The following is a 115,343-nucleotide window of genomic DNA, read 5'->3' on the forward strand; positions in this document are numbered from 1 at the left end:
GGGTGCCGAGCACGTGCGCTTTCTCGATGAGGCGCGGGCCCGCGGGCAGCTGCTGCTGACCGGGGGTTTCACCGACAAGAGCGGTGGTGCCTACGTGCTGCAGGACATCGCCGACCTGGCCGCCGCGCAGGCGCTGGTCGACACTGATCCGCTGCTGGTGCACGGCAGTGCCACCGCCCGTATCCACGAATGGAGCACGCGCTGAGCGCGCCGATCACATGAACCACTCCGTGCCTTCGCCGTTCACCGAACAAGCCGTTCCGCAGTGGAAACGTGCCGTCCTCAAAGTGGGCAGCAGCCTGCTGGCCGCTGACGGCGGCGGTCTCTCGCCACGCCACGCACTGGGTCTGGCCCAGTTCGTCTCGGCCAATGTCCTGGCCGGGCGTGAAGTGGTGATCGTGTCCTCCGGCGCGGTCGCTGCTGGACGGGCGATCGTGCCGCGTGCGCTGGAAGCCGGGGCGGCGATGGCGGCACGGCAGGCACTGGCCGCCCTCGGCCAGGCGCAGCTGATCGGGTTGTGGCAGCGCTTCTTCGAACGTCCGGTGGCGCAGGTGCTGCTGACCCATGACGACCTGCGCAACCGCCGCCGCTATCTCAATGCCCGCGCCACGCTCAACGAACTGCTGCGGCTGGGCGCGCTGCCGGTGGTCAACGAGAACGACACCGTCTCGGTGGATGAGCTCAAGCTCGGCGACAACGACAATCTGGCCGCGACCGTCGCTGCGCTGATCGACGCCGATGTACTGTTCATCGCGACCGATATCGACGGCCTGTACAGCGCCGATCCGCGGCGTGATCCGCAGGCACGGCCGATCCACGATGTGCCCGAGTTGACCGTCGAGGTGCTGGCGATGGCCGGGGGGGCCGGCAGCGGCGCGGGCACCGGCGGCATGCATACCAAGCTGGAGGCCGCGGCCAAGGCCGGGCGTGTCGGCATCGAGACCTGCCTGTTCAACGGGCGCAGCGCCGAGGTGGTGCGCGCGCTCAGCCAGGGCCGCCTCTTCGGCACCCGCATCCACGCCGCGCAGACCCGCGTGGCCGCGCGCAAGTACTGGCTGCGGCACGCACCGCTGGAACCGGGCGCGATCCTGGTCGATAGCGGCGCGGCCGATGCGCTGCGTGGCAAGGGCGCCTCGCTGCTGCCCGGCGGCGTGGTCGGCGCGGAGGGGGACTTCCGCCGTGGCGACATGATCGAGATCCGGCAACGCACCGAGGCCGGCGAGGTCTGCCTGGCCCGTGGCGTCAGCCAGTACTCGGCCAGCGACATCCGCCGCGTCGCCGGGCGCCACTCGCGCGACATCGAAAGCGTGCTCGGCTACAACTACGGTGGCAACGTCATCCACCGTGACGATCTGGTGCTGTTGTAATCGCGTCCCCACCGTGTTTTTTTCAAGGATATTGAGATGGTCGCCAGCTCCACTACCGACATCCGCACCCAGGCGCTGGCCTCCCGCGAGGCTGCCCAGCAACTCGCGCAGCTGTCCTCCGCCGCCAAGGCCGAGCTGCTCGAAGCGATGGCCGCCGCGCTCGACGCGGATACCGATGCGATTCTCGCCGCCAACGCCCGCGATCTTGCGGCGGCCACGGAGAAGGGCGTCGGCACGGCGATGCTGGATCGCCTGGCCTTGAACCCGCAGCGTCTGGCCGGCATCGCCGCCGCGCTGCGTGAGGTCGCCGCGTTGCCCGATCCGGTCGGCCAGGTGACCCGTGATGACGTGCGCCCCAATGGCATCCGCGTGCAGAAGGTGCGCGTGCCGCTGGGCGTCATCGCGATGATCTACGAGGCGCGCCCGAACGTGACCGCCGATGCCGCCGCGCTGTGCATCAAGGCTGGCAACGGCGTGATCCTGCGCGGAGGCTCGGAGGCGATCCACTCCAATACCGCGATTGCCGCCTCGCTCAAGCGCGCGCTGCGCGAGGCCGGCATTGCCGATGCTGCGTTGACGCTGGTCGAGGATCTGCGCCGCGAGACCATGCTGGCGCTGCTGCAGCTCAACGACCTGATCGATCTGGCGATTCCGCGCGGCGGGGAGGGGCTGATCCGCTTCGTGGCCGAGCATGCCCGCGTACCGGTGATCAAGCATTACAAGGGCGTCTGCCATCTGTACGTCGACCGCGCCGCTGATCCAGCACTGGCGCTGCGCCTGCTGGTGGACGGCAAGTGCAGCCGGCCGTCGGCCTGCAACTCGCTGGAGACACTGCTGGTCCATGCCGACCTCGCGCCGACCTTCCTGCCCCTGGCGGCGAAAGCGCTGGCCGAGCGTGGCGTGCAGCTACGCGCCGATGCGGTGGCACGCCAGTGGCTGCCCGACGCCGAGGCGGCCAGCGACGATGATTACGCCGCCGAGTATCTGGATCTGATCATCGCCGTGCGCGTGGTGGATGACCTCGAGCACGCCCTCGCGCATATCCAGCAGTACAGCTCGGACCACACCGAAGTGATCGCGACCGAGGATGCCGCGGCAGCCGAGCGTTTCGTGCACGCGTTGCGTTCGGCGGTGGTGATGGTGAACGCCTCCTCGCGTTTCTCCGATGGTGGCGAGCTCGGCCTGGGTGCGGAGATCGGCATCTCCACCACCCGCCTGCATGCCTACGGCCCGATGGGACTGGAAGCGCTCACCGTGGAGCGCTTCGTCGTCCGCGGCGAAGGCCAGACGCGGACGTAGTCGGTCATGCCGGCCAGCGGCCGGCACCCCCCTCAGCCGGCCAGCGCCTGCGCGGTCACCCGCACCGGCCGCGCGTGGTCATCCATGTGCAGGGTCATGGCCTTGCCGTCAGCCAGCGAGGCCGCCACGCCGGCACTCGCGCCAAGGTCATGCGCCATTTCTTCGCGGGTCACATCGTCATGTGGCAGCCGACGTTCCTTGCCCGAAAACCGCATGCGGTTGTACTCGGCCCAGGCGATCAGCAGCGCCGCGCAGCAGACCAGCATCACCGGCAGTGCGATCACCACGAACGGATCGACCGTCTGCTTCTGCTCGTACAGCTGGGTCCAGGCCATCTGCCCGCCCAGCAGCCAGGAGACCAGCGTCACCAGCGGCGCCCACAGGTAGAAGTAGAACGCCCAGAAGGCGATGGTCACAAAGCCCCAGGCGGTACGCTGCAGCCGCGGCTGCTTGCGCGGTTTCTGGATCAGCCGCGAGTCGAAGCGGCGGGTGGATTTGACAGTGTTCATCGGATACCCCGGTCAGGACTGACCCAGACCGCGCGCTTGCCACGACGTTTGAAGATCGTCTTGGGGAACGCCACCAGGGTCGTGAACAGACTGATGAGCCAGTACGCCATCGGGTACCAGATCACCCAGAAGTAATTACGTCCAATATGCGTTTCGTAACGGCGGTCGATGATCAGGCTGCTGGCGAACTGCAGCAGACAGACCAGGGCCAGGATCACGCCATGCCACTGCGGCAGCAGCGTGGCGATGTACAGCTCCGGTGGCAGCGCCATGAACTTGCCCAGTGCCCATAGCACGATGATGGCCAGCATCGTGTACGCCCAGAGCACGCTGAGGATGTACTCCAGCAGCACGCCCCACATCCGCCGCTTGCGCCAGTGGAACAGCGAGCCGCCATGCCGCAGCAGCACTTCCACGCCGCCTTGCGCCCAGCGCAGGCGCTGTCGCCACAGCCCCTTCAGCGTTTCCGGCATCAGGATGAAACACAGCGCGTTGGGTTCGTAGCGGATGTCCCAATGATCCAACTGCAGGCGCCAGCTGATGTCGATGTCTTCGGTCACCATGTCATCGGCCCAGTAGCCGATCCGGTGCAGCGCGGTGCGACGGAATGCGGCGATCACGCCGGAGATGGTGAAGATGCGCCCGTACACCCGTTGCGCGCGTTTGATCATGCCGATGATCGAGGAGAACTCGGCCACCTGCAGCCGGCCCAGCAGGGTGGAGCGGTTGCGGATGCGCGGGTTGCCGGTCACCGCACCCACGCGCGGGCCGGAGGTCAGGTGCCAGACCATCCAGTGCGTGGCGTATTCCTCCAGCATCGCATCGCCATCGATGCACACCAGGAACTCCGAGCGTGCGGCGAGCGCGCCCATGCGCAGCGCATTGGCTTTGCCCAGGTTGCGGTCCAGGTGTACCACCCGCAGCCGCGGGTGCAGGGCGGCCAGGGCATCCAGGCGTGCGCCGGTGTCGTCGCTGCTGCCATCGTTGATGGCGATCACTTCGAAATCCGGGTAGTTCTGCTTGAGCGCCGAGCCGAGCGTGTCGTCCAGGTTCTCCGCCTCGTTATGGCAGGGAATCAGGATCGACGCGAACGGGTACTCGTCCATCGGCGGCGGATCATCGCGGTCGCGCGCCTTGCGTTCGCGCCGGAAGAAGTAATACAGGCCGCCGGACATCCAGAAGAAGGCCATCACCATCGGGTAGAAGAAGGCGAACTGGAACAGGATATAGAGAAGAGGATGCATGGCGACCTCACTTTTCCTCGTACGGGAAGCTGCGGGCCGACATGGCCGCGCGGGCGTCATACGTGGAGGGACGTCCGGCGATGAAGTCATCCGGATACCAGGCGAAATGACGCACGCCCTCCGCCTGTAGACGACGGATCTGCGCGCGCAGGCGGTCGCCGGGGATCGGCTTGCCGGTGCGCCAGTCCAGCGTCTGCAGCTCGAACATCGTCTGCGACAACTGCGGATCGTGTTGCTTCACCGCCACCACCAGCCGGTCCAGCCAGCGTTCCGGGCTGCGGCTGCCTTCCATCCACGGCATCGCCATCAGGGCGGTGTGGTCGTAGGCCTTGTTGAACAGGTCCAGGCGCTGGGCGAACCAGCTCGCGCTCTGCGGTTCCAGCACGGGCTGGGCATACAGGTTGCGCACGGTGCCCAGCTTCGGCCGCCAGCGCTGCGCGGCGGTGCGCAGCTCCAGGGTGAAGTCGATCAGGGCCTGGGTACGTGCACCGTCATCGCCTTCCTGCGGCAACTGGGTCAGCTCGGTGTCGCGCAGGTAGGCGTCATCGTGGAAGAGCAGGCCCTCGAAGTACGAGTTGATCGCCAGGTCTTCGTAGATATCATCGATGATCTTGCGGACCTGGGGCCGGGTGAAGTCCAACCGGAAGATGCCGTCGCTTTCCGGGCTCTCGATGGCCAGCGCCTTGCGGATGGCCGGGTCCTTGAGCTCGTAGCCCAGCACCGGCAGCCACGCGAACACCTTCACTCCGGCGCGCGTCTTGAGCTGCCACGCCACGCGGTTGAACAGGTCCGCACGCATCGGCAGATGGCGGTTGGGGAAGTACAACGCATCGGCCGAGCCGTTGCCGTCCGGATCGGCGAAGGCCTGCAGGAAGACGTGGGTCGGGCCGATCTTCTTGACCCGGTCGATCAGTGCATCCAGGTTCTTGCCCTGTTGCACCGGGTCGGCATCGTAGACCGCATCCAGGTCGATCTGCAGCGCCCGCATGCCATCGCGCTCGACATCGCGGCGCAGCTCGTAGGCCAGCTGCACCACGGTCGGGTTGTTGGTCACCAGCAACCGGGCCAGACCGTGCAGATCACGCTTGACCGGCGTGCTGCGGCCTTCCAGATCGAACGAGACCGGCATGCCCAGCTGCTCGGCGATATCGTTGCTCAGCGCGTTGTAGGCCGCGTACGGCCACACGATCGCCTTGGGGCTGACGCCGACATTGCGCTGGATGCGCTCCACGCTGCGGCCCAGGTCGGCGCGCAGGCGGGCTTCGTACTCGGCCGCGGTTTCATAGGTCCTGCGCGCCGGATCGTAGGTTCGGGTGATCACCGCCGGAGTGGAGTTGCCCTGCGGATTGGACTGCACGCCATGGTGCAGGTTGTCGGTGTGGCTGGCCAGTTCGATCAGCCCGCTTTTCTGCATCTCGCGCAGCTGCGCCCAGGTCAGGAAATCATCGCGGGTGAAGGGGCGGTAGCCGTAGTCGATCTGACGCCCGGCCGGCATGTCCACGTAGTCGGTGATCACCGCGACCAGCGCCGGATAGTTGTAGGCGCGCAGCAGCGGGAAGACCTTGCTGTACACGCTGCGCAGGCCGTCATCGAAGGTCAGCAGTACCGGCTTGGGGGGCAGCGGCGTGCCGCCCTTCGAGGCGGTGATCAGCTGCGACAGCGACACCGGGTGATACCCATGTGCGGACAGCCAGTCCAGGTGTGCGGCGAAGTTCTGCGTGCTCACGGCATACGCGTCCGGGTCGCCGCGGGCGGCAACCTCGTCGCGGATGTCGTGGTAGCTGAGCACCAGCAGTCCGTTGTCGGCGGCATCAAGTACGGCCGGTGGTTGCTGTGCCTGTGCCGGCAGCACCGCAGTGAGCAGGGCCAGCAACATCCAGCGGGTCCAGCGCTTCAAGTCCATGTGCCGCATGTCATTCTCCCCACCGCAGGCCGGCATCCAAGCCGATGTGTCGTTCACGCTGTCCGTCATAGACCGGTCGCGACCAGCGGATGCCGTACTCGAAAATGCGGCCTTCGCCGAGCTGCCACTCATGGCGGTACTCGGCCGAGGGCACGATCGCGCTGCCATAGCCCTGCTGCCAGTACTGGCCCACGGAGACGGTCAGGCGATGCCGGAAGTGGCGCTCGTAGTGGCGCCACAACTGCTGGTCCACGCGCAGGCCGATCTCCACCGAGTGATCCTCGGAGGGATTGAAATAGGGCACGTCATCGCGGCTGCCGCGGCTGGCATACACGCTGCCCAGACCGTCCAGGAACACCGTCGGCCGGGTCATCAGGCGCTGCTCGATGGCGGTGCTGACGGTATCGCGACGGTTGCCGTCGTCGTAGCGGAACTGGCTGGCCCCCACGCTCCAGTGGGTGCGCTCGTCGCGGCGATAGTCGGCCGCCAGTGCGATGCTGTCGGCCGTGATGCCGGAGACGCGTGCCTGCATCGAGGCATCCGGGTCATTGCGTGCGGCAGTGATGCCGGCATGCCATTGATCGCTGAACTGCCAGCCGAACCCGGCGCTGAGGCCGGTATCGCCGATGTGGTCGTTGGCGCGGTTGACGAAGGCTTCGGCATCGGCGCGGCCGTAGCGGTAGCGCGTGCCCGCACCGATCCGCAACGGGTCGATGGTCTGGTCCTGGAAATCCACGCTGCGCCGATCGGCGAACGCGACCAGGCGCCAGCGGTCGTCCAGCACCGGGGACTGCACTTCCACGCCATAGCGGCCGTCATCGTTGCCCAGCGGCGATGCACCGCCACCGCCCGAGCTGCGCCCACCTTCGGCGTAGGCATGCCATTGCCAGCCACGGTGCGCACGCCAGCTACGGTCCATGCGTTGCACGGAGGGCTGGTTGGGGTAGGCGGCAAGCAGCGTGTCGTGGACCGGTCGCGCCAGGTCATCGCGCTGCACCTGTACATAGGCGTCGTACTGACCCAGGCGTGCAGGTACGTCGCGCGGGTCCAGCGTATTGGCCATGCTGTAGCGCTCCAGCGCCCGTCGCGGCCAGCCACGCATCAGGTAAATGTTGCCGAGCGACGACTGCGTGCCGGTGTTGCCCGGGCCGATCTCGACCATCTTCTCCAGATCGCGCTGGGCGGTGGGCAGGTCGCCACTGTAGGCACGCACCATGGCCAGGTTGAGGTCGGCCTCGTAGCGCGGCCAGTTCGCATAGGGTGCCTTGGCGCCGTTCGCCCAGCGCCACGCGGGCTCATCGGCCTGCCACTTCTTCAGCAGAGCGATTGCGGTGTCGGCCTGCTCGTCTTCCAGATACGCATAGGCCAGTTCCGAGCGCGCCTGCGGCAGCGACGGATCGGCTTTGAGCGCGGCTTCCAGCACCGGGATCGCCTCGGCCGGATGCTGCGTGGCCATCAGCGAATCGCCGACGGCGGCCAGCAGATAGTTCGGCACCGGGTGGCCCTCGGCGAGCAGCGTGCGGTACTCCTCGCGCACCTGTGCATGGCGGCCCAGCCGGTTGAGCAGGATCAGCCGGTCATAGCGGATCCGCAGCGGCGCCTGCTGCACGGTGGTGCCATCGCGTTCGAGGTACTGCTGCATCTGCACCAGCGCGGCATCGGCTTCATCCAGGCGGGTGTCCTCGCTGGGGCCATAGGCCAGGCTCCAGCCCACCAGCTTGGCCAGGTAATTGCCTTCCAGCCGTTCTTTCTGTGCGGCATCGAACAGGGTGGGGCGCGCCAGGTACAGCTGCCAGGCGCGGTGCGCGCTGCCGATATCCGCTAGGGTCAGCACCTGCAGGCGATACAGCAGTTCGTCGTCGGGCGACTGCACCCGTGCCCGCTCGATCGCCGCCAGTGCATCCAGCCATTGGGCATGGTCCCGGAACTGGCCGATCTCGGCCAATGCGTTGTCCCGCGCAGTGGCTGCAGCGGCCGCCGGAGCGGAAAAAGCGAGTGTCGCGCATGCCAGGCCGACGCAGAGCGCCAGCGGCCGATGGTCGTACATGGAACCCCCCTTGGAGCATCCTTTCAAAGGTGTGTTGCGTCAAAAGTGTGACGCACATCACATGCCAATCGTGCCTGACTGCGCAGTTGTTGCCAAATCGTTAATGGCCGGGTACGGCCCATCGGCCCCCGGGTGAAACCCGGAGGAGAGGGGCAAGTCATTGAATTGCTACAGATTCAGACCATGTCGCCAACATGGGAAAGCGCACTCCGTCGCCATGAAGCTGTTCAGCCACCTGGCGGTACCAGGGGCTCCGAACACCGCCCGATGTCTGGCATCGGGTCAGTTAGCGACACGCTACGTCAGCAGTTGCGCACAGCGCGTGTAGATGGACGCGCCGGGGCGATCACCACTGGTCTTCGAGCTTCTGCGGTTTGCAGGCGACCCAGGAGGCGCTGAGCAGCACCACCGCGCACAGCACCAGGAAGCCGAACGGCAGGTGCCAGCCACCGCTGACCGCATGCAGCCAGCCGAACAGGAACGGCCCCAGGCAGCTGAAGGCATAGCCCACGCCCTGCATGAAGCCGGACAACGCCGCCGAGCCGGCCGGCGTACGCGTGCGCAGGTTGATCAGGGTCAACGCCAACGGGAACGTGGACGGGCCGATGCCAAGCAATACCGCCCACAGCCAGGGAGCCTTCATCGGTGCGTACAGCAGGCCGGCGAAAGCGATCAGGAAAGCACTGAAACCGATCAGCACCAGCGGGAAGGGATTGCGCAGACGCACGGCCAGGGCCGGCATGGTCAGCGACGGCAGCAGGCCGCAGGCGGCGAAGATGGCCACCATGATGCCGCCGAAGGCCGGCGTCGCACCGGCTTCGACCACGATCCGCGGCAGCCAGGTGAACATCGAATAGGTCATCAACGAGGTCATGCCGAACATCAGGGTCATGCCCCACGCCAGCGGCGTCTTCCAGACCTTCCCGTGCGGCGCGCTGGCAGGATCGTTGGCGGCGCTGATCGTGTCCGGATGCGGGCGGGCGCGGGAGAGCATGAGCCACGGCAGCGCCGCTGCCAGCGACATCAGTGCCCAGATGCCCAGCGATACGCGCCAGCCCGCCTGCTGCGCGACGGGTACCGCCAGCAGGGCCGGCATCATCGTGCCGATCTGCAGCACGGTGATGTAGAGCGTGCTCATGGTGCCCACGCGGTTGGCGAAGTAACGCTTCACCAGCGGGGGGACGACCACGTTGCCGATGCCCATGCCGGCCAGTGCCACCACCGAGCCGAACAGCAGGCTGCCCACGCCGCCGGCCATCGAGCGCAGCAGCAGGCCCACGGTGGCCAGGCTCATCGCCAGCAGGGCGGTGCGCTCCAGGCCCAGGCGACGCGCCACCGCCGGGGTGGTCACGCCGAACAGCGCGAAGGCCGCGGTGGGGAGCATGCCAAGCACGCCGGTCATGGTCGTCCCGAAGCCGAAGGTCTGGCCGAGCACATCCAGCAGCGGGGTCAGCGAGGTAACCGCGGTGCGCAGGTTCAAGGCGGCCAGCAGGATCGCGGCAAAAGCCAGCAGGCGCCCGTGCAGCAGGGACTGGGACGGTGAGGTGGGGTGAGTCATCAGCATGTTTCCGGACAGGTAGCGCACCGCGGGCTCAGGCACGCGGGTGCAACGGCAGAGACCGGCCAGCGGCCAGCATCTGCGGGGTAGGGGACTGGGCCGCCGCCGACGGCGGAGCCAGGACCGGCCATTGTACGGGTTCGATCCCGGCAGGTCCCTCATCAGCCCTTCGGCAGGCGCTACGTGTGAAAACGTGTTCACAACAAGGGTCGCGCGATCCCCTTCCATGTGAGCTGCGTCAAAAAAATGACTATTTAGGAAAATACCTACATGCAGGTGGGTAGTTGTCCTACCCGGAGAGTGGGGTTTTTGACGGTTTTCATGTCGCGAATAGCTCTTAAATTGGCGGGCCTCCATAGGGGCGGTCTATAGCGAACGATGGTTCGTGCCAGCCCACGTTCGAGATACTGCATGCCAAACCACGTACTACCCACCCCGGCTCGCGCCGGTTCTCATGGCGCTTCCCGGCGCACCCTCCTTCTGGCCCCGCTGGCGGCCGCGCTGGCCCTGATCTGTCTGCCGGCCAGTGCCCAGCAGCGGCCGGCCCCTGATCAGGAACTGCTCCGCCAGCAGGAGCGCGAACGCGCGCTGCGCGAGCAGCTTGAAACACGGCCCGATGCGCGCCTGCAGGACGCCCCGGTGGCGGCCCCCGAGCGGCTGCCCCAGGACGAGGCACCGTGTTTCGTGATCGAGCGCATCAGCTTGGGCGGCGAGCAGGCCGAACGCTTCCAGTGGGCGTTGGCTGCGGCCAACGTCAACGGCGATCCGGCGCTTGGCCGTTGTCTGGGCACCACCGGGATCAACGTGGTGATGTCGCGCGTGCAGAACGCCATCGTGGAGCGCGGCTTCGTCACCACGCGCGTGCTGGCCCAGCCGCAGGACCTGACCACCGGCGCGCTGGAATTGACGCTGGTGCCCGGCACGCTGCGTCAGATCCGCTTCGCCGAAGGCACCCACCGCAATGCCACGATGTGGAACGCGATCCCGGCGCGGAGCGGCGACCTGCTCAACCTGCGTGACATCGAACAGGGGCTGGAGAACTTCAAGCGGGTGCCGACCGCCGAGGCCGACATCCAGATCAGCCCGGCCGAAGGCGCCGATGCCGCGCCCGGGCAAAGCGACCTGGTCGTGCAGTGGTCGCAACAGCGGCTGGTGCGCTTCAACCTGAGCCTGGACGATTCCGGCAGCAAGGCCACCGGCAAGACCCAGGCGGGCGCGACGATGTCGCTGGATCACGCGCTGCGTCAGAACGACCTGTTCTACGTCAACCTCAACCACGACGTGTTCAGCGGCGGCAAGCGCGGCACCAAGGGCTTCACCTTCCACTACTCGGTGCCGGTCGGTTACTGGCTGTTCGGTGCCACCCGCAGCGGCTACGAGTATGAGCAGACCGTGGCCGGCAACCAGCAGTCGTATCTGTACAGCGGCGAGAGTTACAACGCCGAAGTCCGCGCCACGCGCCTGCTGTTCCGCACTGCGAGCAGCAAGACCAGCATGTACCTGCGTGCCTGGGAGCGCGACTCGCGCAACTTCATCGACGACACTGAAATCCTCGTGCAGCGCCGGCGCATGGGCGGCTGGGAACTCGGCCTGAACCACCGTCATTTCATCGGCCAGGCGACGCTGGATGGGACGTTCGGCTTCCGCCGCGGCACCGGGGCATTCGGTTCGATCGCAGCGCCCGAGGAGCTGTTCGGTGAAGCCACCTCACACCCGAAGATCTACTTCGCCGATGCGCAGCTGAGCGTCCCGTTCCAGCTTGGCCAGCAGCGCCTGCGCTACACCGGCAGCTGGCGCGCGCAGTGGAACCGTGGCGGGCTGGTGCCGCAGGACCGCTTCGCGATCGGTGGCCGCTACACCGTGCGCGGCTTCGATGGCGAGATGTCGCTGATGGGCGAGCGCGGTTGGCTCATCCGCAACGACATCGGCCTGGCACTCGGCGGTGGCCAGGAGTTCTACGTCGGCGCCGATTACGGTCATGTCGGCGGCAGCGCCACGCAATGGCAGCTGGGCAATGACCTGGCAGGCACCGTGATCGGCCTGCGCGGGTCCTATCGCGGCCTGTACTGGGACGGCTTCGTCGGCGCCCCGTTGAACAAGCCCTCTGGTTTCCATAATGCGTACACCGTCACCGGATTCACCCTGAGCTGGTCGTTCTGATTCCAGCGCTGGCGCCTGCGCGCCGCGCCGACCACACGCACACAAAGGAACTGTCATGAACAAGCATCTGTACCGACTCGTGTTCAACCACGCTCTCAAGCTCTGGCAGGTCGCCGCGGAGATTACCCCGCGCCCCGGTGGGCTTGGTATCGGACAGGGCGGTGACCGCACGGCGGCACTGCGCCCGATGGCCTTCGCGTTGTGGGTGATGCTCGGCTGGGTCGGGGTGACCGGCATGGCCGCGGCGCAGGTGGTGGCCGATCCGAATGCGCCGGGCAACCAGCGCCCGACCGTGCTGGAAACCGCCAACGGTACGCCGCAGATCAACATCCAGACCCCGAGTGCGGCCGGTGTCTCGCGCAACACCTACCAGCGATTCGATGTCGACCAGCAGGGCGCCATCCTCAACAATTCGCGCGGCAACACGCAGTCCCAGCTCGGCGGCTGGGTACAGGGCAATCCGTGGCTGGCCGGTGGCACCGCGCGGGTGATCCTCAACGAGGTCAACGGAGCGAACCCGAGCCAGCTGCGCGGCTACGTGGAAGTGGCCGGCGACCGCGCGCAGGTGGTGATCGCCAACCCCGCCGGCATCGATTGCGACGGCTGCGGCTTCATCAACGCCAACCGCATCACTCTGACCACCGGCACGCCGATGTTCAACGGCGGTGCGCTGGAGGGATACCGCGTGCAGGGCGGTGCCATCCGTATCTTCGGCGCCGGCATGGATGCCAGCCGGGTCGACTACACCGATCTGATCGCGCGCTCGGTGCAGCTCAACGCAGGTCTATGGGCACAGCAACTGCAGCTCACCACTGGCGCCAATACGGTCAGTGCCGATCTGAGCCGCGTGCAGGCGCAGGCCGCGGAAGGCAGTGCGCCGCAGTACGCGCTGGACGTCGCGCAGCTCGGCGGCATGTATGCCAACAAGATTCTGTTGATGGGCACCGAGCATGGGGTAGGCGTGCGCAACGCCGGCAATCTCGGCGCGCAGACCGGTGAGCTGGTGGTCACCGTCGATGGCCGGCTGGAAAACACCGGCAAACTGCAGGCGCGCGACGACACCCGCATCGCGGCCAGCGGCGGTGTGCGCAATGAAGGTCTGGTCAGCGCGGGTCGCGAATTGAACCTGCGCACCGGCCAGGATCTGGACAACACGGGGGGGCAGCTCAACGGCACTCGTCTGGATGTGGAAGCCGCCTCGCTGGTCAACCGCGACGGGCGCATCGAGCAGGCGGGTGTGCAGGCGTTGGCGGTAGAGAGTGGGCAGTTGAAGAACCGCGACAAGGGCAGCATCGGCGCGCTGGCCCAGCAGGATGGGGCCGCACCGACGACGCCAGGCACGGGGGAAGGCACGGGCAACCCAGGAACACCGGGCACCGGCAACGGCAGCACCGACGGCAGCGCGCCGGGCGTGATTCCGCCGACCACCGCGCCGCTCGCGCAGGGCCGCGTGATGATTGCCGGCCTGCTCGACAACGATGCCGGCGCGGTGCTGGCCGGTGGCGATATCGATCTGCGCGCCGGTGAGTTGGACAACGACGGCGGCAGCATCGGCGTGCGCGACCTGAGCGTGAACGGTGGCGCGCTGTCCAATCGGCGGGGCGAGCTGACCACCCAGCGCGACCTGCGCGTGCAGGGTCAGACACTGCACAACGACGCCGGCGCATTGAACGTGGGCGGCGCCCTTGATGTAAGCACCACGCAGCTGTCCAACCGCAGTGGCACGATCACCCACAGCGGCACTGCACCCGCCCAGCTGCTGGTGGAAGGCACGTTCGACAACATCGATGGCCGTCTCGCCAGCAACGCCACTTCGCTGGCGCTGACCAGTGCAGTGCTGGTCAACACCGACGGCACGCTCATGCACACCGGCAGCGACGGCCTGCAGCTCACCACCGGCACGTTGAACGGCCAGCGCGGCGAGATCGCTACGGCCGGCACGCTCAGCCTCCGCGCAGGGCAGGTCGATCATCGCCAGGCGGAACTGCAGGCCGGCACGCTCGATGTCCAGGTCGATACGCTCGACAACCGTGGCGGCCAGCTGCTGGCGACCGGCAGCCAGGCCAACCGCATCGAGGCGGCGACCGCGCTGGACAACAGCGATGGCACGCTCGCCAGCAACGGCGATCTGGCCATCGATACTGTGCTGCTGAGCAACGCGGGTGGGCAGGTGCAGCAGGCCGGCAGCGGCCGCCTGGACATCACCGCGGCGACCTTGGCCGGGGCAGGCGGCAAGCTGCTGAGCAACGGCGCGCTGCACCTGCAGGGCCAGCGCATCGATGTCTCCGGCGGCATCACCTCGGCGGTGCGCATGGAGATCGACGCCGGGCAGTTGGACAATCGTCGGGGTGAGCTGATCGCCACCGGCACCGACACGCTTGGCCTGCGCGTGACCCACGCGCTGCAGAACGACAGCGGCCAGATCATCGGCAACGGTGCGCTCGCCGTGCAGGCAGGGAGCCTTTCCAACCGCGACGGCAAACTACTGGCGGCGGGCAGTGCGGCCTCCACGCTGCAGGTGACCGGCACGCTCGACAACCAGCGCGGCACCTTGGCCAGCGCTGGCGATCTCACGCTGCAGGCCGGCCAGCTGGACAACCAGGCTGGCACGGTCCAGGCCGCCGGTGAAAGTGCGATGCAGCTCGCCGTGGACGGCCTGCTCGACAACCGCCAGGGCGGCATGATCGCCTCCGGTGGTGCGCAGCAGCTGCGCGCCGGCAGCCTCGACAACCTCGGCGGCACCGTCAACGCAGGCGACACGCTGGACGTGGCGGTCGCCCAGACCCTCGACAACAGCGCCGGCACCCTCGCTGCCAACGACACGCTGCACGTGCAGGCCGGGCGCATCATCAACCGTGACGCGGGCACCCTGGCCTCGGTCGAAGGCGATGTTACGCTCGACAGTGCGAGCGATATCGACAACACCGCCGGTGTGATCCAGGCCGAGCGTGCGCTGTCGGTGACCAGCCAAGGGCTGACCAACGTGCGTGGCACGCTGGCCGGCGCCTCCGTCGCCTTGGATACGGGTCTGGGCGGCGTGGACAACAGTGAAGGCATCATCGCCGCCACCGCCGGCACGCTGGATATCCGCAGTGGTGCACTGGAGAACCGCGCTGGCCTGCTGCAGTCCAGTGGCGGGATGAGCATCGATACGCACGGCCAGCGGCTGGGCAATACCGACGCGGGCGCGCGTGGCGGCATCGTCAGCGGTGCCGGGCTGACCCTGCGTGCCGGTGAGCTGGACAACCGTGCCGGCCTTGTCCAGGCGCAGACGGCGCTGGACGCGCGACTGGCCTCGCTGGACAACCGCAGCGGCGGGCAGGTCGGCAGCGGCACCTCGCTGCTGCTGCAGGCGCAGCGCGTGGACAACAGCGGTGGCCGCCTGCAGGCCGCTCAGAACCTGACCCTTGAGCTGAGCGGTGAGCTGGTCAACCAGGCCGGGCTGGCCGTGGCCGGTGGCGATCTGGTCGCCCAGGCTGCGCGCATCGACAACCGCGCCACGAGCGGCGGCGGCACCGCGCTCGGGCTGCAGGGTCGCAACGTGGACCTCACTGCCGCGCAGATCGACAACAGCAGCGGCGTGATCGCTGCCGACCAGCGCATTGCGCTGCAGGCGACCGATGCGCTGTTCAACCAGCAAGGCCTGGTGTCCTCGGCGGGCAGTCTGGACGTGCGCGCCGGCCAGGTCGGCAACACCGACGGCACGCTGCTGTCGGCGGGCAACCAGACGCTGCATGCCAACGTGCTCAACGGCACGGGCCGGGTGTTGTCGCAGGGCGACCTGGTGCTTGCGCTGCAGCAGGACTACCGCAACGATGGCCAGATCACCGCCAATGGCAAGGCCACGGTCTCCACGCAGGGACTGTGGACCAACGCAGGCAAGGTGCAGGCCGGGGATCTGAACCTGCACGCACGCCAGGTCGACAACCTCGCCACGGGTGAGATCAGCGGCCTCCGCACGCAGGTGCGCGCCGATGGCGTGCTCGGCAACCGAGGCCTGATCGACGGCGTGGACACCCGCGTCGATGCCGATGTGATCCTCAACGTCGGCACCGGTCGCATCTATGGCGACCGCCTGTCGATCGGTGCCAACACCCTGGTCAACAGTGATGAAACGCTGGAGGGCGTTACCCGCGCGGCCACCCTTGCCGCGCGTGAGCGCCTGGACATCGGCGCCGGCACCGTGGTCAACCGCGAGCAGGCGCTGATCTTCAGTGCCGGCGGTGGCGACAATGCACTCAACATCGGCGGTGCGCTGGATGCGCAGGGGCATGCAGTCGGTCGCGCAGGCCTGGTGCACAACGTCAGCGCGACCATCGAGTCGCTGGGTGGCTTGAGCATCGACGCCACGCGCCTGCTCAACAGCAACGAGCACTTTGCCACCACTGAAGTGATGGTGGTGGGCCCGACCAAGAAGCTGTACATCCAGCCCAAGGGCACGCCGGGCATGCACGATGCCAGCGAGTTCACCTGGTCCAGCTGGAGCCGTGCCGGCAAGTACTGGTGGAAAAACGGCAGCGGCGACGTCAAGGCATGGACCCAGTACGACGTCACCCATACCGAGTACGAAACCCAGGTCACCTCCAGCGCGCCGGGCCGGATCATCTCGGGCGGCAACATGACCCTGCGTGGCGATGAGCTGATCAACGACAAGAGCCAGATCCTGGCCGGCGGCGCGTTGCTGGGCGACCTTGGCAACCTGCGCAACATCGATGCATTCGGCGAGTACCGCGTGCGCGAGGAAGGCACCAGCCAGTACACCTACAGCCGCTGGCGCGGTGGCTTCAAGCGCTATCACGAACGCAAGTGGGACGGGAAGATCGCCTATCGCCCGGCCGATGAAGTGCGCACCATCAATCTGGGCGTGACCCGCACCGAACAGAACACCCGCGATGGTGGCAGCGGCTACCAGGTGGGCGGCGTCACTACCGGTACCGTCGGTGGGCAGGTCGGTGGCGCAGCCGACGCCGGCGCCATCGGTGGGCAGCGCCAGGTGACCGAGGTCAGCGCCAGCGTGGCCTCGCTGGCGGGCCCCGGCAGCAATGCTGGCACCGGTGCGCAGGGCGCGGAGGGTAACCAGCCGACGGTGATCCGCACCATCGGCGTGGAGGCCGAACTGCCGCAGAGCAGCCTGTTCCAGAGTGGCCCGAACGCGGGGCAGTACCTGGTCGAGACCGATCCACGCTTTGCCGATTACCGCAGCTGGCTTGGCTCGGAGTATCTGCTGCAGAAGATGGGCGTGGACCCGGCCAATGTGCAGAAGCGGTTGGGCGATGGGTTCTACGAACAGAAGCTGGTTCGCGATCAGGTTGCCCAGCTCACCGGCCGCCGCTTTCTGGACGGCTACGCCGACGATGAAGCGCAGTACCGCGCGCTGCTCGACAACGCGGCCACCATCGCCGACGCATGGGGCCTGCGCCCCGGTGTGGCGCTGACCCCGGCACAGATGGCCCAGCTCACCAGCGACATCGTCTGGCTGGTCGAGCAGCGCGTCACCCTGGCCGATGGCAGCACCACCACCGCGCTGGTCCCGCAGGTCTATGTACGCGTACGCCCCGGCGATATCGACGGCACCGGCACGCTGCTGGCGGGCCGCTCAGTGGAGCTGAACCTGCGCGGCGATCTGGTCAACAGCGGCACCATTGCTGGCCGCACCGCGGTGAAGATCGACGCGCAGAACCTGCGCAACCTCGACGGCCGCATCAGCGGTGACACGGTCAGCGCCAATGCGCGTACCGACCTGGACAACCTCGGCGGCCTGATCGATGCGCGCAGCGTGCTGGTCGCCAGCGCTGGCCGTGATCTCAACATGGTCACCACCACCCGCAGCGGTCAGAACACGGCCGGACTGAGCGACTTCAGCCGGACCAACATCGACCGCGTGGCCGGGTTGTTCGTGAGTGATCAGGGCGCCACGTTGCTGGCCAAGGCCGGCCGCGACCTGCGCATGGACGGCGCCCAGGTGGTCAACACCGGCGCACAGGGCCAGACCCTGCTTTCGGCGGGGCGTGATCTCTCCCTGGGCACGGTCACCGAGGCACGCCAGGAGAACAACGTCCGCAACAACGACAACTACCTGCGCCAAGGCTACGTGCGCGAAGTCGGCACCACCCTCGATACCGCCGGGGCAGTGCAGCTGCAGGCGGGCCATGATGTGAACCTGCGCGCCGCGCAGGTCTACAGCAGCGATGGCGCGATCTCGGTGATGGCCGACAACGACGTCAGCATCGCCAGCGGCGAGCAGAGCAACAATTGGAGCGAGGGCCGCAAGCACACCCATCGCGGGCTGTTGAAGTCCACCACCAACACCACGCGCGATAGCCTGGAGGAAACCCAGGCCATCGCCAGCACGCTCAGCGGGCACCAGGTGGCGGTGCGCGGCAACAACATCACCGTGACCGGCAGCAACGTGGTCTCCGATGCGGGCACCGTGCTGCTGGCCGACAACGATCTGACCGTGCAGGCGGCGACCAACACGCGCGGTGAGAGCCACTACAAGCGCAAGGATGAAAGCGGCTTCCTCTACAACGGCGGCGTCGCGTTCACGGTCGGCACGCAGATGCAGAGCCGCGATGCCAAGGACGTGAGTACCAGTGCCGCGGGGTCCACCGTCGGCTCCACCGCGGGCAACGTGGTGATGGTGGCGGGCAACAACTACCGCCAGGTCGGCAGCCACGTCGTCGCGCCGGTGGGCGATGTCGACATCCACGCGCGCAAGGTCGATATCGTGGAAGCCCGCGAGACGGGCGTCGCCACCCAGGAGGACAAATTCCGCCAGGCCGGCCTGACGGTGGCGTTGACCGCGCCGGTGATTTCGGCGATCCAGAGCGCCGAGCAGATGAAGAAGGCGGCCAGCCAGACCGATGACAGCCGCATGAAAACGTTGGCGGCAGCGACCACCGTGCTCAACACGGCGGCAGCCGTGGGTGCGGTGCAGGCTGATCCAGGCGCGGCGGGTGGCATCAACATTTCCATCACCGTGGGCGGCGCACGCAGCGACAGCAAGACCACCACCACGCACGACAACGCAGCCGGCTCCAGCATCACCGCAGGCGGCGACGTGCGCATCAGTGCCACCGGCGCGGGCAAGGACTCGGATCTGACCGTGGTTGGCAGCACCATCAACGCCGGCAACAACGCCTACCTGCGGGCCGATGGCGATATCGCCCTGCTGGCGGCGAAGAACACGCTGGAGACCGATCGCAAGAGCAGCGCGGCCAGCGGCGGCGTCGGCGTGGCGATCAGCATCGGCTCCGGTGGCGCCAGCGCCGGCATCACCGCCAATGCCAGTGGCTCCAAGGGCAAGGGTGAGGGCACCGACGTGAACTGGACCAACAGCCACGTCAACGCCGGCAACACGCTGGTCCTGCAATCCGGCGGCGACACCACCCTGCGTGGCGCAGTGGCCAGTGGTCGCCAGGTGATCGGCGATATCGGCGGTGACCTCAACATCGAGAGCCTGCAGGACACCTCCAGCTTCCACAGCAAGGACACCAGTGTCGGCGGCAGTGTCACGGTCGGCTTGGGCTTCTCCGGCAGCGCCAGCTACGGCAACACCAAGGTCGATGGTGACTACGCCAGTGTTGTCGAGCAGAGCGGAATCAAGGCGGGCGACGGTGGCTACCAGGTACGCGTAGGCGGCAATACCGATCTGATCGGTGGCGTGATCGCCTCCAGCGAACAGGCCATCGCCGACGGCCGCAACCAGCTGATCACCAGCACATTGAGCGTGCGCGATCTGGACAACCGCAGCGATTACAAGGCCAGCAGCCTCAGCCTGTCCGGCGGCTTCAGCAAGAGCGGCACCGGCGCCCCGTCCAGTGGCGGCAACAGCGGCCGTGGCAACGACGGTACGCCAGGGTCCACCGGTGCGGCCGGGCAGGGCAGCAGCTGGTCCTGGCAGAACTATGGCAACGATGCCAGCGCTGCCGCGCCCGGCTATGCCAGCGACAAGGGCAGCGATGCCAGCACCACCCGCAGCGGCATCAGCGCAGGCGGGCTGACCATCACCGATGGCAACGCGCAGCTGGCCAGGACCGGCAAGAGCATCGACGACACCCTGGCCAGCCTCAATCGCGGTGTGCTCAGTGGCGACGATGCCAACGGGCTGATCCGTAACTGGGATCCGGTGGAACTCGCGCAGAAGGTGCAGGCCGAAGCGCAGATCAGCGCAGCGTTCACCCAGCAGGCGCACAGTGCCGTGGGCAGCTATGTGGCCAGCCGCGGCGCCAGCATCAAGGAGCGTTACGAGCACGCCGACACGCCGGAGCAGAAGGCTGCGCTGCAGGCTGAAGCCGATGAACTGCGCACGCAGGAGAAGATGCTCAACATCCTGATCGGCGCGGTGACCGGCTCGGCGACCAGCGCGGTCTCCAAGGAGGCGCTGGCCAGTGCGGCGGACTGGATGAGGAAGGAGATGATCAAGAATTCGGAACTGTTCACCGGCGTCGTCGATCCCTCCAATCCCGAAGTGGACCCGACCACATCCAAGAACAAGAACGTCCTCAACAACATCAACGGGATCAGCATTGGTGTGGACGGCGACGGCATCAAACTGGGCGGAACCCGCATCGATCTGGATCTGCTGTGCGGCACGTCCAACAGCCGTTGCATTACCGACGAAACCGGCAAGCTGGCACTGGATGACAACGGGCATGTGCAATGGAACGCGACCGCCGCGAAGATGAGTCTGAAGGACTTCCTGGCCAGTGAAGAGGGCAAGGCACTGGGTGGCCTGACCGGCGGTATTCAAGGTATCGAAGGTACGCTCAACGGGACCCCTTATTCCAAGGGTGATTGGGAGGACAGATTGATCGAGTTCTTTGCGGGCCCACACGACTACATCGGCGGCCAGATGAGCGGGTTGTATGATGAGCAGGGCAACGCAGTACGCGGGCGCTCCCCACTGCTGCAGAAGGTACACAACACATGGAGCGTGTTCGCCATCCCCACGGCCGCCCCGTTTGCAATGGCAAAAGGCCTGCCGCCAGGCGTATGGCAGGCCATCACCACGTTCGTGAAGGCATCCCCATGATCCGAATCATCTGTGCACTTGGCCTGCTGTTCTCCCTGGCGTTGTCGGCCGGGTGTTCGGTAGGCAACTGGAACGTCTGCGGCCCGCAGACGCCGCGCGCCTACTGTGACAAGAAAACCTACGACGCCTTGGCCAATCCCCCTTCGCAGCGCGACAGCTGGGCGGCGGGCAAGGCCGATGCCTCGCAACTGGGGGCGGCGTGGGTGGCATGCGGCGGCATGGCGAACGGCAATGTCGGCATCGATCAGCAGGGCAGCAACGGTCCCGAAACCGTGCAGCGCCTCACCCGGAAGAATGACGACGTCCAGCGCTGCATGATGCAAAAGGGATACCAATACACCGGGACATGCTCAGGGGATATTGCGAGTCGATTCCCCGCCTGCCAGTCGCGATGAACGTGCGGCGGCCTCGTGCAGGTGCGCTCGCCGCTGCACCTGATCCCTGGGATCGGCGGACGGCGCATGAGCACCCTCGCGCGAGCCGGAGGGTCAGACGTATATCGATGCTGATGGCGATCGTACTTTTCGCGGTTGCAGGCTGTGCCAGCACTCCCGCTGTACCGGGGCAAGTGGCGGTGACGGACATGGGGCCTGTTCCGGCGGGTTCCGTTCGTGTCATGCCGACGCGGCAGTACTGGCGCAAGGCGGGGGCGAGCAAGGCCGACGCGGACGTGGCCCGGCAGCAATGCAGCCAGCACCTGCGCAACACCGACGAGTACGTTGGGCTTCTCAAGGAGAGCGCCGTGATCACGAAGATCTGGCATGCCGAACGTACCTCGGCACAGAAGAAGCGGCGCAAAGAGATCGCCGCTCGGCTGGGCCAACTCCATGATGCATGCATGGCCGGCGAGGGGTTCGAGTTCGTGCGTCGTGGGTTTCCGGTGGAGTGAATACGATGCGCATGACACTGCTGTTCGTCCGTAGGGGGTTCATCTGTCGCAAGCATCCCGCCAAACGGCACACGGGTCGTGCGACGGTGGTACTCGGCATGCTGTTCGGGCTGACCGCCTGTGGTGCAGGTGGGATGTGGATGAATGGAAACCCTGCCGCAACCCGGCAGCTGGTGCCGCCGGGCCACGACTGGAGCAGGCCGGACGCAGGTGCCCTGGTGCGTGATACGGACTGGCAGGCCTGCGGCGGCCAACGCAGTGGGAACATCTCCTCAGACCGGCAAGGTGCCACGGGTGAGGAAACCGCCAATCTTTCACGCGACAAGCTCTACGCGGCACAACGGTGCATGCTGGGGAAGGGCTACCGCTACACGGGTCGCTGCGAAGGCGACATTCCGCGCCGCTACCCGGCGTGCGAATCGCCATGAAACCCCGTCCCATCCGCCGCGTCGTCACTGCCCTGTGCCTGGCCGCCAGCCTCGGCGCCTGCGGCATGGGCGGCATGTGGATGAATGGCGATCCATCGGTCGGCCGCACCCTCATGCCACCGCGGGATACCTGGGAGAAGCCAGGCAACGGTGGCACGGCCCGCGATGCCGATTGGCGCGATTGTGGCGGGGCCGCCAATGGCGGTTACCACGTCTCCACGGCGGAGGGGGCCAGCGCGGCGGTGATCCAGCAGGCCCTGGGCCGCACGTTCGATGATCTGCAGCGCTGCATGCTCGGCCAAGGCTACCGCTACACCGGCAGCTGCGAAGGGGAAATCCGCAGCCGCTACCCGGCCTGCCAATCGCCAGGCACAAAAAAACCCGGAGGACAGTGATGTCTTCCAGGCTTGATTGTGACCATCAAATGGTCGGGGAGACAGGATTCGAACCTGCGACCTCTACGTCCCGAACGTAGCGCTCTACCAGACTGAGCTACACCCCGTAAGGAGCCGCCTATTGTATCGATCCCGCCGGTCGGCGGCAAGGGGGGATCGCGGTTTTCGCCTTCGGTGCCGTGTTGCCACGGCCCTTGATAAAGAAGCCTGGAAACGTGTTCCCAGGCTTCAATACGACCACCGAAGTGGTCGGGGAGACAGGATTCGAACCTGCGACCTCTACGTCCCGAACGTAGCGCTCTACCAGACTGAGCTACACCCCGAAGGAGCCGACAAGGATACGGTGTGAAGACCCGATCGGCAACCTTTTTTTAGCCTTCTTCGTGATCCGTACGGCTCTGCTCGCGGGCCTCGAACCACATGCCGTTGAGAATAGCCACGACCGAAGCCAGCCCTGCACCCAGAATCCAAGCGAAGTACCACATGGTGAGTCTCCTATGGCGCCGTGGGGCGCGTCAGTAAGCGTTGGGGTTGTCGCCCATCTCTTCGGCCGTGGTCTTGCCCTTCATCACGCGGTAGACCCAGGAGGTGTAGGCGATGATGATCGGCAGGAAGATGGCCGTGGCGATCAGCATGATCCCCAGGGTCAGGTGGCTGGAGGAGCTGTCCCAGACGGTCAGGCTGGAGCCCGGCTGGCTGGAGGAGGGCAGCAGGAACGGGAAGATCGCAAAGCCGACGGTCAGGATGATGCCGGCGATCGAGGCCCCCGAGGCCAGGAAGGCCAGGCCACCACGGCGGGCCCGCAGCAGCACCGCGCTGGCCAGCGCACCCACCAGCCCGAGGATCGGGGCCAGCAGGGTCAGCGGCATGCTCTGGTAGTTGCGCAGCCAGCCACCGGCCACCGCACCGACGGCCGCGGTCTTCAGCAGCGGGTTGGTCGGGCCATCGGTCACCACCTGCGAGGTGATCTGGTAGCCCGGCAGGCCAAAGGCCACCCAGACGCCGGCCAGGGCGAACAGCACGAAGGTCAGCACCGCCGCGACGCTGCCGTAACGGGCCGAGCGCTCGGCCACCGGGCCATCGGTCTTGAGCACCAGCATCGCGGCACCGTGCGAGACCACCATCGCCACGCTGACCAGACCTGCCACCAGCGCGAACGGGTTGAGCAGGCCGATCAGGGTGCCGGTGTAGAAGATGCGCATGCTGTCATCGAAGTGGAACGGCACGCCGACCAGCACGTTGCCCACCGCCACGCCGGCGATCAGTGCCGGGAGCAGGCCGCCGACGAACAGCGCACGGTCCCAGTTCTCGCGCCAGCGCTTGCCGGGCATCTTGCTGCGGTACTTGAAGGCGACCGGGCGCAGGATCAGCCCGAACAGCATCAGGAACACCGCCAAGTAGAAGCCGGAGAAGCTGACCGCGTACAGCGGCGGCCAGGCGGCGAAGATCGCACCGCCACCGAGCACCAGCCACACTTGGTTGCCTTCCCACACTGGGCCGACGGTGTTGATCACCAGCCGGCGTTCGTCATCGGTCCTGGCCACGAACGGCAGCAACGTGCCGACGCCGAGGTCGAAACCGTCCATCACCGCCCAGGCGATCAGCAGGATGCCGAGCAGCAGCCACCAGATCACGCGGAGCGTGGTGTAATCGAGTCCAATGAATTCCATCTGGGTTCTCCTGCCTTACGCCCGACCGTGGGTCGGCGCAGCGGCATTGGGGGAAAGGGACGTGGCTGCAGCCTGCAGCGACGGCAGGATGTCGTCCGGGCCCTTGCGGATCGCCTTGAGCATCAGCTTCACTTCGATGATCAGCAGCACCGTGTACAGCGCGGTGAACACGGCCAGCGTGGTCAGGATTTCATGCAGGGCCAGGCCCGAGGCGGCGTAGAAGGTCGGCAGCACGCCGTCCACCGCCCACGGCTGGCGACCGTACTCGGCCACGAACCAACCGCATTCGATCGCGATCCACGGCGCCGGCAGCGACCACAGGGCAAGCTTGAGGAACCAGCGCTTGTCCTGGAAGTTGTGGCGGCACGAGTAGTAGAAGGCCAGCGCGAAGAAGGCGATCAGGTAGAAGCCCAGCCCGGCCATGATGCGGAAGGTCCAGAACAGCGGGGCGACCCGCGGCACGGTGTCCATCGCGGCCTTGGAGATTTCTTCCGGGGTGGCGTTGAGGATGTCCTCGCGGTAGCGCTTGAGCAGCAGGCCGTGGCCCAGATCCTGCCAATGGCGGTCGAACATCTCGCGCGCTTCGACGTCGTTCTTGTCCTTGCGCACGCGTTCCAGCGCACCGTAGGCCAGCTGGCCGCCGCGGATGCGGTTTTCAGCGCGCCCCACCAGTTCCAGGATGCCCGGGATCGGCTGGTCCAGCGAACGGGTGGCGATCAGGCCCATCAGGTACGGGATCTTGATCGCGTAATCGTTGGTGTGGGTGGTCTGGTTCGGAATGCCGAAGGCGGTGAAGTCGGCCGGCGCACGCTCGGTTTCCCACATCGCTTCGATCGCGGCGAGCTTCATCTTCTGGTGTTCGCTGGCGGCATAGCCGCTTTCGTCACCCAGCACCACCACCGACAGCGAGGACAGCAGGCCGAAGGCGGCCGCCACCGCGAAGGAACGGCGTGCCATGTCCCTGTGCTTGTTGCGCAGCAGGAACAGGGCGCTGATCGACATCACGAACACCGCACCGGTCACGTAGCCGGCACTGACCGTGTGCACGAACTTGGCCTGGGCCACCGGGTTGAACAGCACGGCGGCGAAATCCACCACCTCCATGCGCATCGTTTCCGGGTTGAAGATCGCGCCGGTCGGGTTCTGCATCCAGCCGTTGGCGATCAGGATCCACACCGCCGAGAGGTTGGTGCCCAGGGCCATCAGCCAGGTCACGGTGAGGTGCTTGACCGGGCTCAGGCGCTTCCAGCCGAAGAAGAACAGACCGATGAAGGTCGCTTCCAGGAAGAACGCCATCAGGCCTTCGATCGCCAGCGGTGCGCCGAAGATGTCGCCGACGTAATGGCTGTAATACGACCAGTTCATGCCGAACTGGAATTCCATCACGATGCCGGTGGCGACGCCGATGGCGAAGTTGATGCCGAACAGCGTGCCCCAGAACAGCGTCATCTGCCGCCAGACCTGTTTGCGGGTCATGACGTAGACGCTCTCCATGATGGCCACCATGAAGGACAGGCCAAGCGTGAGGGGAACGAAAAGGAAGTGGTACATCGCGGTCAGAGCGAATTGCAGCCGCGACAGTTCTACGACTGTCTGATCAATCATGGCCTGGCTACCTCGTTGGGTTTTGCCGTTTCAGGTGGCGGGAAGGGGGGTCTACGGGGTGAATTCTGTGACCAGCAACTTCAAACAGCCTTGATTCAGATCAATGTACAAACAGACCGGCGCAGGGATCGTATGCATCCCACCCCTGCGACCGCTGGCCGCACGGGGGCGGGGCCAGCACCTACTACAATCGACGGAACCTCCCTGTGGCCGCCAGTGACTTGTTTTGAGCATACCCCCCGACGCGTCCATTGTTGAGACAACCGCCCTGCGCCGCCGTCGCCTGCACTGGCTGGGTGGGCTGGCGGCGGCCGCCCGCGGCAAGCAGCGGCTGGCGGCGATCTGCATCTGCCTGTCCGGCGCCCTGCTGATCGGGCAGGCGGCCGCCATCGCCTGGTTGATCCAGGCGGTGCTGGTCGATCACCGGCCACTGGCCGACGCTACGCCCGTGCTGCTGGGGTTGCTGGCGGTGCTGGGCATCCGCACCCTGTTGGGCAGTGCGACCCAGGCAGCAGCCGGTGATGTCGCCGATGCGGCGCGGCTGGCGCTGCGTGAACGGGTTTATCAGCGGCTGCTCGAGCGCGGGCCCCTGTGGCTGCGCCAGCAACGCACCGGGGAACTCGGCGAACTGATGCTCGCCCACGCCGATGCGATTGAGAATTATTACTCCGGCTATCAGCCGGTCCGCATCGAAGTAGTGGTGGTCCCGCTGCTGATCGCCATCGCCGTGGCCTGGACCGATTGGGTGATCGCGCTGATTCTCTTGTTCACCGCGCCGCTGGTGCCGTTCTTCATGATGCTGGTCGGTTGGGGCGCTGAAGCCGCCGGCCGTGCGCAGCTGGGCGAACTGGCGCGGATGAGCGGCCACTTCGCCGATCGCATCAAGGGGCTGGGCCTGCTGCGTCTGTACGGGCGAGGCGAGGCCGAACTGGACGGTGTGGCCACAGCGGCAGAAGGCGTGCGCGAGCGCACCTTGAAAGTGCTGCGGATCGCCTTCCTCTCCTCCACGGTGCTGGAGTTCTTCGCGTCGGTCAGCGTGGCGATGGTCGCGCTGTATCTGGGCCTGAGCTATCTCGGCCTGATGTCGTTGCATGCGCATGTGCCGACGCTGGGCGTGGGCATGTTCTGCCTGCTGCTGGCACCGGAGTTCTATGCACCGCTGCGGCGCTTGGCCGCGCACTACCACGATCGCGCCAACGCACTTGCCGCGGCCGCCGAAGTGGAGCGCCTGCTCGGCGACTTGCCGGAGGCACCCGTGGCCGGGGACGCGCCGCCTGCGACTGCGCGCGCGCCGGAACTGCTCGAACAGCGCGCCCCTCCGGTGATCGTACGCGGGGTGAGCCTGCGACCTCTGGGTGCACATCACGATGTGGTGCAGCAGCTCTCGTTCCAGATCGAGCCCGGGCAGCGCGTGGCGCTGGTCGGCCCCAGCGGCAGTGGCAAGAGCACGTTGCTGGAAGCGCTGGCCGGCTGGTTGCCCCCGCGCGAGGGCAGCATCGCGCTGCGCCCCGGGTTGGACGTGGGCTACGCGGGGCAGCGCCCGTATCTGTTCCACGGCACGATCGCCGACAACCTGCGGCTGGCCGCACCGGGCGCGACCGATGCGCACCTGCGCGCCGTGGCGGAGGCCGCCCAGGTGATGCGCTTCGCTGCCGCACTGCCACAGGGGCTGGACACGGTGATCGGTGAGCGCGGCTTCGGATTGTCCGGTGGCGAAGCGCGTCGCATCGGCCTGGCCCGGCTGCTGCTGCGCGATCCACAGCTGCTGCTGCTCGACGAGCCGACCGCCTTCCTCGATCCCGATACCGAAGCCGATCTCCTGCGTACCCTGGCCGCCTTCGCACGTGGGCGCAGCGTGGTGATCGCCACGCACAGCGAGACCGCGATGCGCTGGGCAGACACCCGCCTGACCTTGACCGCCGGCGGCGCGCGCCTGGCCTCGGAGCTAACGCCATGAAGGCCGCACACATCGATTCGCTGAAGGGTGTGTTCGCCCGGCATCGCGGCCGCCTGCTGCTGACCGTGCTGCTGCTGTGGACGACGATGCTGGCCGGCACCGCGCTGCTCGGGTTGTCCGGTGGTTTCCTCACTGCCGCCGCCTTGGCCGGTGCGGCCGGGCTCGGCAACGGCTTCAACTTCTTCTCGCCCTCGGCGGGCATCCGCGGGCTGACCATGGCGCGCATCGTGTCGCGCTACTTCGAAAAACTGGTCGGCCACGATGTCACCCTGCGCATCGCACGCGATCTGCGCGTGTGGTTCTTCCGGCGCGCGCTGCCACTGGCACCGGCGCGCCTGGCCGGTGTACGCACCGGTGAACTGCTGGCGCGGCTGATGTCGGACATCGGCGAGGTCGATGGCCTGCTGGTGCGCGCGATCGGCCCGCTGTTGGCGCTGGGCGGCATCTCGCTGGTCGCGGTGGTATCGGCCGGCATCATCTATCTGCCGGCGGCCGGTCTGCTGGCGGTGCTCGCCTTGCTGATCGGGGCGGGCGTGCCGTGGCTGACCGTGCGCGGCGCGGCCGACCAGGAGCGCGACCGCGCGCTGCACCGGGCGCAGCTGCGTACCCAATCCTTCGAAGGGCTGGAAGGCGCGGCCGATCTTGCCGCGCTGCAGGCGCGCGAGCATTGGAACCAGCGCGTGCTGGTGGCAGCCAAACAGCTGAAGTCGCGTGACAAGCGTCGCCGCTGGCGCTTGATCAGTGGCAACGCACTGCACGGATTGTGCGGCGCGGGTGGCTTGGTGGCGATGCTGTGGCTGGCCCTGCATGCCTTCGAGCGTGGCAGCGTGGATGCTGCGCTGGCGGCCGCACTGGTGTTCCTGACGGTCGCACTGCTGGAGCTGTGGGCCGGGATCGGGTTGGCATGGCAATCGTGGTTGTCCGGTCGCGTCGCCGCGGTGCGGCTGGAGGCGATCGTGGATCAGGCGCCGGGCGTGGTCGAGCCCGACGCGCCGCTGGCCGTGCCATCCGTGCCTGCGCCGCTGCGGTTCGATCACGTGGTGTTCCGTTGGCCCGGCCAGGCGCGCGTGTTGCTGGACCATGTGCAACTGGAACTCGCACCGGGCGAACGAATCGCGATACGCGGTGACAGCGGCAGTGGCAAGACCACGCTGTCCTCGTTGCTGCTGCGGCTATGGGATCCGGAGGCCGGCAGCGTGCGTTACGGCGATGCGGATATCCGCAGTTTCGCGCAGGCCGACTGGCACCGTCAGATCGCCTGGCTGCCGCAGAACGCGCCGGTGTTCGCCGGCACCGTGGCGGACAACCTGCGGCTCGGCGATGTAGCGGCCAGCCACGCGCGCTTGTGGCAGGTGCTGGCGGACGTTCGTCTGCACGTCTGGGCCGAGCAGATCGGCGGATTGTCGGCGTGGGTGGGCGAGAACGGCGCAACCATGTCCGCCGGGCAGGCGCGGCGCCTGGCGCTGGCGCGCGCGCTGCTGCGTGATGCACCGATCCTGTTGCTGGACGAGCCGACCGAAGGCCTGGATGTGGATACCGCGCATGCATTGCTGCAGGACATGGTGGCGGCGCTGGGCAATCGCAGTCTGTTGATGATCACCCACGACGAACTGCCGGAGGGCATCGTGCATCGGAGCTATCGTTTGCGGGATGGACGGTTGGAAGGGTAGCGGCGAGGGCGATCCGCACACTACGTGCACAGCATCCACGCATGGCGTGGATCTACCCGAAGAACCTGCCGTCGCGGATCAACCAGCCCAGCGCCACGATGTTGATCACTACCGCCACCCAGAACACTCGCTGGAAGGAGGCCTTGCGGTTCTTGTGGCGCAACACGGCCTGCGCCATCAACGCACCCGGCCAGCCGCCCAGCAGGGCCAGGCCCTGCAGCGTGCTTTCCGGTGTGCGCTGGCGATCATTCTGGGCGGCGGATTTGTCATGCCAGTACCAGGCAAACGTCACCACGCTCAGGCCCAGGTACACACCCGGTACCCACATCGGCCAGTGCTGCCACATCGCCACGGCAATGAGGCCTGCGAGGAACACCAGTGCGATGGCGGTGCGCGGCAGTCGATCCGGCCCCGCACCACGCACCGCAGTGCGTGCAGCAGGACGACCACCATCCCGAGCCAGCGCAAACCGGACCGCCACCGCGTTGCGGCGCCCCTGCGCATCGGTCTGCACGTCATAGGTGATCACATCGCCCAGCACCGGGCGGCGATCACGTGCAGCGAAGGCACGGATATGCACGAAGCATCGCTCGCCGCCGCCATTGGGCTGCACGAAGCCGAAGCCGCGCGCATCGTTCCACTCGCTGATCTTTCCTTGAAGGCGCATGGGTAAACTCAGAGTGAGGACAGGAAGCCGCCGACCGCCGGTCCGAACCGCGCGAAATCCACCAGGAACGCATCATGGCCCTGCGGCGAATCCAGCCCGATGAACTGCGCATCGGCACCGCCGGCGCGCAGGCCGTCGGCGATCTGCTGTTGCTGCTGCACCGGGAACAGGATGTCGGTGTTGGCGCCGATCGCCATTGCCTTGCCCACCTGGATGCGGGCCAGCCCGGCCATCACGTTGCCATCGGCATATTCGGCCAGGTCGAACCAGTCCATCGAGCGGCTCAGGTACAGATAGCAGTTGGGATCGAAGAAGCGCACGAAGCGGCGGGCATGGCCTTCCAGATAGCTTTCGACCTGGAATTCCAGGCCGAACGGATCGTCATCGGCCTGGTCCGAATCCAGCCGTACGCGGCCGAAGCGGCCATCCCATTCCAGCGCGGAGCGATAGGTGATCACGCCAAGCTTGCGGGCCATGCGCATACCCGATTCCGGGTAGGCCTGGTCGGTGTAGCGACCGCCATTCCACTGCGGATCAAGCCGGATCGCCTCGCGCTGCAGCGAGCGGATCGCGATGGAGAACGGCAGCGCCTGGGCACTGCCGGAGATGTTGATATGGCTGCGCGCGATGCCCGGGTGCAGCATCAGCAGCGCCAGCGCGGTCATCCCGCCCATCGAGTTGCCGATCACGCAGGCCAGCTCGGTCACGCCCAAGGCGCGCACCACCTCGATCGCTGCACGCGCGCCATCTTCGATCGACAGTTCGGGGAAGCGCAGGCCATACAGTTCGCCCGTCGCCGGATCGATACTGGCCGGGCCGGTCGAGCCTTTGCAGCTGCCCAGCGAGTTCACGCAGATCACGAACCAGCGGTCGGTATCGATCGGCTTGCCCGGGCCAACCATCGCCTCCCACCAGCCGGCGGCCGGGTTGTCGTCGTTGGCCGCGGCATGTGCATCGGGGGAGAGCCCGGTGACGATCAACACTGCATTGCCGGCATCGGCAGCGAGCGTGCCCCAGGTTTCGTAAGCAACGTGCGCATCGCGTAGTTCACCGCCGCGCTTGAACGCGAACGGCGAGGGCAGGGCGTGATAACGGGTGCCGGGGGGAATGAATTCAGTCATGCGCGCAGTTTAGCCGGGCGCCGCGATGGCGCCGTAGTGGTGAGCGGCACGCTGCGTCGCGGCCGCGTATCGGTCATGGGCGATCAAACACCAGTGGTACCGGTCCGGCATGCGGCAGGCGCACCCGTACCGGCGTGGTTTCCAGATCGTCCGGCTGGCGGTTGGCCTGGCCCGAACGCGACAGTCGCGCAATGACCTCGACCTCCTGCACCTGGGAGAGCGTGCTGGTGGGCATCGGGCTGTCGCCATCGCCAAGGGTGACCAGCAGCGGCACCTGGCTGGCCGGATGCTTCTGCACCGCGATCGGCATCGGCGGGCCATCGGGTGCGCGCGCGATCACGAACACGGTCGCGTTGGCCAACGCGGGATCCAACGTTATTCCGGGTGCGAACCGGACCTGCACCGTGAGGGCGTGGTTGCCCGTCGCCGCAGGGACGGAGGTTTCGGTCATGGGCGGCAGCCCGGCATTGCCGCGGGCGATGGCGATCTGCTCGCGCAACGCGCGCGCCGCGCCCGGCTCCAGGCGTGGCAGCAGCGCTTCCCAGGCGGCCGCCGCTTCGGCGTCCTGCCCGCGCTGGCGCAGGGCAATGCCGATCAGCCAGCCGGCGCGCTCGCTCTCCGGCGCGAGTGCGTTGGCGTGACGCAGCCATTGCAGGGCCTGGTCATCGAATTGTTTGCCCGGTGCCGCCTGTGCGCGCGCCTGTGCTGCTTCGACCAGCACGCCGGGGTCGTCCGGGGCGAGTTGCACCGCGCGGTCGAAGGCGGCGGTGGCCTCGGCGAGCTTGCCCAGCGCCAGTTGCGAGCGGCCGAGCAGGGCCCAGCCATCGGCGCGTTGTGGATCCTTGGCCAGCGCCTGTTCCAGGGCCTGCACGCCATCCTCCAGTGTGGCGGGTTCGTCACTGGCCGCCGTCCGTTCGGCGGCATCCGGCGTGCCGACCAGCAGGTACAGCGCGCCCCCGGCCAACCCGAGGGCCAGCATCGCGATCACGAAGGGACGGTGTTGGCCGCCCGCACGCAGCGGCCACAGTACGCGTGCAGCAACGGCCGCTGCGACCACCGCGGCACTCAGGGCCATCCAAAGGCTCACCAGCGCTCCTCGCTCTTGTCCATCGGTTCAATCCCGCGGCTGCGCCGACGCACCACCCAGACCAGCACGCCTGCGCCCATCAGCAGCGCCACCGGCGGCCCGAACCAGAGCAGCGCATTGCGTGCTTCCATCGGCGGCCGGTACAGCACGAACTCGCCATAGCGGTCGACCAGGAACTGCTTGATCTGCGCATCGCTGTTGCCCTGCTGCATCAGCACCAGCACTTCCCGGCGCAGGTCGTGCGCGATCTGCGCATTGGAATCGGCCAGCGACTGATTCTGGCACTGCACGCAGCGCAGCTCGGCGGCCAGCGCATGGAAGCGGGCTTCCTCGGCGGCATCGCGGTATTGCAACGGGGTCGGGTCGGAGACGGCCTGCGCCAGCACCGGCGAGGCCAGGGCCAGCGACAGCGCGATCAGCGCCACGCCGGGCCCGCGGATCCTCCGGTTACGGCGAGGCGGGCAGCTGCGGCTGGGCATTGGCATGGGCACGCTCCACCTTTTCCAGTTCCGGAATCAGCTGTGTATCGATGACGCGCTGGCTGAGTGCACCACTGTACTTCCAGCGCACCACGCCACTGGCGTCGACCAGGAAGGTCTCCGGTGCAGCGGTGACGCCCCAGTCGATCGCGGTGCGGCCTTCGATGTCGCTCAGCACCAGCACGAACGGATTGCCCAGTTGTTCCAGCCAGCGCAGGGCATCGGCCGGCTCGTCCTTCCAGTTGTAGCCGATCACGCGCACGCGCTTGGTTTCGGCGAACCTGGTCAGGATCGGATGTTCGTCGCGACAGGCCGCGCACCAGCTGCCCCACACATTGAGGACGTAGGGAGCGCCGCGCAATTCAGTGCTGCTGACCTTGATGTGCGGATCGTGCAGTACCGGCAGTTCGAAGGCAGGTGCCGGCTTGCCGATCAGTGCAGAAGGCAGGACGTCGCGGTCCGGCGCGCCGGATTTCATCACCCCGTAGATCATCAGCCCCAGCAGCCCGAAGAAGAACAGCACCCCGATGACGATGGCCACGGGCGGCAGCGGACGGGAGGCAGGACGGGGATCGGACACGGGAAACTCCTAGGGACGACGGAAACGACGATCGGCGGCGGTGACGAAGCCACCCAGTGCCATCAGCAGCGCGCCCAGCCAGATCCAGCGGACGAACGGTTTGATGTGCACACGCACGGCCCATGCATTGTTGCCCAGCGATTCGCCGAGTGCCACGTAAACATCGCCGTTGAGGCGGGCATGGATGCCAGCCTCGGTCATCACCTGCCCGCCACTGGCGTACAGGCGTTTTTCCGGATGCAGCAGGGCCAGTTCGCGGTCGTGCTGGAGCACGCGCAGGTGGCCGCGATCGGCGACGTAGTTGGGGCCTTGTTGATGGTCCACGCCTTCAAAGCGCACTTCATAGCTGCCCACCACCAGCGATTGCCCGGGGGCGAGCGCGACTTCGCGCTGCACGTTCAACGCTTCCACCAGCAGCGCACCGGCCAGAAACACGGCCACGCCGCCATGGGCCAGCAGCATGCCGATCATCTCGGCGGTGAACCTGCCGTTGCCGCGCAGGCGGGTCCAGACGAACCGCGCGGTTCCGAACGCCACCCAGGCCGCGCCGGTCACGCCGGCTGCGGTCTTCAACGCGCCCTGCGGCGCCATGAAATACGCGATCACGCCCAGCAGCAGCGCCAGCCCGGCCCACGGTGCCAGCATCGCCAACCGCCGCGAGGCCTGGTCGCGCTGCCAGTTGACCAGCGGCCCGAACGGCAGCAGTGCCACCAGCGGCGCCATCAACACCACGAACAGCGTGCCGAAGTAGGGCGGCCCGACCGAGACCTTGCCCAGGCCCAACGCGTCGGCCAGCAGCGGGTACAGCGTGCCGAGCAGGACCATGCCGCAGGCGGCGGCGAGCAGCAGGTTGTTGGCCAGCAGCAGGGTCTCACGCGAGGTCGGCAGGAAGCCGCGGCGCGGATCCTCGCTGGTCAGCGCGCCGGCCCGCAGCGCGTACAGCAGCAGCGCGCCGCCGATCACCAGCGCCAGGAAGATCAGGATGAAGGTGCCGCGCGAAGGGTCGGCCGCGAACGAATGCACACTGGTCAGCACGCCCGATCGCACCAGGAACGTACCAAGCAATGACAGCGCGAAAGCGGCGATGGCCAGCAGCAGCGTCCAGCTGGCGAAGCTGCCGCGTTTTTCAGTGACGGCCTGCGAATGGATCAACGCCGCCCCGGCCAGCCACGGCATGAAGCTGGCGTTCTCGACCGGATCCCAGAACCACCAGCCGCCCCAGCCCAGTTCGTAATATGCCCACCAGCTACCCAGCGCGATGCCGATGGTCAGAAAGCCCCAGGCCACATTGGTCCACGGCCGGGTCCAGCGCAGCCAGCGTGCATCCACGCGCCCTTCCAGCAGCGCCGCGATCGCGAACGCGAACGGCACCGCGAAGCCCACGTACCCGATGTACAGCATCGGCGGGTGGATGATCAGCCCGGGATCCTGCAGCAGGGGATTGAGGTCGCGCCCTTCCAGCGGCGCCGGAATCAGCCGCGCGAACGGGTTGGAGGTGAAGATCAGGAAGGCGAGGAAGCCGATGCTGATGATGCCAAGCACACCCAGCACGCGGGCGGACACCTCGGCCGGCAGGCGTTTGGACCACAGCGCGACGGCGCCGCACCACAGTGCCAGCACCAGTGCCCATAGCAGCAGGGAGCCTTCATGCGCGCCCCACACCGCCGAGTAGCGGTAGGCCAGTGGCAGCAGCGAGTTGGAGTTCTCGGCCACATAGCGCACCGAGAAATCCTGGGTGACGAACGCCGCTGTCAGCACGCCGAACGCCCCAAGCAGCAGGGCCAGCTGCGCGTAGGCGGCCGGTCGCGCCACCGCCATCCACGTGGCGCGGCCGCGATGGGCGCCCCACAGCGGCAGCACCGTCTGCAGCAGTGCCATCAGCAGTGCGGTGACCAGCAGGATCTGCCCCAGTTCCGGCAGCACTCAGTACGTCTCCGGCGCCGGCACGGGCACATCGTGTTTGGTATGTGCCTGGCCCATCTTGTCCGCCACTTCCTTGGGCATGTAGGTCTCGTCGTGCTTGGCCAGCACTTCTTCGGCAACGAAACGGCCGTCCTGCAGTCGCCCGGTGGCGACCACGGCGGTGCCCTCGGCGAACAGGTCCGGCAGGATCCGCGAGGTGATCACCGGCAGCGTCGCGTCACCATCGGTGACCACGAAGTGCGCATCCAGCGAACCGGGGGCTCGCTGCAGCGAGCCTTTGACCACCATGCCGCCCAGGCGGAACCGGGTGTGATCGCCGGCATCGCCGCGCAGCACTTCGGAGGGGGTGTACAGATAGGCAATATTACGCTGCAGGGCCATCGCGACCAGCGCGGTCGCCAGGCCGGAGGCCAGCACCAGCAGCATCACCCAGAGCAGGCGGCGACGCCGGACCGGATTCATCGGGTCAGCTCCGGCGCCAGCGGCGGCGCGCTGCCGGCCGCCGCACGGGCTTGTTGGCGCTGCTGGCGGCGGACCGCCAGGCGGCGCGCCCAGCGCAGGCGCAGCCAGGAGCCGATGGCATCGCTGCCGAGCACCAGCACGAACACCGCATAGGCGGCAATCACATAGGGCAGGTGGGTCATGGGCGGTTGTCCTCCAGCGGTGCACGGGGGCCGGCAGTGACCCAGGCCTTGCCGGCCTCGCGCAGCAGGTTGTCGGCACGGGCCTTGGCCAGCAGTGAGCCGACGAACCACAGCTTGGTGCCGATCACCATCAGCCACAGCGGCAGCGCCATGCTGGCATCCAGCGTGGACTCGCCGAACAGGCGGATGGTCTGGCCCTGGTGCAGGCTGCCCCACCATTCCACGGAATAGCGGATCACCGGCAGCAGGCTCACCCCGACGATGGCCAGCAAGCCGGCCGCGCGCGCGGCGCTGCGACGGTCCTCGATGGCGTAGTACAGGCCGATCACGCCCAGGTACAGGAGCAGCAGGATCAGCTCGGTGGTCATGCGCGGGTCCCAGTCCCACCAGGTGCCCCAGGTCGGCTTGCCCCAGATGCTGCCGGTGAGCAGGGTGATCAGGGTGAAGCCGGCGCCGAGCGGGGCGCAGGCCATCGCCAGGATTTCGCAGGTCTTGATCCGCCAGATCAGCGCGATCGCCGCGTACAGCGCCATCAGCGCAAACACGAACAGGCTCATCCACGCGCTGGGCACGTGGATGTAGAGAATGCGGAAGCTGTCCAGCTGCTTGGAATCGGCCGGCACCACCGCCAGCGCCTGCCAGATGCCGACCAGCAGCACCGGCACCGCGGCCAGGTAGAACACCCGCGACCAGCGCGCGGCAAAGCGGTCGAAAGTGGGCGGCGAACCGAGTTGGTGGAACCAGCGGACGATCGGGTGCATGCGGCAGTGGCTATCCAACGAAGGGCGACGATGAAACGGACGTGGAGTGGCTCGGCAACGGGTGACGCGGATGCAGGTGGCGCTCACAACGCAGCGCATGCCACCGACAGTACGCCATACCGCTCAACTCAGCGAGATGCGGATCGCCGCGGCCGTCGCCAGCGGGGCCAGCACCAGCGCCACCACCAGGCCGGCGCCCAGCATCAGCAGTGCACCGATCGGGTCCTGGCCGCGGGCGACCGCCGCCACACTGCCCGCACCGAACACCAGCACCGGCACATACAGCGGCAAGGCCAGCAGCGCCACGAGAATACCAGAGCGCCGGATGCCGACCGTCAGCGCGGCGACCACCCCGCCGATCAGGCTCAGCAAGGGCGTTCCCAGCAGCAACGATGCCAGCAACATCGGCAGCTGGTCATGCGGCAGATGCAGCATTTCCGCCAGCAGCGGCGACATCACGATCAGCGGCAGCGCGGTGGTGAGCCAGTGCACCAGTACCCGCACCAGCACCAGCCAGGCCAACGGGACGGGGGCGAGCAGCCATTGCTCCAGCGAGCCGTCCTCGGCGTCGCTGCGGAACAGCGAATCCATCGCCAGCTGACCGGCCAGCAGCACTGCCAGCCACATCACGGCCGCGGCCACGCGCGCCATGGCCTCCGGATCGCGGCCCAGTGCCAATGCGAACAGCACGACCACCAGCAGGGCGAACAGCACGGGCTGCAGCGCATCCCCGCGGCGGCGCCAGAGCAGGCGCATGTCGCGGGCGACCAGCGCCCGTGCGGTCTGCCACAGGCCCGGTTCCGTCCCGGGCGCGATCATGCCGCCGCTCCCAAGGTCAGCAGGCGCGTGCGCACCGGCGGGGCGGAATAGGCGCCATGGGTGGTGACCAAAGCGGCGCCGCCGCTGCGCAGATGCGCGGAAATCATGCGGTTCACCAGGTTGATGCCGTCCAGATCCAGATTGGCGTAGGGCTCGTCGAGCAGCCACAGCGGCGCGGGCGAGAGCCAGATGCGGGCCAGCGCCAGGCGGCGCTTCTGCCCGGCCGACAGTTGCCGCACCAGGGTGTCCTCATACCCGGCCAGGCCGACGATGGCCAGCGCGTTGCCGGGCATCTGGCGGGCGCGGCGGCCGTGCAGGCCGCACAGGAAATGCAGGTTCTCCAGCGTGTCCAGGTCCTGCTTCAGCGCGGGCAGGTGGCTCAGGTAGGCCACGTAGTTCGCGCGTTCCTTGTGCCCGGCACGCTTGCCATCGATCTCCACCTGGCCGCTGTCGGCGCGCAGCAGGCCGGCCAGCACCCGCAGCAGGGTGGTCTTGCCGGCACCGTTGTCACCCTGCACCAGCAGGGCTTCGCCGGCATCCACGTGCAGATCCAGCGGGCCGAAGACGGGTTCGTCGTTGCGACTGAAGCCAAGGCCATGCGCGGCCAGCAACGGAGGGGCGTTCAAGGGGCGGGATCTTTGCACCGGAATGGGCCGCCATTGTATCGGGGGAACGGGCTGGATGATTTGCGTACACTGGGAGTTCCCCCGGTTCTTTCCCTGCTGCCGATGCAACCGCAAACCAAGCTGTCCAAGGTGGGCACCACCATCTTCACCGTGATGTCCCAGCTCGCCGCCGAACACGGCGCGGTCAACCTTGGCCAGGGGTTCCCGGATTTCTCCGCACCGCAGCGGCTGATCGATGAAACCATCGCCGCGATGCAGGGCGGTCTGAATCAGTACCCGCCGATGACCGGCGTGGCGCCGCTGCGCCAGGCCATCGCGCAGAAGTCGCTGGATCTGTACGGCGCCCAGGTGGATCCGGATACCGAGATCACCGTCACCAGCGGTGCCACCGAGGCGATCTTCAACGCCATCCACGCCGTGGTCCGTCCCGGCGAGGAAGTGATCGTTCTCGACCCGGCCTACGACTGCTACGAGCCGGCGATCGACCTGGCCGGCGCGCGTGCCGTGCACGTGCCGCTGGACCCGCAGACTTTCGCGGTCGACTGGGACCGCGTGCGTGCCGCGATCACACCGCGTACCCGCCTGCTGATGGTCAATACGCCGCACAACCCGTCCGGCGCGATGCTCAGTGCCGACGACATGCAGGCGCTGGCCGATGTGTTGCGCGGCACCGACATCTACCTGATCTCCGATGAGGTGTACGAGCACATCATCTACGACGGCCGTCGCCATGAATCCTCGCTGCGCCATCCGGAACTGCGCGAGCGCGCGTTCGTGATTTCCAGCTTCGGCAAGACCTACCACTGCACCGGCTGGAAGATCGGTTATGCCATCGCGCCGCCGGCGATGACCGCCGAGTTCCGCAAAGTGCATCAGTACAACACCTTCACCAGCTTCGGCCCGGCCCAGTACGGGTTTGCCGCGATGATCCGCGATGAGCCCGAGCACCATCTGGACCTGGGCGCGTTCTACCAGGCCAAGCGCGACCGCTTCCGCGAGCAGCTGCTGACCACGCGGCTGACACCGCTGCCGGTGCCGGGAGGCTACTTCCAGCTGGTGGATTACTCGGCCGTCAGCGATCTGCCGGACCACGAATTCGTGAAATGGCTGACCATCGAGAAGGGCGTGGCGGCGATCCCGCTGTCGCCGTTCTATGAGACCGCGCCGACCGGCCAGCGCCTGGTGCGCCTGTGCTTTGCCAAGAACGACGCCACGATGGACGCGGCGATCGACCGCCTGCGGGCCCTGTGATGAGTGCTGTGACCGAGCTGCAGGATTTGCGCGTTTCCCTGATCCAGGGCGACACCCGCTGGCACGACCCGGCGGGCAACCGCGCGCATTACGGTGCACTGCTGGCGCCGCTGGCCGGGAAGACCGATCTGGTGATCCTGCCGGAGACCTTCACCAGTGGCTTCTCCAACGATGCCATCGACAAGGCCGAGGGCATGGACGGCCCCACCGTCGCCTGGATCCGCGAGCAGGCGGCGCGGCTGGGCGCGGCAGTCACCGGTAGCGTGCAGCTGCGGGTAGGCGAGGGCGTCTACAACCGCTTGTTATGGGCCACACCGGAGGGCGGACTGCAGTACTACGACAAGCGCCACCTGTTCCGTTACGGCGGCGAGCACGAACGCTATGCCGCCGGCAGCGAGCGCCTGTGCGTGGAATGGAAGGGCTGGCGGATCAATCCGCAGGTCTGCTACGACCTGCGTTTTCCGGTGTTCTGCCGCAACCGCTACAACGTCGAGCGCGCCGACCAGCTGGATTTCGATCTGCAGTTTTTCGTGGCCAACTGGCCGTCGGCCCGCGCCTATGCCTGGAAGACGCTGCTGCGCGCGCGCGCGATCGAGAACCTCTGCTATGTGGCGGCGGTCAACCGGATCGGTGTGGACGGCAACGAACTGCATTACGCCGGCGACAGTGCCGTGATCGATTTCCTCGGCCAGCCGCAGGTGGAAGTGCGCGAGCGCGAACAGGTGGTGACCACCACGATTTCCGCGGCGGCACTGGCCGCGCACCGCGCGCGCTTCCCGGCGATGCTCGATGCGGACAGCTTCAGCCTGCTGGAACGCAGCTGACGGCTGAACGGATGCCGGATGCGCGCGATGCGCGTCATCCGCGCCACACGCGCGCGCTGCTAGATTCGGCTCGTTACCCCTTCAGTACGAGCGGACCCGCATGACGAAGTTCTCCCTGGCATTGATCGCACTGGCCGGCATCTCGGCCGTCCCGGCCGCGCAGGCTGCCGGCAACATTGATTGCGAGCTGCACTACAACCTGGCCGGCTGGTCGGTGCTGTACAAGACCGCCTCGGGCACCGGTACCATCCAGTGCGACAACGGCACCCGCATCCCGGTCAAGATCACCGCCAAGGGCGGCGGCCTCACCGTGGGCAAGTCGAAAATCGTTGACGGCAAGGGCAAGTTCTCCGGTGCCTATTCGGTGAACGATCTGATCGGTTCGTACGCGGCTGTCGAAGCGCACGCCGGTGCGGATAAATCCAGCAACGCACAGGTCATGACCAAGGGCGATGTATCGCTCGCGTTGGCTGGCACCGGCAAGGGCTGGGATCTGGGCGTGGGCGTGGGGCGGTTCACCATCGAGCGCCGTTGAGGGGGGTAGGGCCACGCCATGCGTGGCTGCACCACTGTCTTCGGCATGACGCGCAGCCACCCCAGGAAGCGCAGCCACCCATGGGGTGGCTCTATCACGACCGGGTTGATCGCGGCCCGCGTGGAACCAAACAAAAAACCCCGGCCGACGCCGGGGTTTTTTGATCTCAGCGTATCAGTGATCAGCCGCCGCGGGGGCCGCCACCACGGTGACCACCGCCGCCTGGACCACGGCTGCCACCCGGGCGACCGCCCGGACCGCCGGGACCACGACCGCCGGGGCCACCCGGGCCACGGTTGCCGCCCGGACCACCCGGACCGCGGTTGCCACCGGGACCGCCGGGGCCGCGCGCGTTGGCGCCACCCGGACCCCGTGCGCCGGGACCACCCGGGCCACGGTTGCCACCCGGACCACCCGGACCGCGGTTACCCGCCGGACGCGCGCTGCCGTACGGGCTGGCGCCCGGATTGGCGTGATCGGATGGGAAGCTCGGGGCATTGCCCGGATGGCCGTACGGATGGCGGGACGGACCCTGGCCACCCTGGGCGCCGCGATTGCCACCGCCACCCGGACCGGCCGGACGACCTTGGCCGCCGTAGCCGCCACGGCTTTCACCACCGCCGGCGTAACCACCACGACCTTCAGCACCGCCGCCGTAGCTGCCGCGCCCCGGGCCGCCTGCGCCACCCGGACCCTTCGGCTTGCCATACGGACGGCCCTGGCCACCGGCGCCTGCGCCGGCACCCGGACCACGTGCGCCGGGACCACGGGCAGCGCCCGGGCCGGCATTGCGGTGGCCGCTCGGGCCGGTGCTGACGCCGTCCGGCACGTACCAGCTGCGGAATGCAGCCGGGTTGCCGTCCGGAAGCGCCCGGTTGCCCTTGTCCGGGCGTGCCTTGAACGGGCGCTGCGACTGCTTGGCCGCTGCTTCGCCGCTGACCGTCAGGCCACCCTTGAAGCCGCCGCCCTTGCCGCCGCGGCCACGACCGCGCTCTTCGCGCACGTTGTCGAAACGACGCAGCTCGCGGCCTTCATCGGCCGAGTTGTGGCCGTTGACGTAAGCGTTGCTCCGGCCGCCGTCGCGCGAGACGCGCACGGTGGTCTTGGCGGCGCGGCGCTGGCCGATCACCGGCTGCAGGGTGAGCGCCGACGGGGCGCCTTCTTCCAGCTTCAGTTCGGCGCGCAGCGCTTCAACCTGCTTGGCCGGCAGTTCGATCGATTGGCCACGCAGCAGTTCGCGCGGCAGGCTGACCTTGCCGTAGCGCGTACGCTTCAGGCGGCTGACCTGGCAGCCCTGCGATTCCCACAGGCGGCGGACTTCGCGGTTGCGGCCTTCCTTGACGACCACGCGGAACCAGTCGTGCGAATCGGTGCCGCCGATGCGTTCGATCTCGTCGAACTTGGCCGGGCCGTCTTCCAGCGCGACGCCACGGGCGAGGCGGTCGACGATGTTGTCCGGCACCTTCTCTTCGCCTTCCGGGGCGCGCACGCGCACCACGTACTCGCGTTCGACCTCGTAGGAGGGGTGCATCATCGCGTTGGCCAGCTCACCATCGGTGGTCGCCAGCAGCAGGCCGGTGGTGTTGATGTCCAGGCGGCCGATCGCGATCCAGCGCGCGCCCTTGAGGGCAGGCAGCGCTTCGAACACGGTCGGGCGACCTTCGGGATCTTCACGCGTGGTCACTTCGCCTTCCGGCTTGTTGTAGGCCAGCACGCGGGAGGTTTCGGTCAGCGCGGTGGCGACGAAGCCACGGCCGTCCAGTTCGACTTTGTCGCCGCTCTTGATCGACTGGCCGGTCTGCGCGACCTCGCCGTTGACCTTGACCAGGCCATCGGCGATGCGCTGTTCCAGCGCGCGGCGCGAACCCAGGCCGGCCTGCGCCAGCACTTTGTGCAGGCGCTCTTCGAGCTTGGGCTGTTCGGAGGCGGTTTCGCGCTTGAGCGAAAGCTTGTTCAACGACGGCTTGCGGGGGGTGTCACTCATTTACTTGGCTCCGGCCGGCAACGGGTGCGTCGGCCTCTGGTTCGGGATCGGCTTCGTCAACAGCCACGGTCGTCTTCGCGACGGCGTTGTTTTCGGTTTCGTTCTGGGGCGCCGCGCGCTCTCCCGGCGCGGTATCGGGTTCGCCATCGCTGGCGGTCGTATCCGCGTCGTCGTCGGCAAGCGACAACGGCGCATGGGATGGGGTGTCGGAGGCGCCCGCATCCGCGGAGGCCTCGCTATTGTCCGTCTCTGCCGGCGGCTTCGCCAGTCGGGCAGAGGCCAGCGCCACGCGGGCGGCCAGCCGGGCGGCGGCAGGGTCCACCGGCTCTGCCGGATCTGCGGGCTCGGCCGGCGCCAGGGTCGTGTCGTCATTGGCGGCGTCACTGTCCAGCTCGGCATCCGGTGTCGCAGCGCCTGCGGCCAGGCGACCGGCCGGTTGGCCTTCGCTGTCCAGCGGCAGCTGCGGTTCCAGCTCACCCAGGTCGCGCAGCTCGGACAGCGGCGGCAATTCGTCCAGGCGCTTGAGCCCGAAGTAATCCAGGAAGCCCTTGGTGGTCCCGAACAGCGCCGGCTTGCCGGGTACGTCGCGGTGGCCGATCACGCGGATCCATTCGCGTTCTTCCAGGGCCTGGATGATGTTGCTGCTGACGGCCACGCCGCGGACCTGTTCGATCTCGCCGCGGGTGATCGGCTGGCGGTAGGCGATCAGGGCCAGGGTTTCCAGCGTGGCACGGGTGTAGCGGGTCTTGCGTTCGGTCCACAGCCGGGTGATGTAGCCATGCACTTCGCTGGTGACCTGGAAGCGGAAGCCGGAGGCCACCTCGACCAGTTCGACACCACGGTCGTGGCAGCCCTCGCGCAGCAGCTCCAGCGCGCGTTCGATGCTGCCCGGCGGTGCCGGTTCCTCTTCCGGGAACAGGCCCTGCAGCTGCGCCAGCGTCAACGGCTCACTGGCCGCCAGCAGGGCGCCTTCGACAATACGGTTGATCAGTGCTTGATCCATGCGTGGGTCGGGTGCTCAGTCGGATTCGTTGGCCGCGTCGGCGTCGTCGAACTCGCTGTTGAACTGCAGCGGTTCGTTGGTGTTGCCGGCGGCCAGGGACTTGACGTAGATCGGCGCCAGCGGTGCTTCCTGGACGATGTCCAGCAGCTGTTCCTTGGCCAGTTCCAGCAGGGCCAGGAAAGTGACCAGCACCCCCAGCTTGCCTTCTTCGGCGGTGAACAGCGTTTCAAACCGGTAGAACCTGCCATCTTCCAGACGGCCCAGCACGTCGCCCATCCGTTGGCGCACGCTCAGCGCCTCGCGTTTGATCGCGTGGCCGGTGAACAGCTCGGCGCGCTTGAGCACGTCGTGCAGTGCCATCAGCATTTCCTTCAGATCCACCGGCGGCGGCAGCTTGACGGCCGCGCGGTCGGGGACGAAGGCATGGACCACGGTGGTGTCGCGGTCCTGGCGGGGCAGGCTGTCGATGTCCTCGGCGGCCTGCTTGAAACGTTCGTACTCCTGCAGCCGGCGGACCAGCTCGGCGCGCGGATCGGCTTCCTCGCCCTCCACGCTGGGCGGCCGCGGCAGCAGCATCCGCGACTTCACTTCGGCCAGGATCGCCGCCATCACCAGGTACTCGGCCGCCAGTTCGAAGCGCAGCTCCTGCATGACGTTGATGTATTCGACGTACTGGCGGGTGATCTCGGCGACCGGGATATCCAGGATGTCAAGATTCTGCCGGCGGATCAGGTACAGCAGCAGGTCCAGTGGACCCTCGAAGGCATCCAGGATGACTTCCAGTGCGTCCGGCGGAATGTACAGGTCCTGCGGAATCTGCAGGACCGGTTGTCCATGCACCACGGCCAGCGGCATTTCCTGCTGCTGTGGGGCGGGCACTCGGGTTGGCGGGTTCGCGTCGAGCGCGAGTTCGGCAGTCATCAAATAGACGTCAGTATTGCAACGGACCGGTCGCCGCACCACGCCAGCGTCCGGAACAGTGCCGGGCGGCAGGATGGCAAGCCATGACACGCCTGGGTCGGCGCGATTCCACACTTCAAACAGCAAGGCGCGCCGCGACGGGCAGCGACAGAACTACGGGGAGGTCGTCTACGTGTGCTGGTGTGGGGCAGTGGATCGGTCGTCGGTCGGCGGTGGAGCCGGTTGCCGACGGGGCGCTGCGTCCAGCCACGTGCAATGGACGTAAGACTACGGGGTTGCCGCGCCAGTGTCCAGCCGGCCCCGCTAGAATGCCCGGGATTGATTCAACAAGACCTCGGAGTTGCCCGTGTGGTATGTGATTGAAGGCTATGACGGCACCGATGTGCTGGCCGCCCGTCTGGCGTCGCGCCCAGCCCATCTGGCCCGGCTGCAGGCCCTGCAGGACGAAGGGCGGCTGCTGCTGGCCGGCCCGTGCCCGGCCATCGACAGTGAAGATCCCGGCCCGGCCGGCTTCAGCGGCAGCGTGGTGATCGCCGCGTTCGATTCGCTGACCCACGCCCAGGACTGGGCCGCCGCCGATCCTTATGTAGAGGCGGGCGTCTACGTGCGCGTCCAGGTGCGTCCGTTCCGCAAGGTCCTGCCATGAACCGGGTCGAGCGCATCCGCCAGGCACTGCAGCAGGCGCTGGATCCGGAGCTGCTGGAGGTCAAGGACGACAGCCACCGCCACGCCGGGCATGAGGGCGCGCGTGACGGCCGGGGGCACTTCAAGGTGCACGTGGTCAGCGCAGCCTTTGAAGGAAAGCTCCCGCTGGCGCGCCATCGGGCCGTCTATGCGGCCCTGGGCACGATGATGGAGACCGATATCCACGCGTTGTCCATTCGCGCTGAGACACCGGTCAAAAACCGCTGAGACCCTTGTCCCGCCTTGTCCTGGCCAGTCCCGCACGGGTCGCCGATGGACAGCTTTTGGTTACCGCCGTACGACAGGAGGCTAACGTAGTGTTTACATCCGGGTTTGAAAACGCTTACATTCCGCGCCAAGCCCAGATCTCTAAGCCGTGGAGGGCGGCGAAGTGAACAAGGCAGCGATCACTATCAAAGATGTCGCCCGTGAAGCCCGTGTCTCTGTTGCCACGGTCTCGCGCGCACTCAATGGCCATGAAAATGTTGCCGAGCCCGTGCGCAAGCTGGTGCTGGAGGTGGCGGCGCGTCTGCGCTACACCCCGCACGCAGCGGCCAGGAGCCTGAGCAGCCGACGGACCAACACCATTGGCGTGGTGTTGCCCGATCTCTATGGCGAATTCTTCTCCGAACTGATGCGCGGCATCGATGGGGTCGCCCGCGAGCGTCGCCAGCATCTGCTCGTGTCCAGTTACCACGGTGACCAGGAGCAGCAGGGCGCGGCCCTGCGTGCGATGCGCGGTCGTGTCGATGGGTTGCTGGTGCTCTCGCCATACGCCGAGAGCCCGGGTTTCCTCACCGACAACCTGCCGCAGTCGTTGCCCACGGTGCTGATCAATACCTATCTGCCCGAGCAGGATCATCCGGTGCTGAGCATCGATGACCATGCCGGTGCGATGACCATGACCCGCCACCTGCTGGACGTCGGGCATCGGCGCATCGCCTTCATTTCCGGTCCGGATCTCAACTACGACGCCCGTGAGCGCCTGCGCGGTTTCCGCGATGCGCTGGCGGCCTTCGGCGATGCTGCCCAAGGTATCGAGTTGCCCGGTGACTTTGACGAAGCTTCCGGCCATCGCGCCGGACAGGAGTTGCTGGCAGCCGGCACGCTGCCCGATGCGGTGTTCGCCGCCAACGACATGATGGCGCTGGGGTGTCTGTATGCGTTCGCGCAGGCAGGTGTCCGTGTGCCGACCGATGTCGCCTTGGCGGGTTTCGATGACATTCCGCTGGCACGTTTCGTTCACCCATCGTTGACAACGATGCAGGTGAGTATCGCCGACCTCGGCGATAAGGCCGCGACGCGCCTGTTGCAGTTGATGGATGGCAAGAACACGGAAGGGGAGGGTGACAAGCAGACGCTCGTGCCGACCCTGATCGTGCGTGATTCAAGCAAGCCCAGAAACGAGCCGTAGGTCACGACCGTTGGTCATGACGCCTTAAAACAACGCAGTACATAAAACGACAGGGGCCGCAAAGACGGCCACCACCACCCGGAGAGTTACATGACGTATTCCAATCACCGCAATCGCGCACCCGCACGCAGCCTGTTGGCCAGCGCGCTGGTCACCTGCCTGATGCTGGGCGCCGCCCCGAGCGTCATGGCGCAGTCGGCCACCTCGTCGCTGCGCGGCCAGGTCGCCGATACCGCCGCCGGCACCGAGGTCACCGCGACCAACGTGGCCAGCGGCACCGTGCGCCGCGCCACCACCCGTGCCGACGGCAGCTACTCGCTGATGGGCCTGGACCCGGGCACCTACGACGTCGTGGCCAATGGCCAGACCCAGAAGGTGACGGTCACCGTGGCCTCGGCCGCGACCCTGAACTTCAGCGGCGCGCCGGCCAACGGCAGCACCGCCAACGCCACCAACCTGGACACGGTCAACGTGGTTGCGCCGACCCTGCTGCAGGAAGTGCGTACCTCCGAAGTGGGCAAGACCGTCAGCCTGCAGCAGATCCAGACCACCCCGCAGGTGTCGCGCAACTTCCTGGAATTCGCCGACGCGGTGCCGGGCCTGATCTTCACCCGTGATGCCAAGGGCAACACCTCCCTGCGTGGCGGTGCCACCAACTCCGATGGCACCAACGTCTACATCGACGGCGTGGGCCAGAAGAGCTACGTCAAGGGCGGCGGCGTGGCCGGCCAGTCCGGCAGCGCCGGCAACCCGTTCCCGCAGCTGGCGATCGGCGAGTACAAGGTCATCAGCGGCAACTACAAGGCCGAGTACGGCCAGGTGTCGAGCGCGGCCGTGACCGCGGCCACCAAGTCCGGTACCAACGAGTTCAAGGGTGAAACCTTCTACCGTTACACCAATCAGGATATGCGCGCCAAGACGCCGGCCGAGCGCCAACCCAATCAGACCAAGTTCGACTCGGCTGAAAAGGAGTATGGCTTCGCGCTGGGTGGGCCGATCATCCAGGACAAGGCGCATTTCTTCGTCACCTACGAAGCCAAGCGTTTTGAGTTGCCCGTCACCATTGCTCCGGAAGGATCGGTGGCCGATCGAGTGGGTTTCTTGCCAGCTGACGCGGCGGCTGGCCTGGGCCCGGCCAGCCAGCAGTTCGAGCAGGATTTGATTTTTGCCAAGATCGATGTCGAACCGACTGATAACGACCGCATTGAACTGACTTTCCAGGATCGCGATGAGACCCAGGAGCAGTTCAGTGGCACTACTGCGCCTTCGCATGGTCGTCTGGTGAGTAACACTGACCGTCGCTATGCGCTGCGCTGGAACCACAGTAGCGATCGCTTCTACAACGAGGTGATGGTCACCCACGAAGATTCATTCAATCGCCCATCGCCCTTGATGTTCGGCAATGGCTTTGTATACACCGCTCCAGACGGCACCGATGAAAGGACGCTGGTGCAGATTGGTGCCGCCTCTGCACTGGATTCGCAGGTCAAGGGCCAGAAAGGCTGGTCCATTGAAGACAATCTGACGTTCGATGGGCTGCAGTGGGCAGGCGACCATACGGTGAAGATGGGTGCGAAGTACAAGGAAATTGACTTGTACGCGTCGGATGCCCAGCAGATCAATCCTCAGTTCTACTACACGATCGACGACGATGATTTCCCGTCGACCACGCCCTACAAGGCCCAGTTCACTAAGCCGATCTCCGGCGTAACGGGTGTGTCCTCGGAGGTGCGCTCCAAGGTCAAGCAGATCGGTCTGTTTATTCAGGATGATTGGCAGGTCAATGATCACCTGCAGCTGAACCTAGGCCTGCGTTGGGACTATGAGAAGAATCCTCTGTATCTGGACTTCGTGACGCCGCCTGAAGTGGTCGCCGCGCTCTTCAGCGAAGACCCACATGCTGGCCCTGGGCAGAGCTACGCGCAGACGCTTGCTTTGAGCGGGTTGAATGTCAACGACTACATCAGCACCGGTAAGAACCGTAAGGCATTCAAGGATGCATGGCAGCCGCGTGTGGGCTTCTCCTATGACATCAATGCCGATGAGCAGCATGTCATTCATGGCGGTGTGGGTCGTTCGTATGATCGCGACCTGTTTGATTACCTGCAGCTGGAAACCACCAAGCTGGCACTGCCCCAGCCAACCATCTATTTCCAGAATCCTGCTGACAGCCAGTGCCTGGATGGTCAGCCAGCTTGCTACGCGTGGAATCCGAACTTGCTCAACGGTATCGACATGCTGCAGCGCCTGCTGGGCACCGGCAGCAATGCCGGCCTGGAGGTCGACCTGCTCAACAATAATCTCAAGGCGCCGTATGCGGATCAGCTCAGCATCGGCATGTCCAACCAGATTGGCGATTGGCTCACTGATGCGACCATTGCACGCACGTTGACCTACGATGGCTTTGCCTTCACGTTGGGTAATCGATATAGGGACGGAAGCTTCTTCAACAACCCCCAATTGTGTGGTGCTAATAAGCCTGGGTTTGGTCAGCCGTTTAGCTGTAATGTCCCGGGCTTTGGTAGCCTGATCATCGGTCAGCAGGGCATCAAGACGCGTGCTACCCAGGTGCTGCTGTCGGCGCAGAAGCCGTACAGCAAGGAAAGCGGCTGGGGAACCTCGGTCGCCTATACCTGGACGACCGCCCGCCATAATCGAAACATCAACGAGCATTACGCGTTTGATCGGGGCGTCATCGGCGATTATCCGTACATCAAGTCCGACGGTGCGCCGCGCCATCGTTTGGTGGTGACCGGTTCGTATGACGGTATCTGGGGCATCAGCTTCGGCGGCAAGTTGACCTTGGCGACCCCGACTGCGGGCAACGACTGGTACCCGGTGACACTGGCGAGCGGAAATGCGCTGCCGACGCCTGCCGCAGCAACGCCGGATGGCAACGGCAAGTTCCTCTTGGGCGGCAAGATCTTCGGTTACCGTTCGGTCGACCTGCAGGCGACGAAGACATTCAAGATGGCGGGCAATACCGAGCTGTATGCGCGAATCGACATCATCAACGTCTTCAACTTCGACAACTTCTCGCAGCTGAACTACACCAAGTCCAATGGCAAGCTGCTGGCCAGCTACAACGAGACCGGTGAGGTGATTGGTACGCCGCGCCAGGTGAAGGCCGAAGTCGGCTTCCGCTTCTGATGCAGCACACGGCCCCGTCTTCGGACGGGGCCGGTTTCACGGCAATGGCTGGCCTTCGGGCCAGTCCATTGTCCAGGCCGGTGCCACGGAGGGTGGCAGCGGCCTGGGCAATGACCGCGGCTTTGGACCACGCCTGCGTGGTTTTTTTAGGACGCGTTCTGTAAACGATTTCAGGTCATTGGACGTTATGCTTCCCAGTCACGAACAACGCACAAGGAGTTGGCCCATGCAGGCACGCCACCTGTTGACCGCTGCGACGATCAGTCTCGTCGCCGTTGCCTGCCAGCCGCAGGCCCAGCAGGAGCCGGCCAAGCCCAAGCCGCCCGTGATCCTGGTCGAGGCGGACGTGCCGCCGCGGCCGATGAAGCCGGAGCTGCCGCCGCTGTTTGACGATATCGAGCGCCGCACCTTCCAGTTCTTCTGGGATACCACCAACGAAGTGAACGGGCTCAGCCCGGACCGTTACCCGTCGCGTCCGTTCGCCAGCATCGCCTCGGTGGGCTATGCGCTGACCGCCTATCCGATCGGCATCGAGAACGGCTGGGTCAGCCGCAACCAGGCGATCGACCGCACCCTGCTGACGCTGAAGTTCTTCCGCGACCTGCCAATGGGCCCGCAGCGCACCGGCAAGGGCGGTTACAAAGGCTTCTACTACCACTTCCTGGACATGCAGGAAGGCCGTCGTTACGACAGCTGGGTGGAACTGTCCAGCGTGGATACCGCGCTGTTGATGATGGGCGTGCTGTTCGCGCAGTCCTATTACGACGGTGACGACGCGCGCGAAAAAGAGATCCGCGAGATCGCCGATACGCTCTACAAGCGCGTGGACTGGCCGTGGCTGCAGCAGCGCGCGCCGCTGATCTCGATGGGCTGGTTCCCGGAGAGCGGCTTCATCGACCATGACTGGATGGGCTACAACGAAGCGATGATGGTCTACATCCTCGCGCTCGGCTCGCCGACCCACCCGGTCAGCCCGGACGCCTGGACGGTGTGGACGCGTACCTACGACAACGACTGGGGCGTCTACCAGGGCCAGGAATACCTGTCCTTCGGGCCGCTGTTCGGCCACCAGTACACGCATGTGTGGGTGGACTTCCGCGACATCCAGGATGCCTACATGCGCGAGCGGGGCAGCACCTACTTCCTCAACAGCCGTTCGGCCGCCCTGGCGCAGCGTGAGTACGCGATCGCCAACCCGATGAACTGGAAGGATTACGGCCAGAACGTGTGGGGCCTGACCGCCAGCGACGGCCCGCAGAACACCACCCAGGAATACCGTGGCGAGCAGCGCCAGTTCCGCCATTACTCCTCGCGCGGCGCCGGCCTGCGCGAGAACTTCGATGACGGCACCATCGCGCCGACCGCGGCGATCTCCTCGATCGTGTTCGCACCGGAAGAAGTCATTCCGGCCGCGGTGGAAATGCACAAGCGCTATGGTGATTACATCTATTCCAGCTACGGTTTCCTGGACTCGTTCAACCCGAGTTTCAACTACGACATCCCGATCAAGACCGGGCGCCTGGTGCCGGATCGCGGCTGGGTCGCCAGCGATTACATCGGTATCGACCAGGGCCCGATCCTGACCATGATCGCCAACTACCGGAACGACTTCGTCTGGGACGTGATGAAGAAGAATCCGCATATCCGCAAGGGCCTGGAACGCGCCGGCTTCACCGGTGGCTGGCTGACGCCGGAAGGTGAGGATCAGCCGATGGAACTGCAGAAAGATGAAAAGGCGGCCTCGGCCCGCTCGGTCGGCATCGCCGAATCGCGCGCGGCGGCCGCCCAGGAACAGAAGAACAATTCCAATTCGAACCGCAACCAGCAGCAGGGGAAGTAAGCAGTGCCATTGTCGTCGCGCCCGAAGCTGGGGTTGAGTCTGTTGCTGCTGATTGCCGGCAGCCTGTTGTTGAGTGCCTGCCGGAAAGAGCCGGAAGGAGTCACCGTGCGTTTCTGGGCGATGGGCCGCGAGGCCGAAGTCGTCACCGGCCTGGTGCGCGAGTTCGAGGCGGAAAATCCCGGCATCCATGTCGATGTCCAGAACATTCCGTGGACGGCCGCGCATGAAAAGCTGCTGACCGCGTTCGCCGCCGAAGGGCTGCCGGACGTGTGCCAGCTGGGCAATACCTGGATCCCCGAGTTCGCCGAACTCAACACCCTAACCCCGCTGCAGCCCTACGTGGCGCAGTCCAAGGTCGTGGACCCGGCCGACTACTTCCAGGGCATCTGGGACACCAACGTCATCCACGACGAACTGGTCGGGGTGCCGTGGTACGTGGATACGCGCCTGCTGTATTACCGCAAGGACCTGCTCGCCAAGGCCGGCTACGACCACCCGCCGCGTACCTGGGCCGAGTGGAACGAGATGATGGCGGCGATCAAGACGATGCAGGGCCCGAACCGCTACGCGGTCCTGATGCCGATCAACGAGTTCGAGCAGCAGCTGTCCTTCGCGCTGCAGCAGCCCGATCCGCTGCTGCGCGATGAAGACACCCGTGGCAATTTCAGCAGCCCGGGTTTCCGCAGGACGCTGGGCTTCTACGAGAACATGTTCGCGCAGGGCTGGGCCCCGCGCATGTCCGAGACGCAGATCTCCAACGTCTGGGACGAGTTCTTCCGTGGCTTCAACGTGTTCTACGTCTCCGGACCCTGGAACATCCGCGAGTTCAAGAAGCTGCAGCCCAAGGCGCTGGAAGGGCAGTGGGGCACCGCCGCGCTGCCGGGTCCGGATGGCCCGGGTGCGGGCATCGCCGGCGGGACCAGCCTGGTGATCTTCCGTGATTCGAAGCAGAAAGAAGCCTCGTGGAAGCTGATCGAATTCCTGTCGCGCCCGGCGATCCAGGAGCGCTTCCATTCGATCATCGGCGACCTGCCGCCGCGTCGCAGCACCTGGGAATATCCTTCGCTGGCCAACGACCCATTGGCGCAGCCGTTCCGCGACCAGCTCGAGCGGGTCAAGCCGACCCCGAAGGTGCTGGAGTGGGAGCGGATCGCCCAGGAAATGCGGATCACCACCGAACAGGTGGTGCGTGGTGGCCTGGACCAGGATCAAGCAGTGAAAGAGCTGGACGAACGCGTGGACAAGGTCCTCGCCAAACGCCGCTGGATGCATGAGCAGCACCGGCAGGAATCCTCCGGGGCGAGCGACAGGGCGCACTCCAGTGCGGTGGCTACGGAGGCGGCACCATGAAGCAGCGTTCGCTTGCCGGCTGGATGTTCGCCGGTCCGGCCATTCTGGTCATCGCCGTGTTCTTCGGCTTGCCCGTGTTCTCGGCGCTGGCGCTGAGCATCACCGATTTCGACCTGTACGCACTGGCCGACGGTGACAACCTGCGCTTCGTCGGCCTGGGCAACTACATCGATCTGCTGCAGACCCCGATGTTCTGGAAGTCGCTGTGGAACACCACGTACTTCGTGATCGTCGGTGTGCCGCTGTCGATCGCGGTGTCGTTGGGTGCGGCGATCCTGCTCAATGCACCGGCCGCCCGTTTCAAAGCGTTGTTCCGTACCGCGCTGTTCGCCCCGGTGGTGACCACGCTGGTCGCGGTGGCGGTGATCTGGCGTTACCTGTTCCATACCAGCTACGGCCTGGTGAACTATGGCCTGGGCCATCTGGGCATCAGCCCGATCGACTGGCTGGGCGACCCGAACTGGGCGATGCCGACCATCATGCTGTTCGCGGTGTGGAAGAACTTCGGCTACAACATGGTGATCTTCCTGGCCGGCCTGCAGGCGATTCCGCATGACCTGTACGAGGCTGCGCGTATCGATGGTGCCTCGCGCTGGAAGCAGTTCCTGCACATCACCCTGCCGATGCTCGGCCCGGTGCTGCTGGTGGTCGGTGTGATCACGGTGTCCGGCTATTTCCAGCTGTTTGCAGAGCCTTACGTGATGACGCGTGGCGACCCACTGCAGAGCACCGTCAGCGTGCTGTATTTCATGTTTGAAGAAGGCTTCAAGTGGTGGAACCTGGGGCGTGCCTCCGCGGTGGCGTTCCTGCTGTTCCTGATCATCCTGGGCGTGACCAGCATCATGCTGCGTTTCGGCCGCAAGAGGCAGTTGGTATGAGTCGTGAAATCGGTCAATCGCGCTGGCATGCCTGGTGGGTCAATGGTGGCCTGGTGGTGCTGGCGGTCCTGAGCCTGGCGCCGCTGTTGTGGATGCTGTCGGTGTCGTTCATGCCGACCGGCGAAGCGGCGCATTTCCCGCCGCCGCTGCTGCCGTCCTCGCTGACCACCGCGAACTACCATGAGTTGTTCGCGCGCACCGGCATGGCCAACAACTTCGTCAACAGCCTGATGGTGTCGCTGGCGATCACCTTCGGCTCGCTGCTGCTCAACACCATGGCCGGCTATGCCTTCGCCAAGCTGCGCTTCGCTGGGCGCGAGCGCATCTTCCAACTGCTGCTGGCTGCGCTGGTGATCCCGGCGCAGGTGGCGATGCTGCCGCTGTTCCTGCTGATGAAGCAGCTGGGCCTGGTCAACAACTTTGGTGGCGTGATCGTGCCGGCGCTGGCGACGGTGTTCGGCATCTTCCTGGTCCGCCAGTACGCCCGCTCGATCCCGGACGAGCTGCTGGAAGCGGCCCGCATCGACGGGGCAGGGGAGCTGCGGATCTTTTTCCAGATCGTGTTGCCGATGCTCAAGCCGGTGCTGGTGACCCTGTCGATCTTCACCTTCATGGCCGCCTGGAACGATTTCATGTGGCCCTTGATCGTGTTGACCGATCAGGAGCACTACACTCTCCCGGTGGCCCTGGCCACGCTCTCGCGCGAGCACATCATGGACGTTGAAATGATGATGGCCGGCGCGGTGGTCACGGTAGTTCCGGTGCTGCTGCTGTTCCTGGCATTGCAGCGTTATTACATCCAAGGTCTGTTGCTGGGGAGTGTCAAAGGGTGAAGCATGCCGTCGTCGCGGTGGGTCTGGGTCTGGTCTGGTCACTGGCGGCCTCAGCCGCACCGCCGGCGACGCCGGTGTTGCCCGCACCCAAGGTGCTGGACAGCTTCGATGACATGACCCCGTGGAAGCTGGTCGTCTCCGATCAGGTCAGCGGCTCGCTGCGCAGCGTGGCCGGTAGTGGCGGTGGCCGCGCGCTGTGTGTGGATTACGACTTCCACAACGTGTCCGGCTATGTCGGCATCCGCCGCGAGCTGGGCATCCAGTACCCGGAGAATTACCAGTTCGGCTTCCAGCTGCGCGGCGATTCCCCGGGCAACGATCTGCAGTTCAAGCTGATCGATGCCAGCGGCGACAACGTGTGGTGGGTCAACCGCCCCGGTTATGCCTTCCCCAAGGCCTGGACGCCCGTGCAGTACCGCAAGCGCCAGATCGACAAGGCCTGGGGTCCGGAGACCGACAAAACGCTCAAGCGCAGCGCCGCGGTGGAATTCACGATCTACAGCAAGGTCGGCGGCAAGGGCACGGTCTGTTTCGACCGGCTCACGCTGCAGGGGCTGCCCGCCGCTGACACCTCCTCGCTGAGCCCGTCGGTGATTGCCGATACCGCCACCGCGCTGCAGAACCGCATCGTCGATGGCAAACCGGATACGGTCTGGATCAGTGGCGGCGTGGCCGAGCAGACGATCAGCCTGGACCTGCACAAGGTGCGCGAGTTTGGCGGTGCGGTGATCGAATGGCTGCCCGGGCTGGAGGCCACGCGTTACGTGGTACGTTCCTCGGCCGACGGCCGCACCTGGAACACGGTGCGCGAGGTGACCGCCGGTGGGGGTGCCCGCGACTGGCTGGCGCTGCCGGATACGGAGGCGCGCTACCTGCGCTTCGACCTCAAGGGCGGCCCGAGCTGGCGCTACGGTATCCGTGACATCACGCTCAAACCGCTCGACTTCGCTGCGACCCCGAATGATTTCGTCCGTTCGGTCGGTGCCGATCTGCCACGCGGTTCGGTGCCCCGCGGCTTCACCGGTGAGCAGCCGTACTGGACGCTGCTCGGACTGGATGGCGGCCGCGAGCAGGCGCTGATTGGCGAAGACGGTGCACTGGAAGTGGCCAAGTCCAGCTTCAGCGTGGAGCCGTTCGTGCTGGTCGACAACAAGCTGCTGAGCTGGGCCGACGTCAAGGCCAGCCAATCGCTGCAGGACGATTACCTGCCGATCGCCAACGTCGGTTGGAGCCACGACAAGGCTGGCCTGCAGGTGACCGGCTTCGTGCAGGGCACGCCGGACAACGCGCAGCTGGTCGGTCGTTACACGCTGCGCAACCCGGACAAAGTTGCCCACGAGTACACCCTCGCCCTGGCCGTGCGCCCATGGCAGGTGAACCCGCCGACCCAGTTCCTCAATACCGTCGGCGGCGTCAGCCCGATCAACAACCTGTCCTTCGACCCGACCCATGTCGACGTCAACGGCACGCCGCGGCTGTACCCGGCGCAGGCACCGGACGTGGCGTTCGCTACCGCGTTCGACAGCAAGCTCGACGTGGTGCACCTGGCCAGCGGCAAGCTGCCGGCGACCACCGAGGTCAAGGATGTCACCGGCCTGGCGTCGGGCGCGCTGCTGTACCGCTGGAAGCTGGAGCCCGGCCAGAGCCGCGAGGTGGCCATCGTGCTGCCGCAGACCGGCAACTGGGTGATGCCCAAGGCCTTCGATGCAGCCAAGGCACAACAGCAGGTCGCCTCGATGTGGCGGACCAAGCTGGACCAGGTGACACTGCAGGTCCCCGCGGCCGGCAAGCCGCTGGCCGATACGCTGCGCACCTCGCTGGCGCACATGCTGATCTCGCGCATCGGCCCCAGCCTGCAGCCGGGCACGCGTTCGTATTCGCGCAGCTGGATCCGCGATGGCGCAATGATTTCCGAAGGCCTGCTGCGCATGGGTCGCAGCGACGCGGTGCGCCAGTACGTGAACTGGTATGCGCCGTATCAGTTCGACAATGGCAAGGTGCCGTGCTGCGTGGATTCGCGCGGCAGTGACCCGGTGCCGGAGAACGACAGCCATGGCGAGCTGATCTTCAACATCGCCGAGTACTGGCGCTACACCGGTGACACCACCTTCCTGGAGGTGATGTGGCCGCACGTGCAGGGCGCTTACCAGTACATGGAGCAGCTGCGTCTGAGCGAACGCACCGAAGAAAACCGTGCGCGCAACCCCGCGTTCTACGGGATGATGCCGGTCTCGATCAGCCACGAAGGCTATTCGGCCAAGCCGATGCATTCGTACTGGGACAACTTCTGGGCGCTGCGCGGCTACAAGGACGCGGCGATCATCGCCAGCACGCTCGGCAAGGCCGAAGCGATGCAGATCAGTGCGTCGCGCGATCAGTTCCGTGACGACCTGCAGGCGTCGCTGCTGGCGGCGACCGCGCAGCACAAGATCGACTACCTGCCCGGTTCGGCCGAGCTGGGCGATTTCGACGCGACCTCGACCACCATCGCACTGGCGCCGGCCGGTGAGCAGGGGCGGCTGCCGCAGCCCTACTTGAACAACACCTTCGAGCGCTACTGGAGCGAATTCGAAGCGCGCCGCGATGGCAAGCGTGAGTGGAAGGACTACACCCCGTACGAGTGGCGCAACGTGGCCGCCTTCGTGCGCCTGGGCTGGCGCGACCGCGCCTGGCAGGCGACCGAGTTCTTCTTCAAGGACCGTGCACCGCAGCCGTGGAACCAGTGGGCCGAAGTGGTCTCGCGCACGCCGCGCAAACCGTTCTTCCTGGGTGACCTGCCGCACGCGTGGGTGGCCTCGGACTTCGTGCGTTCGGCATTGGACATGTTCGCCTACAGCCGCGACATCGATGACAGCCTGGTGCTGGCCGCCGGCGTGCCGTCGCGCTGGCTGGAAGGCAAGGGTGTTGGCGTGCGGGGCCTGCGCACCCCGAACGGGCAGCTCAACTACGCGCTGATCCGCAACGACAAACAGCTCACCCTGACCGTGTCGGCCGGCCTGGTGCCGCCGGCCGGTGGCGTGGTGCTGCCGTGGCCGTACAGCGGTGAGCCGGGCGCCACCACCATCAATGGTGAGCCGGCGGAATGGGTGGGCGGCGAACTGCGCGTGATGCAGGTGCCGGCCAAGGTCGAGATCGAGATTCCGGCGTCGGTACGCCGGGCGGAACGCAAGGCACCGTAATGCGGCAGATGACGAAGATGATGCGCGGACTGCTGGCCGCCGTGCTGGCGTTGGCGCCGCTGGTGGCGCTGGCGCAGGGCGATGGGGCAGGGCAGGAGATGACCATGGTCACCTTCAACCTGCACCACGACCGCGAAGACTGGCCGACCCGCCGGCAGGTGATCCTGCGCGAGCTGCAGGCACTCAAGCCCGATGCCATCGCCCTGCAGGAAGTGATCCAGAAGCCGCACGTGCGCAACCAGGCCGCATGGCTGGCGCGCAAGCTGGGCTACGACTATCAGTTCGTCTCCACCGATCCGCCGGGCCGCTTCAAGCGCTATGGCAACGCCCTGCTGACCCGCCGGCCGGTGCTGTCGCGCAATGACCATCTGCTGGCGCCGCTGGGCGACTACCGCACCGTGGCGCATCTGCGCATCGATGTGGACGGTCGCCCGGTCAATGTCTATGCCACGCACTTGAACGAGCGCTCGGACGAGGCCGGCAGCCGCATTCGCAGTGAGCAGGTGGCAGATCTGTTGACGTTCATTGCCCAGACCGCGGCGGATGCGCCGGTGGTGGTGGCGGGTGACTTCAACGCGCTGGTGGACGCCGGGGACCTGAGCGAGCTGCGCAATCACTACGGCGACAGCTATGGCAGCGTGCACGTCAACAACGAGCTGGCCCAGGTCAGTACGCTGAACCGGCATTACTACGAGGCACCCTCGCGCATCGACCACATCTTCTTCCAGCAGGATCGACTGCTTGCCCGTGAGGCGAAGATCCTGTTCGACCAGCCGTACGCCGACGGCCGCTGGGCTTCGGATCATTACGGCGTGTGGACCCGGCTGCAGTTCGCGCCGGCCACCGGGAACGCCGGCGCGACGACGCCCTGAAGCATGTGCCGCGTCGTCGGTGACGGCGTAGCGCGCGAATGGCCGCATCCACGCATGGCGTGGATCTACCTTTGAAGTATCCCGTGCAGGATCCACGCGTGGCGTGGGTCTACCCTTGTTGCATCCGATGGCCTGTATAGATCCACGCCATGCGTGGATGCGCCCAGCGCCGCCCTCATGACCGCCTGACGCACGCCGCTGCCTGCGCCATCCAGCCCCCCCCAAACGCAGACAGCGGCCCGAAGGCCGCTGTCTGTTTGTTGCGTCACTCACTCAGGATCAGGGCGTGTCTTTCTTTTCCTGGTCGGCCTTGTCGCCTTCCTCGGCCTGCGGGGCATCGGTCGGGATGTCCTCGCGGGCTTCGGCCTGCGCGGCCTGTTCGGCAGCGTTGGTCGCCGCCGGGGTTTCGCTGGCGGCCGAACCGAACAGCTGACCGTTGTGCACGACCGGGCCGGCCGGGGCCGATTCGGTGCGGGCCTGCGGGGCGGCCGGCTGTGCCGGGGCCTGGGTCGCATCGACGGCATCCAGCATGCTGGTCTGCACCGGTGCGACGGTCGGCTCCTTCACTTCCTGCGGGGCGGTCTCAACGACCGGGGCCGCCGGAGCAGCTACCGGAGCCGGAGCCGTCGGAGCAGCCACCGGAGCCGGGGCGGTCGCCGCCGGAGCAGCTACCGGAGCCGGAGCCGCCGGAGCAGCTACCGGAGCCGGAGCCACCGGAGCAGCGACCGGAGCCGGAGCTACCGGAGCAGCTACCGGAGCCGGAGCTACCGGAGCAGCAACCGGAGCCGGAGCTACCGGAGCAGCAACCGGAGCCGGAGCCACCGGAGCAGCGACCGGGGCCGGAGCCGGCCTCGGGCTTTCCACGAACGGCACCGGGTCGTTATAGGAGGCCGGGGCCTTCTCAGCGATCGGCTCGACGGCCGGGGCAGCGGCCTTCTCGGCCACCGGTGCAGCCACCGGGGCCGGGGTCGGCTCGGCATGACCAGCGGTCACGACCGGGCTGCTGACCACGGCGACCGGAGCGGCGGCAGCAACTGCCGCCACCGGGGCCGGGCGCGGGGCCTGGACCGGTGCGGGGGCAGCGGCCGGCGCGTTGCCGGATTCGTCGTCGAACTCGAACTCCGGCTGCGGCTGACCGTTGTTGGCCACCTGACGCTCTGCCGGGGCAGCGTTGCCGCCGTCCTGATCGCCGTCCTGATCGTCGCCATCGTCATCCAGACCGTTGTCATCACCGTTCATGCCATCGCCGCCGGCAGCCTGCTCGCCATTGCCACGACGACGACGACGGCCGCCGCGACGACCGCGACGACGGCGCGAGGCGCCTTCACCGGTACCGTCTTCGGCATTGGCCGGCGCATCACCCTGTTCGGTGGCGTCGGTATCGCTCAGCTGTGCATCCTCGGCCGGGGCGGCCTTGGCCGTTTCCTGGACGTGGGCGGCCGGCGCGACGGCATCGGTGGCGACCACGGCCGCCGTAGCGATCACGGCGGCGTCGGCAGCGACCGGTGCAGCGGTGGTCGGCTTCGGTGCATCGGCCTGTGGCTGGCGCGCGGGCTTCTCGCTCACGGCCGGCTTGTCGCCGTCGTTCTGCTGCGGCTTGGCCTGGCCATTCTGGCCCTGCTTCTGCTTCAGCTTCGGCTGCTGCTGGTCATTGCGCGGTTCATTGCGCGGCTTGGCCGGCTGCTGCTCGTTGCGCGGCTTGCCCTGGGCGGGTGCCTGCACCTGTGCCGCATTGCCATTGGCCGGTGCGGCGCTGTCCTGGCGGCGCTCGTCGCGACGCTCGCCCTTCGGGCCGCGTTCGCCACGCTCACCACGGTCCTTGCCACGGCCCTGCGCCTGCGCATTGCCGTTGCCACCACGTTCGCCACGCTCATCGCGGCGACCGTGGCGGTCCTTGCCGTTGCGATCCTTGTTGCGACCGTTGCGGTTGCCGTCCTGGCCCGAGCGGTTGCTCGGCTGCGGTGCGGCGGCCGGGGCCGGTTCGCCACCGAAGATGCGCTTGAGCCAACCCACCACGCCGGTTGCCGCCGGGGCGGCCACGGGGGCGGCGACCGGCGCCGGTGCGGCTTCCGGTTCCGGCGCTTCGCGCACCGGGGCCGGCTGGCTGTGCTTGACCTGGGTCACCACCGGGGCGACCGGGATGTTCAGCTGGGCCTTGGTCAGTGCATGCACCGGCAGCTTGCGCGGGGTACCGCGCTGGTAGCTCGGCTTGCCGCTTTCTTCGCCCAGCTCGTTCTCACGCAGGCGGGTCACTTCGTAATGCGGGGTGTGCAGCTGCTCGTCGGCGACGATCACGATCGGCGCGTCATGGCGCTGTTCGATCTCGCGCAGCGCGCTGCGCTTTTCGTTGAGCAGGTAATTGGCGATCTCGACCGGGGCCTGGACCAGCACCTGCCCGGTGTTCTCCTTCATCGCATGCTCTTCAGCCACGCGGATGATGGAGAGCGACAGCGACTCGACGCTGCGCATGCGGCCATGGCCGTCGCAACGCGGGCAGACGATCTGGCTCGATTCACCCAGGCTCGGACGCAGGCGCTGGCGGCTCATTTCCATCAGGCCGAAGCGCGAGATGCGACCCAGCTGCACGCGCGCACGGTCGTACTTGAGTGCGTTCTGCAGACGGTTCTCGACTTCGCGCTGGTGCTTGTTGGAGGCCATGTCGATGAAATCGATGACCACCAGGCCACCCAGATCGCGCAGGCGCAGCTGGCGGGCCACTTCTTCAGCCGCTTCCAGGTTGGTCTGGAAGGCGGTGTCCTCGATGTCGCTGCCCTTGGTGGCGCGCGAGGAGTTCACGTCGATGGCGGTCAGCGCTTCGGTCTGGTCGACTACGATCGAGCCGCCCGACGGCAGGCGGACGTTGCGTTCATACGCGCCTTCGATCTGCGATTCGATCTGGAAGCGGTTGAACAGCGGGATGTCGTCCTTGTAATGCTTGAGCTTGCGCAGGGTCTGCGGCATCACCTGCTGCATGAACTCCTGGGCGGTCTCGTACAGCTCTTCGGTGTCCACCAGGATCTCGCCGACATCGGCGCGCAGGTAGTCACGCAGGGCGCGCACGATCAGGCGCGATTCCTGGTAGATCAGGAACGAGGCCGGCTTGGTCAGCGCCGCTTCGGCGATCGACTTCCAGACCTGCAGCAGGTAATCCAGATCCCACTGCAGCTCTTCGGCATCGCGGCCGACGCCGGCGGTGCGGATGATCACGCCCATGTCGTCGGGGATGTTCAGCTTGTCCAGCGCTTCTTTCAGCGCGGCGCGGTCTTCGCCCTCGATGCGACGCGAGACGCCACCGGCGCTCGGCGAGTTCGGCATCAGGACCATGTAGCGGCCGGCCAGCGAGATGAACGTGGTCAGGGCCGCGCCCTTGTTGCCGCGCTCTTCCTTGTCCACCTGGACCACGACTTCCTGGCCCTCACGCAGCAGCTCGCGGATGCCGGCCTTGTTGTGGTCGACGCCAGCCTGGAAGTAATCGCGGGAGATTTCCTTCAGCGGCAGGAAGCCATGGCGCTCACCGCCGTATTCGACGAAGGCCGCTTCCAGTGAAGGCTCAAGGCGCGTGATGCGACCCTTGTAGATGTTCGACTTTTTCTGTTCCTTGGACGGCTGTTCGATGTCGATGTCGTACAGCGTCTGGCCATCCACGATGGCTACCCGCAGCTCTTCAGCCTGCGTGGCATTGATCAGCATTCGCTTCATTCTTGCGTTCCTCGCGCGCTGCTACCGCGCGGAACGCCATGGGGTTTCGCTTCTGGTCACGCTTCACCGCCCATCGCGCATGCGCGGGGAGGGCGGTTTGGGTTTCCAGCGCTACAACACCACGGCAGGCCGCGGGAGCGCTTCATTTGTTTTGGTTTGGGTGTTACGGGGCCGGAGGCAGCTTTCAGCCAGGCTGGAGCGCCACAGGGACATGTTCAGCGCGAATGCGTGTCAGACATCCGGCGATGGCCGGGACCGCCGGTGAGCCGCTAACATGGCCGCCCCGGGGGCGGTGGCTGCGCACTGTGCCGGAATCGCGGGAAGTCGGGCTTCTGGCCCAGAGCAACTTCCAACGAAATCAATCCCTTATCTCGCCCGCCGAGTGTAACAGAATAAAAGGCCAATGACCGTTACCGAGCCCACCCCCAAAGCCGCTGAAGCCATGACCAGCGTACGTATCATCACTGTCCCGGCCGACCGTGCCGGGCAACGCCTGGACAACTTCCTGCTCGGCCAGCTCAAGGGTGCACCGCGCAGCCTGATCTACAAGCTCGTCCGCAGTGGCCAGGTCCGCGTCAACGGCGGCCGCGCCAAGGCCGAGCGCAAGCTCGAAGGCGGCGACGAAGTCCGGGTCCCGCCGGTCCGCCTCAACGAGGAGGGCGACAAAGCCGGCCCGCCCGCTGCGTTCATGAAACGGCTGGAAGATGCCATCGTGTTCGAAGACGATCGGCTGCTGGCGCTGAATAAGCCGTCGGGCGTGGCCAGCCACGGCGGCAGCGGCATCAGCTTTGGCGCGATCGAAACGCTGCGCGCCCTGCGCCCGGGCAAGACCCTGGAGCTGGTGCATCGGCTGGACCGGGATACCTCGGGCCTGCTGATCGTGGCCAAGAAGCGCTCGGCGCTGAGCGAGCTGCAGGCGCTGCTGCGGGAAGACCACGGCGCCGGCATCCGCAAGCGCTACCTGACCCTGCTGGCCGGCCGGATGCCCGATGGCACCATGACCGTGGATGCCCCGCTGCACGTGGGTCTGCGCCAGGGTGGGGAGCGGCATGTGCAGGTCAATCCGATCGGCAAGGAGTCGATCAGCCACTTCAAGGTGCTGGAGCGCAAGGGCGGCCATTCGTACTGCGAAGTGCGCATCGAGACCGGCCGCACCCACCAGATCCGCGTGCATGCCCAGCATCTGGGTCATCCGGTGGCCGGTGACGACAAATACGGCGATCCTGACGTCAACAAGCGGCTTCGTGAGCAGATCGGCCTGAAACGACTGTTCCTGCACGCGGCCTCGCTGGAGTTCGCGCTGGATGCGGGCAAGACGCCGTACCTGATCAATGCACCGCTGGCCGAGGAGCTGGTTGAGGTGTTGAACCGGTTGAAGTGAGCGCCGGCAGATAAGGCCGTGCCGAACGGAGGGTAGTGCCGGCCGCTGGCCGGCTCTGCACCGTCACCATTTGAACAACACCAGGCTGATCGCCAGGCTGCCCATGCCGGCCACCAGACCGTACACGGTCTCGTGGCCCTTGGCGTAGCGCTTGGCTGCCGGCAGCAGTTCGTCCAGGGCCAGGAACACCATCACCCCGGAAATGATGCCGAATACCCAGCCGAAGGTGGCGTGGTTGAGCACCCCGGACAGGGCCACATACCCGATTGCCGCGCCGATCGGTTCGGCCAGGCCGGACAGCAGGCTGGCGCCGAACGCATAGAACTTGTTCTGCGTGGCGAAATACACCGGGACCGCGATCGCGATGCCCTCAGGGATGTTGTGGATGGCGATGGCGAAGGCCAGCGGCATGCCCACCGACGGGCTTTCCAGTGTGGCGAAGAACGTGGCCAGGCCCTCGGGGAAGTTGTGCGCGGTGATCGCCACCGCCGTCAGCAGGCCGACCCGCTTGATGTAGGCCTTGTTGTTGTCGCGGAACAGCGGATCCTGTTTGTCCAGGCTTTCGTGCGGGTTCGGGATCAGATGGTCGATCACCACGATCAGCAGCACGCCGACCAGGAAGGCCGCCGTGCCATAGGCAAAGCCCATCCGGGCGTCGTAAGCCTGGGTGAACGAGTCGATCGCCTTGTTGAGAATCTCGGTCAGCGAGACGAAGACCATCGCGCCACCGGCGAAGGCCAGTCCGAACGCCAGCAGGCGCGGGTTGGGCCGGCGCGAGAACAGCACCATCAGGCTGCCCAGCGCGGTGGCCAGGCCGGCGGCCAGGGTGACCGCCAGGGCGATCCATACGTTTTCACTAGAAATATCAGGCATCCGCCAACGCGTCCTTGTAGAAGTGCAGCGCGCCCCGGGTAACAACACCGGGGCGCGGAGTAGGGAGCACGAGGTTTGCGGCGGCTGACCTCAACACAACGCGGCGATCAGCCGCCGCGACGCAGCCGTTCTTCGACCGCGAAGCACTGGTCGGGCTTGGGCTGCGGCGGGTTGAAGCTGACCGGCACCTGGATCGTGGTCGAGACCGTCTGCCCGGCGCGGGTGGCCGCCTTGAACTGCCAGGCCTGTACGGCCTTCTGCGCCTGCTCGTCGAGCTGGGCGTTGCCGCTGCCGCTGGCGAGCTGGACCTGGCTGGGCTGGCCGTCGGCGGCAATGGTCACCTTGAAGGTGCTGGTGCCGCCGATCCCCTGGCAGGCCAGTTCGATCGGGTACTCCGGCGGTGGCGTTTTGACCGCGGCGACCTCGGTGGGCGCAGCGACCGGGGCGGCCGGTTCGGCGGGTGTCTTGTTGCACCCGGCCAAGGCGGCCAGGGCAAGGCTGGACAGCACGATGTACTGCAGTTTCATGGGCTTACTCCGTCAGGGCCGAGGCTTTCGCCGCGCAGATGAAGTCGTTCTCGCTCAGGCCGCCCACATCGTGGGTGGAAAAGCGCACCACGGCACGGTCGTAATGCACGCCCAGGTCCGGGTGATGGTCTTCACGATGGGCCACCCAGGCGAGCGCGTTCACGAAGGCCATGGTGCCGTGGTAGTTGTCGAAGCGGAAGGTGCGGGTCAGCGCCTGCCCGGCCTCGGCCAGCTCCCAGCCGGGAATCTGGGCCAGCAGCTCGGTGACCCGGGCGGTGCCGAGCTTGTGGTCGCTGCCTTTGCGCGGCACGCAATGGGCTTGCGCCAGCGGAATCAGGTCGGCCATGGGTTCCTCCACATCTGGATGACTGAACAATGCGCGGTCCGGTGTATAAACCGAATGAGCGCATCACAAGGGATTGGCTAGAATAGCCCGATGATCCAGATATCCGACACTGCCCAATCCTATTTCCGCAAGCTGATCGAACGTGAGGCCGTGCCCGGCATGGGTGTGCGCCTGACCGCCGTCGATGCGGGTACCCCGCGCGCCGATGCCCGCCTGGAGTTCGCTGATCCCAGTGAACTGCTGGGTGATGAGTGGGCGGTGGACTGCGATGGCTTCACCCTCTACGTGGCCGCCACCAGTGTGGCCTGGGTCGATGGCGCCGAGATCGATTTCGTCACCAATGCCACCGGCAGCCAGCAGTTGACCATCAAGGCGCCGAAGATCAAGGGCGAGGCGCCGACCGAAGGCTCCTCGCTGGTCGAGCGCGTGCGCTGGGTAGTGGAGAACGAAGTCAATCCACAGCTGGCGTCGCACGGTGGCAAAGTCGCGGTGCAGGAAGTTTCCGCCGATGGCGTCGTGCTGCTGCGTTTCGGCGGCGGCTGCCAGGGCTGCGGCATGGCCGATGTCACGCTCAAGCAGGGGATTGAAAAGACCCTGATGGGGCGGGTGCCGGGCATCACTGCGGTGCGCGATGCGACCGACCACGAGAGTGGCGACGCGCCGTACATTCCCCGCGGCACGGCAGCCTGATCCCGCTGCGTGCCACTGCGCCGGGCTGACGACATCCTCGAGTGGCTGCTGGCACGCCAGCCGGACAAACGCTTTGTTGAAAAAACCACGGGCCTGCCTTATGGGTGGGGCCTGTGGCTGCGTGCGTTGTCGCCGTTGCCGCGGCCGTGTAGGGCCAGCGAAATGCTGGCCGATCTGACCCAGCGCGAGCCGGTACCGCACGGCGGGCGCCTGCCCGAACTGAGTTTCGTCCAAGCGATGCGTCGCCTGCTCTGGCAAGGCTGGGATCCGGCGCCGCGCGATCAGCGCTGGATGCGCTGGACCTCCGCGGTGATCAGCGCGTTGCTGCATCTGATGTTCGCGCTGTTGCTGCTGTGGGTCGCCTTGATCCGGCCGCCGAGTGAACCGGAGCAGGGCGGTGAGAGTGGTCGCGTGCAGGTCGCCTTTGTCGGCCGTGGCACGCCGCAACAGGAAGAGGGTGGTCAGCCGCCCGCGGCCGAACCGGCCTCCGCCGAAGCCGCCATCGCAGCCGCGATGGCCAATGCCCAGGCGATGGCCCAGGCCGAAGCCGATGCGCGCGAGCCGTCCGCATCGGCGCCGCAGTCCGCTGCCACGCCCGCGCCGCCCAGCGAACCGCAGCCAGCACCTCCCTCGCCAGCGACACCGGCGGTGGAACAACCGGTGCAGGCGACGGACGTGGCCCAGGCGACATCCGATTTCCTGGTGCCGCCCACCAGCGTGCCCCGCACCGAGGTGCGCGTGGTCACGCGTGATCCGCAGGACATCGCGGTGCGCGAGCGCACCGTGGTCACCGTGGAAGCGCCGACGCCACGCAGCAACGTACCGACGCCGCGCGCAGTGGAGCCACAACTGCGCACACCCGACGTGAGCGTGCAGGAACGCCAGGTTGTCGTCATCGAGGCGCCGACACCGACTGTTACGGTGCCGGGCCCACAGGTGGATCCCAGCATTCGGCAACGCGAGCTGCAGGTGCGCGAGCGCGAGGTCCGGCCGGTCACCGCGCTGGCGGTGACGGTCGCCACGCTGCCCACGCGCGAGGTGACCGTGCCGGGCCGATCGCCGGAGGTCGCCGTACGCGAACGTGCCGTACCCAATGCCGCACCGCGCCCGTCGCCACCGTCGCCACCGTCGCCGGCCGCGCCGAGCAGCACTGCGGCGGCATCGGCACCTTCCACTCCCCCAGGCGCCACCCGTGCGCCCGGCAACCGCGCGTCGACCCCGGCCGGTTCTCCCGCCAGCCAAGCGGCAGCGGCCCCGGGCAACTGGGCAACTCCCAACCGCGCGGACGACTGGGGTGCGGCCAATCATCCGCAGGATGCCGATCTCAACGGGCGGGCGGTCAGCGCGACCGGCAAGAGCGGCGGCAGCCTGTTCAATGCCGATGGCAGCGTGCGCGTGCCAGGGCAGGCGGGAACCAGCAACAACGAGCGCGGTGCACCCGGCGGCGAGAAAGACGGCTGGAGCAAGGAGCGCATCGCGCAGTCCGGCACCTGGCTCAAGCGCCCGCCGTACGACTACACCCCGACCTCGTTCGACAAGTACTGGGCGCCCAACGAATCGTTGCTGGCCGAATGGGTCCGCAAGGGCATCAAGGCGGTCGAGATCCCGATCCCGGGCACGAGCTCGACAATCTCCTGCGTGATTTCCGTCCTGCAGTTCGGTGGCGGGTGCGGCCTGAGTGATCCGAACATGCAGGACCAGCCCGCCATCGCGCGGCCGCCGCCGGACATTCCGTTCAAGAAAGAACTGCAGGAAGACAACGGCAGCCGATGAGGCTGCGCCTCATCGGCGGTAGAGCCCCCCCATGGGTGGCTGCCCTCGGGCCAGACATCATGGGGCGTCACAGCAACGCATGGCGTGGCCCTACCCCGATATGGGGTTACGGCGTGGCGGCGTCCTGCTCCAGTTCCACGTCTGCATCGCGCAGTGCCACGAATGCCCAGAACGGCACGTTGCTCTCACTCCAGTAACGGCTGGCTTCGTCCAGGACATCCAGCAACGTCTCGAAGTCCGCGCCGGCATCGCTGCGCAGGGCATCGGCGTCGCTGAAGAACAGCGCATAGCCGTTGGCCGGCAGCCAGGCCAGGTCGCGCAGGTTGTCGGTCAGCGCATCCCAGTTGCCGCCAAAGCCGGTTGGAAAATCCAGGCGGGCGGCCAGCCGCATCAACAGCGTGCGTTTGTCGTGGCAGCCGTCCAGGTCGATCTGGATCACGCGCAGGCCGGCATCGCGCATCGCGGCTGACAATGGGGCGACATCGTCATTGCCGATCGCATAGATGCCGGCGTTGTTGATGTCGTGCAGGCCCAACTCGAATCCGTCATGCGTCATTGCCAGCTCCCGGCAGGTGGAACGTCGAAACTACGGAACGTTTCATAGTGATCATCGGTGTAGAACCAGCCAGTAGGGGGTGTGCCGCCGGTGACGATGCGTCGTGCGCCGCGATTGCCGGCACCGGGCGTGTCCACCGTGTATTCGTGGTAGTAGCCGCGCGGCCGCTGCGGCAGGCGTTGTTCGCGGTTGCTGAAAATGCTGCCGTCCTGCCGGTGCGGGAACGGGCCCCCGCGCTGGATCAGCGCGATGGTGTCGCGCGCCTCGGCGGGCAGGAACGGGGGCAGGGGATCGCGCGCTGCCTTGGCCGATGCCGGCGATGACGTCGCTGCACCGGCGGCCGGCGCAGCATCCGGTTGCGTCAGCGATGGCGCGAACTGCGGCGCGGGCGGGCGCTGGGCGAGCTTGATGGCGGCCAAGCCACCGACCAGCAGCACGATGGCGATCAACAACAGCAGCGGCTTGCGCATGAGGGGCCAGGAGCGATGAGCGAGGCGACTACTCTACTGCGATCACCGGTCTGCACGGTGAGGCGCAGCCGAACAGGCATGCTCCGGTGCACGTGGGCCTGCGTCACCTGCGCGTCACCGTCACTTTCGCGTAACGATCCCGACACGCGATCGACCACGCAGGACGAAGTTTCCTTTACATGGCCCTTGGTAAGCTTATCGGCCATCCCCATCATCGACTCCGCAACGCCCGGTCTTTGCCGGGTGAGTGAGCTACCAGGAGAACCACATGGCCTATACCCTCCCCAAGCTGTCCTACGCCTACGACGCGCTCGAGCCGCATATCGACGCAGCGACGATGGAAATCCACCACACCAAGCATCACCAGACGTACATCAACAACGTCAACGCCGCGCTGGAAGGCACCGAGTTCGCCGACCTGCCGGTGGAAGAACTGGTCAAGAAGACCAAGTCCCTTCCGGAAAATCTGCAGGGCGTCGTGCGCAACAACGGCGGCGGCCATGCCAACCACACCCTGTTCTGGACCGTGATGTCGCCCAACGGCGGTGGCGCTCCGGTGGGCGACGTGGCCAAGGCGATCGATTCGCAGCTGGGCGGCCTGGAGAAGTTCAAGGAAGCCTTCACCAAGGCGGCCCTGACCCGTTTCGGCAGCGGCTGGGCCTGGCTGAGCGTCACCCCGGACAAGAAGGTCGTGGTGGAAAGCAGCGCCAACCAGGACAGCCCGCTGATGGACGGCAATACGCCGATCCTGGCGCTGGACGTGTGGGAACACGCGTACTACCTGAAGTATCAGAACCGTCGCCCGGACTACATCGGCGCGTTCTTCAACGTCGTCGACTGGAATGAAGTCGAGCGTCGTTACCAGGAAGCCATTGCCTGATCGGCAAGGTCACCTGACACACGAACGGCCAGGCAGCGATGCCTGGCCGTTTTTCGTTGCGCCACCGGACGCGGTGCGACTCAGGGTGCGCTGGTGCTTTCCGGGGTCTGCAGGCGCAGGGTCGCCATGGTGCCCAGACGCATCGCGTTGGGATCACCTTCGCTGGCCGGCAGTTTGATGCTGTCCTGGCGGATCCCGCCGAAGTGCTTGACCTGGAACAGTACGTCCAGGCCGTGACCGCGTGCCGCACCGGCCAACGAGGGCGGATCCACGCGTTCCCCGGGATTCTTGCGCGCTGGCTGGAACCCCGGGGTGCTGCCGACCAGTTCGCCGATGTCGGCCGAGAAGTCCCCGGCGATCAGCGAGGGCAGGCCATCAGAGGTCGCACCGATCCAGGTCATCAGGTCGCTGGTCTGGTGCCGGCGGATCTGCGCGTCGTCCGGCTCCGGCCGCAACCGGGCGATGTAGATGTTGACCAGCTCCTCGCGCAGCTTGACCCGCAGCATGCCGGCCGCACTGAACTGCCCGGGCGGGTGCAGCAGGGTGACGGCGTCGTCGGTCACCGGCAGGCGGGTGAGCATCGCGCTGCCGTGCCGCAGCGGCTGGCTCGGCGGGTCGGCGGTGACGAAATCGCAGCTGTAGCGCAGCCGGCTGGCCAGCCAGCAGGCCGGATTGCGGCCCTGGCTCTGCTGCACCCGCTGCACCGCGATCACGTCCGGCTGCATGGATTCAAGCAGCTGCAGCACCTGGTCCCGACGTTGCTGCCACTGCGCATCGTCCTGGGTGGGCAGTTCCAGGGTGGCGATCTTCAGCGAGGGCAGGGCATCCTCGGCCTGGCGCGCATGCGCGCCTGCGGCGGGGGCCGCCAGCAACAGCAGCAGGATCCAGCCTGTCAAACGTCGGGTCCCACCGGTGATGTGCGTGCGCATAACGATAAGTTTACGCTTCCGCCGTGGACGATCCGTGACATGGGTGCCATCCCGCGCGGTCGTTTCCGGCCCGCCTGCCATGTCCAGCGTCGCCTGTCATGCAGCTGTGCAGCGTGCGCTGGGGTAGGGGCTTCCGGTAATCTTGGTCCTTTCGTGTTCGCAGGACAGCCCCACAGGATGAGCAATATCGCAGCCGCCAGCGCCGGCAAAGGCAAGATGCCGCGCCAGATTCCCTACATCATCGGCAATGAGGCCTGCGAACGCTTCAGCTTCTATGGGATGCGCAACATCCTGGTGCAGTTCCTGATCACCTCGCTGCTGCTGCAGGAGATCACCGCCGATGGCCGCGCCGGCGAGGCGAAGGACATCATGCACAGCTTCATGATCGGCGTGTATTTCTTCCCGCTGCTCGGTGGCTGGCTGGCGGACAAGTTCTTCGGCAAGTACCACACCATCCTGTGGTTCAGCCTGATCTATTGCGCCGGTCACGCCTGTCTGGCCATCTTCGAGGACAGCCGCCAGGGCTTCTTCGTCGGCCTGGGCCTGATCGCGCTGGGCGCGGGCGGCATCAAGCCGCTGGTGGCCTCCTTCATGGGCGATCAGTTCGACCAGAGCAACAAGCATCTGGCCAAGGTCGTGTTCGACGCCTTCTACTGGATCATCAACTTCGGCTCGCTGTTCGCCTCGCTGCTGATTCCGCTGGCACTGAAGAACCTCGGTCCATCGTGGGCCTTCGGTATTCCGGGCATCCTGATGTTCGTGGCCACCTTCGTGTTCTGGATGGGCCGCAAGCGCTATGTGCTGGTGCCGCTGCCTCCGAAGGACCCGCATTCGTTCGGCAACGTGGTGCGCACCGCGCTGTCGGCACAGGTGCCGGGCAAGGGCCGTCCGGGTCGCACCCTGGCGATTCTCGGCGCGGTACTGGCCGTCGCCTCGATGGGGCTGGTGGGCAGCCTTGGCATCGTGATCTGCCTGTGCATCGCGCTGGTCCTGCTGCTGGCGGGTATCGGTGGCGGTACCTGGATCCAGCTGGACCGTGCCCGTGCGGTGCATCCGGCCGAGGCCGTGGAAGGTGTGCGCTCGGTGCTGCGCGTGCTGGTGATCTTCGCCCTGACCACCCCGTTCTTCTCGCTGTTCGACCAGAAGGCCTCGACCTGGGTTCTGCAGGGCCAGCAGATGGCCATGCCGAGCTGGTTCACCGCGTCGCAGATGCAGGCGCTGAATCCGCTGCTGGTGATGATCCTGATTCCCTTCAACAACCTCGTTTTGTACCCGATGCTGCGCCGCTTCGGCTTCGAGCCGACCGCGCTGCGCCGGATGACTGCCGGTATCGCCTTCAGCGGCCTGGCCTGGATCGTGGTCGGCGGCATCCAGGTGATGATGGATGGCGGCAACGTGATGTCCATCTTCTGGCAGATGCTGCCCTACGCGCTGCTGACCTTCGGTGAGGTGCTGGTCTCGGCCACCGGCCTGGAGTTCGCCTACAGCCAGGCGCCGCAGGCGATGAAGGGCGTGGTGATGAGCTTCTGGAACCTGACCACCACCATCGGCAACCTGTGGGTGCTGCTCTCCAACGCGGCGGTGCGCAACGATACGGTGACCCACCAGATCGCCAGTACCGGTTTGAGCGAGGCGGCCTTCCTGATGTTCTTCTTCGCCGGCTTCGCGTTCCTGGCGGCGTTGGCCTTCGGTTGGTATGCCAAGCGCTATCGTATGGTCGACAACTACCGCACCGCCTGAGCCTGACATGACCCCAGTCAACCTGCTGCTGATCGCCATCACCGTCATCGTGTCGTGGATGGCGTTCAAGAACCGCGCGCTCGCCGACCGCCTGATCCTGTGGCCGCCGGCGGTGGACCGCAACCGTCAGTACGATCGCCTGATCACGTACGGGTTCATCCACGCCGATCTGTCGCATCTGGCGTTCAACATGATCACGCTGTTCTTCTTCGGCGGCTTCATCGAACAGGTGATGCTGCAGTTGAGCGGCAGCTACCTGACCTATCCGGCGTTCTACCTGGGTGCGTTGCTGGTATCGATCCTGCCGAGCTACCTGAAGAACCAGAAGAACCCGAACTACCTCAGCCTCGGGGCGTCCGGTGCGGTGTCGGCGGTGTTGTTCGCCTTCATCCTGATCAAGCCGTGGTCGATCATCCTGGTGCTGTTCATTCCGGCGCCGGCGATCATCTATGCCGTGTTCTATGTCGGCTACAGCATCTGGATGGACCGCCGTGGCGGCGACCGGATCAACCACAGCGCGCACCTGGCCGGTGCGGCGTTCGGCGTGCTGTTCATGCTGGCCATGCAGCCGAGAAGTTTCTGTCATTTCTGGTGTGAGCTGATCAACCCGACTTTCCGCCGCGGGGGTTGTGGGGGGGCGTACCCACCACGGGTCGGTACCTGCGCGGTGTGTCGGGCGGGGGCCGCCCCGCGACCGTCGGGGTAGCTCACGACCGTTGGTCGTGAGCGCGGCAACGGTCAGGCGGCCTTCTTGCCGTCCACGCCATAGGTGCTCAGCAGCCGGGCATAGACCTCGTTGTCGATCTGATCGAATTCCCAGCCCTGGGTCTGGCCATTCACGGCCAGCTGGAACAGGCCTTCAAGCAGCGAGCTGTCGGCATCGCCGTGGGCGGCGGGGGCGGGTGCAGTGTTGTCCATGCGGACCTCCGGAAAGCGGGTTCGTACCGGTCAGGTCTTCGCAAAAGCCATGCCAGCTTTTACGCCCTGTCCGAACCTGATATCGGCTTGAGCCGTGCAGTCTTTAGGTCGGCAAGTGACGTGATGCGTCGCTGGCTGACCCTGTTCAGGCTTCACACGATCATGGCGGCCCGCTGCGCACTATCGCGTCAGTCGCCGCAGGAGACACCGCTCATGGCTTCGGTCACGCCGCCCGGACTGGCTTACGAAGTGGAGCACGATCTGGACCACCACCGCTTCCAGGCCCGGGTCAAAGGGCATCTGGCGCTGCTGGACTACCAGATCAAGCGCAAGCGGATGATCATTACCCACACCGAGGTTCCCGAGCCGATCGCCGGCCGTGGGGTCGCGGGCGAATTGACCAAAGTGGCGCTGCGTTACGCGCGCGACAACAAGTTCAAGGTCGTGCCGGCCTGTGCGTACGCCGAGGCGTTCCTGCAGCGGCACGAGGAGTACGACGACCTGCTGGTCCGATGACGACAGCGGGTCATGCTTCAGGGATGGCTGATCATGATGGTGGGTTACAACAAGGGGATGTCAGGATGAACATTGCAGGAAACCGTCGCGCGCTGCGCGTCAGCGCGCTGGCCTTGGCCTTGGCCATGGGCGTGGTGGTGGTGGCAGGATGCAAGCGCGACGGCGAAACAGCGGCACCGGCCGCACCGGTGGAGACAGCCGCCGAACCCGCGGCACCGGCCGTGGCAGCAGACGCACCGGTCGAATTGCGCGACGTCATCGAGACCTCGCCGCAGGCCGTGGTCGGGATCAGCTATCCGCCGGACATCGCCCGGTATCCAGGCCTGGCCAAGGCGTTGGCTGGCTACGCCGACAGTGCGCGTGCCGAACTGCAGCAGGCGGTGGACGGGCTGGGCAATGACAAGCCGACGATGCCGTACGAGCTCTCGCTGAGCTTCGAAAAAGTACTGGAAACGCCGCAGCTGGTGGTGGTGACCGCCGATGGCAGCCGCTACACCGGTGGCGCCCATGGCGAGCCGCTGGTGGCGCGTTTCGTGTGGCTGCCGGAGCAGCAGCAGATGTTGACCGCCGACAAGCTGGTGGCCGATGCCAAGGGCTGGAAAGCGATCAGTGATTACGTGGCCGACCAGCTGCGCGAGCGGGTGGCGACGCGGCTGAGTGGCGATGAGCTGGAGCCGGCACAGATGCAGGAATCGCTGCGCAATGCGAGCCGGATGATCGCCGACGGTACCGGGCCGAGCGCGGACAACTTCAGCCAGTTCCAGCCGCTTACCGGTGCCGACGGGCACATCGCTGCGATACGCTTTGTGTTCCCGCCCTACCAGGTAGGGCCGTACTCGGACGGCACGCAGACCGTGGACGTTCCGGCCGCCGTGCTGATGCCGCACGTGGCGCAGGATGTCGCGGGGCTGTTCGCCCGGGGCTGATATCGACGGAGGCGATGTGGACGCTGGGCTGCAACAACGGGTCACAGGGTTGCTGCATGAGGCGGGGGTCGCCGTTGACGGTGACCAGCCGCAGGACATCACGGTGCACGACCCGCGCTTCTACGCGCGGGTCATCGCCCAGGGCTCGCTGGGCCTGGGCGAGAGTTACATGGACGGGCAGTGGGATGCCCGCGCGCTGGATGCCTTTCTGTTTCATCTGATGCAGGCGCACCTGGACGAGCGCGTACACGGCTGGCGCGATCTGGCCGATGCGCTCAAGGCGCGGGTGTTCAACCTGCAGGCCGGGGCCGGCAGTTTCGAGGTGGGCCGGCGTCATTACGATCTGGGCAACGATCTGTACGAGGCGATGCTCGGGCAGCGGCTGGTCTACAGCTGTGGCTACTGGCGCCAGGCAACGGATCTGGATGCTGCGCAGGTGGCCAAGCTCGATCTGATCTGCCGCAAGCTGCGGCTGCGCGCTGGCCAGCACATTCTGGATATCGGCTGCGGGTGGGGCGAGGCGCTGAAGTTCGCGGCCGAGCGCTATGGCGTGTCCGGGGTGGGGGTGACGATCTCGCAGGAGCAGGCGGAGTACGCGCGCAAGCTGTGCGCGGGGCTGCCGATCGAGATCCGGCTGCAGGACTATCACGAGGTGGACGAGTCGTTCGACGCGATCCTGTCCGTGGGCATGTTCGAGCACGTAGGCGACAAGAACTATCGCGGGTATTTCGAGATGGCGCGGCGCTGCTTGCGGCCGGAGGGCTTGTTCCTGCTGCATTCGATCGGCAGCAATCTGTCGCGGCACCGCACCGATCCGTGGATCGCCAAGTACATCTTCCCCAATTCGATGCTGCCCTCGGCGGCGCAGGTGACGCAGGCGCTGGAGGGGGTGTTCGTGCTGGAAGACTGGCACAGCTTCGGCGCGGATTACGACCGGACGCTGCAGGCGTGGCGGGCCAACATCGAGGCGGCGTGGCTGCGGCTGGACGCGCAGCGCTATGACGAACGCTTCCGCCGGATGTGGCGGTTCTATCTGGCGGCGTCGATGGCGAGTTTCCGCTGCCGGCATGCGCAGTTGTGGCAGTTGGTGTTGTCGCCGAACGGCGTGCCTGGAGGGTATGTGGCGCCGCGGTGAGGGAAACAAAAAACGCCCGGCACTGCCGGGCGTTTTTCGTACTGCTCGTCCTTGAAACAGACGCTTACTTCTTGCCGTCACCCGAGGTCAGGCCGCGCTTTTCGAGCAGCGGCTCGATCTGCGGGGCGTGGCCGGCGAAGTTCTGGAACAGTTCCATCGCATCCACGCTGCCACCCTTGGAGAGCAGGGTCTGGCGGAAGTGGTCGCCGTTCTTGCGGCTCAGGCCGCCGTTTTCGCGGAACCACTTCTGGGTGTTGGCATCGAGCACTTCGGACCAGATGTAGGCGTAGTAGCCGGCCGAGTAGCCGCCCATGATGTGGCTGAAGTACGGGGTCTTGTAACGCGGCGGGACCGGCGCGTAGAAGATGCCGTCCTTGGCCAGGGCCTCGGCTTCGAACTTCATCACGTCCTTGGCAGCCGGCACCTGGTCCGGGCCGATCTGGTGCCAGCGCTGATCGAGCATGGCCGCACCGAGGTATTCGGTGGTGGCAAAGCCCTGGTTGAACTTGGCGGCAGCGACGACCTTGTCGAGCAGGGCCTGCGGCATGGCCGTGCCGTTCTGGTAGTGCTTGGCGTAGTTCTTCAGGATGACCGGATCATCGGCCCACATCTCGTTGACCTGCGAGGGGAACTCGACGAAGTCGCGCGGCACCGAGGTGCCGGAGAAGTAGGGATACTTCACGTTCGAGAACATGCCGTGCAGGGCATGGCCGAATTCGTGGAAGGTGGTGGTCACTTCATCCCAGGTCAGCAGGGTCGGCTTGCCGGCCGGCGGCTTGGGGATGTTGAGATGGTTGGCAACCACCGGCTTGAAGCCGGTCAGTTCGGACTGCGAGACGTACGAGTTCATCCACGCACCGCCGCGCTTGGAGGCGCGTGCGTAGGGGTCGAAGATGAAGATCGCCAGCTGGCTGCCGTCGGCATCGAACACGTCGTAGACGGTGACGTCTTCGTGGTAGACCGGCAGGTCGGTGCGCTGCTTGAAGGTCAGGCCGAACTCGAGCTGGGCGGCATGGAAGACGCCGTTCTCGAGCACGTTCTTCATTTCGAAGTACGGCTTGAGCTGGGATTCGTCGAAGTTGTACTTGGCCTGGCGGACCTTCTCGCTGTAGAACGCCCAGTCCCATGCTTCCAGCTTGAAGGTGGGCTTGCCGGCAGCCTTCTGTTCCTTGTCGATCATGGCCTGCAGGTCGGCGGCTTCGCGCTTGGCGTTGGCGACGGCGGCCGGGGCGAGCTGGCCGAGCATTGCGTTGACGGCTTCGGGGGTCTTGGCGGTCTGGTTGGTGAGGTTGTAGGCGGCGAAATTCGCAAAGCCCATCAGCTTGGCCTTGTCGGCACGCAGCTGCATGATGCGCGAGACCAGGCCGGTGTTGTCGTACTCACCACCGCGGCTGCCGCGGGTCACCGAGGCTTCGTAGATCTTCTGGCGCAGCGCGCGGTTGGCCAGGTTGGTCAGCGGCGGCTGGCCGGTGGTGTTGAGCAGGGTAATGACGTACTTGCCGTCCTGGCCACGGGCCTTGGCGGCTTCGGCAGCGGCGGAGATCTGCTCCTGCGAGAGGCCGGCCAGTTCCTTGACGTCATCGACGGTGATCGCCGAGGCATTCACTTCGGCCAGTACGTTCTGGCTGAACTTGGTGCCCAGGTTGGCCAGTTCGGCGTTCATTTCCTTGAGCTTGGTCTTGTCGGCTTCGGACAGCTTGGCACCGGCGCGGACATAGCTCTCGTAGTACTTCTCGACCAGGCGCACGCCTTCGGCGTCCAGGCCCAGGGAGGCGCGGCCGTCGTACAGGCTCTGGATGCGGGCGAACAGCTTGCCGTTCAGCGCGATGGCGTCGCTGTGCGCGGCGAAGCGGGCGGAGTAGTCGGCCTGCAGCTTCTTGCGTGCGTCGTTGGTGTCGGCGCCGACGAGGCTGAAGAAGACGGTGGTGGCGCGATCCAGGGTGTCACCGCTCTTTTCCAGGGCGATGATGGTGTTGTCGAAGGTCGGCTTGGCCTTGTTGTTGGCGATCGCGTCGACTTCCTTCAGTTGCTGGGCCATGCCGGCGTCGAAGGCGGGAGCGAAGTCGCTGTCCTTGATCTTGTCGAACTGCGGGAAGTGCAGCGGCAGCGGGCTGTCGGCGAAGAACGGGTTGGCCTGCTGGGCGGTGGTCGCGGCCGGGGTGGCGGCGGTGGCGGAATAGGCGGGCAGGGCAAGGCCGAGGGTCACGGCGACGGCGAGGGCAAGACGGGTGGTCAAGGGGAGTTCTCCGGTCAGACAAGTCTTTGAGGGTAACCCGAGCCGTTGGGGAGCGGCTTGTGTCGAAAGGCATGTTTTGGCCGGACCACGGCCGGGGCATTGCGAAAGGGCGCGGTCACTGCAGCAGCAACAGCAACAGCAACAGCAACAGCAGCGGTCGGCTGCTGTGAGGCGCGGGGCGGGTGGGGGCCGGCGGGGCACGCTGTGAATACGTCCATGTACGCTCGTAGTGCGCCATCCATGGCGCACTACGGCCCCGCCAACCCCCACCCGCCCCGCGCTGGACAGTTGATTGGCGCCTCGAGAAGGAGCGTGTGGCCCTGAGTGTGGGGTAGTGCCGGCCGCTGGCCGGCTCTCCAGCCGTGCAGGACGAGTCCGGCAGGCGAGCTAAGATGAGGTCTTTCCACCGGAACCTGCTGCCATGACCACTGCCTTCGATTTCCCGTTCGTGGATCTGTCGGGCCAACCGCAGGCGTTGGCGCAGTACCGGGGCAAGGTGTTGTTGCTGGTCAATGTGGCCAGCAAGTGCGGATTTACGCCGCAGTATGAGGGGCTGGAGGCGCTGTGGCGGGAGTTTGGGCCGCGGGGGCTGGTGGTGGTCGGGTTTCCCTGCGATCAGTTCGGGCACCAGGAGCCGGGCGATGCGGCGCAGATCGGGGAGTTCTGTTCGCTGACCTATGGGGTCAGTTTCCCGATGTCGGACAAGGTCGAGGTCAACGGCGCGGGCGCTGATCCGCTGTGGCAGTGGCTCAAGGCCGAGAAGGCCGGGGTGTTGGGCACGCGCGGGATCAAGTGGAACTTCAGCAAGTTCCTGGTCGGCCGCGATGGGCAGGTGCTGGCGCGCTACGCGCCGACCGACACGCCCGAATCGCTGCGCGGGGATATCGAGGCGGCGCTGGGCTGAGGCGGTTGCCCGACCACGACGGGCCGTGATCGGGGAGCGCCGGCCGCTGGCCGGCTGCTCGTGTTGCATGATCTTCGCGGGTCCAGCCACGCATGGCGTGGCTCTACGTCATTTTTCGACGAAGGCGCGCTCGAACACGTAATGGCCCGGCGTGCCGATGCGCGGGGAGGTCTGGAAGCCGCGGCTGTCCAGCACGGTGCGCAGGTCGGCCAGCATCTGCGGGCTGCCGCAGATCATGGCGCGGTCATTTTCCGGGTCCAGCGGCGGCAGGCCGAGGGTCTTCTGCATCTCGCCGCTTTCCATCAGCGAGGTCAGCCGGCCCTGGTTGGGGAAGGCTTCGCGGGTCACGGCCGGGTAGTAGAGCAGCTTGTCGCCGATCATCTCCCCGAGGAATTCGTGCTCGCGCAGTTCCTTTTCGAACAGGTCGCGGTAGGCCAAGTCCTTTTCGTAGCGCACGCCGTGGGTGAGGATCACCTTGTCGAAGCGCTCGTAGGTTTCCGGGTCCTTGATCACCGACAGCCACGGCGCCAGACCGGTGCCGGTGCCAAGCAGGTACAGGTGTTTGCCCGGGTGCAGGTCGCTGATCAGCAGGGTGCCGGTCGGCTTCTTGCCGACCAGGACCTTGTCGCCCGGCTTGATGTGCTGCAGGCGCGAGGTCAGCGGGCCGTCCTGGACCTTGATGCTGAAGAACTCCAGGTTTTCTTCCCAGTTGGCACTGGCGATGGAGTAGGCGCGCAGCAGCGGGCGCGCTTCGGTTTCCAGGCCGATCATCACGAACTGGCCGTTCTCGAAGCGGAAGCCGCTGTCGCGGGTCGTGGTGAAGCTGAAGTAGGCGTCGGTCCAGTGACGGACCTCAAGCACCGTTTCGGCGCCAAAAGCGGAAGACATGGGGGTGGGGTTCTGGTCGGTTTCGTCGGGCCTAGTTTATCTCAAATGAGATAAATTCTCATTGACTGGCGGGACAGGCCCGCCAGCCGTGGGTTTCAGCGGTAGCCGGCGGCCTGCAGCTCGAACAGTTCGGCGTAGCGGCCGCCCTGGGTCATCAGCTCGGCATGGGTGCCGCTGGCCTCGATCCGGCCGTCGGCCAGCACCAGGATGCGGTCGGCCATGCGCACCGAGGAGAAGCGGTGCGAGATCAGCACCGCGGTGCGGTTGTCGGACAGTTCCTTGAAGCGCTGGAACACCTCGAACTCGCTGCGGGCATCCAGTGCCGCGGTGGGTTCATCGAGGATCATGACCTGCGCATCGCGCATGTAGGCACGGGCGATCGCGATCTTCTGCCATTGGCCGCCGGACAGGTCCACGCCCATCTTGAAGCGGCGGCCGATCAGCTGGTCGTAACCACCGGGCAGGCCGGCGATCACTTCATCGGCCATGCCACGCCGGGCGGCATCGCGGATGCGGGCGTCATCGCTCATCGCCTCGACCAGGCCGACGCCGATGTTCTCGCCTGCGCTGAGGTTGTAGCGCACGAAATCCTGGAAGATCACCCCCATGTTGGCGCGCAGGTCATCGAGGTCGTAATCGCGCAGGTCGCGGCCATCGAGCAGGATGCGGCCTTCATCGGGGTCGTACAGGCGGGCCAGCAGCTTGACCAGGGTGGTCTTGCCGGCGCCGTTCTCGCCGACCAGCGCCAGCACTTCGCCGGCACGCAGGTCGAAATCCAGGTGGCGTACCGCCCAGCTTTCCGCATCGGGATAGCGGAAGCCGACGTTCTCGAAGACGAAGCCCTGGGTGATCGGCTGCGGGATGGCGACGGCATCCGGGCGCGAATGGATCTCCGGTTCGATCTGGAAGAACGAGAACAGATCGTCCAGGTACAGCGCTTGCCCGGCGACCTGCGAAAAGCCGATCAGCAGCCCTTCGAGCAGCTGGCGCAGGCGCAGGAAACTGCCAGCCAGGAAGGTGAGGTCGCCGATCGAGAAATCGCCGCGCACGGTGCGCCAGGCGATGTAAGCGTACGCGGCGTAGTACCCGAGCGTTCCCAGCGCGGCGAGCAGCGTGCCCCAGATCGCACGCTTGCGCGCGAGGGCGCGGTTGGCGAGGTAGAACTTCTCGGCCAGCCGTTTGTAGCGGTCGATCAGGAAGCGATGGAGGTTGAAGATCTTCACCTCCTTGGCGGTCTCAACGCTGGCCCCGATCTGGCGCAGGTACTCCAGCTGCCGACGCTCGGGCGTCCACTGGAAATTGAGGCTGTAGCCGGCAGCGTTGAAATGCGATTCGCCGATGAACGCCGGGATCAGCGCCACCGCGAGCAGCAGGATCAACCAGGGCGCGTACACGATCAGGCCGACCGCGAGACTGGCCACGGTGATGCTGTCCTGCACCTGGCCGAACAGCTGGCTCATCAGGTTCATCCGGCCCATGGTCTGGCGGCGTGCGCGGTCCAGCTTGTCCTGCAGGTCGGGGTCTTCGAAATCCTCCAGATCCAGCTCGGCGGCGTGTTCCATCAGGCGCACGCTGGTGACGTTGGTGAACAGCTCCGACAGCAACGTATCGGCGTAGCTGACCATGCGGCCGAGCAGGTCCGAGGCCATGGCCAGGCCGAACTCGAGTGCGAGCAGACCGAGCAGGGGGTTGAGCAGTCCGCTGGAAAGCGCCTCGCCGAACGGCGGGAAGCCCGCATCGTGCTGGCTGAGCAGTACCGCCGCATCGATGATCAGCTTGCCGACATACAGCATCGCCACCGGCAGCAACGCACGGATCACGCGCAGGCCGAGGCTGGCCAGGGTCAGCCCGGGGCTGGTCTGCCAGACCTGGCGCAGGAACGGGGGCAGGTTGCGCATCGCATTGACGCGCTCACGCAGGCTGGGATTCTTCTGGCCGGGTGCACCGGCAGGGGGGGAGGCGGGCATGGGCGCTATTGTGCGCGCCGCCGCTGTGGTTGCGGCATGAACCCTCCGCGCCGGCTCAGCCCGCCGGTTCTGCGTTCGCAGGCGGCTGCAGTGCGCCGGGTTGCAGCAGCTGCATCTGCTCCAGGACCGCTGCACTGGCGTGGGCAGGCGCGCGCGCATCTTCAACCGGGCGGTAATCGGCGTCGCGCACGTCGATGCCGTATGGGCGTATCAACAGCGCTTGCTCGCCGACACGGACCGCGCGGGCAGTCCATGATTCGACCAGCAGCGGGCGCTCCGCTGGCAGGGGGGCGAACAGGTCCAGCCCGGCGGCGTAGTCGGTAGGCGGATTGGTACAGGACAACAGGTGGCGCATCAGGGTGGGGGCAATGTCCATGTGGCTGGTGACGGCCGATTCCACCGCCGGCGCGCGGCCGGGCCAGCGCACCAGCATCGGCACGCGGGTCTGCACATCGCTGAAGTTGCTGTTGTGCCCCCAGTCGTTCTGGCCGAGGTCGTTGAACGATTCGCCGTGGTCGCTGGTGATGATCACCACCGTGTCCTGGCTTCGTCCGGTGTCCTCCAGCGTCTGCAACAGGTGGCCGATCAGCGTATCGGCCTTGAGCACGGCGTTGCGGTAGCGATTGAACAGCGGCGCCGGATCGGTGGAGCGCCGGGTGTTGAGATGTGCGCCCGTTGCAGCCTGCGGCAGGAACCGCTGCTCCGCGTTGGCCGGCACGGCATAAGGCGTGTGTGCGCTGTCCAGAAGAATGAAGCCAAAGAATGGCTGCCCCGTGGGTTGTGCGTGCAAGGCGGCGCTCATCTGCGTGACGACATGGCGGTCGCGTCGATCCTGTGCGACGTCGCTTGGTGCCGTGTGCAGTGGTGCGTCCGTCTCGACGAATACCGCACGGTCCATGCGGGCGCCGTGCAGTGAGGCGCCGCCGTACAGATGATATGCATAGCCGTGCCGCTGCAGCTGACGCAGCAGTTCCGGCCCGCGTCGGTGCTGGATCATGGTGTTGGTATGCAACGCCGGCAGGCCGTAGAAGAGCCCGAACAGGCCGTGCATGGTGTTGTTGCCGGTGCTGTAGTGCCGTCGTCCCTGCCATGCCGTTGCCGCGAAGCCGAACGCATGCGGCATCTGCGCTTCGGTGAGCATGTCATGGCGGAGCGAGTCGACCACGATCATCAGCACGTTGAGGGGCTGCTGCGCGTGGCACTGCAGCGGCACGCGCGGATAGAGCAGGGCGGCACCGCGGGCCGGCTGCCGGGCGAGCGAGCGTTGGGGACGGTCATCGACCGCCCAGCCCATTTCGACCAGATGCCGCCGTGCGGTCGCGGTGTGCAGCCACGGTATCGCGCGCAGGCCCGCCATCGCATCTGCGCGGCCCTTGCCGTCATACCAGATGCCCATGGCCTGGGTCACCACCACCAGTGGCAGCAGCAGGGCCAGCCAGCGCCCGTGGAGGCGGGCACCCCGTCCGTTGCGCAGCCGGCGGGCGAACAGGAACTGCGCCGCCGCCAGCGCGGTGACCCCGACCGTCGCGGCCAGCCAGGCCGCGGTTGTCAGCCCGAGCTGAGCCAGCAGGCCGCCATTGAGCATCAGCGCGATCACCAGGCCGTTGATATGGAAGCCGAACTGGTGGAAGACACGCGCATCGATCAGGATCGCCATCCACCACAGGGTGGTCAGGATGACCACGGTCGGCAGCGCCCATCGGCGCAGCGGCCTGATCGTGCCAAGCAGCCAACCGGGCATCCCGCATAGGGCCATGCCGGTGCCGACCTGCGCGGAAAGTGCTACCCCGGCGAACAGTCGCGCGTCCCCTGCGGCGGGCCATTCCATGTTCACCAGCACCGGTATCGCGGACAACACGGCATTGATGAGCAGATAGGTCGGCAGCCACGCGCTGCGACGCGCGGAGCAAGGGGTGCTGCCTGAGTCAGCCATGCGAACCGGTCCCGCCATGAAGAAGGCGGGACCGTACGGGGGAACGCGTCGTAAAGGCTGCGATATAGGAACAAAAAATCGCGCCTACCGAACGGATAGGCAGTCACTGCGATTTCCTGCCGCAATTGACTGATTTCAGCGTAGGAATTACCCGAATCAGCGTGCGGAACGCGGGACGCCGACATGCAGCTGCGATTCAGTCACTCCGACTGCCCTCGATGCGTGAGCGCACGGGGAGGGTACTTACGGCAGCGGCGGCAGCAGCCCGGCGCCGAGGCGGTTCCAGGCGTTGATCACCGCGATGCCCATGCTCAGGTCGCTGATGCCCTTTTCATCGAAGTGTGGGACCAGTGCCTCGTACGCGGCATCGGAGGGCGCCGCGCTGCTCAGCCGGGTCAGTGCTTCAGCCCAGCCCAGTGCGGCACGTTCGCGTGCATCGAAGAAGCGGCTCTCGTGCCACGCTGGCAGCGTATCCAGCTTGCGTGGCTCGATCCCTCCCTTGCGCAGCGTGGTGCCGTGCATGTCCATGCAGTAGCCGCAGCCATTGATCTGCGAGACACGCAGGAACACCAGTTCCATCAGTACCGGATCGATCGAGCTGTCGTGCACGGCCTTGCTGGTGGCCAGCAGGCCCTTGAAGGCCTCGGCGGCGAGGCGGGTATACGGAACGCGGGGAGAAGCAGACATGACGGACTCCATGACGGCCGCAGCGGCCGTCTTCATCAGGAGGACGCGCCAGCATCGCGCGCTGTGACAAGCGCAGTGAGCTTCTCCGGATTGAGCACGCTGAGCACGCGCACGATGCGCCCCGCATCGACCGTGATCATCGTGACCGAGTGCAGTTGGTCGCCGGCAAAGCGCAGGATCGCCGGCTCGCCATTGACCTGGCCGAGCCGGGCTGGATGCTGGCCGTTGCGGCGCGCGATCGCCCAGTACAGCTGCGCGATGCGCTCGGCGCCCAGTAGCGGACGGATCGCCGCGGTCACGCGGCCGCCGCCATCGGAGATCATCTCGGCATTGGCATCGAGCAGCGCGCGGATCGCCGCCAGGTCGCCCTGCTGCGAGGCATTCATGAAGCGCTCCAGCAGATCGCGGTGCTGCGCGGGCGAGACCGCGAAGCGCGGGGCCCCGGTCTGCAGCCGTTGCCGCGCCCGATGCACCAGCTGCCGGCAGTTGGCGGAGGAGTGCTCCAGCAGCGGGGCGATGTCCGGGTAGTCGTAGTTGAAGACGTCCTTGAGCAGGAAGGCTGCGCGCTCGTCCGGCGTGAGCTGCTCCAGCAGTGCCAGGAAGGCCACCGAGACCTCGTCGGCCAAGGCGTGACGCTGGGCCGGGTCTTGCAGCGGGTCCGGGTCCAGGGCGATCTCCAGCGGCTCGGGCAGCCAGGGCCCGACGTACTCCACGCGCGCACCGCGCAGTGCGCGCAGGCGGTCCAGCCCGAGCCGGGTGGTGGCCGTGACCAGCCAGCCCTCCGGGTCACGGATCGCCCCATGGTCGGTGCCCTGCCAGCGCAGCCAGGCATCCTGGACGATGTCCTCGGCGTCGCTGCGGCTGCCCAGCAGCCGGTAGGCCAGGGCGAACAGGCGGGGGCGGTGGGTCTGGAAGGTATCGGTCGGGGTCATACCGGAAGGACGCGGCCGGGCAGACCGCTGTGACAAGGCTGGGCGGCCACTGTGCACCAAACGGGGCCACCGCGAGCGATTCTCAACGCCGCGGGGCGGTAGTTGTTAAAATCGGCGGTTCAACCCCGCCAGCCTCCAGCAAGCGAGCAAGTCGTGACATCGATCAAGCAGGAAGACCTCATCCAGTCCATCGCCGACGCGCTGCAGTACATCTCGTACTACCACCCGGTCGATTACATCAAGAGCCTCAACGCTGCCTACGAGCGCGAAGAGTCGCCGGCCGCGAAGGAGGCGATGGCCCAGATCCTGATCAACTCGCGCATGTGCGCCGAAGGCCACCGGCCGATCTGCCAGGACACCGGCATCGTCACCGTGTTCCTGGAAATCGGCATGAACGTGCGCTGGGACGACGCCACGATGGGCGTGGAGGACATGGCCAACGAAGGCGTGCGCCGTGCCTACAACTACCCGGACAACAAGCTGCGCGCCTCGGTGCTGGCCGATCCGGCCGGCAAGCGCATCAACACCAGGGACAACACCCCGGGCGTGGTCAACGTCAAGGTGGTGCCGGGTGACACCGTCGAGGTGATCGTCGCGGCCAAGGGCGGCGGTTCGGAAGCCAAGTCCAAGTTCGCCATGCTCAACCCGTCCGATTCGATCGTGGACTGGGTCCTCAAGACCGTGCCGACCATGGGCGCCGGCTGGTGCCCGCCGGGCATGCTCGGCATCGGCATCGGCGGTACCGCCGAGAAGGCGATGCTGCTGGCCAAGGAGTCGCTGATGGAGCCGATCGACATCAACGAGCTCAAGGCCCGTGGCGCCTCCAACCGTGCCGAAGAGCTGCGCCTTGAGCTGTTCGACAAGGTCAACGCGCTGGGCATCGGCGCGCAGGGCCTCGGCGGCCTGACCACCGTGCTGGACATCAAGGTCAAGGACTTCCCGACCCACGCGGCCAACCTGCCGGTGGCGATGATCCCGAACTGCGCGGCCACCCGCCATGCGCACTTCACCCTGGATGGCAGTGGCCCGGTAATGCTCGATCCGCCGTCGCTGGAAGACTGGCCGCAGATCACCTATGACGCTTCCAAGGGCACCCGGGTCGATCTGGACACGATCACTCCGGAAGACGTCGCCAGCTGGAAGCCGGGCCAGACCCTGCTGCTCAACGGCAAGCTGCTGACCGGCCGCGACGCCGCGCACAAGCGCATGGTGGAGATGCTGGACAAGGGCGAGCCGCTGCCGGTCGACCTCAAGGGCCGCTTCATCTATTACGTCGGCCCGGTCGATCCGGTGCGCGACGAAGTCGTGGGCCCGGCCGGCCCGACCACGGCGACCCGCATGGACAAGTTCACCCGCCAAGTGCTGGAACAGACCGGCCTGCTGGGCATGGTCGGCAAGGCCGAGCGCGGCCCGGCGGCGATCGAAGCGATCCGTGACAACAAGTCGGCCTACCTGATGGCGGTCGGCGGCTCGGCGTACCTGGTCTCCAAGGCGATCAAGGCGGCCAAGGTGGTCGGCTTCGCGGATCTGGGCATGGAGGCGATCTACGAGTTCACCGTGCAGGACATGCCGGTGACCGTGGCGGTGGATTCCACCGGCGAGTCCGTGCACCAGACCGGCCCGCGCGAATGGCAGGCCCGCATCGGCAAGATTCCGGTTGTGGTGGCCTGAGGCCTCCGGTCGCGGCAACGCTGGAAACGAACACGGCGCCCCAGGGCGCCGTTTTCCGTGGCTGACGCTGGCAGGCACGGACCGTTGGCCGGTACTTCCCCTCAGCGGCGCGCGTCCACCAGCATGCGCACCGCCAGCGCGCCGAGCACCGTGCCCATCAGGCCACGCTGTACCGTCTGCCAGCGCGGGCGCCCGGCCAGAAAGGTGGCGATACTGCCGGCGGCCAGTACGATCAGTGCGTTGACACTGACGCTGGTTGCGATCTGCACCAGCCCGAGCACCACCGATTGCACCATCACGCTGCCATGCCCATGGGGCTGGATGAACTGCGGCAGCAGCGAGGCGAGCAGAGCGGACGAATCGGGCATGGGGGGATCCTGGGCTGGCGGCGGGGCAGAGGACGCATTCTGCGAGCGTCCGCGGCGCAGTGGCAGAGACAGAACGCGTCCCCATCGCCCGTGCTCTGTACCCATGTGATGGTACGGAGCGCGGGCGCATACTGTGCGCCTCCCTCAAGAGGCCCTGAGCATGCGTACCACGTTGTATGGATCGCCGAGTACCGCCGCCCTGGTCGTCCATTGGCTGTTGCTGGAGCTGCAGATCGAGCACGACCTGGTGCTGCTGGATTTCGACAAGCGCGAGCACAAGGATGCAGCGTATCTCGCCTTGAATCCCGCGGGCCTGGTGCCGACGCTGGTGCTGGACGGGCAGGTATTGACCGAAGCGGCAGCGATCGCGCTGCATCTGGCAGACCGCCATCCGGAAGCGGCCCTGCTGCCAGCACCGGGGACTGCCGACCGCGCCGAGGCGTACCGCTGGATGTTCTGGTGCGCCAATACCGTGCAACCGGCGTATCGGGCGTGGTTCTACCCGCAGGAAATGGCGGGCCCCGAGCACGTGGACGCGACCCGCCAGCGTGCGCGCGAGCGGTTGGAAGGCGCCTGGCAGCATCTGGCCGAGCACCTGTCCACGCGCGGCCCGTACGTGCTGGGCGAGTCGTTGAGCGTGGTCGATTTCATGTTGGTGATGTTGATGCGCTGGTCGCGCAACATGCCCACGCCCAGTGACACCTGGCCGGCATTGAAGGCCTACGCGGATCGCCTGAAAGCACGGCCGGCGTTCGCCGAGGTCTACCGTCGCGAGGGCATCACCGACTGGCGCTGAGTGACGTCAGTCGACGTACTCGTCGAAGATGCGACGCGCCGTAGCCGGTGTAGCGGAACAGGCGTCTGCGGCTGCGCCGGGAGCCCGCGTCTTAATTCGGAAAACACGCAATGCTACATTCCGGGCATGCACACATGCCGGCCATGGCCGGATACTTTCGACACGGAGCACGACGATGCCGAGGATGCTTTCCGCCCTGCTGTTGATCCTGCTGGTCACCGCCTGCAGCAGTGATGGCGATTTCCACACCGCCCCGCCCAGCCTGCGCGAGGTCACCGCTGCCAACCAGTGCATGCAGCAGTGCCAGCGTCAGTACGACAGTTGCATGACCAGCCGTACCGGGTTTGGCAGCGGCGACAGCTGTGGCGCCGGGGTGGCGACCCAGCGCGACGCGAAGTGCGACAAGATCGACAACCCGGACCTGCGTAAATCATGCCAGGCCAGCAGCGACTACTGCCGCAACCGACTGCCCGCGCTGACCTGTGGCGAGGATATCAACCGGTGTACCAGCCGCTGCGGAGGCAGCTGAGGCGCGGTTTTACGCCGGCAGGATCTCCAGCACCGTCTCCGGCGGCCGGCACAGACGTGCCCCGCGCGGGGTCTCCACGATCGGGCGGTTGATCAGCTCCGGGTGGGCGACCATCGCCTCGATCAGCGCGGCATCGGACAACGCGTCGTCGTCCAGCCCGAGCGAACCATAGGCCGGCTCCTTGCTGCGCAGCAACGCTCGCGGGGCGATGCCCATGCGCGTTATCAGCCCTGCCAGGGTGGCACGGTCCGGCGGCGTCTTCAGGTATTCGACCACCACTGGCTCGATGCCGTGCTCACGCAGAATCTCCAGCGCCCCGCGCGAGTTGCTGCAGCGCGGGTTGTGCCAGATCGTCACCGCCATCAATACCACTCCAGCAGCGACACACCCAGGCCGACATAGGTGGCCTTGTGGTTGTAGTCGATCATGCTCTCGCCGTAGCCATCGAAGATCTGCACGTGGCCGCGCAGCAGGTTGCTGATCGGGAAGCCGTAATCAAGCTGCAGCGCACCGTGCGAGCGGTCGCCGCCGCGCAGCGAGTGACGCGCCATCAAGGACACCTCATGACCGTTTTTGTTCCAGGTCAGGGTGGCGTCACCGCGGCCCATGTAATCGGAGATGTCCGGGTTGTTGTCGTCCTTGCGGTCTTCCGGGATGCGATACCACGGGCGCAGCACCAGCGCCCAGTTCTCGCGGTCCAGACCAACGGTGGCGATCACCCGGTTCCAGCTGCGCGACAGGGGGTCGGCGCGGCCGTTGGACATGTGGTTGACGCTGATCCCGCTCATGCGTCCGCGCCAGCCGCCGATCGAGTAGCCGTTGCGGAACATCATCATCACTTCCGGCTCGTAGTTGGTCTCGCGGAACGGGCGCGAGTTGTCGGCGTTGTAGGCCTGCCAGCGCGAGCTCTGCGTGTAGCCGGCCCAGATGTCGCCGTTGTCGCCGAACAGGTTCTCCACGATCTTGGTCTTGAAGCTGAGCTGGAATTTGAGTTCCGCGCTGTCCAGCTGCTGCGAGGTGGTGACCGTGTTGACCGGGTTGGGCGACTGCGGCATCTGGTTCTTGTCGCTGGTCCAGAACGCGGGCAGCAGGTAGACCGGCTTGTAGGCGCGCAGCTGGAACGCGCCGAGCTTGGAGTCCTGCGCGAGCTCCCAACGGCTGTCGAGCAGCGAGCCCTTGCCGGCATTGGCCAGCGCATCTTCATGGCCGTCGTTCTTGAACACTTCGCCGAGGCGCTGCTTGACCCGCTGCGTCGCGGGCGCGTCGGCGTCGGCACTGCGGGAGGCCTGACGTTCTTCGCGGCGCTCCTGCTTGGCGGCGGTGGCAGCGGCATCGGCGGCCAGGGTGACCTCGGGCGTACGCCCGAACAGCGTGTCGTAGCAGGCCAGGCGCGCTGCGTCAGTGTCCACCAGGGCGCAGGCCTCCGGCGAGGCCGGGGTGGGCGCGGCCTCCTGGGCAGCAGCAGGCAGCGCCGCGCAGGCCAGGGCCAGGGCGGTGAACAGGGCGGAACGGGAATGGGGCATGGTCATGGGAGCAGGGCCGCGTGACAAAAATGAATGGGTCTGATCGCACAGTGTCGCCGCTGCCCGGCATTCCTGCCAGCACGCAACGGCATCGATCTGATCGGGTTTATGCCGGTCAGTGGTGTGGTCGGGGTGTGAAAGTGCGCGTGCCGTGGGGGATCAGAAGAACCACGCGAAGGCGAACAGCCCCAGCATCGCGATCACCAGCGCCAGCTTCAGGGCAAAGCCGAGCAGAATCCCCAGCCAGGTCGCCAGGCCCACCTTGGTGGAGCGGCCCAGCTCGCGGGTGTGCCAGTACTCGCCCAGCAGTGCACCGGCCAGCGGGCCGACGAACAGGCCGATCGGCATGAAGAACACCCCGACGATGCTGCCCAGGAAGGTTCCCCACAGGGCCTTGCGGCTGGCACCTACTCGCTGCGCGCCGACCACCGTGGCCAGGATGTCCCCGGCGAAGGACAGCAGGGTCAACAGGCCCAGGACCGTCAGCGGCAGCCAGCCCACATGCACGAAATCGTCGACCCATGCCGCCAGCACCAGCCCGGCGAACACCAGCGGGATGCCGGGCAGGGCGGGAAGGATCACGCCGGCGATGCCGACGAGCACCAGAACGACGGCTAGCAGGTACAAGATGAATGAATGGTCCATGCTGTCCAGTATGGTTCCTGAAATGGGGTTGACATCCGAAGGTTTTGGCCAGTTGCTTTTTCGTTTTGCTCGGGTTAAGTTGCAGGCGCTGAGCTTGGCAAGGTCACCGTGGATCGTGGCCTGATGATGGTAGATCTTCCAGATCCGCTGCATCGTTGCACCCCGCTTCCTCCTTGCTGTCAGCCGCCTGTACGGGTGTATCCAACAACAAGACAGTTAGGGAGTAGCTGAGATGGCTGAGAAGGGCACCGTCAAGTGGTTCAACGACGCGAAGGGTTTCGGGTTCATCAGCCGTGAGAGCGGCGAAGATGTGTTCGTGCACTTCCGCGCGATCGAATCCCAGGGCTTCAAGAGCCTGAAGGAAGGTCAAGCGGTCGAGTTCGAAGTGGTGACTGGCCAGAAGGGCCTGCAGGCCGACAAGGTCAAGCCGCTCTGAGCGCAGACCGGGTCCTGCCTGGTTGAAACACGAAAAGCAAAAGGGCCCGCTTGCGCGGGCCCTTTTTTGTCGCGTGCAGGGCGGCTGCGCCAATCAGCGCAGGATCACCTTGCCGTTCACCACGCGCACGTAGGTGTTCTCGCGGATGCCACCCAGATCACGCTGGTTGACGACGACGGTGCGACCGTCATCCATGCGCACGGTGATGTCGAACGTATCGCTGGTCACGTTCTTCTGGATCTGGTTGCCGGCCAGCGCACCACCCACCGCGCCTGCGGCGGCGGCGATGTTCTTGTTGCCGCGGCTGCCACCGGTGTGGTCGGAGATCTCATGGCCGGCGACCGCGCCGACGATGCCACCCAGCACCGCGCCGGTCGCGCTCGGTGCGCTGCGGCCCGATGCGACCTGATTGATACGGGTCACGATGCCGCAATCGGCGCAACGGTTGGTGTTGTAGTTGCCGCCGGAATTGCCGTAACCGTTGTTGTAACCACTGCTGCCGTAGCCCGGCGAGGTGGTGGCACAGCCAGCCAGGGCGACGGTGGCAACGGCAGCAGCGGCAATCAGTTGAATCTTCATGGTGTATCTCCTGGCCAGAGGGGTGGTCGAATGCGTCTGGTGCGCATGGAGCAGATCGTGTCCTGTGCTGCGTGAACAGCGTGCCAATCCCGGGGCGCCAGCGTGGCTGGAAGATGAATCAGCGGAAATCCTGGTGGCAGGCCTTGCAGTCCGCCTGGATCTTCTCGACCAGCGTGGCCATGCCAGGGCAGTCGGTCGGCGGTGCGGCCAGGGCCTCATTGAGGGTGGCGCGCAGGGCGCTGGCGTGCTGCTGGAAGCCTTGGCTGTCCTTCAGGCCGGGAAAGGCCAGGTCCAGATCATTGGAGAGCGAGCGCAGCGTCTGCAGCCGCGGCACGGTGTCGGCCAGGCTGCAGCGATTCTGCGCCTGCGCCGCCTGAAGCAGTTCCACCTGGCGGTTCATCACGTGCATGAGCGAATTCGGGAAGGGGTCCTGGCGGGCCTGGATCGCCCGCGAGACCATCACCGTAGCGATCAGGCCGATCACGAGGCCCAGCAGGCCCACGAACAGGTAGCGGTAAGCGGCGGAGGGGCGGCGTGGCGGGGTCACGGGGTCGTTCATCGTGGGGGCTTCGGTGAGGGTGGCTGCGGCGATGGTACGACGCGTCCTGTCCACGGCGCGTCCCGACCGGGCCTGCGCGCATTAAAATAGGCGCATGAACGACGTACTGCGCGAACGATTTGCCGGCATCGACCGGTTGTATGGAGTGGGCACCGTGGATCTGCTTGCCAGCCGTCGAGTGGCGGTGGTGGGCATGGGTGGGGTCGGCTCGTGGGTGGTCGAAGCCCTGGCGCGCACGGCGGTGGGCCATCTGACCCTGATCGATGCCGATGACATCTGCGTGTCCAACACCAACCGCCAGCTGCCGGCGCTGGCCGGGCAATACGGCCGCAACAAGGCCGAGGCGATGGCCGAGCGCTGCCGGGCGATCAACCCGGACATCAGCGTCGATGCGATCGCCTCGTTCCTGACCGTGTCCAACATGGTCGAGCTGCTGGACCGCGATTTCGATCTGGTGATCGACGCCTGCGACAGCTTCCGCGTCAAGGTCGAAACCATTGCCTGGTGCCGCCGCCGCAAGCTGCCGATCCTGACCGTGGGCGCGGCCGGTGGGCGGACCGATCCCACCCTGGTGCGGATTCGCGATGTCTCGCGCACCGAGCACGACGCGATGATGGCGCTGATCCGCAAGAAGCTGCGCAGCGATTTCAACTTCCCAAAGAACGCCTCGCGTTACTTCGGCGTGCCGGCGGTGTACTCGCTGGAAAACGTGAAGTACCCGCAGGCCGACGGCAGCGTGTGCGGCATCCGCCCGAACCTCGGCGCCGACGCGGCGCTGAAGCTGGACTGCGGCGCCGGGCTGGGCGCGGCCACGCATATCACCGGTGCGTTCGCGTTCGCGGCGGTGGGCAAGGCGCTGGAGATGTTGATGAAGCCGAAGAAGGGGGCGGTGCCTGCCGAGGCTTGATTCCGGCGGATTCGCCGCTCAGAGGCGGAACAACGCCTCGGCGTTGGCCGTGGTCTGCGCGGCAATCGCCTCGGCCGGCTCCCCGCGCAGCCGCGCCACCGTCTCCAGGATCACCGGCAAGCGTGCCGGCTCATTACGCTCTCCACGGATCCCCGCATCCGGCTGATCCGGCGCGTCGGTCTCCAGCAGCAGCTGCTCCAGGGGCATACCGGCCACCAGACGGTGCAGGCGCTGGGCGCGGTCATAGGTCAACGGGCCGCCCAGCCCGATCAGGAAGCCCAGCTGGTGCAGCTGCGCCGCCTGCTCCGGACTGCCCGGGAAGCTGTGCACCACGCCGCGCAGCCCGCCGATCTGCTTGATCGCCGCGATCACCGCATCCACCGCGCGGCGCGCATGCACGATCACCGGCAGGTCGAAGTCGCGTGCCAGCCGCAGCTGGCCGAGGAAGTAGTGCTGCTGGGCGTCCGGGTCCAGCCCCTCGACGAAGAAATCCAGCCCGCACTCGCCCACCGCGCAGGGGCGCTCGCGTTCGAGCCACACGCGGAGTTCCTGCAGGTGTTCCGGACGGTGCTGGTCCAGAAACATCGGGTGCAGTCCGTAGGCAGGGTGCAGACCGTCAGCCAATCGGCACGCATCGCGCAGGCCGGGCCAACTGGCGGCAGTAACGGCCGGCACGACCTGGGTCATGACGCCGGCCGCGCGGGCGCGCGCGATCACCTCAGGGCGATCCGCATCGAACTCACCCGCATCCAGGTGGCAGTGGCTGTCAATCACCCTCACGCGCGGCGCTTGCTCGGCAACGGCGGGGGAAGCTTGTCGCCGCGTCGCTTCCAGTTGGCCAGCAGCAGCGTGCCCAGGCCGAACAGGATTTCATCCACGAACGGCAGCGGGTCGGGAATCACCAGCGTCACCGCGAACAGCGCGGCGGTGATCTTGAACAGGGTGGGGTAGCGCAGCCGACGCGCCCATTCCAGCACCGGCAACAGTATGGGATTGGACATGAGGCACTCCTGGGCAGATGCTGTAAACGCTATCACGAGCCCAAGGCTCACCGAACCTGAATGGGCGACAGGATGTTCACGATCCGTGGAGATTCCGTTCAGGGTGGCCGTGCTGGAATTCACTCAAGAACGTTGCGGATCGTCCGCAAGGAGCCGGTTATGAAAAGTACAACTACTACTGCGTTGGTCGCTGCGGGTGCACTGCTGGTCGGCGGTATCGCCACCGCTGCCTTCATGAAGGGCGGCAGTTCCTCGCCCGATGCGGTGACCGCTGCTCAGACCCGGCCCACTCTGGACACCACGCCGCTCGCCGACGATGGCGCGCGCACCGACCAGCTGGCCATTGAAGACAAGGCCGGCAAGCTCGAGTACGCCGACATCGTCAAGGTCGATCCGCTGACCAAGAAGGAAAAGGCCTACGCCACCGTGATCGGCACCGAGCCGGTGCGCGAGACGTCCAGCACGCAGACGCCGCATGAAGTCTGCCAGGACGTGGTGGTGCAGGAGCGCCTGCCCGAACGCGACGGCAACGTTGGCGGTACCGTCGCTGGTGCCGTGATCGGCGGCCTGCTGGGTAACCAGGTCGGTGGTGGCAATGGCCGCAAGGCCGCCACGGCCGCTGGTGCTGTCGCTGGCGGCATGATCGGCAACCAGGTGGACAAGCGCCATGTGGGCGGCCGCGTGGTCAACCGCACCGAGCGCCAGTGCCATACCGAAACCGCGACCTCCGAGTCGACCCGCGTGACCGGCTACAACGTCACCTACCGCAATGAAGACGGCACCACCGGCACCATGCGCATGGCCAGCAAGCCGGGCAACCGCATCCCGATGGGCACCACCAACGCGGTCACCGGTTACAACGTGACCTACCGTTACGACGGCGCCGAGAAGACCGTGAAGATGGACAACAAGCCGAGCAGCGATCGCCTGCCGGTGATCGATGGTCAGCTGGTCACCCAGACCGCTGCACTGGATGCGAACAGGCAGTAAGTTCCTGCAGCTCGAAAGCACCACCAGCACGCCGGCCTCTGCCGGCGTGCTGCGTTTTGGGGCGAGCCGCACGGCACGCCGATCAGTGCATCTGCGATCATGCCGGCACGCATGCAGCACATGAGGACGCCATGAGCATTTTCGACCTCCAGCTGGAGACCGACCGTCTGATCCTGCGCCCACCGCGCGCCGAGGATTTCGATGCCTTCCTGCGCTTCTGCTCGGACCCGGAGGTGATGCAGCACCTCGGTGGCGTGCAGGCCCCGTCGCAGGCATGGCGCAGCTTCAGCTGCCTGGTCGGCAGCTGGCATCTGTACGGATTTTCGATGTTCTCGGTGATCGAAAAAAGCAGCGGTGAATGGGTCGGCCGCATGGGCCCCTGGCAGCCGCTGGACTGGCCGGGCACCGAGGTCGGCTGGAGCATCCGCCGCGAGAGCTGGGGCAGGGGCTATGCGCCCGAAGCGGCCGTGGCGAGCATGGACTGGGCGTTCGACACGCTGGGCTGGGAAGAGATCATCCACACCATCGATGCCGCCAACGAAAACTCCAAGGTAGTCGCGCGCAAGCTGGGCAGCTCGCTGCTGCGCATGGGCGAGTTGCCGCCGCCGCATGCCGGCAAGCCGATCGAGATCTGGGGCCAGTCGCGCCAGCAATGGCAGCAGCGACGCGTCACGCAGCGGTGATGCTGCACCCGCGCTTGGCAAAGGCGATGGGGTGAGGCCAGACTCGGCAGCGCGGGCAAGCCGCCCGCGATGCATGAGCAAGAGTCCATCCGGCTATCCGCCTACGCAACACGTCACGGAGGGTGATGCATGTTTGCCGTGGTTCCCGATCCGATTCCCGCGCGCATGAAAGGCCTCAACCGGGCCGAGATCTGCGACGCCAACTTCATCGATTTCGTGCAGCAGTGGCGTGGCGAGCCTGCGCCGAGGCCAGCCCCCGGCAGCCCCATCCTGCCCGGCAGCACGCTGGATGCGCAGGGCTTTGCCGAGCTGTTCGAATCCCAGCTCATCAGCCGCCACCTGGACCTGATGGCGCGCGTGCTGCGGGTACAGAACAAGGTCTTCTACACCATCGGTTCGTCCGGGCATGAAGGCAATGCGCTGGTGGCGCGGCTGGCCCGGCACACCGATCCTGCCTTCCTGCACTACCGCTCCGGCGGCTTCATGGCCGAGCGCTTCCGCAAGCTGCCGGGCATGGATCCGGTGATGGACGCGGCGCTTTCGTTTGCGGCCAGTCGGGACGATCCGGCCAGCGGCGGGCGCCACAAGGTATGGGGCAGCAAACCGCTGTGGGTACTGCCGCAGACCTCCACGATCGCCTCGCACCTGCCAAAGGCCTTGGGCACCGCGCTCGCCATCGAAAGCGGGCGACGCATTGGTCATACGCTACCGATTCCCGAAGACAGCGTGTTGATCTGCTCCTTCGGCGATGCCTCGGCCAACCACGCCACCGCGCAGACGGCGTTCAACACGGCGGCGTGGGCGGCGTACCAGCGGCTGCCGGCGCCGATCCTGTTCGTCTGCGAAGACAACGGCATCGGCATTTCGGTCAAAACGCCGGACGGCTGGATCGCGCAGAGTTTCGCGCATCGCCCGGGCCTGGATTACTTCTTCGCTGATGGGCTGGATCTGGTGGAGGGGCATGCGCAGGTCGAGCGCGCGCTGGCACATTGCCGGCAGACCCGCCGCCCGACCTTCCTGCACCTGCGCACCACGCGGTTGATGGGCCATGCCGGCACCGATTTCGAGATCGAATGGCGGCCGTTGCCGGAGCTGTGCGCCGCCGAGGCCAGCGATCCGCTGCTGCGCTCGGCGGCGATCGCCCTGCAGTCCGGGTGGATGACCGCCGCGCAGGTGCTCGATCTGTACGAGCGTGTGCGCGCGCGCTGTTTCGCGGCGGCCGCCGAAGCGGATCGACGCCCGAAGCTGACCGCTCTCGCCGAGGTCATCGCCCCACTGGCGCCGTACTCGCCGGCGGCGGTGCATGCCGAAGCCACGCGCGTGGCCGCTGATGACGCGCGTGCTGCCGCATTCGGTGGTGAGGCGCAGCTGCCGGAAACGCAGCCGCCGCGCCATCTGGCGATCCAGATCAACCAGGCCCTGCACGATCTGATGGCCAAGTACCCGGCCACGCTGCTGTTCGGCGAGGACGTCGCGCAGAAAGGTGGGGTGTACACGGTCAGCAAGGGCCTGCTCAAGGCGTTTGGCCCACGTCGCGTGTTCAACACCCTGCTGGATGAAACCATGATCCTGGGCATGGCGCAGGGGCTGGCCAACCTGGGCATGCTGCCGATCCCGGAGATCCAGTACCTGGCCTACCTGCACAATGCGGCCGACCAGCTGCGTGGCGAGGCGTGCTCGCTGCAGTTCTTCTCCAACGATCAGTACCGCAACCCGATGCTGGTGCGCATTGCCGGGCTTGGCTACCAGAAGGGCTTCGGCGGGCATTTCCACAACGACAACTCGATCGCTGCGCTGCGCGACATCCCCGGCCTGGTGGTCGGCTGTCCCTCGCGCGGCGACGATGCGGCGATGATGCTGCGCACCTTGGCGGCGCTGGCGACCGTCGATGGCCGCGTCGCGGTGTTCCTGGAGCCGATCGCGCTGTACATGACCAAGGACCTGCACGCGCCGGGCGATGGCCAATGGCTGTTCCCGTATCCGGCACCGGAGCAGGCCCTGGTGCTCGGCGAGGGCCGGGTCTACGCGCCGGAGGCCGGTGACCTGGTCGTCTTCACCTACGGCAATGGCGTGCCGATGAGCCTGCGGGCGGCACGGGCGATCGAGCAGCAGCTGGGTTGGCAGGTGCGGGTGGTCGATCTGCGCTGGCTGGTGCCACTCAATGCCGGCTTCATCGCCGGCCAGGCTGCCGATGCCCAGCGGGTGCTGGTGGTCGATGAGGGGCGGCACAGCGCCGGGGTGGGCGAGGGCGTGATCACCGCGCTGGTCGAGGCCGGGCTGGGGCACCTGCCGATCCGGCGGGTCTGCGGGGCTGATACCTACACGCCGCTGGCGGGGGCAGCATTGTGCGTGCTTCCAAGCGACAATGCGGTATTGAACGCCGCCCTCGCGCTGGCGCAGGACCATTGATACATGTGTGGATTGGCAGGCATGTTGCTGCCCGCTCCGGCAAGGGAGCAGGCAGCACTGGAAGAACAGGCGCGGCGCATGGGCGACGCATTGGTGCACCGTGGCCCGGATGACAGCGGGGTGTGGGCCGATGCTTCGGCCGGGATCGCGCTGGCGCACCGCCGGCTGAGCATCCTGGACCTGTCGCCGCTGGGCCATCAGCCGATGGCGTCGGTGGATGGCCGTTATGTGCTGGCCTACAACGGCGAGGTCTACAACTTCGCCGAGCTGCGCGCCGAGCTGGAAGCGCTGGGCCACGGCTTCCGCGGCCACTCGGATACCGAAGTGCTGCTCGCGGCGATCACCGAGTGGGGCTTCGACGAGACCCTGCAGCGCAGCAACGGCATGTTCGCCATCGCCTTGTGGGACCGCGCCGAGCGCTGCCTGTGGCTGGCCCGCGACCGGGTCGGCAAGAAGCCGCTTTACTACGGCTGGGCTGGCGAAACGCTGGTGTTCGGCTCCGAGCTCAAGGCCCTGTGGCAGCACCCGGCCTTCGACAACGAGGTCGACCGCGATGCGCTCACCCTGCTGCTGCGGCTGGATTACATTCCCGCGCCGCACTGCATCCACGAACGCTGTTTCAAGCTGATGCCCGGCCGCGTGCTGCGGCTGGATGCCGAGGCGGTGGCCGCCGGCGCTGCCGCGCATCGCCCGGACCAGTTGCAGCAGCCGTTCTGGAATGCGCGCGAGCGCATGCAGCAGGCACTCGCCGCGCCGTTCACCGGCAATGAAGCCGAAGCCGAAGAGCGCTTGGATGCGGTGCTGCGCGACGCGGTGGCGCTGCGCATGGTGGCCGATGTACCGGTCGGCGTGTTCCTCTCCGGCGGCACCGATTCCTCGGTGGTGGCCGCCTTGATGCAGGCACAGTCGAGCCAGCCGGTGCACAGTTTCAGCATCGGCTTCACCGGTTCGGATCATGACGAGGCACCGCTGGCCAAGTCGCTGGCCCAGCACCTGGGCTGCGATCACACCGAGCTGTATGTCAGCGGTGCCGACGCGCTCGCGGTGGTGCCCAGCCTGCCGGCGATGTTCGATGAACCCTTCGCCGATGCCTCGCAGGTGCCCACGGCGCTGGTTGCCAAGCTGGCGCGGCAGGGCGTGACCGTGGCGCTGTCCGGCGACGGTGGCGATGAACTGTTCTTCGGCTACACCCGTTACCAGCGGGCGATGCGCAACTGGCGCCTGCTGGGCAAGGTGCCCGCGCCGCTGCGGCGCTGGATGGCCAGCCATGCGCATACGCAGGGCGAGGCCTCGCGCACGGGCGGGCTGGCCGCGCTGCTGGCCGAGTCCGGCGCGCGCGGGATTGGCGATGTTTACCGCAACCGCATTTCGCGCTGGCGCGATCCGGTGGCGGCCGTTCGCGGTGCACAGGCGGCCGGCAGCTTCTACGACCTGGCCGATCCGCTGCACGGCGCCGGCTCACCGGCGGACGCGATGATGCTGGCCGATTTCAGTACCTATCTGCCCGATGATCTGCTGTGCAAGGTGGACCGCACCAGCATGGCGGTCAGCCTGGAGGCGCGTGCACCGCTGTTGGACTGGCGGGTGGCCGAGTTCGCCTGGTCGCTGCCGATGGCGATGAAACAGCGCGATGGCGTCAGCAAGTACCTGCTCAAGCGCGTGCTGGGCCGCTATGTACCGCAGGACATGGTGCACCGCCCCAAGCGTGGCTTCGGTGCCCCGGTGAGCGCGTGGTTGAAGGGCGACCTGCGTGGCTGGGCCGATGAACTGCTGGATCCGGCGCGGCTGGCCGAGGAGGGGGTGTTCAACGTCGAGGCGGTGGCGCCGCTGTGGCAGCAGTTCAAGCAGGGCGAGCGCAAGTGGCACACGCATCTGTGGAACGTGCTGATGTTCCAGGCCTGGCAGGCGCATTGGCGCAACGCACGCGCCGAAGTGACACGCGGATAGCGCCACGCGTGCGGGTATGTCTGGACGGAAGGCAGCCACCCATGCGTGGCTGACGTCGCCTTCACCGTTGCCGAAGGTAGGCCCGCCTAGGCTGGGCCTTTCCCCCAACGGAGCGAACGTGATGGCCGAATACAAGATCGCCGTACTGGTCGGCAGCCTGCGCAAGGGCTCGCACAATCAGGCGTTGGCCCACGCGCTGGAGAAACTGGCCGCCGGCAAGGCGGTGTTCTCCTATGTGGAGATCGGCGACCTGCCGTTGTACAACCAGGATTTCGACAAGGACTACCCCAGCCAGGGCGTGCGCCTGAAGCAGCAGATCCGGGATGCCGATGCGGTGCTGTTTGTCACCCCCGAATACAACCGCTCGGTCCCGGGCGTGCTCAAGAACGCCATCGACCTGGGCTCGCGCCCGTATGGCGACAGTGCCTTCGCCGGGAAGCCGGCGGCGGTGATCGGCGCCTCGATCGGGGTGATCGGCACCGCACTGGCCCAGCAGCACCTGCGCAACATCCTGGCCTACCTGGACATGCCGGTGCTGGGCCAGCCCGAGGCCTTCCTGCACTTCAAGGAAGGGCTGATCGACGCCCACGGCACGATCAGCAACGAGGGCACCAAGGACTTCCTGCAGGGCTTCGTGGACACGTTCATCGCCTGGGTCGGCACCCACGGCGGCACGCACTGATCCACCGCGAGCGGGTCATGCATCTGCGATAATGGCGGGGACGGGCGCCGCAAGGGCGTCCGTCGCACGCGATGCGACGGCCCCGGCCGATCGTACCGGCAGGCGCCGGTATCCCCAGCTCATCCACTGTTTATCCACAGGTTTGTGCATGGCTGCGGGGCGCCCCGCGTGCCTACCATGTCCTACGCCTCACACTGCAGGAAATACGCCCCCCATGTCCGCCCGTTCTGGCTTCCGTTCCGACCGCAAAGACCGCGGTGACCGCTTTGATCGCGATGAGATGCGCATCGACGCCCTGCGCGTGCCGCCGCATTCGATCGAGGCCGAACAGGCGGTGCTGGGCGGGCTGATGCTGGCACCGGAGAGCTATGACCGGGTCAACGACCAGCTGACCGAAACCGACTTCTACCGCCGCGATCACCAGATGATCTACCGCGCGATCCGCGAGCTGTCCGAACGCGACCGCCCGTTCGATGCGGTGACGCTGGGCGAGTGGTTCGAATCGCAGGGCAAGATGGAGCTGGTCGGTGACGGCGCGTACCTCATCGAACTGGCCAGCACCACGCCGTCGGCCGCCAACATCAGTGCCTACGCGGAGATCGTGCGTGACAAGGCGGTGCTGCGGCAGCTGATCCAGGTCGGTACGGACATCGTCAACGACGGCTTCCAGCCCGAAGGCCGCGAGAGCAGCGAGCTGCTCTCGGCAGCGGAAAAATCCGTGTTCGCGATCGCCGAGCAGGGCGCGCGTGGCCGCACCGATTTCGTGGCGATGCCCGGCGCGCTGAAAGACGCCTTCGAAGAGCTGCGCAACCGCTTCGAGAACGGCGGCAACATCACCGGCCTGCCGACCGGCTACACCGATTTCGATGCGATGACCGCCGGCCTGCAGCCGACCGATCTGATCATCCTGGCCGCGCGCCCGGCCATGGGCAAGACCACGCTGGCGCTGAACATCGCCGAGTACGCCGCGATCAAGTCCAAGAAGGGCGTGGCAGTGTTCTCGATGGAAATGTCGGCGTCGCAGCTGGCAATGCGTCTGATTTCCTCCAACGGCCGCATCAACGCCCAGCGCCTGCGTACCGGTCAGCTGGAAGATGAGGATTGGAGCCGGGTGACCGGTGCGATCCGGATGCTGAAGGAAACCAAGATCTTCATCGACGATACGCCGGGCGTGTCGCCGGAAATCCTGCGTTCCAAGTGCCGCCGCCTCAAGCGCGAGCACGACCTGGGCCTGATCGTGATCGACTACCTGCAGCTGATGAGCGTGCCGGGCAACAGCGAAAACCGCGCGACCGAAATCTCGGAGATCTCGCGGTCGTTGAAGGGCCTGGCCAAGGAACTCAACGTGCCGGTCATCGCGCTCTCCCAGCTCAACCGCTCGCTGGAAACGCGTACCGACAAGCGCCCGGTGATGGCCGATCTTCGTGAATCCGGCGCTATCGAGCAGGATGCGGACATGATCGTGTTCATCTACCGCGACGACTACTACAACAAGGAAACCTCGCCGGACAAGGGCCTGGCCGAGATCATCATCGGCAAGCACCGAGGCGGCCCGACCGGCTCGTGCAAGCTCAAGTTCTTCGGCGAATACACCCGGTTCGACAACCTGTCGCACGATTCGGTGGGTTCGTTCGAGTAACGCCGAAGGCGTTACGGTAGTGCCGGCCGCTGGCCGGCTCCTATGGAACTGTCATCGTGCAGAGCCGGCCAGCGGCCGGCACTGCCGTTTCATCGGCGTAACCCGGGTTTCGTCGCAAACCCGTTGCAGTGCGCCCCGGCAGGGCGCGATGGTGGTCTCCGGGCGGCAGGGTGCCGCCAACGGAGACCTGCGATGAAGACCCTGTTCGCCTTGGGCGTGTGGTGCCTGCTGTTCGTGCTGTGCTGGCCGCTGGCGATCCTGGCCCTGGTGGCGTGGCCGTTCGTGTGGCTGATCAGCCTGCCGTTCCGTCTGGTGGGGATCACCTTCTCGGCACTGTTCGCCTTCCTGGGCGCGTTGTTGATGCTGCCGGCGCGGGCCCTGGGTGGTGGGCGCACGGCGACGGCCTGAACAACACCGCGATCGGGTAGTGCCGGCCGCTGGCCGGCTGCTCTTCTGTCGGGATGGCGTGGAGCCGGCCAGCGACCGGCACTACCTGTCGCTCACAAAAAACCCCGCCGAAGCGGGGTTTTTCGTTACGCCACCAACACGGCTCAGTTCGCCTTGTGGATCGCGCGCTTGCTCACGGCCATGGCGGCGTCATGCACCACTTCCGACAGCGACGGGTGGGCGTGGCAGATGCGCGCCAGGTCGTCGGCCGAACCGCTGAACTCCATGGTCAGCACGCCTTCGTGCACCAGCTCGGACACATTCGCGCCAACCAGGTGCATGCCCAGGATGCGATCGGTCTCGGCATGCGCCAGGACCTTCACGAAGCCGGTCGGCTCGATCATCGCCACAGCACGGCCGTTGGCGGCGAACGGGAAGCTGCCCGCCTTGTACGGGATGCCTTCGTCCTTGAGCTGCTGCTCGGTCTTGCCGACCCAGGCCAGCTCCGGTTCGGTGTAGATGACCCACGGGATGGTGTCGAAGTTGACGTGGCCCGGCAGGCCCGCGATCAGCTCGGCCACGGCGATGCCTTCTTCGAAGCCCTTGTGCGCCAGCATCGGGCCGCGCACGCAGTCACCGACCGCCCAGACGCCAGCGACGCCGGTGTGGCAGTGCGCGTCCACTTCGATCTGGCCACGCTCGTTGATCTTGACGCCGGTGCCTTCGGCCAGCAGACCCTTGGTGGCGGCGCGACGGCCAACGGCCACCAGCAGCTTGTCCACGATCAGGCTCTTCTCGCCTTCACCATCGGTGTAGGTCAGGGCGACTTCCTTCTTCTTGCCCTTGCCGGTCACCTCGGCCTTGGAGACCTTGGCGCCCAGGCGGATGTCCAGGCCCTGCTTCTTGAATTCCTTCAAGGCGGTCTTGGCCACTTCGGCATCGGCCGCGGCCAGGAAGTCCGGCAGCGCTTCCAGGATGGTCACTTCCGAGCCCAGGCGCTTCCAGACGCTGCCCAGTTCCAGGCCGATCACGCCGGCGCCGATCACGGCCAGGCGGGCGGGGACTTCGGTGAAGTCCAGGCCGCCGACGTTGTCGACGATGGTCTCGCCGTCGAACTTGGCGAACGGCAGTTCGATCGAATCCGAACCGGCGGCGATGATGACGTTGGTGCCCTTCAGCTCGACTTCCGAACCGTCGTGCTGCTTCACCTTGACGATGTTGCCCGGCTGCAGCTCACCGAAACCGTAGTACGCGGTGACCTTGTTCGCCTTGAACAGCATGGCGATGCCGCCGGTGAACTGTTTGACGATCTTGTCCTTGCGGCCAACCATCGCCTCGACGTCCATCTTGGCGTCCTTGAAGCTGATGCCGTGGTCGCCAAAGATGTGGCCCATGTTCCAGAACTGGCGCGAGGAATCCAGCAGCGCCTTGGACGGGATGCAGCCCACGCGCAGGCAGGTGCCGCCCAGGGCCGGCTTGCCGTCCTTGCCCAGCGCAGCGTCGATGCAGGCGGTCTTCAGACCCAGCTGCGCGGCGCGGATGGCGGCGTGGTAGCCGGCCGGACCGGCACCGATGACGACGACGTCGAATTGTTCAGCCATTGATAGTTCCTTGTTTCTTTACCAGAACCCCTCCGCGCAGGCGCGGAGGGGTGGGAGGTCTTACAGGCCGAACAGCATGCGGCCCGGGTTTTCCAGCTGGTTCTTGATGTCCACCAGGAACTGGACCGAGTCCTTGCCATCGATGATGCGGTGATCGTAGGACAGCGCCAGGTACATCATCGGCGCGATCACGACCTGACCGTTCTGGGCGATCGGACGCTCCTTGATGGCGTGCATGCCCAGGATGGCGCTCTGCGGCGGGTTGATGATCGGGGTCGACAGCAGCGAGCCGAAGGTGCCGCCGTTGGTCACGGTGAAGGTGCCGCCCTGCAGTTCTTCCAGGCTCAGCTTGCCGTCACGGGCCTTCTTGGCGTAGTCGGCGATGGTCTTTTCGATGTCGGCGAACGACATGCGCTCGACGTTGCGCAGAACCGGGGTCACCAGACCCTTCTCGGTCGACACGGCGATCGAGATGTCCGAGTAGCCGTGATAGATGATGTCGTCACCATCGATCGAGGCATTGACCAGCGGGAAGCGCTGCAGTGCGTTGGCGGCGGCCTTCACGAAGAAGCTCATGAAGCCCAGCTTGATGCCGTGGGCCTTGACGAACTCGTCCTGCAGATCCTTGCGCGCGGCCGAGACCTTGGACAGGTCGACCTCGTTGAAGGTGGTCAGCATCGCGGTGCCGTTCTTGGACTGCATCAGGCGCTCGGCGATGCGCTTGCGGATGCGGGTCATCGGCACGCGTTCTTCCGGACGTGCGCCACCGGACTTGCCGGCGCCGCCGTTGCGGGCGAAGTTGACGATGTCTTCCTTGGTCACCGCGCCGCGACGGCCGGTGCCGTCCACGTCGGCCGGGTTCACGCCTTCAGTGATGGCGGTGAAGCGGGCGCCCGGGGGCAGCGAATCGGCAGCGGACTTGGCCGCCGGTGCCGGCGCGGCGGCAGCAGCCGGAGCGGCCGCCTTGGCCGGTGCGGCCTCGGCCTTCTTCTCTTCAACGGCCGGTGCCGGAGCATCGGCCACGGCGCCTTCTTCGATGATCGCCACAACCTGGCTGGAGGTCACGGTGGCGCCCACCTCGAACTTGATTTCCTTCAGCACGCCGTCGACCGGCGACGGCACTTCCAGGACGACCTTGTCGGTTTCCAGATCAAGCAGGTTTTCATCGCGCTTGACGGCATCGCCGACCTTCTTGTGCCAGGTGGCGATGGTGCCGTCGGCGACGGATTCGGGCAGTACCGGGGCTTTGACTTCGGTGGCCATGCGGGAGCTTCCTGGTTTGTCTTTTCTAGAATGAGGGGAGAGTTATTCAGCGACCGAGTCGTTGAACGGGTTGACCAGGGCATCGGCGATCAGCTTCTGCTGTTCGATGATGTGGTCAGCCATGTGTCCAGCGGCCGGCGATGCCGAACGGGCGCGACCTGCGTAGTGGATGCTCTGGCCATCGGCCAGGCACGCCTGCAGGTGGTGACGGATCTGGTACCAGGCACCCTGGTTCTGCGGTTCTTCCTGACACCACACCACATCGGCCGCCTTGCCGTACTTCTTCAGCTCTGCTGCCAGTGCCACGCGCGGGAACGGATACAGCTGCTCCACGCGGATGATGGCGACATCGTCCTGGCCACGCTTGGTCTGGTCTTCCAGCAGGTCGTAATAGACCTTGCCCGAGCACAGCACCACGCGCTTGACCTTCTTGGCGTCTGCATTGGCATCGCCGATCAGGTGCTGGAACTCGCCGTTGGCCAGTTCGTCCAGGGTCGACACGGCCAGCTTGTGGCGCAGCAGCGACTTGGGCGACATCACGATCAGCGGCTTGCGGGTGGTCATGCGCATCTGGCGGCGCAGCATGTGGTACGCCTGCGCCGGGGTCGACGGCACGCACACCAGCATGTTCTCCAGCGCGCACAGCTGCAGGAAACGCTCCAGACGCGCGGAGCTGTGCTCCGGGCCCTGGCCTTCGTAACCGTGCGGCAGCAGCAGGGTCAGACCGGTGATGCGGCCCCACTTGGCTTCACCGGCAGCGATGAACTGATCGATCACGACCTGGGCGCCGTTGGCGAAATCGCCGAACTGGCCTTCCCAGATGCACAGGGTGTTCGGATCGGTGGTGGAGAAGCCGTACTCATAGGCCATCACCGCTTCTTCGCTGAGCAGCGAATCGATGATGGTGGCCTGTTCCGGCGACTCGACCAGCTGGCGCAGCGGCAGGTAGTAGTTGTCGGTCTTCTGGTCGTGCAGGATCGCGTGGCGGTGCGTGAACGTACCGCGGCCCACGTCCTGGCCGACCAGGCGCAGGTTGTTGCCTTCGTCGAGGATCGTGGCGTAGGCCAGGTTCTCGGCAAAGCCCCAGTCACCCGGGATCTCGCCGGCGGCCATCTTGCGACGGTCGTCATAGACCTTGGCCACGCGCGAGTGCAGTTCCACGCCTTCGGGCACGGTGTTGATCATCTGCGCCAGCTGCTTGACCTTCTCCATGCCGACCGCAGTGGAAACCGCGTCGGAGAGCTTGCCGTTGAGCAGCTTGGGCCAATCCACATACATCTTGCTGGTGGCCGGGGTCTTTTCGACCTGGGCCAGCTCGGTGGTGACTTCGCCGGCATCGAGCTTGTTGCGGTAGGCATCGACCAGCGCCTTGCCGCCACCGGCTTCGATCACGCCGGCAGCTTCCAGCGCCGCAGCGTACAGCTCGCGGGTGGTCTGGTGCTTGCGGATCACCTGGTACATCAGCGGCTGGGTGATCGCCGGTTCGTCGGCCTCGTTATGGCCCCAACGGCGGTAGCACATCAGATCGATGACCACGTCCTTGGCGAACTTCTGCCGGAACTCGAAGGCCAGCTGGGCAGCGAACACCACGGCTTCCGGATCGTCGCCATTCACGTGCAGCACCGGGGCGGCGATCATCTTGGCCACGTCGGTGGCGTAGCGCGTGGAGCGCGTATCCAGCGGGTTGGACGTGGTGAAACCGACCTGGTTGTTGACCACGATGTGCACCGTGCCACCGACGGCGAAGCCGCGGGCCTGGGACATCTGGAACAGCTCCATCACCACGCCCTGGCCGGAGAAGGCCGCGTCGCCGTGGATCAGGATCGGCATTACCTGCTTGCGGGCGGTATCGCCACGACGCTCCTGGCGCGAGCGCACGCTGCCGGCCACGACCGGGTCGGCGATTTCCAGGTGCGACGGATTGAACGCCAGCGCCAGGTGGACGGCGCCGCCCGGGGTAGAGACGTCGGCCGAGAAGCCCATGTGGTACTTCACGTCGCCCGCCGAGGCGTGGTCGTCGTGCTCGAACTTGCCTTCGAACTCGTCGAACAGCTTGCGCGGGCTCTTGCCGAGGGTGTTGACCAGCACGTTCAGGCGGCCGCGGTGGGCCATGCCGATCACCACGTCCTTGACGCCATCCTTGCCGGCGTCACGGATGATGGTGTCCATCATCGGGATCAGCGCATCGCCGCCTTCCAGCGAGAAGCGCTTCTGGCCGACGTACTTGGTGTGCAGGTAGCGCTCCAGACCCTCGGCAGCCGTCAGGCGCTCCAGGGTACGGCGCTGGGTGTCCGCGTCCAGGTTGTAGCTGCCACCGGCCAGTTCCAGGCGCTGGTACAGCCACTGGCGCTGCTCGACCTCGGAGATGTGCATGAATTCCGCACCGATCGAGCCGGTGTAGGTCTTCTTCAGGCGCTCCAGCAGATCGCGCAGTTTCATGCGCGGCTGGCCGGCGACGCCGCCGGTGCTGAACTCACTGCCCAGGTCGCTTTCCGACAGGCTGTGGAACGGCAGACCCAGATCCGGCGGATTGGTCGGCGCGGTCAGGCTCAGCGGGTCCAGGCGGGCGGCCATGTGACCACGCGAACGGTAGGCGGTGATCAGGCGACCGACATTGCGTTCGCGCTCGTCGCCGGCACCGGCGGCCGTGCCGCTCTTGACGGCATTCCTGGCGGCGTCGGCAATGTGGGCGATGACGGCCGAATGCGGAATATCACCGGCTTCGCGGCCCTGGAAGCCGTCGAAGTAGGTCTTCCATTTGGGATCGACACTGTCCGGAGAAACGAGGTACTGCTCGTACAGATCCTCGATATAGGAGGCGTTGCCGCCGGCGAGCTGCGAAGATTGCGCAAACTGCTTCAGTTGATTGTCCACGATGGAGAGTCGGATTCGCTTGTGGGGTAAGGCTTCGATGATCCGGCAGGGAAAAGTGAATAGCCCTGCGCGGGCGGTATCTAACACCCCAAATTGTACCCCCATCGAGACAGGAAGGGGCACCGTACGGGCCAGTGCGGGGCCTGCGGTGTCATTCCCAGACAGGTTCGGGACCGGGGTGTGAGCTACAGCCCGAGCGCGCGCAGCTCGCTGCAATCACGCGAACGTTCCCATACGCGCTGCAAACCGTCCTGCAACGGCCGCGAACGTGCCGGCTGGGACACGCCCGCCTCGCCGTCGAAGCGATGCCCGCTACTACGAAAGTAGTAGTCGCCGGCGTCATTGAGCAGGCAGGCCGATGCCGTCGCGCGGTCGATCGGATCGCTCACTTCGCGCACCCGGAAGACGCTCGGCAGGCGCTGCAGCAGGCTCAACACGGGCGAGCCGGCCTGACGGATGGCGGCGCTGTCGTGGACGATCACCCAGGCCTGTTTGTCGTGACGGGCGGTGGCGTAGCGGCGCAGTGCTTCCAGCACCGGCGGTGCATCGAGCAGGCCGGGGTCGAGCTGGCGGCTGTGGATCCAGAGCTGGCGGCGGGCGCGGTGGACCAGCGCGGTGGTGATTGCCACGGCGTCCTCGGCCCGGTCGATCGCGACCGCCCCGGACAGGACAAGGCGCATGTGCTGGTGGGCGATACCGGCCTCTTCGAAGACCTCGCCCTCGGGCAGGAAGCCCTGCCGGGTATAGAACACGCGGGCCGGCAGCTGCGCATGCAGCCCGACCTCGCGCCAGCCACGGGCCCGGGCCTGATCGATCAGGGCCTGCAGCAGGGCGTCGCCGACGCCTTTGCCGCGCCATGCCGCAAGCACCGCCATCCGGCCGATCCGGCCATCCGGGGTGAGCCGGCCGGCACCGATCGGCGTGCCAACGGTGTCCCGGGCCAGGACGTGCACGCTCAGGGGATCGAGCGCGTCGATCTCCAGCTCGGCCGGTACCTGCTGTTCCTCGACGAACACGGTGAACCGCACCCGGTGCAGCGCGGCGTGCTGCGCCGGGTAATCGACCACGTCAACCTGGAAACCGGGGGCGGTCATGGCGGGCGGGCGGATCAGCCGCGCGGGGGCTCGTCCTTGCCGTCGGCCTCGTCGCTGTCGTCGAAATCGACGATCACTTCGATGCCGTCGTCATGGATGGTCACCTCGTGCACATCGGCCTGGATGGCCTCGTCATCGATGACCTCGACCGCCTCGGTGCCGTCGACGATGTCGTACTCGGCGACGTAGTCGTCTTCGTCCTCGAACCCGGCATCGTCCACCAGCTGGTAGAAGCCGCCGGCGACCAGCGCCTGCACGGCATCACGGCCCTTGGCCGAGAGCTTCTGGTACAGCGCCGCGCCGATCTGTTCGGCGCCGGCCAGTACCTGGGCATCCTTGACCGGCAGGGCGAAGTCCAGGCCGCTGCAGTACAGGCTGGCGCCACGCTTGGCACGGCGCCAGGCCAGTCGCGCCCACGGGTGGCGCTGCAGTTCCACGCCCGCGCCCAGTGCGGCTTCGATCTCTTCGCGCGGCAGCGGTTCGCCGTGCGCCATCACTTCCCCGGCGGCGCGGTAAGTGGTGATGAAGCGGCCGAACCAGTCGCCCAGCTTGTCCGGGTCGTTCATGCGGATCGCATTGAGCGCCTCGACCACGCGGTTCATCGAGACCACGTCGATCTCGTTCGGGTCCTCGGGCACCTTCAGGTCCGGATCCTGGTAGCGGATGGACTCGTCGGCACCGTCGATCAGGGTATCGAGGTAGTCGCTGATCAGCTCGGCCGAGGCCGGGGCACGCATGCCGAAGGAGAAGGTCAGGCAGGGGTCTTCGGCGACGCCGTTGTGCGGCACGTTCGGCGGCAGGTACAGCATGTCACCCGGGGCCAGCACCCAGTCGTGGGTCGGCTTGAAGCGGCGCAGCAGCTTGAGCTCGACGTCGTCGCGGAAGTCCAGCGGCGGGCGCTTGCCCTTGATGGATTCGCTGGCGTCGATCTGCCAGCGGCGGTGGCCATAAGCCTGCAGCAGGAAGACGTCGTACTGGTCGACATGGGCGCCGACCGAGCCGCCGGTGGCGGCGAAGCTGATCATCACGTCATCCATGCGCCAGCGCGGCAGGAAGTTGAAGTGGCTGATCAGGGCGCGCACGTCGGCGTCCCACTTGTCCACGTCCTGGACCAGCAGGGTCCAGTCGTGGTCGGGCATGCCGGGGAATTCTTCTTCCTGGAACGGGCCGGTGCGCACGCTCCAGCCATCGGTGGCGCGGTCGTGGGTGATCAGGCGCGACAGCGCGCCTTCCTCGCAGGCCAGGCCGGCGAGGTCTTCGGGCTGGACCGGCGTTTCGAAATCGGGGAACGCGCCACGGATGAGCAGCGGGCGCTTCTGCCAGTAATCGCGCAGGAAGGTGGCAGCGGGCATGCCCAGCGGCAGGCCGGGGCGGGCCTGGATGTCGATGACGGGGGTTTTGGTCTTGCGTGCGGCCATGGGGGAGATCCTTGCAGCGTATAGACGGGTATTGGGGGGCGCGACGATGCCGCGCCCATGCCTTCAGATCGCCTTGGCCAGGTCCGCCGCCAGGCCGATGTAGCCGCCCGGGGTCAGGGCGCGCAGGCTCTGCTTGGCGTCGGCCGGCAGCTCCAGGGATTCGACGAAGGCCTGCATCGACTCGGTGGTGATGCCCTGGCCACGGGTGAGGGCCTTGAGCTGTTCGTAAGGGTTGGGCAGGCCGTGGCGGCGCATGACGGTCTGCACGGCTTCGGCCAGCACTTCCCACGCGGCGTCCAGGTCGGCGTCCAGGCGTTCCGGGTTCACGGTCAGCTTGCCCAGGCCCTTGGCCAGCGAGTCCAGGGCGACCTGGGTGTGGCCGAAGGCGGTGCCGACCGCACGCAGCACGGTGGAGTCGGTCAGGTCACGCTGCCAGCGGCTGATCGGCAGCTTGGCGCTGAAATGCTCGAACAGGGCGTTGGCGATGCCGAAGTTGCCTTCGGCGTTTTCGAAATCGATCGGGTTGACCTTGTGCGGCATGGTCGACGAGCCGACTTCGCCTTCCTTGAGCTTCTGCTTGAAGTAGCCCAGCGAGATATAGCCCCAGACGTCGCGGGCCAGGTCGATCAGGATGATGTTGGCGCGGCGCGCGGCATCGCCGATCTCGGCGACGTTGTCGTGCGGCTCGATCTGGGTGGTGTACGGGTTGAACACCAGGCCGAGGCTTTCCACGAAGCGCTGGGCGAAGGCCGGCCAGTCCACGTCCGGGTAGGCGATGACGTGGGCGTTGTAGTTGCCCACCGCGCCGTTGATCTTGCCGGTCAGCTCCACCGCGGCGATCTGGCGGCGCTGGCGCTCCAGACGGGCCACGACATTGGCCACTTCCTTGCCCAGGGTGGTCGGCGAGGCGGTCTGGCCGTGGGTGCGCGACAGCATCGGCTGGGCAGCCTGGGCGTGGGCGAGGGCGCGCAGTACGCCGGCGATGTTGTCCAGCGACGGCAGCAGCACTTCGCGGCGGGCCTGCTCGAGCATCAGACCGTAGCTGAGGTTGTTGATGTCTTCGCTGGTGCAGGCGAAATGCACGAACTCCAGCGCCGGGCCCAGCTCGGCATCGGCGGTGAGCTGTTCCTTGATGAAGTACTCCACGGCCTTGACGTCGTGGTTGGTGGTGCGCTCGATCTCCTTCACCCGCGCGGCGTGGGCCGGGGCGAAGTCGTCGGCCAGGGCGCGCAGGCGTGCGGTGGCGGCAGCCGAGAAGGGGGCCAGCTCGACGATGCCCGGCTCATTGGCCAGCGCCAGCAGCCATTCCACTTCCACCTTCACGCGGGCCTTGATCAGGCCGTATTCGGAGAAGATCGGGCGCAGGGCGTCGACCTTGCCGGCGTAGCGGCCATCGAGCGGGGACAGGGCGAGCAGGGCGAATTCGGACATGGCAGGGCGCAGATCGGTGGCAGCGGGGGCCGTCATTCTACGCTGCCCCGGCGTCCTCGGCCTGTGCCATGCGCACCGTCACCGCCTGGATCCGGTGCCCGGCCATGCGCTTGATCGTGAACAGGTGCCCGTCGATCTCCAGCTGCTCGCCTTCCTCGGGCAGGCGCTGGAGCTGGTGCACGATCAGCCCGCCGACCGAATTGAGATGATCGGGCGCGCTCAGGTCATGCCCCAGCAGGCGCTCCAGCCGGAAGATGGAGGTCGAGCCGGCCACCAGCAGGGTGCCGTCCGCGCCTCGGGTCGGGGCGTCCTTGACGATATGCGGGTGCTCGTCCTCGATATCGCCGACGACCACTTCCAGCAGGTCCTCCAGGGTGAAGTAGCCCAGGATGCGGCCGTGCTCTTCCACGCACAGCGCCAGGTGGGTGGTGCCGGTGCGGAAGCGCTCCAGCACCAGCGGCACCGGAGTCTCCAGCGCGATCAGGTTGGCCGGGCGCAGCAGCGGGCGCAGGTCGTCGGTCGGATGGCCGCGGGCGATTTCCACCAGCAGGTCCTTCATGTGCAGGATGCCCAGCACTTCCTCGCCGTCGCGGTCGAACCAGGGGTAGCGGCTGTAGCGGCTCTCGGCGAACTCGGCCATGACGTCGGCCAGGCTCATCCCGTCGCGGAACGAGCGCATATGGTCGCGTGAGCGCATCAGGTCGCCGGCCACCAGTTCGGGCAGTTCCAGTGCGTGGCTCATCAGGGTGAGGTCCTGGTCCGGCGCGCTGCCGGTGGGCTGCTGGCGGCCTACGATGAGCTTGAGTTCCTCGCGCGAGTAACGGTGCGAGGTGTGCTCCACATCCCCCCAGCCGGCCGCTCTCAGGAGCGCGTTGGCGCTGTTGTTGAGCAGCCAGATGGCCGGGTACATCGCCCAGTAGAACAGGTACAGCGGTGCGGCCGTCCACAGCGACATCGCTTCCGGGCGGCGGATCGCCATCGATTTCGGTGCCAGTTCGCCGAGCACGATGTGCAGGAACGAGATGATGCTGAAGGCGATGATGAAAGCGGTCAGGCGCGAGGCATCCGGGGTCAACCCCAGCGTATCGAACAGCGGCTGCAGCAGATGCGCGAACGCCGGTTCACCCACCCAGCCCAGGCCCAGCGAGGACAGCGTGATGCCCAGCTGGCAGGCGGACAGATACGCATCCAGGTGCGCGTGCACGTTGAGCAGCAGGCGACCGCGCCAGCCGTTTTTTTCCGCAAGGCCCACGGCCTGGGTGTGGCGCAGCTTGACCAGCGCGAACTCGGCGGCCACGAAGAAGCCGTTGAGCACCACCAGCAGCAGCGCCAGCGCAAGGAGCAGGAGGTTGCCGATCATCCACGGCCCCGCAGCACCGCTGCCAAGGCGAGAACGGCACCCGCGGTCGCCAGGGCGGCGAGGGCGGTCATCGGTGCGTGCGCGGCGGCACGCCCGGTACTACTGTCGGGATCGTCACCCATGGGGGCGGCAGTCTGTCTGAATGGAAACGAATCCCGAGTCTAGCCGATCAGTCGCTTTCTTGGGTTTCAGCGGCGCTTGAGAGTATCGTGATGTGCGCCGCCAGCCAGGGAATCAGGCCCGTTGCCAGCCGCAGGTTCCCTTTCATCCACGAAAGACGTGCGGAGTTGATGCAATGAGCAAGGGTTTCAGGATTGAACACGACAGCATGGGCGAGCTGCAGGTGCCCGTTGATGCGTTGTGGGGCGCGCAGACCCAGCGCGCCGTCGATAATTTCCCGGTGTCGGGCCAGCGTATGCCGCGTGGTTTCATCCGCGCGCTCGGCCTGGTCAAGGGCGCTGCGGCGAACGTCAACGTCGAGCTGG

98 protein-coding genes, 2 tRNA genes and 1 pseudogene (2 of these 101 running past the window's edge) are annotated in these 115,343 nt (G+C 66.5%); 48 read left to right on the forward strand and 53 right to left on the reverse strand.

Annotation, left to right across the window (positions count from 1 at the left end; all coding sequences use genetic code 11):
* The 3 genes in view from ABE463_RS09055 to ABE463_RS09065 are tightly spaced (at most 36 nt apart) and all read left to right on the forward strand, a layout consistent with a single transcriptional unit that may run on beyond the window.
* Positions 1–205, forward strand: the 3' portion of a protein-coding gene (locus tag ABE463_RS09055) for a YciI family protein (RefSeq protein ID WP_346467934.1). 56 nt of this gene lie to the left of the window's left edge; only the last 205 of its 261 coding nucleotides appear in the window; its start codon lies off the left edge, out of view; its stop codon occupies positions 203–205.
* Between the two features lie 13 nt (positions 206–218).
* Positions 219–1,367 carry a glutamate 5-kinase gene (proB, locus tag ABE463_RS09060; RefSeq protein ID WP_346467935.1) on the forward strand — a complete coding sequence of 383 codons (1,149 nt, stop codon included), beginning with the start codon at positions 219–221 and terminating at the stop codon, positions 1,365–1,367.
* 36 nt (positions 1,368–1,403) lie between these two features.
* Positions 1,404–2,666 carry a glutamate-5-semialdehyde dehydrogenase gene (locus ABE463_RS09065; RefSeq protein WP_346467936.1) on the forward strand — a complete coding sequence of 421 codons (1,263 nt, stop codon included), beginning with the start codon at positions 1,404–1,406 and terminating at the stop codon, positions 2,664–2,666.
* A gap of 32 nt (positions 2,667–2,698) precedes the next feature.
* Here ABE463_RS09065 and pgaD read toward each other — a convergent pair whose 3' ends face one another.
* The 5 genes from pgaD to ABE463_RS09090 form a co-directional block, all read right to left on the reverse strand.
* Positions 2,699–3,175, reverse strand: coding sequence for a poly-beta-1,6-N-acetyl-D-glucosamine biosynthesis protein PgaD (gene pgaD, locus ABE463_RS09070; RefSeq protein WP_346467937.1), 477 nt, complete (start codon positions 3,173–3,175; stop codon positions 2,699–2,701).
* Positions 3,172–4,419: a poly-beta-1,6-N-acetyl-D-glucosamine synthase gene (pgaC, locus tag ABE463_RS09075; RefSeq protein WP_259261511.1), complete on the reverse strand. Its 1,248-nt coding sequence runs from the start codon at positions 4,417–4,419 to the stop codon at positions 3,172–3,174. Before pgaC ends, pgaD begins: the two co-directional genes overlap by 4 nt.
* 7 nt (positions 4,420–4,426) lie before the next feature.
* A complete protein-coding gene (gene pgaB, locus ABE463_RS09080) occupies positions 4,427–6,322 on the reverse strand; it encodes a poly-beta-1,6-N-acetyl-D-glucosamine N-deacetylase PgaB (RefSeq protein WP_346468017.1) in 1,896 nt (631 codons plus the stop codon).
* 10 nt (positions 6,323–6,332) lie between these two features.
* Entirely contained in the window at positions 6,333–8,369 is a 2,037-nt protein-coding gene (gene pgaA, locus ABE463_RS09085; protein ID WP_346467938.1) for a poly-beta-1,6 N-acetyl-D-glucosamine export porin PgaA, read from the reverse strand.
* A gap of 346 nt (positions 8,370–8,715) precedes the next feature.
* Positions 8,716–9,927, reverse strand: a complete 1,212-nt coding sequence (locus ABE463_RS09090) for an MFS transporter (RefSeq protein WP_259261513.1) — start codon at positions 9,925–9,927, stop codon at positions 8,716–8,718.
* A 411-nt stretch (positions 9,928–10,338) separates the two neighbouring features.
* On the opposite strand from ABE463_RS09090, the gene ABE463_RS09095 reads away from it, so the two are divergent.
* From ABE463_RS09095 to ABE463_RS09120, 6 genes are all read left to right on the forward strand, one after another.
* Positions 10,339–12,087, forward strand: a complete 1,749-nt coding sequence (locus ABE463_RS09095) for a ShlB/FhaC/HecB family hemolysin secretion/activation protein (protein ID WP_346467939.1) — start codon at positions 10,339–10,341, stop codon at positions 12,085–12,087.
* 55 nt (positions 12,088–12,142) lie between these two features.
* Positions 12,143–21,121: a hemagglutinin repeat-containing protein gene (locus ABE463_RS09100; RefSeq protein WP_346467940.1), complete on the forward strand. Its 8,979-nt coding sequence runs from the start codon at positions 12,143–12,145 to the stop codon at positions 21,119–21,121.
* Positions 21,118–21,516, forward strand: coding sequence for a hypothetical protein (locus ABE463_RS09105; RefSeq protein ID WP_346467941.1), 399 nt, complete (start codon positions 21,118–21,120; stop codon positions 21,514–21,516). Before ABE463_RS09100 ends, ABE463_RS09105 begins: the two co-directional genes overlap by 4 nt.
* A 107-nt stretch (positions 21,517–21,623) precedes the next feature.
* Positions 21,624–22,010, forward strand: coding sequence for a hypothetical protein (locus ABE463_RS09110; protein ID WP_346467942.1), 387 nt, complete (start codon positions 21,624–21,626; stop codon positions 22,008–22,010).
* Between the two features lie 5 nt (positions 22,011–22,015).
* The gene (locus ABE463_RS09115) at positions 22,016–22,438 is read left to right on the forward strand and encodes a hypothetical protein (RefSeq protein WP_346467943.1); all 423 of its coding nucleotides are present in this window, start codon (positions 22,016–22,018) and stop codon (positions 22,436–22,438) included.
* The gene (locus ABE463_RS09120; protein ID WP_346467944.1) at positions 22,435–22,833 is read left to right on the forward strand and encodes a hypothetical protein; all 399 of its coding nucleotides are present in this window, start codon (positions 22,435–22,437) and stop codon (positions 22,831–22,833) included. The genes ABE463_RS09115 and ABE463_RS09120 overlap by 4 nt, the downstream gene beginning before the upstream one ends.
* A 30-nt stretch (positions 22,834–22,863) precedes the next feature.
* Here the strand turns inward: ABE463_RS09120 and ABE463_RS09125 are convergent.
* From ABE463_RS09125 to ABE463_RS09145, 5 genes are all read right to left on the reverse strand, one after another.
* Positions 22,864–22,940, reverse strand: a tRNA-Pro gene (locus ABE463_RS09125).
* 139 nt (positions 22,941–23,079) lie between these two features.
* Positions 23,080–23,156, reverse strand: a tRNA-Pro gene (locus tag ABE463_RS09130).
* 48 nt (positions 23,157–23,204) lie between these two features.
* Entirely contained in the window at positions 23,205–23,318 is a 114-nt protein-coding gene (gene cydX, locus ABE463_RS09135) for a cytochrome bd-I oxidase subunit CydX (RefSeq protein ID WP_019182852.1), read from the reverse strand.
* 30 nt (positions 23,319–23,348) lie between these two features.
* Positions 23,349–24,503: a cytochrome d ubiquinol oxidase subunit II gene (gene cydB / locus ABE463_RS09140; protein WP_121038151.1), complete on the reverse strand. Its 1,155-nt coding sequence runs from the start codon at positions 24,501–24,503 to the stop codon at positions 23,349–23,351.
* A 15-nt stretch (positions 24,504–24,518) separates the two neighbouring features.
* Positions 24,519–26,108 carry a cytochrome ubiquinol oxidase subunit I gene (locus ABE463_RS09145; protein ID WP_346467945.1) on the reverse strand — a complete coding sequence of 530 codons (1,590 nt, stop codon included), beginning with the start codon at positions 26,106–26,108 and terminating at the stop codon, positions 24,519–24,521.
* A 226-nt stretch (positions 26,109–26,334) separates the two neighbouring features.
* On the opposite strand from ABE463_RS09145, the gene cydD reads away from it, so the two are divergent.
* Both cydD and cydC read left to right on the forward strand, forming a co-directional pair.
* Positions 26,335–28,065, forward strand: coding sequence for a thiol reductant ABC exporter subunit CydD (gene cydD / locus ABE463_RS09150; RefSeq protein ID WP_346467946.1), 1,731 nt, complete (start codon positions 26,335–26,337; stop codon positions 28,063–28,065).
* Positions 28,062–29,735, forward strand: coding sequence for a thiol reductant ABC exporter subunit CydC (gene cydC / locus ABE463_RS09155; RefSeq protein WP_346467947.1), 1,674 nt, complete (start codon positions 28,062–28,064; stop codon positions 29,733–29,735). The genes cydD and cydC overlap by 4 nt, the downstream gene beginning before the upstream one ends.
* A gap of 52 nt (positions 29,736–29,787) precedes the next feature.
* Here the strand turns inward: cydC and ABE463_RS09160 are convergent, their stop codons facing one another.
* The 11 genes from ABE463_RS09160 to ccmA form a co-directional block, all read right to left on the reverse strand.
* Positions 29,788–30,402, reverse strand: a complete 615-nt coding sequence (locus ABE463_RS09160; RefSeq protein WP_346467948.1) for a DUF1294 domain-containing protein — start codon at positions 30,400–30,402, stop codon at positions 29,788–29,790.
* Positions 30,403–30,410: 8 nt separating this feature from the next.
* A complete protein-coding gene (locus tag ABE463_RS09165; protein ID WP_346467949.1) occupies positions 30,411–31,523 on the reverse strand; it encodes a homoserine O-acetyltransferase in 1,113 nt (370 codons plus the stop codon).
* 73 nt (positions 31,524–31,596) lie between these two features.
* A complete protein-coding gene (locus tag ABE463_RS09170) occupies positions 31,597–32,610 on the reverse strand; it encodes a tetratricopeptide repeat protein (protein ID WP_346467950.1) in 1,014 nt (337 codons plus the stop codon).
* A complete protein-coding gene (locus ABE463_RS09175) occupies positions 32,607–33,095 on the reverse strand; it encodes a cytochrome c-type biogenesis protein (RefSeq protein WP_346467951.1) in 489 nt (162 codons plus the stop codon). Before ABE463_RS09175 ends, ABE463_RS09170 begins: the two co-directional genes overlap by 4 nt.
* Complete coding sequence (locus ABE463_RS09180; RefSeq protein ID WP_123730741.1) at positions 33,058–33,669, reverse strand: DsbE family thiol:disulfide interchange protein; 612 nt, start codon at positions 33,667–33,669, stop codon at positions 33,058–33,060. Before ABE463_RS09180 ends, ABE463_RS09175 begins: the two co-directional genes overlap by 38 nt.
* Positions 33,670–33,678: 9 nt before the next feature.
* Positions 33,679–35,592, reverse strand: coding sequence for a heme lyase CcmF/NrfE family subunit (locus ABE463_RS09185; protein WP_346467952.1), 1,914 nt, complete (start codon positions 35,590–35,592; stop codon positions 33,679–33,681).
* Positions 35,593–36,054, reverse strand: coding sequence for a cytochrome c maturation protein CcmE (gene ccmE / locus ABE463_RS09190; RefSeq protein ID WP_346467953.1), 462 nt, complete (start codon positions 36,052–36,054; stop codon positions 35,593–35,595).
* Positions 36,051–36,236, reverse strand: coding sequence for a heme exporter protein CcmD (locus ABE463_RS09195; protein WP_123730744.1), 186 nt, complete (start codon positions 36,234–36,236; stop codon positions 36,051–36,053). The genes ccmE and ABE463_RS09195 overlap by 4 nt, the downstream gene beginning before the upstream one ends.
* Positions 36,233–36,997 carry a heme ABC transporter permease CcmC gene (gene ccmC, locus ABE463_RS09200; protein WP_346467954.1) on the reverse strand — a complete coding sequence of 255 codons (765 nt, stop codon included), beginning with the start codon at positions 36,995–36,997 and terminating at the stop codon, positions 36,233–36,235. The genes ABE463_RS09195 and ccmC overlap by 4 nt, the downstream gene beginning before the upstream one ends.
* Positions 36,998–37,120: 123 nt before the next feature.
* Positions 37,121–37,816 (reverse strand): heme exporter protein CcmB, encoded by a 696-nt coding sequence (ccmB, locus tag ABE463_RS09205; RefSeq protein WP_259261531.1) that lies wholly within the window; start codon positions 37,814–37,816, stop codon positions 37,121–37,123.
* Complete coding sequence (gene ccmA / locus ABE463_RS09210; protein ID WP_123730747.1) at positions 37,813–38,442, reverse strand: heme ABC exporter ATP-binding protein CcmA; 630 nt, start codon at positions 38,440–38,442, stop codon at positions 37,813–37,815. Before ccmA ends, ccmB begins: the two co-directional genes overlap by 4 nt.
* Before the next feature lie 102 nt (positions 38,443–38,544).
* Between ccmA and ABE463_RS09215 the strand changes: the two genes are divergently transcribed.
* The 3 genes from ABE463_RS09215 (at position 38,545) to ABE463_RS09225 (ending at position 41,052) form a co-directional block, all read left to right on the forward strand.
* The gene (locus tag ABE463_RS09215) at positions 38,545–39,693 is read left to right on the forward strand and encodes a pyridoxal phosphate-dependent aminotransferase (RefSeq protein ID WP_346467955.1); all 1,149 of its coding nucleotides are present in this window, start codon (positions 38,545–38,547) and stop codon (positions 39,691–39,693) included.
* Complete coding sequence (locus ABE463_RS09220; protein ID WP_346467956.1) at positions 39,693–40,517, forward strand: amidohydrolase; 825 nt, start codon at positions 39,693–39,695, stop codon at positions 40,515–40,517. The genes ABE463_RS09215 and ABE463_RS09220 overlap by 1 nt, the downstream gene beginning before the upstream one ends.
* A 100-nt stretch (positions 40,518–40,617) precedes the next feature.
* A complete protein-coding gene (locus ABE463_RS09225; RefSeq protein WP_346467957.1) occupies positions 40,618–41,052 on the forward strand; it encodes a hypothetical protein in 435 nt (144 codons plus the stop codon).
* Positions 41,053–41,233: 181 nt separating this feature from the next.
* On the opposite strand, the gene ABE463_RS09230 is transcribed toward ABE463_RS09225, so the two are convergent.
* Genes ABE463_RS09230 through ABE463_RS09240 form a run of 3 tightly spaced genes read right to left on the reverse strand, consistent with a single transcriptional unit; the run spans position 41,234 to position 45,086 of the window.
* Positions 41,234–43,036 carry a pseudouridine synthase gene (locus ABE463_RS09230; protein WP_346467958.1) on the reverse strand — a complete coding sequence of 601 codons (1,803 nt, stop codon included), beginning with the start codon at positions 43,034–43,036 and terminating at the stop codon, positions 41,234–41,236.
* Positions 43,029–44,039 carry an SMC-Scp complex subunit ScpB gene (gene scpB / locus ABE463_RS09235; RefSeq protein WP_346467959.1) on the reverse strand — a complete coding sequence of 337 codons (1,011 nt, stop codon included), beginning with the start codon at positions 44,037–44,039 and terminating at the stop codon, positions 43,029–43,031. Before scpB ends, ABE463_RS09230 begins: the two co-directional genes overlap by 8 nt.
* Before the next feature lie 15 nt (positions 44,040–44,054).
* A complete protein-coding gene (locus tag ABE463_RS09240; RefSeq protein WP_184997257.1) occupies positions 44,055–45,086 on the reverse strand; it encodes a ScpA family protein in 1,032 nt (343 codons plus the stop codon).
* Between the two features lie 220 nt (positions 45,087–45,306).
* On the opposite strand from ABE463_RS09240, the gene ABE463_RS09245 reads away from it, so the two are divergent.
* The 10 genes from ABE463_RS09245 to ABE463_RS09290 all read left to right on the forward strand — a co-directional run bounded on the left by ABE463_RS09245 (position 45,307) and on the right by ABE463_RS09290 (position 59,160).
* The gene (locus ABE463_RS09245; RefSeq protein WP_019182875.1) at positions 45,307–45,606 is read left to right on the forward strand and encodes a YciI family protein; all 300 of its coding nucleotides are present in this window, start codon (positions 45,307–45,309) and stop codon (positions 45,604–45,606) included.
* Entirely contained in the window at positions 45,603–45,872 is a 270-nt protein-coding gene (locus ABE463_RS09250; protein WP_121038102.1) for a BolA family protein, read from the forward strand. Before ABE463_RS09245 ends, ABE463_RS09250 begins: the two co-directional genes overlap by 4 nt.
* Before the next feature lie 148 nt (positions 45,873–46,020).
* A complete protein-coding gene (locus ABE463_RS09255; RefSeq protein ID WP_123730754.1) occupies positions 46,021–47,058 on the forward strand; it encodes a LacI family DNA-binding transcriptional regulator in 1,038 nt (345 codons plus the stop codon).
* A gap of 90 nt (positions 47,059–47,148) precedes the next feature.
* A complete protein-coding gene (locus tag ABE463_RS09260; RefSeq protein WP_346467960.1) occupies positions 47,149–50,208 on the forward strand; it encodes a TonB-dependent receptor in 3,060 nt (1,019 codons plus the stop codon).
* Positions 50,209–50,434: 226 nt separating this feature from the next.
* A complete protein-coding gene (locus ABE463_RS09265; protein WP_259261537.1) occupies positions 50,435–52,048 on the forward strand; it encodes a glucoamylase family protein in 1,614 nt (537 codons plus the stop codon).
* Positions 52,049–52,075: 27 nt separating this feature from the next.
* Positions 52,076–53,398 (forward strand): sugar ABC transporter substrate-binding protein, encoded by a 1,323-nt coding sequence (locus tag ABE463_RS09270; protein ID WP_346468018.1) that lies wholly within the window; start codon positions 52,076–52,078, stop codon positions 53,396–53,398.
* Positions 53,395–54,276 carry a sugar ABC transporter permease gene (locus tag ABE463_RS09275; RefSeq protein ID WP_123730758.1) on the forward strand — a complete coding sequence of 294 codons (882 nt, stop codon included), beginning with the start codon at positions 53,395–53,397 and terminating at the stop codon, positions 54,274–54,276. Before ABE463_RS09270 ends, ABE463_RS09275 begins: the two co-directional genes overlap by 4 nt.
* Positions 54,273–55,109, forward strand: a complete 837-nt coding sequence (locus ABE463_RS09280) for a carbohydrate ABC transporter permease (protein WP_123730759.1) — start codon at positions 54,273–54,275, stop codon at positions 55,107–55,109. The genes ABE463_RS09275 and ABE463_RS09280 overlap by 4 nt, the downstream gene beginning before the upstream one ends.
* On the forward strand, positions 55,106–58,288 hold the full coding sequence (locus ABE463_RS09285) for a discoidin domain-containing protein (RefSeq protein ID WP_346467961.1): 3,183 nt from the start codon (positions 55,106–55,108) through the stop codon (positions 58,286–58,288). Before ABE463_RS09280 ends, ABE463_RS09285 begins: the two co-directional genes overlap by 4 nt.
* On the forward strand, positions 58,288–59,160 hold the full coding sequence (locus ABE463_RS09290; protein ID WP_346467962.1) for an endonuclease/exonuclease/phosphatase family protein: 873 nt from the start codon (positions 58,288–58,290) through the stop codon (positions 59,158–59,160). The genes ABE463_RS09285 and ABE463_RS09290 overlap by 1 nt, the downstream gene beginning before the upstream one ends.
* A 279-nt stretch (positions 59,161–59,439) precedes the next feature.
* On the opposite strand, the gene ABE463_RS09295 is transcribed toward ABE463_RS09290, so the two are convergent.
* Positions 59,440–62,859 carry an Rne/Rng family ribonuclease gene (locus tag ABE463_RS09295; RefSeq protein ID WP_346467963.1) on the reverse strand — a complete coding sequence of 1,140 codons (3,420 nt, stop codon included), beginning with the start codon at positions 62,857–62,859 and terminating at the stop codon, positions 59,440–59,442.
* Positions 62,860–63,301: 442 nt separating this feature from the next.
* Between ABE463_RS09295 and ABE463_RS09300 the strand changes: the two genes are divergently transcribed.
* Entirely contained in the window at positions 63,302–64,240 is a 939-nt protein-coding gene (locus tag ABE463_RS09300) for an RluA family pseudouridine synthase (RefSeq protein WP_019182886.1), read from the forward strand.
* A 63-nt stretch (positions 64,241–64,303) separates the two neighbouring features.
* Here ABE463_RS09300 and zupT read toward each other — a convergent pair whose 3' ends face one another.
* The 3 genes from zupT to ABE463_RS09315 all read right to left on the reverse strand — a co-directional run bounded on the left by zupT (position 64,304) and on the right by ABE463_RS09315 (position 65,986).
* Positions 64,304–65,113, reverse strand: coding sequence for a zinc transporter ZupT (gene zupT, locus ABE463_RS09305; protein ID WP_259261542.1), 810 nt, complete (start codon positions 65,111–65,113; stop codon positions 64,304–64,306).
* A 107-nt stretch (positions 65,114–65,220) separates the two neighbouring features.
* The gene (locus tag ABE463_RS09310; protein WP_346467964.1) at positions 65,221–65,640 is read right to left on the reverse strand and encodes an energy transducer TonB; all 420 of its coding nucleotides are present in this window, start codon (positions 65,638–65,640) and stop codon (positions 65,221–65,223) included.
* A gap of 4 nt (positions 65,641–65,644) precedes the next feature.
* Complete coding sequence (locus ABE463_RS09315) at positions 65,645–65,986, reverse strand: 4a-hydroxytetrahydrobiopterin dehydratase (protein WP_019182889.1); 342 nt, start codon at positions 65,984–65,986, stop codon at positions 65,645–65,647.
* Positions 65,987–66,076: 90 nt separating this feature from the next.
* Between ABE463_RS09315 and ABE463_RS09320 the strand changes: the two genes are divergently transcribed.
* Together ABE463_RS09320 and ABE463_RS09325 are read left to right on the forward strand one after the other, a co-directional pair.
* Positions 66,077–66,676, forward strand: a complete 600-nt coding sequence (locus ABE463_RS09320; protein ID WP_259261543.1) for an NfuA family Fe-S biogenesis protein — start codon at positions 66,077–66,079, stop codon at positions 66,674–66,676.
* A gap of 9 nt (positions 66,677–66,685) precedes the next feature.
* Complete coding sequence (locus tag ABE463_RS09325) at positions 66,686–68,449, forward strand: hypothetical protein (protein ID WP_346467965.1); 1,764 nt, start codon at positions 66,686–66,688, stop codon at positions 68,447–68,449.
* A 106-nt stretch (positions 68,450–68,555) separates the two neighbouring features.
* Here the strand turns inward: ABE463_RS09325 and ABE463_RS09330 are convergent, their stop codons facing one another.
* Positions 68,556–69,005: a barstar family protein gene (locus ABE463_RS09330; RefSeq protein ID WP_346467966.1), complete on the reverse strand. Its 450-nt coding sequence runs from the start codon at positions 69,003–69,005 to the stop codon at positions 68,556–68,558.
* A complete protein-coding gene (locus ABE463_RS09335; protein WP_346467967.1) occupies positions 69,002–69,475 on the reverse strand; it encodes a ribonuclease domain-containing protein in 474 nt (157 codons plus the stop codon). Before ABE463_RS09335 ends, ABE463_RS09330 begins: the two co-directional genes overlap by 4 nt.
* A 268-nt stretch (positions 69,476–69,743) precedes the next feature.
* Here ABE463_RS09335 and ABE463_RS09340 point away from each other — a divergent pair, with 268 nt between their 5' ends.
* Positions 69,744–70,355 carry a superoxide dismutase gene (locus ABE463_RS09340; RefSeq protein ID WP_346467968.1) on the forward strand — a complete coding sequence of 204 codons (612 nt, stop codon included), beginning with the start codon at positions 69,744–69,746 and terminating at the stop codon, positions 70,353–70,355.
* An 80-nt stretch (positions 70,356–70,435) separates the two neighbouring features.
* On the opposite strand, the gene ABE463_RS09345 is transcribed toward ABE463_RS09340, so the two are convergent.
* The gene (locus ABE463_RS09345) at positions 70,436–71,284 is read right to left on the reverse strand and encodes an endonuclease/exonuclease/phosphatase family protein (RefSeq protein ID WP_346467969.1); all 849 of its coding nucleotides are present in this window, start codon (positions 71,282–71,284) and stop codon (positions 70,436–70,438) included.
* A gap of 177 nt (positions 71,285–71,461) precedes the next feature.
* Between ABE463_RS09345 and ABE463_RS09350 the strand changes: the two genes are divergently transcribed.
* Together ABE463_RS09350 and ABE463_RS09355 are read left to right on the forward strand one after the other, a co-directional pair.
* Positions 71,462–73,024: an oligopeptide:H+ symporter gene (locus ABE463_RS09350; protein WP_070470348.1), complete on the forward strand. Its 1,563-nt coding sequence runs from the start codon at positions 71,462–71,464 to the stop codon at positions 73,022–73,024.
* A gap of 7 nt (positions 73,025–73,031) precedes the next feature.
* A pseudogene (locus ABE463_RS09355) lies at positions 73,032–73,598 on the forward strand (rhomboid family intramembrane serine protease); the annotation flags it as partial.
* 164 nt (positions 73,599–73,762) lie between these two features.
* Here ABE463_RS09355 and ABE463_RS09360 read toward each other — a convergent pair.
* Positions 73,763–73,942 carry a hypothetical protein gene (locus ABE463_RS09360; RefSeq protein ID WP_123730771.1) on the reverse strand — a complete coding sequence of 60 codons (180 nt, stop codon included), beginning with the start codon at positions 73,940–73,942 and terminating at the stop codon, positions 73,763–73,765.
* A gap of 213 nt (positions 73,943–74,155) precedes the next feature.
* On the opposite strand from ABE463_RS09360, the gene ABE463_RS09365 reads away from it, so the two are divergent.
* From ABE463_RS09365 to cfa, 3 genes are all read left to right on the forward strand, one after another.
* A complete protein-coding gene (locus tag ABE463_RS09365) occupies positions 74,156–74,458 on the forward strand; it encodes a GNAT family N-acetyltransferase (protein WP_123730903.1) in 303 nt (100 codons plus the stop codon).
* Between the two features lie 65 nt (positions 74,459–74,523).
* Entirely contained in the window at positions 74,524–75,384 is an 861-nt protein-coding gene (locus tag ABE463_RS09370; protein WP_346467970.1) for a DUF3298 domain-containing protein, read from the forward strand.
* A 16-nt stretch (positions 75,385–75,400) separates the two neighbouring features.
* Entirely contained in the window at positions 75,401–76,519 is a 1,119-nt protein-coding gene (gene cfa / locus ABE463_RS09375; RefSeq protein WP_346467971.1) for a cyclopropane fatty acyl phospholipid synthase, read from the forward strand.
* 64 nt (positions 76,520–76,583) lie between these two features.
* On the opposite strand, the gene ABE463_RS09380 is transcribed toward cfa, so the two are convergent.
* A complete protein-coding gene (locus ABE463_RS09380; RefSeq protein ID WP_346467972.1) occupies positions 76,584–78,755 on the reverse strand; it encodes a M3 family metallopeptidase in 2,172 nt (723 codons plus the stop codon).
* 421 nt (positions 78,756–79,176) lie between these two features.
* Here ABE463_RS09380 and ABE463_RS09385 point away from each other — a divergent pair, with 421 nt between their 5' ends.
* Positions 79,177–79,659 carry a glutathione peroxidase gene (locus ABE463_RS09385; RefSeq protein WP_346467973.1) on the forward strand — a complete coding sequence of 161 codons (483 nt, stop codon included), beginning with the start codon at positions 79,177–79,179 and terminating at the stop codon, positions 79,657–79,659.
* A gap of 108 nt (positions 79,660–79,767) precedes the next feature.
* On the opposite strand, the gene ABE463_RS09390 is transcribed toward ABE463_RS09385, so the two are convergent.
* From ABE463_RS09390 to ABE463_RS09410, 5 genes are all read right to left on the reverse strand, one after another.
* Complete coding sequence (locus ABE463_RS09390; RefSeq protein ID WP_019185907.1) at positions 79,768–80,547, reverse strand: ferredoxin--NADP reductase; 780 nt, start codon at positions 80,545–80,547, stop codon at positions 79,768–79,770.
* Between the two features lie 95 nt (positions 80,548–80,642).
* Complete coding sequence (locus ABE463_RS09395; protein ID WP_346467974.1) at positions 80,643–82,514, reverse strand: ABC transporter ATP-binding protein; 1,872 nt, start codon at positions 82,512–82,514, stop codon at positions 80,643–80,645.
* 55 nt (positions 82,515–82,569) lie between these two features.
* Positions 82,570–84,447 carry a sulfatase-like hydrolase/transferase gene (locus tag ABE463_RS09400; RefSeq protein ID WP_346467975.1) on the reverse strand — a complete coding sequence of 626 codons (1,878 nt, stop codon included), beginning with the start codon at positions 84,445–84,447 and terminating at the stop codon, positions 82,570–82,572.
* A 243-nt stretch (positions 84,448–84,690) separates the two neighbouring features.
* On the reverse strand, positions 84,691–85,134 hold the full coding sequence (locus ABE463_RS09405; RefSeq protein WP_346467976.1) for a carboxymuconolactone decarboxylase family protein: 444 nt from the start codon (positions 85,132–85,134) through the stop codon (positions 84,691–84,693).
* 35 nt (positions 85,135–85,169) lie between these two features.
* Positions 85,170–86,066 carry an RNA polymerase sigma-70 factor gene (locus ABE463_RS09410; protein WP_346467977.1) on the reverse strand — a complete coding sequence of 299 codons (897 nt, stop codon included), beginning with the start codon at positions 86,064–86,066 and terminating at the stop codon, positions 85,170–85,172.
* A gap of 153 nt (positions 86,067–86,219) precedes the next feature.
* On the opposite strand from ABE463_RS09410, the gene ABE463_RS09415 reads away from it, so the two are divergent.
* The gene (locus ABE463_RS09415) at positions 86,220–87,737 is read left to right on the forward strand and encodes a fumarate hydratase (protein ID WP_319212097.1); all 1,518 of its coding nucleotides are present in this window, start codon (positions 86,220–86,222) and stop codon (positions 87,735–87,737) included.
* Between the two features lie 101 nt (positions 87,738–87,838).
* Here ABE463_RS09415 and ABE463_RS09420 read toward each other — a convergent pair whose 3' ends face one another.
* Complete coding sequence (locus tag ABE463_RS09420) at positions 87,839–88,105, reverse strand: hypothetical protein (RefSeq protein ID WP_346467978.1); 267 nt, start codon at positions 88,103–88,105, stop codon at positions 87,839–87,841.
* A gap of 160 nt (positions 88,106–88,265) precedes the next feature.
* Between ABE463_RS09420 and ABE463_RS09425 the strand changes: the two genes are divergently transcribed.
* Positions 88,266–88,901, forward strand: coding sequence for a glutathione S-transferase family protein (locus tag ABE463_RS09425; protein WP_313218839.1), 636 nt, complete (start codon positions 88,266–88,268; stop codon positions 88,899–88,901).
* A gap of 175 nt (positions 88,902–89,076) precedes the next feature.
* Positions 89,077–89,430 carry a hypothetical protein gene (locus ABE463_RS09430; RefSeq protein WP_346467979.1) on the forward strand — a complete coding sequence of 118 codons (354 nt, stop codon included), beginning with the start codon at positions 89,077–89,079 and terminating at the stop codon, positions 89,428–89,430.
* Between the two features lie 9 nt (positions 89,431–89,439).
* Here ABE463_RS09430 and arsC read toward each other — a convergent pair whose 3' ends face one another.
* The 3 genes from arsC to ABE463_RS09445 all read right to left on the reverse strand — a co-directional run bounded on the left by arsC (position 89,440) and on the right by ABE463_RS09445 (position 91,598).
* Positions 89,440–89,793 (reverse strand): arsenate reductase (glutaredoxin), encoded by a 354-nt coding sequence (gene arsC, locus ABE463_RS09435; RefSeq protein ID WP_346467980.1) that lies wholly within the window; start codon positions 89,791–89,793, stop codon positions 89,440–89,442.
* Positions 89,793–90,959, reverse strand: a complete 1,167-nt coding sequence (locus ABE463_RS09440; protein WP_346467981.1) for a phospholipase A — start codon at positions 90,957–90,959, stop codon at positions 89,793–89,795. The genes arsC and ABE463_RS09440 overlap by 1 nt, the downstream gene beginning before the upstream one ends.
* 153 nt (positions 90,960–91,112) lie before the next feature.
* Complete coding sequence (locus ABE463_RS09445) at positions 91,113–91,598, reverse strand: DUF456 domain-containing protein (protein ID WP_346467982.1); 486 nt, start codon at positions 91,596–91,598, stop codon at positions 91,113–91,115.
* Here ABE463_RS09445 and ABE463_RS09450 point away from each other — a divergent pair.
* Positions 91,582–91,722, forward strand: a complete 141-nt coding sequence (locus ABE463_RS09450) for a hypothetical protein (protein ID WP_259261655.1) — start codon at positions 91,582–91,584, stop codon at positions 91,720–91,722. The two genes, ABE463_RS09445 and ABE463_RS09450, sit on opposite strands and share 17 nt — an antisense overlap.
* Positions 91,723–91,830: 108 nt before the next feature.
* Positions 91,831–92,034 carry a cold-shock protein gene (locus tag ABE463_RS09455; protein ID WP_019185917.1) on the forward strand — a complete coding sequence of 68 codons (204 nt, stop codon included), beginning with the start codon at positions 91,831–91,833 and terminating at the stop codon, positions 92,032–92,034.
* Between the two features lie 93 nt (positions 92,035–92,127).
* Here ABE463_RS09455 and ABE463_RS09460 read toward each other — a convergent pair whose 3' ends face one another.
* Both ABE463_RS09460 and ABE463_RS09465 read right to left on the reverse strand, forming a co-directional pair.
* Positions 92,128–92,613, reverse strand: coding sequence for a glycine zipper 2TM domain-containing protein (locus tag ABE463_RS09460; RefSeq protein ID WP_019185918.1), 486 nt, complete (start codon positions 92,611–92,613; stop codon positions 92,128–92,130).
* A 118-nt stretch (positions 92,614–92,731) separates the two neighbouring features.
* Complete coding sequence (locus ABE463_RS09465; RefSeq protein WP_346467983.1) at positions 92,732–93,172, reverse strand: hypothetical protein; 441 nt, start codon at positions 93,170–93,172, stop codon at positions 92,732–92,734.
* Between the two features lie 94 nt (positions 93,173–93,266).
* Between ABE463_RS09465 and ABE463_RS09470 the strand changes: the two genes are divergently transcribed.
* Positions 93,267–94,079 (forward strand): tRNA threonylcarbamoyladenosine dehydratase, encoded by an 813-nt coding sequence (locus tag ABE463_RS09470; protein ID WP_346467984.1) that lies wholly within the window; start codon positions 93,267–93,269, stop codon positions 94,077–94,079.
* Positions 94,080–94,097: 18 nt separating this feature from the next.
* On the opposite strand, the gene ABE463_RS09475 is transcribed toward ABE463_RS09470, so the two are convergent.
* Together ABE463_RS09475 and ABE463_RS09480 are read right to left on the reverse strand one after the other, a co-directional pair.
* Positions 94,098–94,859 carry a TatD family hydrolase gene (locus ABE463_RS09475; protein WP_346467985.1) on the reverse strand — a complete coding sequence of 254 codons (762 nt, stop codon included), beginning with the start codon at positions 94,857–94,859 and terminating at the stop codon, positions 94,098–94,100.
* Positions 94,856–95,080, reverse strand: a complete 225-nt coding sequence (locus tag ABE463_RS09480; RefSeq protein WP_346467986.1) for a DUF6116 family protein — start codon at positions 95,078–95,080, stop codon at positions 94,856–94,858. Before ABE463_RS09480 ends, ABE463_RS09475 begins: the two co-directional genes overlap by 4 nt.
* 159 nt (positions 95,081–95,239) lie before the next feature.
* Between ABE463_RS09480 and ABE463_RS09485 the strand changes: the two genes are divergently transcribed.
* The 7 genes from ABE463_RS09485 (at position 95,240) to ABE463_RS09515 (ending at position 103,838) form a co-directional block, all read left to right on the forward strand.
* Positions 95,240–96,070, forward strand: a complete 831-nt coding sequence (locus tag ABE463_RS09485; protein WP_123730792.1) for a glycine zipper 2TM domain-containing protein — start codon at positions 95,240–95,242, stop codon at positions 96,068–96,070.
* A gap of 131 nt (positions 96,071–96,201) precedes the next feature.
* A complete protein-coding gene (locus ABE463_RS09490) occupies positions 96,202–96,753 on the forward strand; it encodes a GNAT family N-acetyltransferase (protein ID WP_346467987.1) in 552 nt (183 codons plus the stop codon).
* Positions 96,754–96,882: 129 nt separating this feature from the next.
* Positions 96,883–99,162 carry a thiamine pyrophosphate-dependent enzyme gene (locus tag ABE463_RS09495; RefSeq protein ID WP_346467988.1) on the forward strand — a complete coding sequence of 760 codons (2,280 nt, stop codon included), beginning with the start codon at positions 96,883–96,885 and terminating at the stop codon, positions 99,160–99,162.
* 3 nt (positions 99,163–99,165) lie between these two features.
* Entirely contained in the window at positions 99,166–101,109 is a 1,944-nt protein-coding gene (gene asnB / locus ABE463_RS09500) for an asparagine synthase (glutamine-hydrolyzing) (protein WP_346467989.1), read from the forward strand.
* A gap of 121 nt (positions 101,110–101,230) precedes the next feature.
* The gene (locus tag ABE463_RS09505; protein WP_259261570.1) at positions 101,231–101,791 is read left to right on the forward strand and encodes an NADPH-dependent FMN reductase; all 561 of its coding nucleotides are present in this window, start codon (positions 101,231–101,233) and stop codon (positions 101,789–101,791) included.
* 214 nt (positions 101,792–102,005) lie between these two features.
* Positions 102,006–103,430 carry a replicative DNA helicase gene (locus ABE463_RS09510; protein ID WP_121037974.1) on the forward strand — a complete coding sequence of 475 codons (1,425 nt, stop codon included), beginning with the start codon at positions 102,006–102,008 and terminating at the stop codon, positions 103,428–103,430.
* A 192-nt stretch (positions 103,431–103,622) separates the two neighbouring features.
* Complete coding sequence (locus ABE463_RS09515; protein ID WP_346467990.1) at positions 103,623–103,838, forward strand: hypothetical protein; 216 nt, start codon at positions 103,623–103,625, stop codon at positions 103,836–103,838.
* A 143-nt stretch (positions 103,839–103,981) separates the two neighbouring features.
* Here ABE463_RS09515 and lpdA read toward each other — a convergent pair whose 3' ends face one another.
* The 7 genes from lpdA to ABE463_RS09550 all read right to left on the reverse strand — a co-directional run bounded on the left by lpdA (position 103,982) and on the right by ABE463_RS09550 (position 114,858).
* A complete protein-coding gene (gene lpdA, locus ABE463_RS09520; RefSeq protein ID WP_346467991.1) occupies positions 103,982–105,418 on the reverse strand; it encodes a dihydrolipoyl dehydrogenase in 1,437 nt (478 codons plus the stop codon).
* A gap of 60 nt (positions 105,419–105,478) precedes the next feature.
* The gene (sucB, locus tag ABE463_RS09525) at positions 105,479–106,681 is read right to left on the reverse strand and encodes a dihydrolipoyllysine-residue succinyltransferase (RefSeq protein WP_346467992.1); all 1,203 of its coding nucleotides are present in this window, start codon (positions 106,679–106,681) and stop codon (positions 105,479–105,481) included.
* Between the two features lie 42 nt (positions 106,682–106,723).
* Complete coding sequence (locus ABE463_RS09530; protein ID WP_123730799.1) at positions 106,724–109,555, reverse strand: 2-oxoglutarate dehydrogenase E1 component; 2,832 nt, start codon at positions 109,553–109,555, stop codon at positions 106,724–106,726.
* Positions 109,556–109,740: 185 nt separating this feature from the next.
* Positions 109,741–110,649 carry a GNAT family N-acetyltransferase gene (locus ABE463_RS09535; protein WP_346467993.1) on the reverse strand — a complete coding sequence of 303 codons (909 nt, stop codon included), beginning with the start codon at positions 110,647–110,649 and terminating at the stop codon, positions 109,741–109,743.
* A 14-nt stretch (positions 110,650–110,663) separates the two neighbouring features.
* Positions 110,664–112,067 carry a cupin domain-containing protein gene (locus ABE463_RS09540; RefSeq protein WP_346467994.1) on the reverse strand — a complete coding sequence of 468 codons (1,404 nt, stop codon included), beginning with the start codon at positions 112,065–112,067 and terminating at the stop codon, positions 110,664–110,666.
* A gap of 63 nt (positions 112,068–112,130) precedes the next feature.
* On the reverse strand, positions 112,131–113,498 hold the full coding sequence (purB, locus tag ABE463_RS09545) for an adenylosuccinate lyase (protein ID WP_123730904.1): 1,368 nt from the start codon (positions 113,496–113,498) through the stop codon (positions 112,131–112,133).
* A gap of 37 nt (positions 113,499–113,535) precedes the next feature.
* Entirely contained in the window at positions 113,536–114,858 is a 1,323-nt protein-coding gene (locus ABE463_RS09550) for a hemolysin family protein (RefSeq protein WP_346467995.1), read from the reverse strand.
* Positions 114,859–115,153: 295 nt separating this feature from the next.
* Here ABE463_RS09550 and ABE463_RS09555 point away from each other — a divergent pair, with 295 nt between their 5' ends.
* Positions 115,154–115,343: the 5' end (the start) of a class II fumarate hydratase gene (locus ABE463_RS09555; protein ID WP_346467996.1), read on the forward strand. It continues 1,223 nt past the right edge of the window; the window shows 190 of its 1,413 coding nt (coding positions 1–190); it begins with the start codon at positions 115,154–115,156; its stop codon lies beyond the right edge, outside the window.

Source organism: Stenotrophomonas sp. TWI819, from assembly GCF_039673075.1.
In the GTDB taxonomy this organism is placed as follows: Bacteria; Pseudomonadota; Gammaproteobacteria; order Xanthomonadales; family Xanthomonadaceae; genus Stenotrophomonas; species Stenotrophomonas rhizophila_B.

Coding starts and splice junctions, on each gene's coding strand:
- ABE463_RS09480 (WP_346467986.1), bottom strand. CDS start 95,080: ATGTCCAATCCCATACTGTTGCCGGTGCTGGAATGGGCGCGTCGGCTG.
- ABE463_RS09225 (WP_346467957.1), top strand. CDS start 40,618: ATGACGAAGTTCTCCCTGGCATTGATCGCACTGGCCGGCATCTCGGCC.
- ABE463_RS09470 (WP_346467984.1), top strand. CDS start 93,267: ATGAACGACGTACTGCGCGAACGATTTGCCGGCATCGACCGGTTGTAT.
- pgaB (WP_346468017.1), bottom strand. CDS start 6,322: ATGGACTTGAAGCGCTGGACCCGCTGGATGTTGCTGGCCCTGCTCACT.
- ABE463_RS09465 (WP_346467983.1), bottom strand. CDS start 93,172: ATGAACGACCCCGTGACCCCGCCACGCCGCCCCTCCGCCGCTTACCGC.
- ABE463_RS09360 (WP_123730771.1), bottom strand. CDS start 73,942: ATGGACAACACTGCACCCGCCCCCGCCGCCCACGGCGATGCCGACAGC.
- ABE463_RS09495 (WP_346467988.1), top strand. CDS start 96,883: ATGTTTGCCGTGGTTCCCGATCCGATTCCCGCGCGCATGAAAGGCCTC.
- ABE463_RS09165 (WP_346467949.1), bottom strand. CDS start 31,523: ATGACTGAATTCATTCCCCCCGGCACCCGTTATCACGCCCTGCCCTCG.
- ABE463_RS09250 (WP_121038102.1), top strand. CDS start 45,603: ATGAACCGGGTCGAGCGCATCCGCCAGGCACTGCAGCAGGCGCTGGAT.
- ABE463_RS09440 (WP_346467981.1), bottom strand. CDS start 90,959: ATGACCATGCCCCATTCCCGTTCCGCCCTGTTCACCGCCCTGGCCCTG.
- ABE463_RS09265 (WP_259261537.1), top strand. CDS start 50,435: ATGCAGGCACGCCACCTGTTGACCGCTGCGACGATCAGTCTCGTCGCC.
- pgaC (WP_259261511.1), bottom strand. CDS start 4,419: ATGCATCCTCTTCTCTATATCCTGTTCCAGTTCGCCTTCTTCTACCCG.
- ABE463_RS09115 (WP_346467943.1), top strand. CDS start 22,016: ATGCGCATGACACTGCTGTTCGTCCGTAGGGGGTTCATCTGTCGCAAG.
- cydB (WP_121038151.1), bottom strand. CDS start 24,503: ATGGAATTCATTGGACTCGATTACACCACGCTCCGCGTGATCTGGTGG.
- ccmE (WP_346467953.1), bottom strand. CDS start 36,054: ATGAATCCGGTCCGGCGTCGCCGCCTGCTCTGGGTGATGCTGCTGGTG.
- ABE463_RS09340 (WP_346467968.1), top strand. CDS start 69,744: ATGGCCTATACCCTCCCCAAGCTGTCCTACGCCTACGACGCGCTCGAG.
- ABE463_RS09320 (WP_259261543.1), top strand. CDS start 66,077: ATGATCCAGATATCCGACACTGCCCAATCCTATTTCCGCAAGCTGATC.
- ABE463_RS09120 (WP_346467944.1), top strand. CDS start 22,435: ATGAAACCCCGTCCCATCCGCCGCGTCGTCACTGCCCTGTGCCTGGCC.
- ABE463_RS09535 (WP_346467993.1), bottom strand. CDS start 110,649: ATGACCGCCCCCGGTTTCCAGGTTGACGTGGTCGATTACCCGGCGCAG.
- ABE463_RS09350 (WP_070470348.1), top strand. CDS start 71,462: ATGAGCAATATCGCAGCCGCCAGCGCCGGCAAAGGCAAGATGCCGCGC.
- ABE463_RS09430 (WP_346467979.1), top strand. CDS start 89,077: ATGCCGAGGATGCTTTCCGCCCTGCTGTTGATCCTGCTGGTCACCGCC.
- ABE463_RS09095 (WP_346467939.1), top strand. CDS start 10,339: ATGCCAAACCACGTACTACCCACCCCGGCTCGCGCCGGTTCTCATGGC.
- ABE463_RS09195 (WP_123730744.1), bottom strand. CDS start 36,236: ATGACCCACCTGCCCTATGTGATTGCCGCCTATGCGGTGTTCGTGCTG.
- ABE463_RS09295 (WP_346467963.1), bottom strand. CDS start 62,859: ATGAAGCGAATGCTGATCAATGCCACGCAGGCTGAAGAGCTGCGGGTA.
- purB (WP_123730904.1), bottom strand. CDS start 113,498: ATGTCCGAATTCGCCCTGCTCGCCCTGTCCCCGCTCGATGGCCGCTAC.
- ABE463_RS09145 (WP_346467945.1), bottom strand. CDS start 26,108: ATGATTGATCAGACAGTCGTAGAACTGTCGCGGCTGCAATTCGCTCTG.
- ABE463_RS09515 (WP_346467990.1), top strand. CDS start 103,623: ATGAAGACCCTGTTCGCCTTGGGCGTGTGGTGCCTGCTGTTCGTGCTG.
- ABE463_RS09490 (WP_346467987.1), top strand. CDS start 96,202: ATGAGCATTTTCGACCTCCAGCTGGAGACCGACCGTCTGATCCTGCGC.
- ABE463_RS09345 (WP_346467969.1), bottom strand. CDS start 71,284: ATGCGCACGCACATCACCGGTGGGACCCGACGTTTGACAGGCTGGATC.
- ABE463_RS09090 (WP_259261513.1), bottom strand. CDS start 9,927: ATGACTCACCCCACCTCACCGTCCCAGTCCCTGCTGCACGGGCGCCTG.
- ABE463_RS09335 (WP_346467967.1), bottom strand. CDS start 69,475: ATGCGCAAGCCGCTGCTGTTGTTGATCGCCATCGTGCTGCTGGTCGGT.
- ABE463_RS09395 (WP_346467974.1), bottom strand. CDS start 82,514: ATGCCCGCCTCCCCCCCTGCCGGTGCACCCGGCCAGAAGAATCCCAGC.
- ABE463_RS09540 (WP_346467994.1), bottom strand. CDS start 112,067: ATGGCCGCACGCAAGACCAAAACCCCCGTCATCGACATCCAGGCCCGC.
- ABE463_RS09510 (WP_121037974.1), top strand. CDS start 102,006: ATGTCCGCCCGTTCTGGCTTCCGTTCCGACCGCAAAGACCGCGGTGAC.
- cydC (WP_346467947.1), top strand. CDS start 28,062: ATGAAGGCCGCACACATCGATTCGCTGAAGGGTGTGTTCGCCCGGCAT.
- ABE463_RS09280 (WP_123730759.1), top strand. CDS start 54,273: ATGAGTCGTGAAATCGGTCAATCGCGCTGGCATGCCTGGTGGGTCAAT.
- scpB (WP_346467959.1), bottom strand. CDS start 44,039: ATGGATCAAGCACTGATCAACCGTATTGTCGAAGGCGCCCTGCTGGCG.
- ABE463_RS09315 (WP_019182889.1), bottom strand. CDS start 65,986: ATGGCCGACCTGATTCCGCTGGCGCAAGCCCATTGCGTGCCGCGCAAA.
- cydX (WP_019182852.1), bottom strand. CDS start 23,318: ATGTGGTACTTCGCTTGGATTCTGGGTGCAGGGCTGGCTTCGGTCGTG.
- ABE463_RS09275 (WP_123730758.1), top strand. CDS start 53,395: ATGAAGCAGCGTTCGCTTGCCGGCTGGATGTTCGCCGGTCCGGCCATT.
- ABE463_RS09065 (WP_346467936.1), top strand. CDS start 1,404: ATGGTCGCCAGCTCCACTACCGACATCCGCACCCAGGCGCTGGCCTCC.
- ABE463_RS09230 (WP_346467958.1), bottom strand. CDS start 43,036: ATGAGTGACACCCCCCGCAAGCCGTCGTTGAACAAGCTTTCGCTCAAG.
- ABE463_RS09385 (WP_346467973.1), top strand. CDS start 79,177: ATGACCACTGCCTTCGATTTCCCGTTCGTGGATCTGTCGGGCCAACCG.
- ABE463_RS09215 (WP_346467955.1), top strand. CDS start 38,545: ATGCAACCGCAAACCAAGCTGTCCAAGGTGGGCACCACCATCTTCACC.
- ABE463_RS09390 (WP_019185907.1), bottom strand. CDS start 80,547: ATGTCTTCCGCTTTTGGCGCCGAAACGGTGCTTGAGGTCCGTCACTGG.
- ABE463_RS09310 (WP_346467964.1), bottom strand. CDS start 65,640: ATGAAACTGCAGTACATCGTGCTGTCCAGCCTTGCCCTGGCCGCCTTG.
- ABE463_RS09105 (WP_346467941.1), top strand. CDS start 21,118: ATGATCCGAATCATCTGTGCACTTGGCCTGCTGTTCTCCCTGGCGTTG.
- ABE463_RS09425 (WP_313218839.1), top strand. CDS start 88,266: ATGCGTACCACGTTGTATGGATCGCCGAGTACCGCCGCCCTGGTCGTC.
- ABE463_RS09260 (WP_346467960.1), top strand. CDS start 47,149: ATGACGTATTCCAATCACCGCAATCGCGCACCCGCACGCAGCCTGTTG.
- ABE463_RS09455 (WP_019185917.1), top strand. CDS start 91,831: ATGGCTGAGAAGGGCACCGTCAAGTGGTTCAACGACGCGAAGGGTTTC.
- ABE463_RS09460 (WP_019185918.1), bottom strand. CDS start 92,613: ATGAAGATTCAACTGATTGCCGCTGCTGCCGTTGCCACCGTCGCCCTG.
- ABE463_RS09220 (WP_346467956.1), top strand. CDS start 39,693: ATGAGTGCTGTGACCGAGCTGCAGGATTTGCGCGTTTCCCTGATCCAG.
- ABE463_RS09410 (WP_346467977.1), bottom strand. CDS start 86,066: ATGACCCCGACCGATACCTTCCAGACCCACCGCCCCCGCCTGTTCGCC.
- arsC (WP_346467980.1), bottom strand. CDS start 89,793: ATGGCGGTGACGATCTGGCACAACCCGCGCTGCAGCAACTCGCGCGGG.
- ccmB (WP_259261531.1), bottom strand. CDS start 37,816: ATGATCGCGCCCGGGACGGAACCGGGCCTGTGGCAGACCGCACGGGCG.
- ABE463_RS09330 (WP_346467966.1), bottom strand. CDS start 69,005: ATGACGCATGACGGATTCGAGTTGGGCCTGCACGACATCAACAACGCC.
- ABE463_RS09110 (WP_346467942.1), top strand. CDS start 21,624: ATGCTGATGGCGATCGTACTTTTCGCGGTTGCAGGCTGTGCCAGCACT.
- ABE463_RS09485 (WP_123730792.1), top strand. CDS start 95,240: ATGAAAAGTACAACTACTACTGCGTTGGTCGCTGCGGGTGCACTGCTG.
- ccmC (WP_346467954.1), bottom strand. CDS start 36,997: ATGCACCCGATCGTCCGCTGGTTCCACCAACTCGGTTCGCCGCCCACT.
- lpdA (WP_346467991.1), bottom strand. CDS start 105,418: ATGGCTGAACAATTCGACGTCGTCGTCATCGGTGCCGGTCCGGCCGGC.
- ABE463_RS09420 (WP_346467978.1), bottom strand. CDS start 88,105: ATGCCCGATTCGTCCGCTCTGCTCGCCTCGCTGCTGCCGCAGTTCATC.
- ABE463_RS09290 (WP_346467962.1), top strand. CDS start 58,288: ATGCGGCAGATGACGAAGATGATGCGCGGACTGCTGGCCGCCGTGCTG.
- ABE463_RS09450 (WP_259261655.1), top strand. CDS start 91,582: ATGAATGAATGGTCCATGCTGTCCAGTATGGTTCCTGAAATGGGGTTG.
- asnB (WP_346467989.1), top strand. CDS start 99,166: ATGTGTGGATTGGCAGGCATGTTGCTGCCCGCTCCGGCAAGGGAGCAG.
- pgaA (WP_346467938.1), bottom strand. CDS start 8,369: ATGTACGACCATCGGCCGCTGGCGCTCTGCGTCGGCCTGGCATGCGCG.
- ABE463_RS09175 (WP_346467951.1), bottom strand. CDS start 33,095: ATGCCAATGCCCAGCCGCAGCTGCCCGCCTCGCCGTAACCGGAGGATC.
- proB (WP_346467935.1), top strand. CDS start 219: ATGAACCACTCCGTGCCTTCGCCGTTCACCGAACAAGCCGTTCCGCAG.
- ABE463_RS09160 (WP_346467948.1), bottom strand. CDS start 30,402: ATGCGCCTTCAAGGAAAGATCAGCGAGTGGAACGATGCGCGCGGCTTC.
- ABE463_RS09300 (WP_019182886.1), top strand. CDS start 63,302: ATGACCAGCGTACGTATCATCACTGTCCCGGCCGACCGTGCCGGGCAA.
- ABE463_RS09550 (WP_346467995.1), bottom strand. CDS start 114,858: ATGATCGGCAACCTCCTGCTCCTTGCGCTGGCGCTGCTGCTGGTGGTG.
- ABE463_RS09445 (WP_346467982.1), bottom strand. CDS start 91,598: ATGGACCATTCATTCATCTTGTACCTGCTAGCCGTCGTTCTGGTGCTC.
- ABE463_RS09100 (WP_346467940.1), top strand. CDS start 12,143: ATGAACAAGCATCTGTACCGACTCGTGTTCAACCACGCTCTCAAGCTC.
- ABE463_RS09370 (WP_346467970.1), top strand. CDS start 74,524: ATGAACATTGCAGGAAACCGTCGCGCGCTGCGCGTCAGCGCGCTGGCC.
- ABE463_RS09405 (WP_346467976.1), bottom strand. CDS start 85,134: ATGTCTGCTTCTCCCCGCGTTCCGTATACCCGCCTCGCCGCCGAGGCC.
- ABE463_RS09365 (WP_123730903.1), top strand. CDS start 74,156: ATGGCTTCGGTCACGCCGCCCGGACTGGCTTACGAAGTGGAGCACGAT.
- ABE463_RS09505 (WP_259261570.1), top strand. CDS start 101,231: ATGGCCGAATACAAGATCGCCGTACTGGTCGGCAGCCTGCGCAAGGGC.
- pgaD (WP_346467937.1), bottom strand. CDS start 3,175: ATGAACACTGTCAAATCCACCCGCCGCTTCGACTCGCGGCTGATCCAG.
- ABE463_RS09400 (WP_346467975.1), bottom strand. CDS start 84,447: ATGGCTGACTCAGGCAGCACCCCTTGCTCCGCGCGTCGCAGCGCGTGG.
- sucB (WP_346467992.1), bottom strand. CDS start 106,681: ATGGCCACCGAAGTCAAAGCCCCGGTACTGCCCGAATCCGTCGCCGAC.
- zupT (WP_259261542.1), bottom strand. CDS start 65,113: ATGCCTGATATTTCTAGTGAAAACGTATGGATCGCCCTGGCGGTCACC.